The organism is Rhodococcus sp. 5A-K4, assembly GCF_046097995.1.
Taxonomy (GTDB): Bacteria; Actinomycetota; Actinomycetes; order Mycobacteriales; family Mycobacteriaceae; genus Rhodococcus_F; species Rhodococcus_F erythropolis.
The window spans coordinates 1-112,925 of sequence record NZ_JBJURM010000006.1 but is presented as its reverse complement, the minus strand read 5'-3'; the positions used below and the strand labels follow the sequence as shown (position 1 = coordinate 112,925).

The 112,925-nt window shown below is 62.5% G+C and carries 106 protein-coding genes (1 of these 106 running past the window's edge); 42 read left to right on the top strand and 64 right to left on the bottom strand.

Translation table 11 applies throughout. From position 1 onward, the window contains the following. Window positions 1–175, bottom strand: partial view of a hypothetical protein gene (locus ACKAMS_RS10260; RefSeq protein ID WP_019745914.1) — the 5' portion only. The gene continues 89 nt to the left of window position 1, outside the view; 175 of the gene's 264 nt are visible here — the first part of the coding sequence; it begins with the start codon at window positions 173–175; its stop codon lies beyond the left edge, outside the window. Beyond that, the gene (locus ACKAMS_RS10255; protein ID WP_031331451.1) at window positions 172–606 is read right to left on the bottom strand and encodes a hypothetical protein; all 435 of its coding nucleotides are present in this window, start codon (window positions 604–606) and stop codon (window positions 172–174) included. Before ACKAMS_RS10255 ends, ACKAMS_RS10260 begins: the two co-directional genes overlap by 4 nt. 154 nt (window positions 607–760) lie before the next feature. Between ACKAMS_RS10255 and ACKAMS_RS10250 the strand changes: the two genes are divergently transcribed. Next, window positions 761–2,089, top strand: coding sequence for a diacylglycerol kinase family protein (locus ACKAMS_RS10250; RefSeq protein WP_020909604.1), 1,329 nt, complete (start codon window positions 761–763; stop codon window positions 2,087–2,089). A gap of 112 nt (window positions 2,090–2,201) precedes the next feature. After that, a complete protein-coding gene (locus ACKAMS_RS10245; protein ID WP_408988973.1) occupies window positions 2,202–3,776 on the top strand; it encodes a carboxylesterase/lipase family protein in 1,575 nt (524 codons plus the stop codon). Window positions 3,777–3,786: 10 nt separating this feature from the next. Here ACKAMS_RS10245 and ACKAMS_RS10240 read toward each other — a convergent pair whose 3' ends face one another. Continuing rightward, entirely contained in the window at window positions 3,787–5,727 is a 1,941-nt protein-coding gene (locus ACKAMS_RS10240) for a BTAD domain-containing putative transcriptional regulator (protein WP_408988972.1), read from the bottom strand. 82 nt (window positions 5,728–5,809) lie between these two features. Here ACKAMS_RS10240 and ACKAMS_RS10235 point away from each other — a divergent pair, with 82 nt between their 5' ends. Further along, the gene (locus ACKAMS_RS10235) at window positions 5,810–6,688 is read left to right on the top strand and encodes an alpha/beta fold hydrolase (protein WP_408988971.1); all 879 of its coding nucleotides are present in this window, start codon (window positions 5,810–5,812) and stop codon (window positions 6,686–6,688) included. Between the two features lie 2 nt (window positions 6,689–6,690). On the opposite strand, the gene ACKAMS_RS10230 is transcribed toward ACKAMS_RS10235, so the two are convergent. Then, window positions 6,691–7,668 (bottom strand): ABC transporter substrate-binding protein, encoded by a 978-nt coding sequence (locus ACKAMS_RS10230; protein ID WP_408988970.1) that lies wholly within the window; start codon window positions 7,666–7,668, stop codon window positions 6,691–6,693. 244 nt (window positions 7,669–7,912) lie between these two features. Here ACKAMS_RS10230 and ACKAMS_RS10225 point away from each other — a divergent pair, with 244 nt between their 5' ends. The 3 genes from ACKAMS_RS10225 to ACKAMS_RS10215 are packed head-to-tail and all read left to right on the top strand — an operon-like array spanning window position 7,913 to window position 11,812. Further along, a complete protein-coding gene (locus ACKAMS_RS10225) occupies window positions 7,913–9,466 on the top strand; it encodes an MBL fold metallo-hydrolase (RefSeq protein ID WP_070385064.1) in 1,554 nt (517 codons plus the stop codon). Window positions 9,467–9,480: 14 nt separating this feature from the next. Next, window positions 9,481–10,146 (top strand): YoaK family protein, encoded by a 666-nt coding sequence (locus ACKAMS_RS10220; RefSeq protein WP_019745905.1) that lies wholly within the window; start codon window positions 9,481–9,483, stop codon window positions 10,144–10,146. Between the two features lie 37 nt (window positions 10,147–10,183). Continuing rightward, on the top strand, window positions 10,184–11,812 hold the full coding sequence (locus ACKAMS_RS10215; RefSeq protein WP_408988969.1) for a cation:proton antiporter: 1,629 nt from the start codon (window positions 10,184–10,186) through the stop codon (window positions 11,810–11,812). Here ACKAMS_RS10215 and ACKAMS_RS10210 read toward each other — a convergent pair whose 3' ends face one another. Then, window positions 11,813–12,250 (bottom strand): DUF2867 domain-containing protein, encoded by a 438-nt coding sequence (locus ACKAMS_RS10210; protein WP_021333325.1) that lies wholly within the window; start codon window positions 12,248–12,250, stop codon window positions 11,813–11,815. It lies immediately after the preceding gene. 53 nt (window positions 12,251–12,303) lie between these two features. On the opposite strand from ACKAMS_RS10210, the gene ACKAMS_RS10205 reads away from it, so the two are divergent. Together ACKAMS_RS10205 and ACKAMS_RS10200 are read left to right on the top strand one after the other, a co-directional pair. Then, a complete protein-coding gene (locus tag ACKAMS_RS10205; protein WP_021333326.1) occupies window positions 12,304–12,876 on the top strand; it encodes a TetR/AcrR family transcriptional regulator in 573 nt (190 codons plus the stop codon). 179 nt (window positions 12,877–13,055) lie between these two features. Beyond that, window positions 13,056–13,184 carry a hypothetical protein gene (locus ACKAMS_RS10200; protein ID WP_003943237.1) on the top strand — a complete coding sequence of 43 codons (129 nt, stop codon included), beginning with the start codon at window positions 13,056–13,058 and terminating at the stop codon, window positions 13,182–13,184. A 60-nt stretch (window positions 13,185–13,244) separates the two neighbouring features. Here ACKAMS_RS10200 and ACKAMS_RS10195 read toward each other — a convergent pair whose 3' ends face one another. Then, on the bottom strand, window positions 13,245–14,129 hold the full coding sequence (locus tag ACKAMS_RS10195; RefSeq protein WP_080910276.1) for an SDR family oxidoreductase: 885 nt from the start codon (window positions 14,127–14,129) through the stop codon (window positions 13,245–13,247). 56 nt (window positions 14,130–14,185) lie between these two features. Here ACKAMS_RS10195 and ACKAMS_RS10190 point away from each other — a divergent pair, with 56 nt between their 5' ends. Beyond that, on the top strand, window positions 14,186–14,512 hold the full coding sequence (locus ACKAMS_RS10190) for a helix-turn-helix domain-containing protein (RefSeq protein ID WP_197941492.1): 327 nt from the start codon (window positions 14,186–14,188) through the stop codon (window positions 14,510–14,512). 7 nt (window positions 14,513–14,519) lie between these two features. On the opposite strand, the gene ACKAMS_RS10185 is transcribed toward ACKAMS_RS10190, so the two are convergent. The 6 genes from ACKAMS_RS10185 to ACKAMS_RS10160 all read right to left on the bottom strand — a co-directional run bounded on the left by ACKAMS_RS10185 (window position 14,520) and on the right by ACKAMS_RS10160 (window position 24,568). Further along, window positions 14,520–15,581 (bottom strand): alpha/beta hydrolase, encoded by a 1,062-nt coding sequence (locus tag ACKAMS_RS10185; protein WP_408988968.1) that lies wholly within the window; start codon window positions 15,579–15,581, stop codon window positions 14,520–14,522. Window positions 15,582–15,664: 83 nt separating this feature from the next. Further along, window positions 15,665–17,134 carry a cellulase family glycosylhydrolase gene (locus ACKAMS_RS10180; protein ID WP_279218193.1) on the bottom strand — a complete coding sequence of 490 codons (1,470 nt, stop codon included), beginning with the start codon at window positions 17,132–17,134 and terminating at the stop codon, window positions 15,665–15,667. 80 nt (window positions 17,135–17,214) lie between these two features. Beyond that, window positions 17,215–19,338, bottom strand: coding sequence for a phosphocholine-specific phospholipase C (locus tag ACKAMS_RS10175; protein WP_408988967.1), 2,124 nt, complete (start codon window positions 19,336–19,338; stop codon window positions 17,215–17,217). Between the two features lie 104 nt (window positions 19,339–19,442). Next, entirely contained in the window at window positions 19,443–21,188 is a 1,746-nt protein-coding gene (locus ACKAMS_RS10170; protein ID WP_408988966.1) for an Ig-like domain-containing protein, read from the bottom strand. 29 nt (window positions 21,189–21,217) lie between these two features. After that, window positions 21,218–22,360: an Ig-like domain-containing protein gene (locus ACKAMS_RS10165; RefSeq protein ID WP_020909591.1), complete on the bottom strand. Its 1,143-nt coding sequence runs from the start codon at window positions 22,358–22,360 to the stop codon at window positions 21,218–21,220. 270 nt (window positions 22,361–22,630) lie between these two features. Further along, a complete protein-coding gene (locus tag ACKAMS_RS10160; RefSeq protein WP_408988965.1) occupies window positions 22,631–24,568 on the bottom strand; it encodes an O-acetyl-ADP-ribose deacetylase in 1,938 nt (645 codons plus the stop codon). A 78-nt stretch (window positions 24,569–24,646) separates the two neighbouring features. On the opposite strand from ACKAMS_RS10160, the gene ACKAMS_RS10155 reads away from it, so the two are divergent. From ACKAMS_RS10155 to ACKAMS_RS10145, 3 genes are all read left to right on the top strand, one after another. After that, complete coding sequence (locus ACKAMS_RS10155) at window positions 24,647–25,327, top strand: NrtR DNA-binding winged helix domain-containing protein (RefSeq protein WP_047889437.1); 681 nt, start codon at window positions 24,647–24,649, stop codon at window positions 25,325–25,327. A 61-nt stretch (window positions 25,328–25,388) separates the two neighbouring features. Then, on the top strand, window positions 25,389–26,513 hold the full coding sequence (locus ACKAMS_RS10150; RefSeq protein ID WP_408988964.1) for a dihydrodipicolinate reductase: 1,125 nt from the start codon (window positions 25,389–25,391) through the stop codon (window positions 26,511–26,513). Next, on the top strand, window positions 26,510–26,989 hold the full coding sequence (locus ACKAMS_RS10145) for a carboxymuconolactone decarboxylase family protein (RefSeq protein ID WP_336503854.1): 480 nt from the start codon (window positions 26,510–26,512) through the stop codon (window positions 26,987–26,989). The genes ACKAMS_RS10150 and ACKAMS_RS10145 overlap by 4 nt, the downstream gene beginning before the upstream one ends. A 2-nt stretch (window positions 26,990–26,991) precedes the next feature. Here ACKAMS_RS10145 and ACKAMS_RS10140 read toward each other — a convergent pair whose 3' ends face one another. The 6 genes from ACKAMS_RS10140 to ACKAMS_RS10115 are packed head-to-tail and all read right to left on the bottom strand — an operon-like array spanning window position 26,992 to window position 34,769. Further along, window positions 26,992–27,780, bottom strand: coding sequence for an SDR family NAD(P)-dependent oxidoreductase (locus ACKAMS_RS10140; RefSeq protein WP_021345962.1), 789 nt, complete (start codon window positions 27,778–27,780; stop codon window positions 26,992–26,994). After that, the gene (locus ACKAMS_RS10135; protein ID WP_070385054.1) at window positions 27,770–29,515 is read right to left on the bottom strand and encodes an amidohydrolase family protein; all 1,746 of its coding nucleotides are present in this window, start codon (window positions 29,513–29,515) and stop codon (window positions 27,770–27,772) included. The genes ACKAMS_RS10140 and ACKAMS_RS10135 overlap by 11 nt, the downstream gene beginning before the upstream one ends. Then, the gene (locus tag ACKAMS_RS10130; RefSeq protein ID WP_408988963.1) at window positions 29,512–31,173 is read right to left on the bottom strand and encodes a class I adenylate-forming enzyme family protein; all 1,662 of its coding nucleotides are present in this window, start codon (window positions 31,171–31,173) and stop codon (window positions 29,512–29,514) included. The genes ACKAMS_RS10135 and ACKAMS_RS10130 overlap by 4 nt, the downstream gene beginning before the upstream one ends. A 19-nt stretch (window positions 31,174–31,192) precedes the next feature. After that, window positions 31,193–32,233, bottom strand: a complete 1,041-nt coding sequence (locus tag ACKAMS_RS10125) for an NAD(P)-dependent alcohol dehydrogenase (RefSeq protein ID WP_408988962.1) — start codon at window positions 32,231–32,233, stop codon at window positions 31,193–31,195. Further along, on the bottom strand, window positions 32,230–33,384 hold the full coding sequence (locus tag ACKAMS_RS10120; protein ID WP_408988961.1) for a serine hydrolase domain-containing protein: 1,155 nt from the start codon (window positions 33,382–33,384) through the stop codon (window positions 32,230–32,232). Before ACKAMS_RS10120 ends, ACKAMS_RS10125 begins: the two co-directional genes overlap by 4 nt. Next, complete coding sequence (locus tag ACKAMS_RS10115; protein ID WP_408988960.1) at window positions 33,381–34,769, bottom strand: flavin-containing monooxygenase; 1,389 nt, start codon at window positions 34,767–34,769, stop codon at window positions 33,381–33,383. The genes ACKAMS_RS10120 and ACKAMS_RS10115 overlap by 4 nt, the downstream gene beginning before the upstream one ends. Window positions 34,770–34,936: 167 nt before the next feature. Here ACKAMS_RS10115 and ACKAMS_RS10110 point away from each other — a divergent pair, with 167 nt between their 5' ends. Further along, window positions 34,937–35,593: a TetR/AcrR family transcriptional regulator gene (locus ACKAMS_RS10110; RefSeq protein WP_019745884.1), complete on the top strand. Its 657-nt coding sequence runs from the start codon at window positions 34,937–34,939 to the stop codon at window positions 35,591–35,593. A 19-nt stretch (window positions 35,594–35,612) separates the two neighbouring features. Here ACKAMS_RS10110 and ACKAMS_RS10105 read toward each other — a convergent pair whose 3' ends face one another. After that, complete coding sequence (locus ACKAMS_RS10105; RefSeq protein WP_408988959.1) at window positions 35,613–37,199, bottom strand: helix-turn-helix domain-containing protein; 1,587 nt, start codon at window positions 37,197–37,199, stop codon at window positions 35,613–35,615. Window positions 37,200–37,369: 170 nt separating this feature from the next. On the opposite strand from ACKAMS_RS10105, the gene ACKAMS_RS10100 reads away from it, so the two are divergent. From ACKAMS_RS10100 to ACKAMS_RS10085, 4 genes are all read left to right on the top strand, one after another. Then, on the top strand, window positions 37,370–37,966 hold the full coding sequence (locus tag ACKAMS_RS10100) for a siderophore-interacting protein (protein WP_408988958.1): 597 nt from the start codon (window positions 37,370–37,372) through the stop codon (window positions 37,964–37,966). Further along, window positions 37,852–38,199: a siderophore-interacting protein gene (locus ACKAMS_RS10095; RefSeq protein ID WP_408988957.1), complete on the top strand. Its 348-nt coding sequence runs from the start codon at window positions 37,852–37,854 to the stop codon at window positions 38,197–38,199. Before ACKAMS_RS10100 ends, ACKAMS_RS10095 begins: the two co-directional genes overlap by 115 nt. 74 nt (window positions 38,200–38,273) lie before the next feature. After that, on the top strand, window positions 38,274–39,359 hold the full coding sequence (locus tag ACKAMS_RS10090) for an ABC transporter substrate-binding protein (RefSeq protein ID WP_211918470.1): 1,086 nt from the start codon (window positions 38,274–38,276) through the stop codon (window positions 39,357–39,359). Between the two features lie 258 nt (window positions 39,360–39,617). Continuing rightward, window positions 39,618–40,205: a sugar O-acetyltransferase gene (locus ACKAMS_RS10085; RefSeq protein WP_037137108.1), complete on the top strand. Its 588-nt coding sequence runs from the start codon at window positions 39,618–39,620 to the stop codon at window positions 40,203–40,205. 11 nt (window positions 40,206–40,216) lie between these two features. Here ACKAMS_RS10085 and ACKAMS_RS10080 read toward each other — a convergent pair whose 3' ends face one another. The 10 genes from ACKAMS_RS10080 to ACKAMS_RS10035 form a co-directional block, all read right to left on the bottom strand. Further along, window positions 40,217–41,764 (bottom strand): ABC transporter ATP-binding protein, encoded by a 1,548-nt coding sequence (locus ACKAMS_RS10080; RefSeq protein ID WP_408988956.1) that lies wholly within the window; start codon window positions 41,762–41,764, stop codon window positions 40,217–40,219. Continuing rightward, on the bottom strand, window positions 41,764–43,395 hold the full coding sequence (locus ACKAMS_RS10075) for an ATP-binding cassette domain-containing protein (protein WP_408988955.1): 1,632 nt from the start codon (window positions 43,393–43,395) through the stop codon (window positions 41,764–41,766). Before ACKAMS_RS10075 ends, ACKAMS_RS10080 begins: the two co-directional genes overlap by 1 nt. Window positions 43,396–43,527: 132 nt before the next feature. Beyond that, on the bottom strand, window positions 43,528–44,421 hold the full coding sequence (locus ACKAMS_RS10070; protein WP_408988954.1) for a hypothetical protein: 894 nt from the start codon (window positions 44,419–44,421) through the stop codon (window positions 43,528–43,530). A gap of 46 nt (window positions 44,422–44,467) precedes the next feature. Further along, complete coding sequence (locus tag ACKAMS_RS10065) at window positions 44,468–46,240, bottom strand: sulfite reductase subunit alpha (protein WP_070795479.1); 1,773 nt, start codon at window positions 46,238–46,240, stop codon at window positions 44,468–44,470. Between the two features lie 31 nt (window positions 46,241–46,271). Further along, window positions 46,272–51,740 (bottom strand): glutamate synthase-related protein, encoded by a 5,469-nt coding sequence (locus tag ACKAMS_RS10060; protein WP_408988953.1) that lies wholly within the window; start codon window positions 51,738–51,740, stop codon window positions 46,272–46,274. 183 nt (window positions 51,741–51,923) lie between these two features. Further along, window positions 51,924–52,967 carry a ParB/Srx family N-terminal domain-containing protein gene (locus ACKAMS_RS10055; protein ID WP_021345944.1) on the bottom strand — a complete coding sequence of 348 codons (1,044 nt, stop codon included), beginning with the start codon at window positions 52,965–52,967 and terminating at the stop codon, window positions 51,924–51,926. A gap of 202 nt (window positions 52,968–53,169) precedes the next feature. Beyond that, window positions 53,170–54,030, bottom strand: coding sequence for a 3-hydroxyacyl-CoA dehydrogenase (locus ACKAMS_RS10050; protein WP_141488198.1), 861 nt, complete (start codon window positions 54,028–54,030; stop codon window positions 53,170–53,172). Between the two features lie 9 nt (window positions 54,031–54,039). Continuing rightward, window positions 54,040–54,660 carry a TetR/AcrR family transcriptional regulator gene (locus tag ACKAMS_RS10045; RefSeq protein ID WP_020971209.1) on the bottom strand — a complete coding sequence of 207 codons (621 nt, stop codon included), beginning with the start codon at window positions 54,658–54,660 and terminating at the stop codon, window positions 54,040–54,042. Between the two features lie 84 nt (window positions 54,661–54,744). Further along, on the bottom strand, window positions 54,745–55,341 hold the full coding sequence (locus ACKAMS_RS10040; protein WP_020909569.1) for a hypothetical protein: 597 nt from the start codon (window positions 55,339–55,341) through the stop codon (window positions 54,745–54,747). Window positions 55,342–55,345: 4 nt separating this feature from the next. Next, on the bottom strand, window positions 55,346–55,804 hold the full coding sequence (locus ACKAMS_RS10035; RefSeq protein WP_019745870.1) for a hypothetical protein: 459 nt from the start codon (window positions 55,802–55,804) through the stop codon (window positions 55,346–55,348). 100 nt (window positions 55,805–55,904) lie between these two features. Between ACKAMS_RS10035 and pip the strand changes: the two genes are divergently transcribed. Further along, entirely contained in the window at window positions 55,905–56,864 is a 960-nt protein-coding gene (pip, locus tag ACKAMS_RS10030) for a prolyl aminopeptidase (protein ID WP_021345940.1), read from the top strand. On the opposite strand, the gene ACKAMS_RS10025 is transcribed toward pip, so the two are convergent. Then, window positions 56,852–57,454, bottom strand: a complete 603-nt coding sequence (locus ACKAMS_RS10025) for a TetR/AcrR family transcriptional regulator (protein ID WP_408988952.1) — start codon at window positions 57,452–57,454, stop codon at window positions 56,852–56,854. The genes pip and ACKAMS_RS10025 overlap by 13 nt on opposite strands. A gap of 106 nt (window positions 57,455–57,560) precedes the next feature. On the opposite strand from ACKAMS_RS10025, the gene ACKAMS_RS10020 reads away from it, so the two are divergent. Together ACKAMS_RS10020 and ACKAMS_RS10015 are read left to right on the top strand one after the other, a co-directional pair. Further along, window positions 57,561–57,704 (top strand): hypothetical protein, encoded by a 144-nt coding sequence (locus ACKAMS_RS10020; RefSeq protein ID WP_408988951.1) that lies wholly within the window; start codon window positions 57,561–57,563, stop codon window positions 57,702–57,704. Between the two features lie 18 nt (window positions 57,705–57,722). Continuing rightward, complete coding sequence (locus ACKAMS_RS10015; RefSeq protein WP_408989047.1) at window positions 57,723–58,640, top strand: alpha/beta fold hydrolase; 918 nt, start codon at window positions 57,723–57,725, stop codon at window positions 58,638–58,640. Here ACKAMS_RS10015 and ACKAMS_RS10010 read toward each other — a convergent pair. Continuing rightward, window positions 58,611–59,732 carry an endonuclease/exonuclease/phosphatase family protein gene (locus ACKAMS_RS10010; RefSeq protein WP_408988950.1) on the bottom strand — a complete coding sequence of 374 codons (1,122 nt, stop codon included), beginning with the start codon at window positions 59,730–59,732 and terminating at the stop codon, window positions 58,611–58,613. The two genes, ACKAMS_RS10015 and ACKAMS_RS10010, sit on opposite strands and share 30 nt — an antisense overlap. A gap of 132 nt (window positions 59,733–59,864) precedes the next feature. On the opposite strand from ACKAMS_RS10010, the gene ACKAMS_RS10005 reads away from it, so the two are divergent. Continuing rightward, window positions 59,865–61,157 (top strand): MFS transporter, encoded by a 1,293-nt coding sequence (locus ACKAMS_RS10005; protein ID WP_020971204.1) that lies wholly within the window; start codon window positions 59,865–59,867, stop codon window positions 61,155–61,157. Here the strand turns inward: ACKAMS_RS10005 and ACKAMS_RS10000 are convergent. Next, window positions 61,132–62,145 (bottom strand): ABC transporter substrate-binding protein, encoded by a 1,014-nt coding sequence (locus ACKAMS_RS10000; RefSeq protein ID WP_225989364.1) that lies wholly within the window; start codon window positions 62,143–62,145, stop codon window positions 61,132–61,134. The two genes, ACKAMS_RS10005 and ACKAMS_RS10000, sit on opposite strands and share 26 nt — an antisense overlap. Window positions 62,146–62,233: 88 nt before the next feature. Here ACKAMS_RS10000 and ACKAMS_RS09995 point away from each other — a divergent pair, with 88 nt between their 5' ends. Together ACKAMS_RS09995 and ACKAMS_RS09990 are read left to right on the top strand one after the other, a co-directional pair. Then, window positions 62,234–63,061 (top strand): transglutaminase domain-containing protein, encoded by an 828-nt coding sequence (locus ACKAMS_RS09995; protein ID WP_080910299.1) that lies wholly within the window; start codon window positions 62,234–62,236, stop codon window positions 63,059–63,061. A gap of 12 nt (window positions 63,062–63,073) precedes the next feature. Continuing rightward, complete coding sequence (locus tag ACKAMS_RS09990) at window positions 63,074–63,868, top strand: 2-phosphosulfolactate phosphatase (protein WP_197941472.1); 795 nt, start codon at window positions 63,074–63,076, stop codon at window positions 63,866–63,868. Here the strand turns inward: ACKAMS_RS09990 and ACKAMS_RS09985 are convergent. From ACKAMS_RS09985 to ACKAMS_RS09970, 4 genes are all read right to left on the bottom strand, one after another. Further along, window positions 63,823–64,614 carry an ABC transporter permease gene (locus ACKAMS_RS09985; RefSeq protein WP_080910301.1) on the bottom strand — a complete coding sequence of 264 codons (792 nt, stop codon included), beginning with the start codon at window positions 64,612–64,614 and terminating at the stop codon, window positions 63,823–63,825. The two genes, ACKAMS_RS09990 and ACKAMS_RS09985, sit on opposite strands and share 46 nt — an antisense overlap. Beyond that, complete coding sequence (locus tag ACKAMS_RS09980; protein ID WP_021333361.1) at window positions 64,611–65,552, bottom strand: daunorubicin resistance protein DrrA family ABC transporter ATP-binding protein; 942 nt, start codon at window positions 65,550–65,552, stop codon at window positions 64,611–64,613. Before ACKAMS_RS09980 ends, ACKAMS_RS09985 begins: the two co-directional genes overlap by 4 nt. Before the next feature lie 14 nt (window positions 65,553–65,566). Continuing rightward, window positions 65,567–66,442: a DUF4097 family beta strand repeat-containing protein gene (locus ACKAMS_RS09975; protein WP_408988949.1), complete on the bottom strand. Its 876-nt coding sequence runs from the start codon at window positions 66,440–66,442 to the stop codon at window positions 65,567–65,569. Between the two features lie 65 nt (window positions 66,443–66,507). Continuing rightward, entirely contained in the window at window positions 66,508–67,023 is a 516-nt protein-coding gene (locus ACKAMS_RS09970) for a toxin-antitoxin system HicB family antitoxin (RefSeq protein ID WP_029256566.1), read from the bottom strand. A 131-nt stretch (window positions 67,024–67,154) separates the two neighbouring features. Here ACKAMS_RS09970 and ACKAMS_RS09965 point away from each other — a divergent pair, with 131 nt between their 5' ends. Then, a complete protein-coding gene (locus ACKAMS_RS09965) occupies window positions 67,155–67,751 on the top strand; it encodes a CHAP domain-containing protein (RefSeq protein WP_317830287.1) in 597 nt (198 codons plus the stop codon). Here the strand turns inward: ACKAMS_RS09965 and ACKAMS_RS09960 are convergent. Then, window positions 67,742–68,506: an acyl-[acyl-carrier-protein] thioesterase gene (locus tag ACKAMS_RS09960; RefSeq protein WP_097386689.1), complete on the bottom strand. Its 765-nt coding sequence runs from the start codon at window positions 68,504–68,506 to the stop codon at window positions 67,742–67,744. The two genes, ACKAMS_RS09965 and ACKAMS_RS09960, sit on opposite strands and share 10 nt — an antisense overlap. A gap of 128 nt (window positions 68,507–68,634) precedes the next feature. Here ACKAMS_RS09960 and ACKAMS_RS09955 point away from each other — a divergent pair, with 128 nt between their 5' ends. Both ACKAMS_RS09955 and ACKAMS_RS09950 read left to right on the top strand, forming a co-directional pair. Then, window positions 68,635–68,979: a helix-turn-helix transcriptional regulator gene (locus tag ACKAMS_RS09955; RefSeq protein WP_020909557.1), complete on the top strand. Its 345-nt coding sequence runs from the start codon at window positions 68,635–68,637 to the stop codon at window positions 68,977–68,979. After that, on the top strand, window positions 68,970–69,650 hold the full coding sequence (locus tag ACKAMS_RS09950) for a cation transporter (protein WP_070795488.1): 681 nt from the start codon (window positions 68,970–68,972) through the stop codon (window positions 69,648–69,650). The genes ACKAMS_RS09955 and ACKAMS_RS09950 overlap by 10 nt, the downstream gene beginning before the upstream one ends. Before the next feature lie 54 nt (window positions 69,651–69,704). On the opposite strand, the gene ACKAMS_RS09945 is transcribed toward ACKAMS_RS09950, so the two are convergent. Next, window positions 69,705–70,178 carry an SRPBCC family protein gene (locus ACKAMS_RS09945; protein ID WP_408988948.1) on the bottom strand — a complete coding sequence of 158 codons (474 nt, stop codon included), beginning with the start codon at window positions 70,176–70,178 and terminating at the stop codon, window positions 69,705–69,707. Between the two features lie 145 nt (window positions 70,179–70,323). Between ACKAMS_RS09945 and ACKAMS_RS09940 the strand changes: the two genes are divergently transcribed. Beyond that, window positions 70,324–70,740 (top strand): hypothetical protein, encoded by a 417-nt coding sequence (locus ACKAMS_RS09940; protein WP_020909554.1) that lies wholly within the window; start codon window positions 70,324–70,326, stop codon window positions 70,738–70,740. Window positions 70,741–70,851: 111 nt separating this feature from the next. Here the strand turns inward: ACKAMS_RS09940 and ACKAMS_RS09935 are convergent, their stop codons facing one another. Further along, window positions 70,852–71,064, bottom strand: coding sequence for a hypothetical protein (locus tag ACKAMS_RS09935; protein WP_078377385.1), 213 nt, complete (start codon window positions 71,062–71,064; stop codon window positions 70,852–70,854). Window positions 71,065–71,321: 257 nt separating this feature from the next. On the opposite strand from ACKAMS_RS09935, the gene ACKAMS_RS09930 reads away from it, so the two are divergent. Genes ACKAMS_RS09930 through ACKAMS_RS09920 form a run of 3 tightly spaced genes read left to right on the top strand, consistent with a single transcriptional unit; the run spans window position 71,322 to window position 74,407 of the window. After that, window positions 71,322–71,981, top strand: coding sequence for a GAP family protein (locus tag ACKAMS_RS09930; RefSeq protein ID WP_020971194.1), 660 nt, complete (start codon window positions 71,322–71,324; stop codon window positions 71,979–71,981). 15 nt (window positions 71,982–71,996) lie between these two features. Next, window positions 71,997–72,710 (top strand): GAP family protein, encoded by a 714-nt coding sequence (locus tag ACKAMS_RS09925; protein ID WP_408988947.1) that lies wholly within the window; start codon window positions 71,997–71,999, stop codon window positions 72,708–72,710. After that, window positions 72,707–74,407: a SulP family inorganic anion transporter gene (locus tag ACKAMS_RS09920; protein ID WP_408988946.1), complete on the top strand. Its 1,701-nt coding sequence runs from the start codon at window positions 72,707–72,709 to the stop codon at window positions 74,405–74,407. The genes ACKAMS_RS09925 and ACKAMS_RS09920 overlap by 4 nt, the downstream gene beginning before the upstream one ends. Here ACKAMS_RS09920 and ACKAMS_RS09915 read toward each other — a convergent pair. The 5 genes from ACKAMS_RS09915 to ACKAMS_RS09895 all read right to left on the bottom strand — a co-directional run bounded on the left by ACKAMS_RS09915 (window position 74,399) and on the right by ACKAMS_RS09895 (window position 81,988). After that, window positions 74,399–75,220, bottom strand: coding sequence for a hypothetical protein (locus ACKAMS_RS09915; RefSeq protein WP_020909552.1), 822 nt, complete (start codon window positions 75,218–75,220; stop codon window positions 74,399–74,401). The two genes, ACKAMS_RS09920 and ACKAMS_RS09915, sit on opposite strands and share 9 nt — an antisense overlap. Window positions 75,221–75,234: 14 nt before the next feature. Beyond that, entirely contained in the window at window positions 75,235–77,949 is a 2,715-nt protein-coding gene (locus ACKAMS_RS09910) for a LuxR C-terminal-related transcriptional regulator (RefSeq protein WP_408988945.1), read from the bottom strand. Between the two features lie 176 nt (window positions 77,950–78,125). After that, on the bottom strand, window positions 78,126–79,088 hold the full coding sequence (locus ACKAMS_RS09905; RefSeq protein ID WP_408988944.1) for an asparaginase: 963 nt from the start codon (window positions 79,086–79,088) through the stop codon (window positions 78,126–78,128). Between the two features lie 15 nt (window positions 79,089–79,103). Next, window positions 79,104–80,549, bottom strand: coding sequence for an amino acid permease (locus tag ACKAMS_RS09900; protein WP_019745846.1), 1,446 nt, complete (start codon window positions 80,547–80,549; stop codon window positions 79,104–79,106). Continuing rightward, window positions 80,549–81,988, bottom strand: a complete 1,440-nt coding sequence (locus ACKAMS_RS09895) for an aspartate ammonia-lyase (protein ID WP_020971190.1) — start codon at window positions 81,986–81,988, stop codon at window positions 80,549–80,551. Before ACKAMS_RS09895 ends, ACKAMS_RS09900 begins: the two co-directional genes overlap by 1 nt. Before the next feature lie 216 nt (window positions 81,989–82,204). Between ACKAMS_RS09895 and ACKAMS_RS09890 the strand changes: the two genes are divergently transcribed. Both ACKAMS_RS09890 and ACKAMS_RS09885 read left to right on the top strand, forming a co-directional pair. Continuing rightward, window positions 82,205–82,915 (top strand): FadR/GntR family transcriptional regulator, encoded by a 711-nt coding sequence (locus ACKAMS_RS09890; RefSeq protein WP_021333372.1) that lies wholly within the window; start codon window positions 82,205–82,207, stop codon window positions 82,913–82,915. After that, window positions 82,912–83,673: an ankyrin repeat domain-containing protein gene (locus tag ACKAMS_RS09885; protein ID WP_408988943.1), complete on the top strand. Its 762-nt coding sequence runs from the start codon at window positions 82,912–82,914 to the stop codon at window positions 83,671–83,673. Before ACKAMS_RS09890 ends, ACKAMS_RS09885 begins: the two co-directional genes overlap by 4 nt. Here ACKAMS_RS09885 and ACKAMS_RS09880 read toward each other — a convergent pair. Next, complete coding sequence (locus ACKAMS_RS09880; protein WP_408988942.1) at window positions 83,634–84,605, bottom strand: helix-turn-helix domain-containing protein; 972 nt, start codon at window positions 84,603–84,605, stop codon at window positions 83,634–83,636. The two genes, ACKAMS_RS09885 and ACKAMS_RS09880, sit on opposite strands and share 40 nt — an antisense overlap. A 168-nt stretch (window positions 84,606–84,773) precedes the next feature. Between ACKAMS_RS09880 and ACKAMS_RS09875 the strand changes: the two genes are divergently transcribed. Next, window positions 84,774–85,580, top strand: coding sequence for an alpha/beta hydrolase (locus ACKAMS_RS09875; RefSeq protein ID WP_080910312.1), 807 nt, complete (start codon window positions 84,774–84,776; stop codon window positions 85,578–85,580). Window positions 85,581–85,610: 30 nt separating this feature from the next. Here the strand turns inward: ACKAMS_RS09875 and ACKAMS_RS09870 are convergent, their stop codons facing one another. The 4 genes from ACKAMS_RS09870 to ACKAMS_RS09855 form a co-directional block, all read right to left on the bottom strand. Next, window positions 85,611–86,801, bottom strand: a complete 1,191-nt coding sequence (locus tag ACKAMS_RS09870) for a lipid-transfer protein (RefSeq protein ID WP_007730416.1) — start codon at window positions 86,799–86,801, stop codon at window positions 85,611–85,613. Then, a complete protein-coding gene (locus ACKAMS_RS09865; RefSeq protein WP_019745839.1) occupies window positions 86,798–87,274 on the bottom strand; it encodes a Zn-ribbon domain-containing OB-fold protein in 477 nt (158 codons plus the stop codon). The genes ACKAMS_RS09870 and ACKAMS_RS09865 overlap by 4 nt, the downstream gene beginning before the upstream one ends. A gap of 212 nt (window positions 87,275–87,486) precedes the next feature. Continuing rightward, on the bottom strand, window positions 87,487–89,214 hold the full coding sequence (locus tag ACKAMS_RS09860) for an FAD-dependent oxidoreductase (protein ID WP_064113617.1): 1,728 nt from the start codon (window positions 89,212–89,214) through the stop codon (window positions 87,487–87,489). A gap of 33 nt (window positions 89,215–89,247) precedes the next feature. After that, on the bottom strand, window positions 89,248–90,255 hold the full coding sequence (locus ACKAMS_RS09855) for a diiron oxygenase (RefSeq protein WP_003943163.1): 1,008 nt from the start codon (window positions 90,253–90,255) through the stop codon (window positions 89,248–89,250). Window positions 90,256–90,487: 232 nt separating this feature from the next. Between ACKAMS_RS09855 and ACKAMS_RS09850 the strand changes: the two genes are divergently transcribed. Beyond that, window positions 90,488–91,375: an SDR family oxidoreductase gene (locus ACKAMS_RS09850; RefSeq protein WP_408988941.1), complete on the top strand. Its 888-nt coding sequence runs from the start codon at window positions 90,488–90,490 to the stop codon at window positions 91,373–91,375. A 126-nt stretch (window positions 91,376–91,501) separates the two neighbouring features. Here the strand turns inward: ACKAMS_RS09850 and ACKAMS_RS09845 are convergent, their stop codons facing one another. After that, window positions 91,502–92,740 (bottom strand): DUF222 domain-containing protein, encoded by a 1,239-nt coding sequence (locus ACKAMS_RS09845; RefSeq protein ID WP_408988940.1) that lies wholly within the window; start codon window positions 92,738–92,740, stop codon window positions 91,502–91,504. 92 nt (window positions 92,741–92,832) lie between these two features. After that, window positions 92,833–93,330: a helix-turn-helix domain-containing protein gene (locus ACKAMS_RS09840; RefSeq protein ID WP_003944415.1), complete on the bottom strand. Its 498-nt coding sequence runs from the start codon at window positions 93,328–93,330 to the stop codon at window positions 92,833–92,835. A 58-nt stretch (window positions 93,331–93,388) separates the two neighbouring features. On the opposite strand from ACKAMS_RS09840, the gene ACKAMS_RS09835 reads away from it, so the two are divergent. Together ACKAMS_RS09835 and ACKAMS_RS09830 are read left to right on the top strand one after the other, a co-directional pair. Then, a complete protein-coding gene (locus tag ACKAMS_RS09835; protein WP_408988939.1) occupies window positions 93,389–94,804 on the top strand; it encodes an MFS transporter in 1,416 nt (471 codons plus the stop codon). Continuing rightward, a complete protein-coding gene (locus ACKAMS_RS09830; RefSeq protein ID WP_408988938.1) occupies window positions 94,801–95,970 on the top strand; it encodes a thiolase family protein in 1,170 nt (389 codons plus the stop codon). The genes ACKAMS_RS09835 and ACKAMS_RS09830 overlap by 4 nt, the downstream gene beginning before the upstream one ends. 28 nt (window positions 95,971–95,998) lie before the next feature. On the opposite strand, the gene ACKAMS_RS09825 is transcribed toward ACKAMS_RS09830, so the two are convergent. Continuing rightward, a complete protein-coding gene (locus tag ACKAMS_RS09825) occupies window positions 95,999–96,655 on the bottom strand; it encodes a class I SAM-dependent methyltransferase (RefSeq protein ID WP_003944335.1) in 657 nt (218 codons plus the stop codon). 240 nt (window positions 96,656–96,895) lie between these two features. Between ACKAMS_RS09825 and ACKAMS_RS09820 the strand changes: the two genes are divergently transcribed. After that, window positions 96,896–97,837, top strand: a complete 942-nt coding sequence (locus ACKAMS_RS09820) for a DUF808 domain-containing protein (protein WP_020968812.1) — start codon at window positions 96,896–96,898, stop codon at window positions 97,835–97,837. Here ACKAMS_RS09820 and ACKAMS_RS09815 read toward each other — a convergent pair whose 3' ends face one another. Next, a complete protein-coding gene (locus ACKAMS_RS09815) occupies window positions 97,838–98,788 on the bottom strand; it encodes a helix-turn-helix transcriptional regulator (protein WP_408988937.1) in 951 nt (316 codons plus the stop codon). It abuts the gene before it with no gap. A gap of 64 nt (window positions 98,789–98,852) precedes the next feature. Here ACKAMS_RS09815 and ACKAMS_RS09810 point away from each other — a divergent pair, with 64 nt between their 5' ends. After that, complete coding sequence (locus ACKAMS_RS09810; protein WP_029538588.1) at window positions 98,853–99,317, top strand: pyridoxamine 5'-phosphate oxidase family protein; 465 nt, start codon at window positions 98,853–98,855, stop codon at window positions 99,315–99,317. Here ACKAMS_RS09810 and ACKAMS_RS09805 read toward each other — a convergent pair. The 3 genes from ACKAMS_RS09805 to ACKAMS_RS09795 all read right to left on the bottom strand — a co-directional run bounded on the left by ACKAMS_RS09805 (window position 99,307) and on the right by ACKAMS_RS09795 (window position 101,876). Next, window positions 99,307–100,236, bottom strand: coding sequence for a cation diffusion facilitator family transporter (locus ACKAMS_RS09805; protein ID WP_408988936.1), 930 nt, complete (start codon window positions 100,234–100,236; stop codon window positions 99,307–99,309). The genes ACKAMS_RS09810 and ACKAMS_RS09805 overlap by 11 nt on opposite strands. A gap of 91 nt (window positions 100,237–100,327) precedes the next feature. Then, window positions 100,328–101,473 carry an aromatic acid exporter family protein gene (locus ACKAMS_RS09800; protein ID WP_019749453.1) on the bottom strand — a complete coding sequence of 382 codons (1,146 nt, stop codon included), beginning with the start codon at window positions 101,471–101,473 and terminating at the stop codon, window positions 100,328–100,330. Then, the gene (locus ACKAMS_RS09795; RefSeq protein ID WP_003944361.1) at window positions 101,460–101,876 is read right to left on the bottom strand and encodes a DUF3151 domain-containing protein; all 417 of its coding nucleotides are present in this window, start codon (window positions 101,874–101,876) and stop codon (window positions 101,460–101,462) included. The genes ACKAMS_RS09800 and ACKAMS_RS09795 overlap by 14 nt, the downstream gene beginning before the upstream one ends. A 125-nt stretch (window positions 101,877–102,001) precedes the next feature. Here ACKAMS_RS09795 and ACKAMS_RS09790 point away from each other — a divergent pair, with 125 nt between their 5' ends. Continuing rightward, window positions 102,002–102,889 carry a nuclear transport factor 2 family protein gene (locus ACKAMS_RS09790; RefSeq protein WP_408988935.1) on the top strand — a complete coding sequence of 296 codons (888 nt, stop codon included), beginning with the start codon at window positions 102,002–102,004 and terminating at the stop codon, window positions 102,887–102,889. A gap of 79 nt (window positions 102,890–102,968) precedes the next feature. On the opposite strand, the gene fbaA is transcribed toward ACKAMS_RS09790, so the two are convergent. Then, window positions 102,969–104,006 (bottom strand): class II fructose-bisphosphate aldolase, encoded by a 1,038-nt coding sequence (gene fbaA / locus ACKAMS_RS09785; protein ID WP_021343256.1) that lies wholly within the window; start codon window positions 104,004–104,006, stop codon window positions 102,969–102,971. Window positions 104,007–104,186: 180 nt separating this feature from the next. Between fbaA and ACKAMS_RS09780 the strand changes: the two genes are divergently transcribed. Together ACKAMS_RS09780 and ACKAMS_RS09775 are read left to right on the top strand one after the other, a co-directional pair. After that, window positions 104,187–104,924 carry a VTT domain-containing protein gene (locus tag ACKAMS_RS09780; RefSeq protein ID WP_029254751.1) on the top strand — a complete coding sequence of 246 codons (738 nt, stop codon included), beginning with the start codon at window positions 104,187–104,189 and terminating at the stop codon, window positions 104,922–104,924. Window positions 104,925–104,953: 29 nt separating this feature from the next. Next, complete coding sequence (locus ACKAMS_RS09775) at window positions 104,954–105,616, top strand: DedA family protein (RefSeq protein ID WP_019749448.1); 663 nt, start codon at window positions 104,954–104,956, stop codon at window positions 105,614–105,616. Between the two features lie 11 nt (window positions 105,617–105,627). Here ACKAMS_RS09775 and ACKAMS_RS09770 read toward each other — a convergent pair whose 3' ends face one another. Together ACKAMS_RS09770 and ACKAMS_RS09765 are read right to left on the bottom strand one after the other, a co-directional pair. Further along, window positions 105,628–106,755, bottom strand: a complete 1,128-nt coding sequence (locus tag ACKAMS_RS09770; RefSeq protein ID WP_047888713.1) for a GTP-binding protein — start codon at window positions 106,753–106,755, stop codon at window positions 105,628–105,630. Between the two features lie 44 nt (window positions 106,756–106,799). Then, complete coding sequence (locus ACKAMS_RS09765; protein ID WP_408988934.1) at window positions 106,800–108,152, bottom strand: LLM class flavin-dependent oxidoreductase; 1,353 nt, start codon at window positions 108,150–108,152, stop codon at window positions 106,800–106,802. 91 nt (window positions 108,153–108,243) lie between these two features. Between ACKAMS_RS09765 and ACKAMS_RS09760 the strand changes: the two genes are divergently transcribed. After that, window positions 108,244–109,242: a GNAT family N-acetyltransferase gene (locus tag ACKAMS_RS09760; protein ID WP_408988933.1), complete on the top strand. Its 999-nt coding sequence runs from the start codon at window positions 108,244–108,246 to the stop codon at window positions 109,240–109,242. Here the strand turns inward: ACKAMS_RS09760 and ACKAMS_RS09755 are convergent. The 5 genes from ACKAMS_RS09755 to ACKAMS_RS09735 form a co-directional block, all read right to left on the bottom strand. Beyond that, entirely contained in the window at window positions 109,205–109,912 is a 708-nt protein-coding gene (locus ACKAMS_RS09755; protein ID WP_020968806.1) for an alpha/beta fold hydrolase, read from the bottom strand. The two genes, ACKAMS_RS09760 and ACKAMS_RS09755, sit on opposite strands and share 38 nt — an antisense overlap. An 11-nt stretch (window positions 109,913–109,923) precedes the next feature. Further along, window positions 109,924–111,045, bottom strand: coding sequence for a glycoside hydrolase family 76 protein (locus ACKAMS_RS09750; RefSeq protein WP_003944321.1), 1,122 nt, complete (start codon window positions 111,043–111,045; stop codon window positions 109,924–109,926). A gap of 57 nt (window positions 111,046–111,102) precedes the next feature. Further along, on the bottom strand, window positions 111,103–111,795 hold the full coding sequence (locus ACKAMS_RS09745; RefSeq protein ID WP_020906640.1) for a TrmH family RNA methyltransferase: 693 nt from the start codon (window positions 111,793–111,795) through the stop codon (window positions 111,103–111,105). Beyond that, window positions 111,795–112,394 (bottom strand): DUF6636 domain-containing protein, encoded by a 600-nt coding sequence (locus ACKAMS_RS09740; protein WP_020968805.1) that lies wholly within the window; start codon window positions 112,392–112,394, stop codon window positions 111,795–111,797. The genes ACKAMS_RS09745 and ACKAMS_RS09740 overlap by 1 nt, the downstream gene beginning before the upstream one ends. Before the next feature lie 67 nt (window positions 112,395–112,461). After that, the coding region (locus ACKAMS_RS09735; protein WP_408988932.1) for an SDR family NAD(P)-dependent oxidoreductase at window positions 112,462–112,925 on the bottom strand (464 nt) is incomplete at its 5' end.

Below are 112,925 nucleotides of genomic sequence, written 5' to 3'. Positions count from 1 at the left end.
ACATCGAGACGGGTACAAGCATCATCTGCTGCGCGATCGAGCGTACGGATCGGCAGACTTCCTGCGCCTCGGCGGCGGTGAGCGTCGTGCGTTTGCGCAATCGCTCCATCTCCGCGGCAGTCAGATCGGTGATCCATTCTTCGGCTGCAAGTGAGAGAGGTGAATCCGGTGTCACGGCCGATCCAACTCGGCACTGGAGAACCTCGAAGTCATCACGGACAGCATGATGACGGCGACGACCGAAACGGCGTGTGCACCCGCCAGCCAGAGCGACTCGGGTGCATGTTTGTGGAGGGTCGGCGCCATCAGCATGGCCATGAGGAGGGCGAGACCCGACAACATCGCGGGGCCGTCGGGTCGGCCGACAAGCAGGCTGACCAGGAGAACGAGCGCGACAACGCTGCAGGCCACGTCTACAGGCGGGTACGTGGTCGGGACGATTCCGTGGACGGTGTCGGTTAGGTTCAGCCCGATCGACACCAATTGTGCGAGGCCCGTCGCGCCGGCCAGCCAGGCCGTCCACCGCAGTCCGTGAAGACCGGCTTTCCGCACCACGGTCAGAGGCTCCTCCGAAGATCCCCATGCTGCGGACGTCGGTGTTGTCACGGGCCTTCTCCTTTTTATGACGAGGTGTCGTCATAAAGTATCAGCGCTGGAAAAGTGGGTTTCCGAGGGTAGGTAATTGGCTAGTCCTGAGGAGACAGACACGGCAATATCAACAGTTGAATATCCGACGAGGCGAACTGCGGGAGGTGGCTCGATGACGACCCCTGTCCGCACGGATCGGCCCTCGTCGAAACAGAGTTGGTTGGCGCGCGCGGCATTTGCTGCGCTGGTTCTTGCCGTCGTGGTGCTCCTGATTTTCGCCGGACTGAAAACCTTGACCATGCTGATCCTGGGGATCGGTGGGGTGGTCGTGTGCGTCGTAGCGGTGTACTGGTTTCTGACCACCCGCGGATTCCTCCGCTGGATCTCGTTGGCTGTGGCGGTTCTGACGCCGATCGTGGTGCTCGCCTTCCTGATCCGAGAACGCCTCTTGTGGGTGGTGCTGCTCTCGATCGGATTGTTCGTCATAGCCGGTATCTGCGCCCGCGCCGCTTTGGAGGGGGAGGAGAAGGAACTGCCGGTGGTCGAGCGACCGGCGCCGCCGCCCGCCAAACCGTTCTTCGTGATGAATCCGAACTCCGGCGGTGGCAAGGTCGAGAAGTTCGACTTGAAACGCAAGGCCGAGGAACGAGGGGCCACGGTCGTACTGCTCGAGGGGCCGGAGAAGATCGACGTGACGGCCTTGGCCAGGCAGGCGGTCGCGGACGGCGCCGACCTACTCGGTGTTGCCGGTGGCGACGGAACTCAGGCGTTGGTTGCCGCTGTCGCGGCCGAACACGATCTGCCCTTCCTGGTCGTCAGCGCCGGGACGCGCAATCACTTCGCCGCGGATCTGGGTCTCGACCTCGACGATCCGTCACGGTGCCTCGACGCTCTTGTCGACGGCGTCGAGGTGACGGTGGATCTGGGTAATGTCGGCGGTCGAACCTTCGTCAACAACGCATCGTTCGGGGCATACGCCGAAGTTGTCCAGAGTCCGGAGTACCGCGACGCCAAAACCAGCACCTTCCTGCAGAAACTCCCGGATCTGCTCGCCGGACGCGCCGGAGCGGTGCTGACCGCGCGCTCCCCGAGCGTGTCCGCGGTGGGTCCACAGGCGGTTCTGGTCAGCAACGGACCGTACGAGATGAACGACTTGGCGGGGCTCGGTCATCGCCCGCGATTGGACCGGGGCACTCTCGGGATCGTGGCGATCTCCGTCGGCAGCGCCCGTCAGGCCGTCGGGTTACTCCATCGGGCGCATCAACGAGGCCTGGCTCAGGGCACCGGATTCGAGGTGATCATCGACGCCGACACCGACGAGATTCCGGTCGGCGTCGACGGTGAGGCTCTGGTGATGCCGACTCCCGTCAGGTGCACGGTCAGCCCGCAGGCACTGAGAGTCAGAGTCCCCCGAGACCGTCCGGGCGTCCGTAGGCCCAGGCATGCCTGGGATCTGGTCCGATTGCGAGAGTTGGCTAAGTTCACGAAATCCGGCGCATGACCTGGCGATAGCCTTGCATGACTGCCAGCAGAGTGAATCCGGCAAACATGTCCGATTTGCACCGGATGCTGGCAGCATTGAGGGCCGGTACGGATCCTCGAGGAGCAATCGAATGACGATCACACCCAGCGAAGCGCCGGTAGTCGAGACAACGTACGGGCCGGTTCGTGGATCCACGGAAGGTGCGGTATCGAGTTGGAAGGGGATCCGCTACGCGGCACCTCCGGTCGGGTCGTTGCGTTTCCGCGCACCCGTTCCGCCACAGCCGTGGACCGAGATTCAAGACGCAACAGAATTCGGTCCGTGTGAACCGCAAAGTCGACTTGCGATGATCCCGCTCGGTGAGAACGTTCCGATGGATGAAGACTGCCTGTTTCTCAACGTATGGGCGCCGGGCCCCGTCGGCTCTGATGCGCCGGGTAAACCGGTCATGGTCTGGATTCACGGCGGTGCGTACTTTCGCGGAGCATCCAGCCAACCACTTTTCGACGCAACCACATTGGCTGAGAACGGTGACGTTGTCGTCGTCTCGATCAACTACCGCATCGGTGTGTTCGGCTTCGTCGATTTCTCGTCCTTCAACTCGGAAGAACACACCTTCGAACCCAATGTCGCTCTCCGCGACATGATTGCAGCGCTGCAATGGGTTCAAGGCAACATCGCGGCCTTCGGTGGTGATCCGAATCGGGTGACGTTGTTCGGCGAGTCGGCAGGTGGCGGCGCTGTGACGACGCTGATGACCGTGCTGTCCGCCCGTGGCCTGTTTCATCGCGCTATCGCCGAGAGTTCCCCCGCCACTTCGGTGTACGGGAGTGAACGTGGCGAGATCGTCGCGAAGCTGTTTCTGGAGATCTTCAGCGGCGGTGGCGATCTGGGTCTATTGCGGTCCACGTCTGCCGAAGACATGATCGGGCCGTCAGACGAACTGTTTGCTCGCGTCCCTCAGGAGACGCCCGGCACTTTGGCGTTCGCGCCGATCGTCGACGGTGATCTGCTCCCTGATTACCCGGTGCGCGCGTTCCGTCACGGCAGTGCACACCCGATTCCGCTGATCATCGGAACCAACAAAGACGAATCTTCGCTCTTCCGGATGATGAAATCGCCGTTGATGCCGATCGATCCCGTCGTGATCACGTCGATGTTCGCGGAGATCGCCGACGAGCACCCTGGGCTCGAGCTACCCGATCATTCGCAGATCGAAGGCGCGTATTCGGGGCTGTCCAAGCTGGGCGCTGGTCTCGGGCTGACCCGTGACTTCGGATTTCGTTTGCCCACGCTGTGGATTGCCGAGGCGCACAGCAAGATTGCACCGACCTGGTTGTACCGATTCGACTACGCGCCGCCGATGCTCAAGGCGCTGAAAATTGGTGCGACCCACGGGACCGAACTTGCCTACGTCTTCGGCAACATCAATCACGGAGCGCGGGACATCACCTACAAATTGGGTGGGCTGAGCGCGGCGCGTCACGTGTCAGAGCGCATGCAGGCGAGGTGGCTGGATTTCGCCAGAGCTGCAGGTGATTACGGCACCGGGGCCGATCGTGAACTGGGTGCGGACCCGGGATGGCCAACTTACGACACCGACACACGCTCGACACTGTTGATCGACAAGCACGATGCCGTCGTCGCTGATCTGGATTGCGAAATCCGGGAGGCGTGGGGCGACACGGTGATTGCATTCACCTGATGGTTCCGGTCTACTGCAGTGTGGCGAGATAGTGCGAGACGGGTCCCGCTGTGAGCATTCCGCTTCCGGCGCCGGCAATTTCGGCGGCGGCAGGTAAGAGCGCCGCTCGAGCACGCTCCTTGACTCGACTGTCGCCGACTGCAGTGGCCGCCGCGGCAGTCAAGCACCACAGTGCCTCGGAGAGTAGGTCTTTGGGCGGGTCCGGCAATGCCTCGACGGCCTTCGCAGCTTCGTTCGCCTGCCCCTGTGCGATGAGCAGGTGTGGCCGGGCCCAGGGTTCGTACGGGCCCCACTGCGTAGCCGGGTCGAAAATTGCCGGCAGTCCCCGCCACACACGGAGGGCGAGAATTGCGAGAGGGAGTATGCCGTCCTCGAGACCCGGCATGCCGGAACCGGAAAGGTTCACCGCCGCAGCTTCGTACAGCTTCTCGCAGTGCGCCGCTTCTGCGCCGGTAGTGGCCGTTCGCATAGCGCGAAACCAGGTGGTGAACACCGCTGCCAACGGCCGTTCGTGACGTCCGGCCAATCGATCAACTGTCTCGGCGTGTAGCTCGGCTGCGTCGAATTGCCCCAGTGCGCTGAGGGCTTGCATACGGATGAGATGTCCGAGAATCTCGAAGGTGGACAGTCCGTGTCGAGCGGAGAGGTCGACCAGTTCACGGCCGATGCCGTCGCGCTCGGAGGCCAGACCGGTAGTCCAGAACGTCTGCATGAACAATCCGTTCAGAGCGAAAGCCAGGAGACCTGGATCGTCGAGAGAACGACTGATCTGCACTGCAGCGCGGGCACATTCGAGCCCACGATGACCGGACAGTCCGCGCGATTCGAGTGCAATTGTCGCCAACAGTCTGGCCCGAGCGGGTTCGTTGCCGACCGGAAGTCGATCGAGGGTGCGCTGAGCGGCCGCGACGATCTGCGCAGCCTGCCGAGGATCGTCGGATCGTGTCCAGATTCCGGGCACGTCGTAGTTGCCGATGATCCGTGCGGTGAGTTCGACATCGTCCAATTGTTCAGCGGCACCGATGATTGTCAGTCGTTGGTTTCGGGCAGTCTCGAGTCCGCTTCCGCCCGTAACTGCCAAACTTCGGAGGAGACCGACGGTTGACTCCAATCTCGATTTCGATCCTGCCGCTACGGTCCGGTCGTACGCTGCCGAAACCTGAGTGAAGATCTGTTCTGCCGCTACAGGATCCAGGTGGTTTTCGCGGCGGAGAATGTCGGACTCGAGGTCGGTCAGTCGTGGCCCGGGGTCGATGCCCAACTCTTCGGCGAGTAGCTCGCGTGCGCGACGTAGGACTGCCAGAGCATCGCCTTGACGGTTGGACCGGTACAGCGCGAGAGCGAGTAGTCGCCAACCGTCCTCGCGCCAAGGGTGTTCCGTGACGTGGGCGTCCAGATCGGGAATCGCTTCGGCAGTTCGCCCGAGATCGAGTTGCGCGGATGCGAAGCGTTCGACGGCAGTCAGACGCAGTTCCTCGAGGCGTGACCGCTCCGATCGAGCCCACGGTTCTTCGGCGAACTCCGCGTAGGCCGGCCCTCTCCACAGTTGGAGCGCGGTTCGGAGCAGTTCGAGTGATTGCGCCGGCGTCGAATCGGCGGCTTCACGTACCAGTCTTTCGAATTCCCAAGCGTCGACCGCGTCGGGTGCAGTACGAAAGGCGTAGCCAGGGCCTTCGGTGACAATGACTTTCGGCTTCGTTCGCGGGGCACGATCCGGTTCGAGCGCGCGCCTCAGTGCGGAAACGAACGTACGTATTGCACTGGTAGCCCCGGCCGGAGGATCGACCCAGAAGTCGTCGACAATCACGTCCACCGGAACAACACGTCCTCGGGCAATGATCAGACGAGCGAGAACCGCTCGGTGTCGCGGGCCCTTCAGATCGATCAACCCTGACGAATTGTTCCACGCGACCACGGGTCCGAGAACTCCGAAAAATGTGTGGTCTCGCATTTCCCCACGTTATCGCGCTCATCGAATGCTCATCGACTACGGCGAGGCTGATTGCCATCACCCCGACGAACGAGAGCGACCGATGACGATCACCATTCCAGGCTTCGACTATCAGCAGATTTCCACAACAGACGGGGTGCGGCTCAACGTCGCGGTCGGCGGAAACGGAACACCACTCGTCCTTCTTCACGGTTTCCCCCAGACGCACCTCATGTGGCGTCACGTCGCCACTGCGTTGGCGTCGGTTCACACCGTCATCTGCCCAGATCTCCGCGGATACGGAGCCAGCGACAAACCGGTCGAGGAAAACCCGGACACCTATTCCAAAAGAACAATGGCTGCCGACATTGTCGAGGTGGCGAAGAAGCTGGGACACGAGAAGTTCGCCCTCGTCGGCCACGATCGTGGTGCGCTGGTTGCCGTCAGAGCTGGGCTGGACCACCCGGATGTGATCACACAGCTCGGTTCGCTGGACGGGCTCCCGACCTTGGATATGTGGGACGTCCTGCACGGATCGAATGCTGCTGTGGCATTCCATCTCTATCTCATGGCTCAGCCACCTGGTCTTCCCGAGCAGATGATCAGCGCCAGCGCCGACGCGTTCTTCGAGCACTTTCTCGACGTGTGGACGCAGAACCGCGAAGCGATTCCGGTAGACGTGCGGGCGGAATACCTGCGCGCCTCACGGGAGGCGGTGCCGTCGATCGTTGCCGATTACCGGGCGTCGGCAGGCATCGACATCGAACACGATCAGGCCGATCGCGATGCTGGCAACCAACTGCACATGCCGGTCACGGTCATTCAGCAGGACTGGGGTTCGATGCTCGGTTACGACGCCGAGGCCCTGTGGAAAGCGTGGGCGCCCGATCTCGAGCACCGCACGCTGTCCGCAGGTCACTTCATGGCAGAAGAGGCGCCTGCCGAAGTGGTCGAGGCGATCCGCACTCTGCTGAAAAGGTAGTTCTAGCGCTTGACCCCGGCCGCCAAGTCGTCGACCAGGACCTTGGCGGTCAAGGCGTATCCCGCGGCCTTGTAGTAGTCGAACGGAATCACGCGACCGGCCTGTGCGGCGGGCAGGCGCTGCCACGTCGGCGAGGTGTACACGCTGCCGGAGGCGCTGCGATCCAAGGCGAAGATGACGTCGGCTTCTTCGAGACGGTTGAACTGCTCCGACCCGAGCATCACGCGAAGGTCGGGGCCATCACGGAGCACCTCGAACCCGAGGTCCTCGGCGACGGCGGTGCGGAAATCGTTCTGGAACCACGCGATCTGATCCTCGGCGGCGGCGACGAAGGCAACCTTCTTGCCGGCCATCAGCGGTTCGACGGTCGGGCGGACCTGAGCTACATGGGCGTCGTACTCGGCGAGTACTTCTTCGGCGCGATCGCTGCGCCCGATGCCGGTGAGGAAGTCCGACATGACTTTGCGCCACTCCGGGGTGAAGTCCTTGCCGACGGGCAGTACCGGTGCAATCTGCTGCATCCGGTCGTTGCCGTACGACCCGGTGTCCCACCAGCCGGCGCTGAGGACGAGAAGGTCTGCGCCGAGGGCCGAGATGTATTCGAAGTTGGGATCCGAAGCACCTTCGGCGAAAATCTCGACACCGGTGGCATCCGGGACCTCGCGGCGAAGGTGTTCGGCGGCGCCGGTCGGGTAGGCGGTCACCGGGTACCCCGCAAGGATCGACAATTCGAGGCCGTCGCGTGGATCGAGGGCAACGACGTTCTGGGGGTCCGTCGGAATGATCAGCTTCTCGTCGCCGCGTGTGAACTCGAAGGTCTCCGCGTTATCGGGCGTCGAACTTTCCGTGCTGCTGCAGGCGGTGAGAAACGCGGCTGCAGCGACGCCCGCGCCGACGCCGAAGAAACCGCGCCGCGTCAGGTTGTCCACGATCGCCCAGTAGTCGCGATCGGTCGTGGAGGGAGAAAGAAGTCGAGTCATGCTTGTTAGGTTAGCCTTAGAGGTTTCCTCGAGGAATGGCGAAACAGCTCCCACGAGCGCCAAGAAATACGGCGAACACGCCAGCGTGCCGAGTGTTGTCGGCGTCACCGGCCCGCCTGAATCACAACCCACTTTCGACCTTTGACGTGCATGACGTCACAACCGGCCGCCTCCTCGATCGCGATTTGGCCCTGATGGCGCCGACTATGCTGGGTGCACCAGCAGTACGATTTCGGAGGTTGCAATGCAGATCACCAGCGTCGGCCACGCAGGATTTCACATCCAGACCGAGGCCGGATCCATCCTGTGTGATCCATGGGTGACCCCGACGTATTTCGCGTCCTGGGTGCCGTTCCCCGACAACACCGAGCTGGACTGGGACGCGCTGGGCAATTGCGACTACCTCTACGTCTCGCACTTGCACAAGGACCACTTCGATCCGAAGAACCTGATCGCGCACGTCAACAAGGACGCCACCGTCCTGCTCCCCGATTACCCGGTGCCGGACCTCAAGCGTGAGCTCGAGAAGCTCGGCTTCCACAAGTTCTTCGAGACGGAAGACTCCGTCAAGCACACTGTCAGCGGTCCCAAGGGCGATCTCGACATCATGATCATCGCTCTGCGCGCTCCGGCGGACGGTCCGATCGGTGACTCGGGCCTGGTCGTCTCGGACGGGGAGACCACCTGTTTCAACATGAACGACGCCAGGCCCGTCGACCTCGACCCGCTGACCGACGCCTTCGGGAAGGTCGACATCCATCTGCTGCAGTACTCGGGCGCGATCTGGTACCCGATGGTCTACGACATCCCGAAGGGCACCAAGCGCAACTTCGGCAAGCAGAAGCGTCAGCGCGGCATGGACCGCTGCCGCAACTACATCGCCCAGGTCGACGCTGCGTGGGTTGTCCCGTCGGCCGGCCCGCCGGTCTTCCTCGACGACGACCTGCGTTACCTCAACGACGATCACGGCGACGAGGGAAACATCTTCCCCGACCAGATCACGTTCCTCGAGCAGATGCGCATCAACGGCAACGATCGTGGTCTGCTGATGATCCCCGGCTCGGCCGTCGAACTTCGCGGAAGCGAGAAGGTCGCCCTGACACATCCCATCCCGGAAGCGGACGTCGACAAGATCTTCTCGAACAAGGCCGAGTACATCGAGAAGATGGCGCAGAAGATGGCACCGGTCATCGCCGCGCAGAAGGCTACGTGGGCTCCGGCCGAAGGCGAGCCGCTGCTCGACGGTCTGAAGGCCAAGTTCGAGCCGATCATGGCGCAGTCCGATCTGATCTGCGACGGAATCGGCTACCCCGTCGGACTCGTGATGGGAGAGGAGACTGTCGTCCTCGACTTCCCGAAGCGGATCGTTCGCGAGCCCATCGACGGAGAAGGTAAGTACCGCTACGGCTTCCGCATTGCTCCCGAACTGGTTCGCACCGTTCTGCGTGACGACGAGCCAGACTGGGTCAACACCATTTTCCTGTCGACACGCTTCACGGCGTGGCGCATCGGTGGGTACAACGAGTTCCTCTACACGTTCTTCAAGTGCCTCACCGACGAGCGCATCGCATACGCCGACGGCTGGTTCGCCGAGGCGCACGACGACAGCGCGTCTATCGAGTTGGGTGGCTACGAGATTCAGCGTCGTTGCCCCCACCTCAAGGCTGACCTGTCGAAGTTCGGTGTCGTCGACGGCACCAACCTCACCTGCGATCTGCACGGCTGGCAGTGGGATCTCGAGACCGGCCGCTGCAAGACGTCCAAGGGCCACGAGCTGCGCACCAGCAAGCTGAGCTGAACCGAGCTCGTCGGGTGACGGGATACAGCAGGTCGCTGATCGGCCTGGCGACAGCGCTCGCCGGGTTGGCCGGTTACGTCGACGCGCTCGGATTCATCACGCTCGGTGGGCCTTTCGTTTCGTTCATGAGCGGCAACATGACGCAGGCGAGCGTCGCATTTGCCGACGGGGTGTGGTCGACCGCGCGGGTGGCAGGCGGCATCATCGTGCTCTTCCTCCTGGGAATCGCGCTGGGAACCGTCGTCACCCACTTCACGGAGCGGTACTCCGTCCGGACCCGCAAGGTCACAGTGCTTGCGGTTGTGGCTGGACTGCTGGCCATCGGTTCGGTGATGAGCAGCCTCGACGTCACCCCAGGCGCGATTTCGGCGATGGCCCTGGCGATGGGAGCCGTCAACTCGGTGTTCCAACGCGACGGTGAGGTGACGATCGGTGTCACGTACATGACCGGTGCGCTGGTCAAGATGGGCCAGCGTCTCACCGGAGCCTTTCTGGGCGGCCCGAAGTGGGCGTGGCTGCAGCACTTCGGGATGTGCGCGGGGTTGATCGCGGGCGCGGTAGTCGGTGCGCTCGTTCATCGGTGGATCGGCCTTCACGCTCTGTGGCCTGCTTCGGCATTCACGGTTCTTCTGATCGCCGTCGCGTGGCGGGTCTCGCCCCCGGCGCCGGCACAGGTGTAAAAAGAGCGGGGTACACAAGCCGGAGTGCGGGGGAACTGTGGATGCTCTGATCATCGTTGTGCTGGGACTACTCGGAATCGTCACCGCCTCGACGCTGGGGGCGCGGATCGGAGTCGCGGCGCCGCTGATTCTGGTGATGGCCGGGATCGTTGTCAGCCTCCTCCCCTTTGTCCCAGCAGTGGACATCGATCCGGAATGGATTCTCGCGGGTGTGCTTCCGCCGCTGCTGTACTCAGCTTCGGTCTCGATGCCGTCGATGGAGTTTCGGCGTGAATTCGGTGCTATCGGTGGGCTCTCAGTTCTCCTCGTCGTGGTGAGTGCGCTTGTTCTGGGTGTGTTCTTCTCCTGGGTGATACCAGGACTCGGCATCTGGTGGGGCATTGCACTCGGCGCGATTGTGAGCCCGACGGATGCCGTCGCGACGTCCATCGTCAAGAAACTCCCGGTCTCGCCGCGGGTGGTGTCGATCCTCGAAGGCGAAAGCCTGCTCAACGACGCTACCGCTCTGGTCCTGTTGCGTACTGCCATCGCCGGAGCGGCCGCGTCGGTATCGCTGTGGAGTGTGTTGGGCAAGTTCGCTTTTGCCGTCGTCGTGGCCGCGGTCATCGGTGTTGTCGTCGGCAAGGTCAACCTGATGGTTCGTGCCCGTGTCACCGACTCGACGGTCAACACGGTCATCTCGTTCACGGTGCCGTTTCTGGCCGCGATCCCCGCCGAAGAGTTGGGTGCATCGGGGTTGGTTGCTGCCGTCGTGGCCGGGCTCGTCACCGGCTACGACGCTCCTCGGAAGCTCTCGCCGCGTCATCGGTTGTCGGACTCCCAGAACTGGCGCACAGTCGAACTGGTCCTCGAAGGTGCGATCTTCCTGGTGATGGGCCTCGAACTCTCGTCGATAGTCGACGATGTCCGGGTCGACCACGAGGGAATACCCACCGCATTCTTCGTCGCTGCGGGTGCACTGTTCCTCACGATCTTGGTTCGGGCTCTGTACGTCGCGCCGCTCCTGCGAGCACTCCAAGCGCGGGCAAACTTTCGCGAACGCATGAAACCCAGACTCTCCGACATCGCGAATCGTCTCGACAATCCGGAGGATTACCCACCGGACGAAGGACGGCGTAGCAGGCGCCGGGCGCCTTCGGCGAATCAGATGGAACGGTTCAAGATTCGGGTGCGGCGGACGGTTGCCGATATCGATTACTACCTTGCCGCGCCGTTGGGATGGCGTGAAGGGACGATCGTCATCTGGGCCGGTATGCGCGGAGCGGTCACTCTGGCTGCCGCGCAGACTCTTCCGGAAGACACTCCGAGTCGATCGCTTCTGATCTTGGTGGCGTTCCTGGTCGCAGCCGGCTCGTTGATCCTTCAGGGTGGGACGTTGAAGCGCGTCGTAGTGGCGGTCGGTCCGGCAGCGCAGGACCTCACCGATTCCGAATTCGACGAACATCGACGTTTGCTCGCTCTACTCGAGGATGCTTCTGCGAGTTTCGTTCCACCCGAGGGGCAGTCGAAGAAGAAGACCCGGCTCGACGTGATCGACGCGCAGCGCCAAGCGCTACTCGACGCGCGGGACGACGGCCTGTTCGACGCACGGATGCTCGGATCGGCACTGGCCGCGCTGGACGCCGATCAGATCAGCCTCGAACTCAAGGGCGGTCCGGACGGTTGATCACGTGCACAGTCTCTTTCGAGCAGACGTCATCATTGCCCGCGTGATCACGCCGTGCAGTACCTGAACTGGTGCGAAGTAGATTCGGCCCGCGCGGTTCTTCAGCTCCACGGCAGTGACGACGTGCAGGAGACCGGCGTCGTTGTCGGCCTGAACCGAGGCGACGAATCGTAGGTGTTTCTCGTCCGCCTCGATGAGAGCCTCGCCGTCGGCGATCTTGTCGACGGCAAAGGTGTCCGGGCGTCCCTTGGCGATGCCGAGCAGTCCGACTACCCGCTCCCTGAGCCAGAACATCGCGAGGACTGGTGCGGGGACATTCCTGACGTCGAAGACTGCCTGCGCCCACTCTTCGGAAGTATGGGTCGGAACAGACGGGATGGTGATCGTGGTGGCTTCAGCCCAGTCCGGTGCAGGCATTGCCTTGAATGCGAGTGTCATTTCATCCTCCGTACGGTGCCGTATGGAACTTACCCATACGGTACCGTACGGAGGTGACGAATGCCCGCGCCCGACTCTCCCGCGATCAGTGGATCGATGCTGCTTTCGAGGCTCTGACCAGCCACGGGCCAGGTGCCGTCGCTGTGGAGAAGGTGGCACGCACGCTGGGATCGACCAAGGGTTCCTTCTATTGGCATTTTGCGAACCGTGACGAATTGCTGCAGGCTGCGCTCGATCGATGGGAAGTTCTGGCAACCGAGCGACTGATCTCTTCCGTCGAGGCCTCCGGCGAACCGGCAGAGGTGAGGTTGCGTCGCCTGGTCGACGCGGTCACAACCGGACTGGCCGGTCGCCGTGCGGAGTTGGAACTGCTTGCCGGGATCGACCATCCTGTGGTTTCGGCGGCGGTTCGACGTGTCACCGAGCGTCGAGTCGCCTACATCGTGACGTTGTTGGTCGATCTGGGGATGGACAGGCAGAAAGCGGAACATCGTGGCGTACTTGCCTATTCGATGTACCTGGGGCAGATGCAATTGGTGCACAGTGCGCCAGATGTGGTTCCTGGCAGCGGTGCGGACGCTCACGCGCTCGCCGACGAGTTCGTGAGCATGGTTCTGGCCGGGTAAGTCCGCCATCGAATGCAGCGTGATCTGCGCATCACCCTGCGCTTTCAGGTGAGGGACCACACATTGCGCGTAACCCATAGTTACAGATACTTTGAGGTCAGCTGAAGTGGGGTGCCGGATATGTCGGCATTTCCCGGAGGCGCAAAACCGTTTCACGACAGGAAGAAAGGTGACTCACCATGAGCGTTGTGCTTATTTCGTTGCTGGTCGCCGCTGGACTCACCGTGCTGGCCACCAGTGACGGTGCCGGTCTGGACTTCGGGAGTCGGCAGCTGAACCGCCAGTTGAAGACCCGCACGCACCGGTAACCCCGGAAATCGGCCGGCTCCACGCGATACTTCGCGGAGCCGGCCTTTTGCGTTGTCCGGTCAGTTCACCCCGAGATCTGCCAGCCAGGCCCGCGTACTGCGGGCAGTGATACCCAGGGCAGCAGTAGAACCCGTCGCGGAGTCGAACGCGACGCTGTCGGCAGATTCGAGTCCCGTGTAGAGCTGGGAAACCCCGGCTGCTGCACCCGCTCCGATGATCGGCGCAATCGATGCACCGAAGGCATCGGGTGTCACTGCTTCGAAAGTTACCGCGCGCGAGAAGTGTTCGGCGAATGCCTCGGCCAATTCGATACCGGTGATCGCCGGAATCTGTCCGACGTCGACCGCGTCCGGTGCTACGTCGAGAGTCAGGGCCGCGACGGCTGCATCAGCGACGTCGAGATGTGAACTCCATGCGACCGCGAGATCGGCACGCAGTGGGTAACGCAGGACGCCTTCGTCTTTCACTCCCGACAGCACAGTGGGCAGAAGAAGATTCTCGAGGAACAAACGTGGGGTCAGAACGGTCACCGCGATGCCTTCGGCGCGAAGTCCGTCGACGAGCTCGGAGAGAACGGGTGTGTTGGGACCGGCAAGCGGCGAAGTAGCGTCGCCGATCACCGTGCCGCTGGTAGAGATCACGAACCGCGAAGGGCGCGCCGCTCTCGCTGCAGCCAGAACATTGTGGGCATAACCAGCTAGCGTCTCGGTGTCGCCGGCGAGTGGCAGGTGAAAGAACACCCCGTCCGCCCCGCGATAAGCGTCGGCGAGAGAGTCGACTGACGCATTGTCCGCGACGACGGTGTTCGCACCCTCGAACGTCTGGTCAGGGTTACGGGTGATTGCTCGGACTTCGGCCCCTGCCGATCCGGCGAGAGCCGCGACCAATCCTGCGAGAACGGGAGAGCCCTGTGCGCCGGTGGCGCCATGCACTGTGTAAGTCATGACGCCTATAGTTCAGATTGGGAACCAGTTACTTCAAGTGAACTAATGGAGAATCGATGAGTGAATCAGGTCACGTTCTTCCGGAGTGCGGCGTCGCGCGCTTCCTGCTGGTCCTGGACGGACCGTGGGCAACGCTGATCGTTCGTGAGCTCACGCACGGCCCCATGCGCTTCACGGAACTACGACGCGCTTTGCCCGGCATCAGTCCAAGGACACTGTCGGCCAGGCTCAAACGTTTCGAGGAGTTCTATCTGGTGACCCGGACTGCTTACGCCGAGGTGCCGCCGCGAGTGGAGTACGAACTCACCGCGACGGGGATGGAACTGCGCTCCGTGCTCGAAGCGATGGTCGAGTGGGCGGATCTGGCACTCCCCGTTTCCTGACGTGCCCTCAGCGCGGGCCCGAAAGTCCAACTCGCAGAGCGCCACAGGCCTCGAACATCGCGTCTTGTCCGGTGTGGCCGACGCCGGTGGTGTTGACGAAGGCATGGATCAAACCGCTGTGGCGCCTCAGTGCGACCGGGACTCCGGCCTCTCGCAGCCGGTTCGCATACGCTTCGCCCTCGTCGCGTAGTGGGTCGAAACCGGCGACCGCAACGTACGCGGGCGGTAGGCCGGCCAGGTCCGGAGCGAGCAGCGGTGAGACTCGCGGGTCGAGAGCCGAAGTGCCGCCCGACAGGTAATGGGCTGCATACCAGTCGAGTTGGGCGTCGGTGAGAAAGAAGTCGGTGCCGAACATCTTGTGCGACGGGCGCTTCGACGAAAGGTCCACCCAGGGAAAGAAGAGCAGTTGGAATGCGGGTTTGACGTCGTCTTCGGTCGTGGACTGCGCGACGACGGCAGCCAGGTTCCCGCCGGCGCTGTCTCCGACCACTGCAATGGATTTCGGATCGGCGCCCAGTTCCGCGGCATGTTCGACGCAGTACCGGAATGCGGCGACGGCGTCGTCGATCCCGGCGGGAAAGGGGAACTCCGGTGCCAGCCGGTAGTCCACCGACAGCACACTGACTTCGCCGTGGCGGGCCAGGAAGCGGCACACACTGTCGCCGCTCTCGAGGCTGCCGAGGACGAACCCGCCGCCGTGGAAGTACACCAAAAGTGGAGCGGGCGTAAAGACCCCGGCCGGGCGATACAGCCGAGCGGAAATCGCGTGGTCCCCGGCCGGGATCTCGAGGTCGCGAACCGTTTCGATGTCGATGGGCGTACCGCCGAACAGTCGCGATTCGGCGTCGATCTGAGCTCGTCCCTCTTCGACCGGAAGATGCTCGAAGCTCGTACCTTCCACTGCCGAGAGCAATCGCAGTGCAAGCTGGATCTCGGGGTGCAGAGTCTGTCCGTCGATCTCCTTCGGCTTGCCACCGAGAATGCGCTGCGCGCCGGTCGGTAAGGCGCCAACGACATCGAGCACCACCCGCGCAACACGATCTTGGACAGACATCTTCTCCGTGGACATACTCGCCTTCCGTCGGCTGATCACCCGTCGCTTGTACGTTACGAAAGAACTGGACAAATATCCAGGAACTTCGACGCTCGCGATCAGCTTGCCGGCGTCACCGTGACTGTGACGGGGCCCGCGTCGTCCGCGGTTTCCACTGTGAGAAGACGGCTTTGGGGGTTCCAGTTCACGATGTCGGCGCCTGCGACGTCGACGCCGCCGGGAAAGCCGCTCTCGGGTAGGTAGATCTCGGTCGGCGCCGTCACCGCGGGGTTCGGGGTGAACGTCAACTGAAGGCGGTCAACGCTCGAGGACCATTCGGTGGGTGTGCCAGCGACGGCACGCGGATACGGCTTGTTCAGGGTGTCGACGAGGAGTGTCTGTGTTCCGTCCGGCAGGTACGGGCCCCAAGGCCCCGGATCACTGGACCAGTACGAGACGCCCGCGCCGAGTTCTCGGGCGGTCGTGTAGACGCGGTCGATGTAGTCGGTTGCGCCGGGCAGTGTTGTGTCGAGCCCGAATTCGCCGAGAATGACCGGGACGCCGCCGAGTACGTTTCCGGCGATGTGTTCGACGCTGTCGCGCCAGGTGTCGATGGTCGCGTCGGTGAGTGTGCGTGAGAGGCCGGAGTATCCGTCACCGAGGTCGAGGGGCAGTGGGTACAGGTGTGGGCAGTAGGCGATTCGCTGTTCGCCGGCTCGCGGGTCGTTGATCTTCGTCAGTCCGCTGGGGACACCTTGGTTGACGCCGACGGCCTGCGGGGCCACACACACCCAGCTGTCCTGATCAACTTCCCTGATGGCGTTGGTGGTTCGCTGATACAGGGCAGCGAGGGGCCCACCTTCGAACGCGGGGCCTTGGAGGGAACCGCCCCACGGCTCGTTCATCAGGTCGTATGCCACGACGGTGTCATTGCCTGCAAAACGTTCGGCCACCGCCTGCCATGCGTTCGCGTAGTGCTCGACCAGTTCGGGGTGTTGGCCGGTGGTGTTCCAGAAGTTGTCGAATGCGCGCATCACGCCGGGTTGGATGTAGTACAGCTCCCAGCGGTCTTGAGGGCTGACCGGAAGGCCGTCCATGTAAGTCGCCCAGGCCGGTGCGCCGTTGCCGATGTTGCCTGCGCCGTTGCCGCTGTTGCCCTCTGGTGTGATCGCGCCGGAGTAGACGTCTTGATGCATGTCGAGCATGACCTTGTAGCCGCGCTCGGCGTACCAGCTGACCCGGTCCTCGACGCGGTCGAGATACGCCTGGTCGTACTGTCCTGGTTCCGGTTCGACCGAACGCCAGGAGATCAGGAACCGCACGAAATTTGTTCCCATGTCGGCATGTTCGCGTTCGAGGTCGGCTTCGGTGAACTTCGGCATGCCGTCGGGTGCGCTTTTTGCGCTCGACGCCGTGTTGAACCCTCGCAGGATCAAGGAGCGGCCGGCGTCGTCGGTCAGGTACGACGGCGGCACGTCCGTGCCGCCGGCACTCCCCGACGTGGGCAGGCTGCCCTGAGCCGCGGCAATACCGCCGCCCAGTATCAGTGAGCCCGCGACTATCAGTGCTGAGAGCGGGATACGGCGCACGGAAACTCCTCCTGGATGTGTGGATGGATTGACTTGTCCGACTGGGGATTCAGACCTGGTCTTGATCACTCGGTGTCGATTCACGTCGGTTGGCTTACGCTGGTACGCCCGTTTTCGATGTGTCCGACGAGCACCCGCTTGAATTCAGGATCTTCGTCGACTGTCACGGTGGCCTGATACCAGCCGTCCACCGACTCCACCGCCCACCGACCGCGTGCGCCGGCAGCGAGCTTCCGTCGGTCTCCGTCGACGTCGACGGAGAGTGCACGACTTCCGGAATTGTTCGCGGTCAGTACAAGCGCGCGCGACCCTGCGTCGATGGTTGTCGAGACGTCGAGCGAAGCTGCCGCACTGTCTGTAGCTCCACTGAATTCGCGCCTGAAACCATTGGGACCCAACAGGATCAGGCTGTAGACGCGATCACTGAGCGCAACGGTGTCATCGACCTCGCCCAGGAGGTCGTAATGCCGTGGCTCGTCGAACTCACCTGCGTACGGGTACAAGGCCAGGTGAGTTGATGCGGCACCGGCATTGACCAGATGGACCGTCAACGAGCCGGTTTCCGGGTTCACCGTCGTGTAGGCGTCGGGCTGATAGGGGAGGGCCCGTGCTGGTCGAGTGCCGCTTTCCTGCAGGGGCATTCTCTGTTCGGTGGGTGGGGTCGGTGTCCACCGCGGTTCCAGAGGCGGAGTGGGCTGCGGGCGCGCCAAAGTCGGTCGGCTACGCGGGTTGGCGAAGTCGAACGCCGACGTCAGGTCGCCACTCACCGTGCGTCGCCACGGGTCGATTTCCGGCTGCGTGATTCCGAACCGCTTCTCCAGGAATTGCGTGACGGACGTGTGGTCGAACACTTGTGAACAAACGAAACCGCCAACAGTCCACGGCGAGATGATCGTCATCGGCACCCTCGGGCCGAGGCCGAGCGGCTGATTGCCGACCCATTCGGTTTCGACCGAGCGCGGCGGTCGAGGTGGCGGTACATGGTCGAAGTACCCGTCGTTCTCGTCGAAGTTGACGATCACGGCCGTCTTCGCCCACAGATCGGGATCGGAGGCGACGGCGTCGAGCACTTGATAGAGCAGTGTTGCGCTCGCCGCAGGTGACGATCCCGATGGGTGCTCCGAATCCACTTCGGACGGAACGAGATAACTGACTTGCGGCAGTCGGCCCGACGCGACGTCCTTCCTGAACTCGGCGGCCAGTGTGCCGGGCCGGGATCGGTACAGTGCGCGATCGTAGAGTTGGCGATCAGCAGGCGACAGTTGGTCTGCAGCATTCTCGAGGGCCAGTACCGCTGCGTCCTGGACCGGCGCCGGCATCGACGGCAGGGCGAGATAGAACCCGGCCAAGGTCTGCAGTTCGTAGGGGAGCAGGCTTGGCCGACCAAGCAGCCCTGCCGCCACTTTCTTGAAGGCAGTGAAGTATTCGAGGTTGTTGTCTCCGAAGTTGTCCCACTCTTGGTAGGTCTTCCAGGAAATGCCGGCGGACTGCAACCGCTCGGGAACCGTCGTCCATCCGTAGCCGGCGTGCCAGGGGTTGTAGGCCGCATTGGTTACAGCTCTTCCCTCGGGGCCGGGCGGATCCGAAGGCAGGACCGACTCGGTCGGATTAGGCGAAAGTGGCTCGTATCCGGTGTATCCAGAGACCCAATAGTTCCGGTTGGGGCTCGTCGACGTCGGAACGGAGCAGTGGTAGGCGTCGCAGATCGTGAACGAGTCCGCCAGTTCGTAATGAAAGGGAATGTCTTGCCGGTCGTAGTACGCCATCGTCGTACCGGTCTTTGCCGCAATCCAACCGTCGTGCCAGCCGTCGGCGAGTGCGGCATGTCCGCCTGCCCAGCTGTGATCCAGCCCGGTGACGTTCTGGGCGTCCATGCGTTGTGCAGCAGCGGAATCGCGGATGGGGAAGGGGAGCACAGGACCGGTAAGCCCGGGTTGCTCGAAGACGCTTTGGCCGCTGCGTAGACGCAACGCATTCGGATCCCCGAAGCCGCGAACACCCCTCAGAGCGCCGTAGTAGTGGTCGAAAGATCTGTTCTCCTGCATGACGAGGACAACATGCTCGATCGAATCGAGCCCGCCGGAGTTTGCGGGTGTCGCCAGTGCACGTTGAAGCGACGGCGGCAGAAGGGAAGCGGCGGCGACTGCAGTCGCACCGACCCCGGCGGCGAGAAACGACCGTCGAGAAAAGGAATTCCTGGACACTTGTGCTCCATCGATCAATCAATCAGTGCTATGACTACGGCCGCGACATGCTGTTGCCGCTGCTCCGAATCGGTGCAGCGGCAACAGTGTCGAGAGAAATGCGATCAGGAACCGAAGAGACCGCCCAGCGAACCGAGGCTGCCCGAGCCGCCGTTTCCGCCATCATCAGGCGCAGCAGAAACCTTTACGACGGATTCGTCCGACGCAGACTGCGTGAATCCGCTTCGCCCGGCGTATGCCGCCTTGATCGGATGATCGCCCGTCGATGCGAAAGTGTGCGTCAGTCGCGCCACACCATCGACACCGACGACAACGGGTTGTCCGATGGGTTGGTCACCGTCGAAGAACTGAACCGAACCCCCGCCCGGATTAGGACTGACCGTTGCGGAAAGTTCTGCCGCGACATTCTGCTTGGCCGTCGTAGGAGCTGCCAGTGAGGTCGAGGTGGTGACATCGGACGGCGCGGGATCAGACACGGTGACCGTTTGGGCTGATGCCATCGACGGCATGAATCCTGTTGCGCCGGAGTAGTAGGCCGACACTGCATGAGATCCGGCCGAGGTGAATGCGTGTTCCAGAGTGGCTTTTCCGTCAGCGCCCACCGGGATCGGGGCACCGATATTTGCAGCGCCATCCTTGAACTGGAGAGTGCCACCAGTGGGGGTCGGCGTGACCTGCGCCCTCAGCGACACCGATACGCCCGTCTTTGCATCGGTAGGAACGTTCACGGCAGTGTCGGTTTGCTTGACGACAGGTGCGGCAGTCACCGTGACCATCGCCTCTGTCGAGTTGGAACTCTGGAATCCGTTGACTCCCTGGAACGTTGCGGAGACCCGCGCGGTTCCGGCGGTGAAGAAGGTATGCGGTAGCCGGGCAGTGCCGTCGGCACCGGGCGTGACAGGTGTACCGACGTCAGCGCCGTCCACCCTGAACTGCACGTTTCCGTTGACCGGCGCCGGATCCACCTTTGCGACAAGCTCTGTCGGTGTGCTGGCTTGGATCGAGCCGGGCATCTGGATTGTGGTGGTTGTCGGTTGGCTGACGTAGATGGTGGTCAGGGCCTGCCCACCGGCGTTGAGGCCGGAGTTCCTGTTGTCCCGCGGGGAGCAGTTGTAGCGCTCCCAGTAGTTGACTCCGAAGACGTCCTTTTCGCGCTGGACGAATGTGAGCGCATTTCGGTCATCGTCGTAGTTGGCGGAGCCGGGATCGGAAACTCGCAGCGAAGGCTTGATCTCGCTACCAGCCGCACCGGCTTTGACTGTGACGTCGACTGCGGGGAGTCGGAACTTGGTGTTGGCGCCGACGATGATGCCGTCACTCGATCGAACTGCGGAGGACGGACCGTTTCCGATGGTCCGATTCGATCCGGAGATACGCAGGTGCGTACCGGATGCCGATGGATTGCCGCCGTCGTCGATCTGTGTGACTGTTGGAGTGGCACTGTCGGATCCGAGGCCGTACACACTGTCCGCCACAAGCTGGGAACTCACGAATTCGACGCCCGACGGGATGTCGAAGTCGTACTTGATCCGGGCCCAATGCACGACTCCACGGCTGGCATGGCCGCCGCCGTTTGCCTTCATCTCGTTCGGCTGCACCCGGTAGGTGATGGTCTCACCTGGTGCCGCGGTGGTCGGCGCGGTGATGGTGACCCCCGAGCCGAGCGTCTCGTTGAACGTGATCGGGCTTGCCGCACCGTCCATCTCGCGCACATGGCATGCAGTTGTGAAGGCCACGCTCTTGGTCTCGGGGGCAGCAGAGGCGATTCCGCCGCCGACGATGGAGAACAAGCCGCCGGCCAGTACCGAGACGGTTGCAATCGCAGAGCCGCGTAACAGTTTCGAGTTCATCGACGAATCCTGGTTTCTGCTCACAGTTTTCACGACCCGAATCCGGGGGTACCAAGGCTGCCGAGGCTACCGGTGCCAGGCTCGGGCTCGGACGGTTCGACCACGTTGATCGTCACGGCGCCCGACATCGATTCCATGAAACCGGCAGATCCCGTGTAGTACGCCGTGATGTTGTGGTCGCCCGCTGTTGTCATCGTGCGGTTGGCCTTTGCGACACCGTTGACGACGGCCACCGGAGCGCCGAGGTCGACCCCTCCGTCACGGAACTGCACTGTTCCTCCCGACGGCCACGGAGTGACCGTTGCCGTCAGCTCCACGGAGTCACCGACGACAGCTTTACCGGGTGCGTCGATTCGCGTCTGTGTCTGAGCGAGACTGGAGTCGACATTGATCACGGCGAGCGGCTGGCCGCCTGCGTTCAATCCGGCCGAACGATTGTCGCGTGGTGAGCAATTGGTGGTCAGCCAGTATTTGACGCCACCGAGCAGTGTCTCCTGTTGCAGGAAAGTCAGGTAGTTGGCGGCACTGTCGTAGGAACCGGAGTTGGTGTCGGAAACGCGGAGCATGGGCTTGATCTGGGTTCCCACAGCCCCTGACGTGACGGTGACGTCGACTGCCGGGAGCTGGAACGTCTTTCCTCCACCGACCTCGATTCCGCCGCCGCCGTTGTCGTCGGTGTTGGGTCCGTTGCCCGCCGTGATGTTGTTGCCGGAGATACGAAGATGCGTCCCATTCGGATCGGGTGAACCGGCATCGTTCACCCGCGTGATAGTCGGGGCGACCCCACCCAGATTCGAGCTGGTGCCGGCCACGATCTGCGCCCCCACGTAGGAGGTGCCTGCAGGGATGTCGAAATCGAACTTGAGACGCGTCCAGTTCACGACGGACCTGAGGTCGTAGCCGTCATTGGGGACCGTCATCGGCTTGGGGGCGAGTCGGTAGGTGAATGTCGAGTTCGGCGGAACCACGGTCGGGGCACTGATCGTGACGCCGGAATCACGCGTCTCGTTGTGTGTGATCGGACCGGGGAACTGCCACCCGTGACACGATGCCGTGAACGGAAGGTTCACATCAGCGGCGGATGAAACTCCCGCTCCGCCGACGACCAGGGCAACGCATCCGGTCAAGGATGCGGCCACCCCTACTCCTCGGCGCATCAACGTCGACACCATTCACATTCTCCTTGAGTAGCGCTCGAAAAAATCGAGCTCTCGGCTTGAAGCCGGGTCCGGGAACCGGCCTCGAGCTGACAGAGAAGCGAATACGTCTTCGTCGTTTGCTCACCACCAGCTCAAACCCTGGAGAGGAGTAGAACACAGAGCGACCCGCAAAATATGCGATTCGGACAAATTGTTGGACAAACGTCCAACCGGCGAAATTTCTCCACTTCACTGACCGCTCTGCACTGCTTTGACGTGGCGTGAAGTGGGCCCGGTAAACGGTCAGGCGATCGCGCGGCGCATCAGTTCTGCCGTCTCCTTGTTGAATGCGACCAGTGTGACCGTCTCGACCTCGGTCTTCGCCGTGCGAATCGCTGAAACGGCCTGTCGGACCGCATCTTCCTTCGGCCAGCCGTAAACCCCTGCCGAGATCAACGGAAAGGCGACGGTTCGTGCGCCGATCGAGTCGGCAACGGCGAGACTGCGGGTGTACGCCGACCGAAGCAATCCGGATCGGTCCTCGGAGCGCGAATACCTCGGGCCGACGGTGTGAATCACGGCCTTGGCGTGGAGCTTTCCCGCGGTGGTGGCCACGGCCGCACCCACCGGGAGGCCGTCGGGAAGGCTGGTGTTGCGCAATACCTCGCAGGCCTTCAGGATCTCCGGTCCTCCGGCTCGGTGGATCGCGCCGTCGACACCGCCACCGCCGAGGAGCCTGGAGTTGGCCGCATTGACGATGGCGTCGACAGTCAGCGTCGTGATGTCACCTTCGACGACGGTAATAGCGGGCATGGATCCTCCTGTGTACCCGACGGCTGTGTTTCCGACGGCCGTGTTTCCGACTGCCGTGTTCCAGAGTTCACGCTTCGGGCGAGCCCACGGCATAGCCGAGCGTACGTCGTAGGGGTCACGTCCGATCAACATCGAGTATCGCGCCGCAACCGACGGTGTGCGACTGTGCGCCTGAACGCAATGAAGGAGTACGCGCTTTCCCTCGGCCCGCAACGCCTGGACGGTGCGCGCTGCGTCGTCGATAACGAACTCGAGGTTGGCGTTGGAATCGTGACCGTCGTCGACCAACCAGAACTCGACGTGATCGGAGCTGACCTGCCGTGTTCCCATGCGGCACAGGCTGACCACGGCGTCGTAGTCTGCAGTGGACACCGCATCGACGCCGCCGAGCATCACGCCGTCGTCATGCGGATGTGTGGTCAGGTGGTGGGTTCCGCGGAATTTCGAGTAATCGAGTTCTGCGGTCGACGGCCATCCGTTCTGGTCGTCGGTACCGCCGCGAGCAGTCTTGATCGCCAGGCGAACCAGATCGGAGGAACGGTATCCCGGCCAGCCGTGCATGATTCGGCGCCAGCGGGCGGGAACCGCCGACGCTCCCCAACGGGCGCCGAGAAGGCCACCCGCGATGGCCGCAGTCGTGTCGGTGTCCCCGCCGGCTCGTACGGCTGCTTCCAATGCGTACTGGAGGTGGCGAGCGTCGGCATTGTCCGTGGAAGTGATGGCCCACCAAGCAGTCTGAAGTGCATGCACCACCCAACCGTTCTTGGAGAAGTCCTGCGGGTTCCCGGTTTCGGCCTGATCGAGCAGCGGGCCCCAGTATTCGGCTACCTCCTGATCGGCAACGGAGAGGAAGCCTCGAACGCCGTCGAAGTTGCCGGCGACAACGGCATGGCGGATGGCATGGGTCCACAACTCACACGCCTGTCCGGCACGCGGGTCGTCGTGCGTGAGTGAACTGATCCGGTGCGCGGCCGCCATGGCACCTTCTGCATCGTCCAAGTAGGAGAGGGCGACGGGAGCAGTCCGCATGAGCGAGCCGTTGCCGGCCTTGCGGCCGCTGATCGCCCGCGCACGATCCGCCATCGCCGCTGCGCTTTCGGAGCGGGCAGACAACACTGCTCGCGTCTGGTTGCCGATGTCCGCGGGCGTCGAGTCGTACCACCGGATGAACTGTGCTGCAATGGCATCAAGACCGCCAGAGCTTACGATGTCGATTCCGGTAGCGGCCACCTCGGCGATCGCAACTGCCATCGAGGTGTCGTCGGTCCATTCTCCCGGTGCCCAGTCGAACGGGCCGCCACCGATCATGTCGATGTCGATCTCGGCCTTCGGATAGGTGAATTCGTAGCCGGCGCCGAGTGCGTCTCCTGCTGCGGTGCCGAGCAGAACGCCGGCCGCTCGATCGGACTGCTGTGCGGTGAGTTTCATAGCCACCTCTTCGGTTCGCGATGATCGTTTGATCAACTTTGCGCTAACCATAGATCATATTTGAGATAACATGCAAGGGTGAATAAATGGACAGACACGAGCGGCAAGCGATTGACGGACTATCCGCGTCCGTCTGTGGCAGTGGACGTCGCGGTGCTGACGTACAGCGGTGGATCTCTGAAAGTTCTGGTGGTTCGGCACCGTCTCGGTGCGCTGGCGCTACCGGGAACATTTCTGCACGAACGCGAATTGCTCACGGCCGCAGCCGATCGTGCCCTGTCGGTCAAGGCAGAGTTGGCCCAGACGAGCTTTCACCAGTTGGCGATCTTCGACCGACCGGACCGCGACGACCGTGGATGGGTTTTGTCGGTCGCACACACGGCTTGCCTACCGGAATCGGCACTGCCCGATTCGGCGCTTCTCGTCGATGTGTACGACGACGAGGCAGTGAGCGGACTCGCATTCGATCACGCCGACATGGTGCGACTCGCGGTCACGGACCTACGCACGAGGTATGCGTCGTACGTGGATCCGGACGGATTGTCGGGCGGGACGTTCACCGTCGCCGAACTTCGGGGACTGTACGAGGTGATCTTCGATCGTCCGTTCCAGAAGGACAGCTTCCGCCGGCAGGTGTTCGACGCGCTCGAAAGTACCGGCGAGATGAGCAGGCCAGGTAACGGCCGACCCGCCGAGACGTACCGGAGGCGGGGTGACGGTGCACTGACTGCGCAGGCAATGGCATTTTTGACCGGGTGAAGTGAAACGAATTCTTGCAGTTCTGCTGACCTGACGCGCTGAGCTGGGTAATGTCCGATTGATGGGTGCAGTTTCGAATGAAGCCGAGTCCAAGATTCCGACTGTCGTGTGGGGTACCGGCAACGTCGGGCGTGCATCGATTCGCGCTGTGACAGCCAATCCTGCCCTCGAACTTGTCGGCGTCATCGTTGCCAACCCTGCAAAGGTCGGGCGAGACGCCGGTGACCTCGCGGATCTGGGAGTGCACCTGGGCGTCGCGGCTACCGACCACGCCGATGCCGTGCTCGCAGCGTCCCCCGGCGCGGTGGTCTACGCGGCGTCCGGCGACATTCGGCCCGATGACGCTGTTGCCGACATCACGCGGGCGCTGGCCGCTGGAGCTGTAGTGGTCACGCCGTCGGTGTATGCGCTGTACGACCCGAAATCTGCGCCTCCCGAACTTCGTGATCCCGTTGAAGCTGCAGCCAAGGCGGGCGGCGGCGCTCTGTTCGTCTCCGGTATCGACCCAGGCTGGGGCAACGACATCCTGCCGATTCTCGTCAGCGGGCTCGCGGGGACAATCGACCAGATCCGGTGTCAGGAAATCTTCGACTACACGACCTACGAACAGCCGGATTCTGTCCGCTACCTGATCGGGATGGGTCAGCCGATGGACTACGAACCTCCGATGGTCGCGCCCAGTGTTCCCACCATGGTCTGGGGCGGGCAGATTCGGCTCATCGCCCGAGCGCTCGGGGTGGAACTCGACGAGATCCGCGAGACCTTGCTGCGCCGCCCGCTCGAGGAAACCGTGTCGACCGAACATATGGGGGAGTTCGCAGCCGGCACCCAAGGCGCACTGCGATTCGAGGTTCAGGGAATCGTCGGCGGGGAACCCCTGATCGTGATCGAACACGTCACGCGTATTCATCCGTCCTGTGCCCGCGACTGGCCGCTCCCGCCCGACGGAGGCGACGGCGCGCACAAGGTGATCGTCGAAGGACGACCACGAATCGAGATCAACGTCGAAGCCACCGATGAAGGTGGAAACCGCGCGGCCGGTGGAAATGCCACGGCCGTAGGACGTCTCGTCAACGCAATTCCGTGGCTACGTCAGGCTGAACCCGGCCTCTACGACGCGCTGGACGTTCCGCTCACACCCGGCGTCGGCAAGCTCGGTGCCCGAAACTCGGAGGTACTCACATGAATATCGACATACCCGAAGGCAAGAACCCGATCGGCTACGTGTGGGGCGAGATGGTTCCCGGCATCGGGCCCGCGGCCGCCGGGTTCTCCCAAAAGGTCTACACGGACGGCACTCTCGGACTCCGCGAGTTCGAGGCGGCCAGGCTTCGGATCGCTCAGATCAACGGGTGCATCTTCTGTCAGGACTGGCGCACCGAGCGTGACGGCGAGACTGTGGAGTCGACTTTCGATCAGGCTGTCACCGATTGGCGCACCACAGATGCCTTCGACGACAGGACGCGCCTCGCTGCCGAATACGCCGAGAGATACGCCCTCGACCACCACGGGCTCGACGACGAGTTCTGGGAACGCATGACAGCTCACTACTCCCAGCGAGAAATCGTCGAGTTGAGCATGTGCCTCGGATCGTGGTTGGCCTTCGGCCGGCTCAACCACGTCCTCGGCCTCGACACTCAATGTATGTTGCCCGGCAACTGAACCTAGTTGCCCAGCGTCGTCAGATCCGGGTAGTTCGAGACCTCCCAGCCGCCGTCGACGACCAGACTGGTTCCGGTGATGTACGAGGCGTCGTCGCTGGCGAGATAGAGGCAGGGTCCCGCGATCTCGTCGGGAGTTGCCGCTCGGGACATGGGAATTCGGCTGAGAAACATGTCGCGGGCGGGTTCGTAGTTCATGACCGGCGCGACCAGTGGCGTGTCGACCAGGCCGGGTAGAACGGCATTGACCCGGATCCCCGACGCAGCGAGTTCGATCGCGGCATTCTTGCTGAACATCTCGACCCCGGCTTTGCCTGTCGCGTACGCGCTCCCGTAGGGGCTCGGTACGTGCGCGTTCAATGAGGACACGTTGACTATCGCACCACCGCGACCGTGCTCTCGGATATGCCGCGCTTCATGTTTGGTGCAGAGGAAGACGCCCTTCTGCACCAGGTCGATGGTGAAGTCCCAGTCGGCCTCGTCGAGGTCGACGATCTGCCCAACCCTCGACGCCCCGGCAACGTTGAAAGCCAGATCGATACCGCCGAATTCCGCTGCCGCAGCGGCAATAGCCTCGGCAACATCGGATTCCTTGGTGACGTCAGCGGGAACGGCGAGGAAAGACGCGCCGTGCTGGGAGGCTAACTCCTTCAAACCCTCTGCATCGATGTCAATTCCGGCTACCTGTGCGCCTTCGCCGATAAGTCGTAGTGCGATGGCTGCACCGATACCTGATGCTGCGCCGGTGACAACCGCGGTTTTGCCGGCAAATCTGGACGTGTTAATGGGCACCTGCTTTCAAGAACTTTCCGGTTCGGCGGTTGCCGAGAACGGGTGCTGCTTCTCCGTCGCCGAAGACGTACTCGCCGCCGACGAACACTGCGGTGACGGTCTGATCGTTGCGATTGACCATGCGGGAGAGGTTGTCGTACTCCGCGACCGGACTTTCGGCGTACGCCTCGAGTGAATCGTCGAGATGGGCGGGATCGATCACAACCAGATCGGCGCGGTCACCTAATCGAAGGTGCCCGGCATCGACGTCGTACCACTCGGCCAGTTCGCCGGTGAGGCGATGCACCGCTGCCTCGACGGTCATGAAGGGACGGCCGACCTTTTGGGCATCGTAGACACGTCGTAGCAGTCGTAAGCCGAAGTTGTAGAACGCCATGTTGCGCAAATGCGCTCCGGCGTCGGAGAACCCGAGTTGGACGCCGTTGTCCTGGGCGAACTTGTCCAGAATCTCCGGTCGGTGGTTCGAGATGGTTGTGCGCCAACGCACTTTCGTGCCGTGTTCGAGGACCAGATCCAGGAATGCATCGACAGGGTGGAGGCCGCCTCGTTCGACGCCGACCTGCCCGAAGCTCTTGCCGACAAGGCATTCGTCGGGGCAGGAAACGATTTCGGCGTCGAAGAAGTCGCGGTGCCAGACTTTGACGCCGAATTTTTGATCGTAGTCCTTGCGGAACTGTCGACGGTACTTCTCACTCTGCATCAGAACGTTGCGTTCCATCTCGTCGGTCAGATGCAGTGCTGCAGCGCCGGATCCGAACTCCTCGAAGACAACCAGGTCGATGCCGTCGGCATATACCTCGAAGGGAACTGGCAGGTGCTGCCAGCGCAGGTCGCCGCCGAGTCGATTGACCAAGTGTGCCAGTGGGCCGAGGATCACCACGGCCAACTTGTTGGACTTGATGTCGGCCGCCGAAAGCATGCTCGTCTTGAGTCGCTTACGCCAGATACCCGCACTGGAGAACGCCATCGCTCCGGTACTCATCGGGTTGGAGAGGTCAGGTCCGGCCTGAAATACCCGTCCTCGGCGGCGCAGGATCGCATTGAGTCGGCGTCGTTCTTTCGTGGTTGCATACGTCGACGGCAGCGTGCGTGAGCGGCAGGTCTCACCGTCGAGTTTGTCGAACAACAATTGCTGACTGGACATCCCGACGAATCCTGCGTCGAGAGCTTCGGTCAACTGTGCTTCCATCGACGCGAGTTCGGTGTCGGTGGGGTGCACGTCCTTCCTGGTAGCACGATCCAGTCCCATCTCGGCGGCTCGCATGTCGGAGTGTCCGATGAAGGCTGCAATGTTGGGACCTAGCGGAAGCGCCTCGAGTGCAGCAACATACTCTCTCGCGGAGTTCCAGGTCTTGGCCCGCGTGAGTGATTCGACGACGTGCTTGCGTGGGATAGCTTCGACGCGGCCGAAAAGGTCGCCGGCGTCCGACGGGCTGGCGTGAATGGTGGACAGGGAACACGATCCGACAAAGATCGACGTGACCCCGTGTCTGAGAGATTCGCTCAGCGCCGGGCCTTCGAGGATCTCGACGTCGTAGTGAGTGTGGATGTCCACGATGCCCGGGATCACCCACTTGCGCCGCGCGTCGATGACACGGGGACAGTCGGTTTCGTCGAGTGGATCGAGGGAGATGGCAGTGACCAGCCCGCCTCTGATACCCAGATTGCGGACAGCTGGTTTCGCCCCGGTGCCGTCGAACCACAGACCGTTGTTGATCACGGCGTCGTAGGTCATGAGATAGCCACCTTTGCGCGTATCGTCTTCCCGGTTGCATTGCGAGGCAGAGGAGTTGTGCTCAGTTTCCACTTCACCGGCACCTTGAAGTAGGCCAGTCGTTCGGCGACATAGTCGCGTAGTTCTTCTTCGGTCGCCGCTCCCTCGCTGCGAAGAACGACAACGGCCGCCACTTCTTGGCCGAGGTCTGCCGAATCAATGCCGATCACAGCGCATTCGAGTACCGCGGGATGCTCGTCGATAGTCTGCTCGATTTCGAGGGGGTAGACGTTCTCGCCGCCGCGCAGGATCAGATCGGACCGGCGGCCGGTCAGGCGGAGTCGGCCGTCTTCGAGAACTCCGAAGTCGCCGGTTCGGAGCCATCGGTCGGGACCGATGGCGGCAGCAGTTGCAGTCTCGTCGTTCCAGTATCCCGACATCACATACGGACTGCGAGCGCAGATTTCGCCCTCCACGCCGTCGGGAACCGCAACACCGAAAGGATCACGGACCTCCACACTCACACCGATGATTGGCCGTCCGAGAGTTCCGGGGAACGCGGCGAGTTCTGGTGGCGTGGCAACCGAAATGCCGGTGGAGGATTCGGTGAGCCCGTAACTGTCGACCAAGGTGTGCTGCGCAAAAGGCAGTCGTGCGCGGAGGCGGTCTTGCAAGGCCGGAGATGACGGCGCAGACGCGAGTGCAAAGGCGCTCAGTGAGGTCAGGTCGTACTTCTCGAGACTGCCATGTTCGAGGAGACGGGTTGCCATGGTGGGGACCACCGCCCAGTTGGTGACCTTCTCGCGTTCGACAAGGGAAAGGACTTCGTCGACGTCGAAGGCGCCCTGGTGGATGACGACGGCTCCGCCCGTCGCGAGTCGTGGGATCGCCAGGTTATGCAGGCTTGCAATGTGAAACAGCGGCGCGGTCAGCAGATACCGCAAGTCACTGGGTCGGCCGTCACTGGGTCGGCCGGTGAACGCCGCAGCGAGGCGATCGCTGTAGCGGTGGTAGTCGATGACGGCCAACACGTTTCGATGAGTGTGAACAGCTCCCTTGGGGCGGCCGCTGGTTCCGCTCGTGTAAAGAATGACGGCCGGATCGTCCTCGTCGACGGACGTGCGGGGCAGTGCAGAACCCGAATACTTCTCCATCAAGGCCGGTAGATCTTCTTCCGTCGTGAGCACGGGAACATCGGTGTTCACTTCGGAAAGAACTTGTGCGCGTTTGGCGTCGGCGATCACCACGGTGGGAGTGGTGTGATCGATGCCGTACTGCACCTCACGGGCCACCCACCACGAGTTGAACCCGACGGCGATGGCGCCAAGCGACTGAGCCGCCCAGAAGGTCATCACCCATTCCGGCGTATTGGCGGCGAGAATGCCCACCCGATCGCCCTTGCGAACGCCGTAACGCTCGCGCAGCGCGGTGGCCAATGCTGCTACGGCCTCGCCGTTCTCGAGGTAGCTGAAGCGCCGGTTCTTGGTCACCAGGTAGTCGCGTGATCCGTAATCGAAGGATGCAGCGAGCACGTCGCCGAGTGCCTTGTCACGGTTCTTCATGACGGGCATCGAGCTGCCGAGTACATCCTCGACTTGCATCTCGAAAGGACCACCAGGGCCGGTCAGCCCGGCCATGACGGACGCGATGAATGCTTGTGTATCAGCGGAAGTAGTCACGTGAAGTGCCTTTCGAAGATTAGGGTACGAGCACTGCGCGTCCGGTGACCTTGCCGTGTTCGAGACGGTCGAGTGCGTCGCGGGCATCAGCGAGGTCGAAGCGGGCTACTTCTACCGTTACCAGACCGGCCTGTGCCAGGGCGATGGAATCGACGAGGTCGTTTCTGGTGCCGCCATAGGACTTCCGGATCGATGCGCCCCACGGCCAGCCCGGTCCGCCGGCAGCTTCGGCTGTGATTCCCGGGTTTCCGCCTCCGAGACCCACCATGCGATACGCGCCGTTCGGCGCAACCGCTTGAACGGACATCTGTGCAGTTGCGTCGATACCGACGAAGTCGAAGATGACTTCTGCGCCTCTGGCCGACGTGAGGTCGAGGATGTGCTGCGCGGTGTCCGGTCCCGATTCGAGCGTGATGTCGGCGCCGCAACGTTTGGCGAGATCGAGTTGATCCTGTCCGACATCGACGGCGATGATGCGCACGGCACTGATTGCGCGAAGTATCTGTACTGCAACGTGACCGAGTCCGCCGACGCCGATCACGACGGCGGTGGCACCGGGCTGGAGATGTTCGCGTGCGCCGCGAATGGCGTGGTAGCTCGTCAGTGCTGCATCGGCGAGCGGTGCGCCCTGCAGGAAGTCGAGGTCTCCGATGGGTACGAAGGAGCGAGCCGGGATCTTGACGTACTCGGCCATTCCGCCTTCGGGACCGAGCCCGGGGCAGGGCGGCATCGCGGTGCGTCCAGCGGCGAGGCACATGTTCTCGTTGCCGCTCATGCATTCTCGGCACTGTCCACACGACCAACAGAGGTAGACGACGCCACGCTCTCCGACGGAACGGCCGTCGACGCCACTCCCGACGGCTTCGATGGTGCCGGCGATCTCGTGGCCGATGGTCAGCGGTTCTTCGCGCATCTTGTACGGAAAGTGCAGGAGGTGCAGATCGGAGTGGCAGATTCCCGCTGCGCCCACCCGAATCAGCAGTTCCGATGGACTGATCTCGGGGATCGGCACGTCGTTGATCTCGAGGAGACCAGGCCCCATGAGCTGAGCTGCCTTCATGAACTGACCTCGCTGATCTCGGAGTTGTACGCAGCGCTCAGATAGGCGTTGCTGCGGTCGGACCCGATCAGACCGGGTGCCATCTTGTTCATGACGTAGGCGAAAGTCATCCGGCGGTCCAGATCGTTGACCAGCATCGAGCCGCCGATACCGGCCCACCAGCAGGCGCGTCCGTCGGGAACCAGGGGTGCGGTATCCGGGTGCGGCAGTCCGTATCCGATGCCGAACTTGAGCGGAGTCATGATCCCGAGGTCGATACCGTCGGCTTGGATCTCGAAGATCAGGTCGATGGTGCTCTGCGAGAGCAGCTTCTGGCCGTCGAGCACACCACCGTTCGAGATCACGGATTGGATCCGAGCGATAGAACGTGCGTTGCCGTGGCCGTTGACTGCGCCGATCTCGGCCTCCCGCCAGGGCGCGGTGTTGACCTCGGGGTAGTCGAGCAGTGGGCGGGTCAGGGTCTTGATGAAGATGCTGTCCTGGTCGAGTGTGGACAGGTCGAACTCCAACGCGGGCGGCGGAACCATGGTGGCTATTCGACCGAAATGCTCTGCGGACGTGCCGATGTGGAAGTCGGCTCCCAGTGGACCGGCAAGCTCTTCGGCAAAGAACCTGCCGAGGGTCCGACCGTCGATGCGACGAATGACCTCACCGACGAGATGGCCGTAGTTGATCGCGTGATAGCCCGACGCCGTACCTGGGGTCCACCAAGGCTTCTGGGTAGCGAGGCGAGCGGTGGACGTCTCGAGGTCGTAGATGTCCTTCAGCTCGATCGGGCGCTCCCAACCGGAGACGCCAGACGTATGCGACAGAAGGTGGCGAACTTCGATGTCTTCCTTGCCGTTTACCGCAAATTCGGGCCAGTAGTGAGCAACCTTCTGGTACACGTCCAATTGGCCGCGTTCGACCAGCAGGAGCGCACACAGAGCCGTCATGGTCTTGGTGATGGAGAAGGTGTTGACGATGGTGTCCGGACCCCAAGGAGTGGTACGGGATTCGTCGGCGTATCCGCCCCAGATGTCTACTACTGCTTCTCCGTCGACGGTGATGGCGATGGAGCCACCCAACTCCTCACCGGATTCGAGTTGCGCCTCGAAGGCGGTGCGGACGGCTTCGAACTCGTTGTTGCAGTGACCGTTCACCGTGCTCATGCGCGATCCGCCTTCTCGAGTTCGTGTGCGGCTGCACGCGCCGCAACAGGTAGCTTGTTCCCCGAGGCCGCGGCACGCTTGGTGCCCTTGGCAATTTCCTTGTTCATGTTGCGGACGTACGGGTCGAACTCGAGCTGAATGGTGTGGCGCGGTGACTTGTAATAGGGGGCGAGGAAGTACGCCTCGTCGGCCTTGGTGATCTCCTGCATCTCTCTCGCGGACGGCAGTTGGTATTTCCCGGTCAGGTAGGCGGCAACGAGCTTGCTCTGCTGCTCGGCGAAGTTGACGAGCGTCGGCATGGGCTGGGCGAGTCCCATGAAGAAGAGGTTGTCGATTCCGGGCTTCATCATGCGTTTGAAGAGTGGGAAACGGTTGTCTTTGTCCGGCAGCAGGTTCGGGTCGTCGAAGAAGGGGAAGCTGATGTTGTAGCCGGTGGCGCAGACGACCACGTCGACGTCCTCGGCGGTGCCGTCGGCGAAATGAACCTGCTTTCCGTCGAGTTTGGTGATCGCCGGCTTGAAGGTGATGTCGCCGGACCCGGCGCGTCCCAAGAACTCGCCACTGGCTGACGGATGTGCCTCGAAGGGGCGGTGGTCCGGCTTGGGTAGTCCGTAGCCCTCCATGGTTCCCAGGTTCTTGCCGAGGAATCGACGACTCAGGAACAGGCGCAGCCCCCGAGGCATCCAGGGCGGGGTGATCAGTTTGTCTCCCGGCACGCCGCCCAGGTATTTCGGCAACACCCACACGCCGCGGCGTGCCGAGACGATGAGCTTGTCGGCGAGGTATCTCTGCCCCAGTTCGGAAGCAATGTCCAAGCCGGAGTTCCCCATTCCGACCACGACAACTTTCTTGCCGCGCATGTCGATCGGATCGAACGGGTCGTTGTAGCTGTGGCTGTGCATGAGGACGCCGTCGAACTCGCCCGGGTAATCCGGGATGTTGGGATCCCAGTGGTGACCATTGCAGACCATCAGGACGTCGTAGGTGCGGACTTCGCCGTCCGAGCGCGTGATCGTCCACAGTCCGTTTGCATCACGCTCTGCGGCAACAACACTGGTGTTGAAGATGATCGACTCACGCAGGCCGAAATGCTCGACGTAGTCCTTGAAGTACTGGAAGAGTTCGGAATGGTGGGGGAAATCGGGAAGGTCGGCAGAGACCGGGAAGTCCTCGAATGCCAAGCGCCACTTCGACGTGTCGATATGCAGGCTCTGGTAGCAGGCCGACATTCCGTTGGGGTTCTTGTAGTACCAGTTTCCGCCGACCTCGTCGGACGCTTCGTAGCAGTCGAAGGGTATTCCGAATTCCTTCATTCGCTTGGCCGTCGTGATTCCGGTAGGCCCGGCGCCGATGATGCAGACGCTCGGCAAGGGGGAGGGGCTCATTCGCCATCGCTTTCTGTTCTGTCTCGGGCGTGCGCGAAGAAGAATCGAAGCCCGAGAAGTGACTTGAGTCATAGTGCGCCATTCGCTGACGATGTGTCAATGAATGACGCAATGTTTTTTGATGACGGTGAGTCGGTGATTTGCCAGGAAGTCGAAATGCGAGCAAGGTGGGCGACGTGAGCACGACTACCGATGGCCCGAAGAACAGGCGGGGAACCCTTCGCGACGAGCAGAAACGCGCGACGCGGGCCAAACTCGTGGACGCCGCACGCACTCTGTTCGAGGAACGGGGATACGCGGCTGTCACGGTCGACGACATCTCCTCGGTCGTCGGATGCAGTAGAGCCACGTTCTACGTGCATTTCGCCAGCAAGGTGGAGATGCTCAAGACGATCGGCGCGGCCGGGATGGCGGCGAGTGCGTTCGCTTTCTACATCGATCTCGATCGGGTCCTCGACACGAACTCTCGCGTGGAGTTCACTGCGTGGCTGGAGCGTGCCTTCGACTGGTTCGACGAGAACAAGCGCCTGCTGCCGGCGTGGGACGAGGCCGTGGCACTCGAACCGGAGTTCCGCGAGACAGCGCGAGACGGTATGACCGAACTACCGAATGCCATGCCCAAGTATCTGGGTCGGTGGCCGGTGGAACAGCATGACGAGGCGAGGTTGCGCGTCGAATTGCTCGTGAGCCAGCTGGAGCGATTCTTCACACGCTGGGCCGTGCAGGGGACGATCGACGTGACTCGGGTGCAGGCGGCCGAGGTTTTGACCGACATCTGGTTCCCGGCCCTGTCGCCGGAATCCAAGGGCGGCGACGAGCGGTAGATGTGAATCCGACGGAAGTTCACGGGTCGATGAGTCCTTCGGGAGCGCCCCGCCACCCGCGGCGCTGGTAATCCCGCGGCGACATGCCGTGAGCCGCGATGAAGACCTTGGTGAATCCGGACGCGTGCGCGTAGCCGAGTCGACGGGCAGTCTCTCCGGCCGCGAGGCCCTCCTCGAGATAAGCGCGGGCGAGGGTCATCCGCAACTGACCGCGCCAGCGCGGGAAGCTCTGGCCGGTGGCCGCTACGAAGTCTTTGAGGAGCATGTCCTCGTCGACGCCGAGCCGAGCGCTCCAATCCGGCAGCGTGCGCGAATCGGCGGGGTTCTTCCGGAGTGCGGCAAGGATCGTTTCGACTGGATCGGCCTGATCGCCGCTGGGTAGGGGCACTGCCGCGGCACTTCGAATCAGCCTCGCGATCCGGGCGGGGTCGTGGATCTCGGGGCGCAGGTGGGTGTAATTCGCGACCACCGTGTGCAGCAGATACGCCTGCGCTTCGCGCGCGAAGTGCAGCACACGTGGGGGCGGTGCGGTAACTGGAGAGGCACCCGGCTGGGATCCGAGGGGAAGTAACAAAGAGCCTTCGGCGATCTCGACGCTGTTGCGCACTCCAGCGGGAAGCCACATCGCGTCACCCCGTCGCAGATTCCAGGTTCGGTCGCCGAAAGTGACCCGGGCGGAGCCTCGGTAGATCCAGACAACGACGTGAAAGTCGTTGACCCGTGCCCACGTTCCACTTGCGGGGATCATCGGGGGTGCTGGTGCCGATCCTGACCGGGCGCCTTCTTCGGACAACAATGCAACGCCCTGTGCCAGGGTCTCGTCTTCACGGGGCGGCGTCGGGCGCCGGTTGGCGCGTGCGTAGTCGGTGGGTGTCATGCCGGTGTGTTCTCGGAAGGCGCGGGTGAAGCCCGCGGGTGTCGCGAATCCGACCTGGCTACCCGTCCAGCCGATTTCGCGGCCGGCGGCCAGATATGAGGTCGCTGCCGCGATCCGGGCCGAAGTACGCCAGCGCACGAATGACAATCCCGTTTCCTCGGTGAATCGGCGCTGCAGGGTGCGGACACCGATCTTGAGTTGCTGGGCGAACCGGGAAAGTTCGGTGTCGTCGGATGGCGTCCGCAGCAGCGTGCGTGCGATCTCGAGGGTTTCGGCCGAGCGTGGCAAGCGCGGTGGCGAGTATGACGGGGAGTTGTCGTCCCCGTCGGAGTGAACACCCGCGACAAGCTCGATCAGTCCGGCTCCCGCTGCCGTCTCACCCCGAAGAAATCCCAAGTTGTGCGCGAATTGGTGGACGAGCCAGTCCTGCCAGTCTGCTGGGATCTCGAAGTCGATGACCCGGTTCAACGCGGGCGGCAGGTCGGCCGCGGGCAGTGGGATGGGAAATGCGACCGCGCCCGGATCGACCCGGATGCTGTACGCGACTCCCGCCGGTACCCAGATTGCCGCCCCCGCAGTCACACTGCGGGTACGGCCGCTGATCTGCAATTCTGCGCGCCCGGTATGTACCCAGAACAGCAGTGGCTCGCGTTCATTCGCGGTCGAGGCGAGCCGAGCAGCGGGGATCTCGGGGACTTCGCCTGCGGGGAACGCCAGCCGTGGTCCCACGATGCCCCCCGACGTCGATGCATTCTCTTCCAGCCGACCGATGAGTGTAAGAAGTCGGCACGCACGGATAACCCTACCTGATTAGGGCAGGCTAGCTTTATTTATCGGCCCTCCCGTCGTGATCGAACGTGGGCCGGACCCCCGTCTGTGCGCTTCCGAGGAGACTTTCCGTGCCCCGAAACACCCGTCCGACAACGGCGTACCCCGTTACCTTGCGTGAACTCGAGGTACATCGGGTGACAGAGGTGACGCCGGGCATGCGGAGAGTGACGCTCACCGGAGCCCAACTCGACACCTTCACCAACGCCGACGGAATTGCCGAACCCGCCTTCGCGAGTACGGGCTTCGACGACGACATCCGGTTGCTGTTCACCTACCCCGGCGAAACCGACCCGGTCCTGCCGGTAATGGTCGACGGCAGTGTGACTTTCGCTGCGGGGCGCCGTCCGCTTGCCCGCGCATACACCGTGCGCCGCTACGATCCGCAAACAAGGGAACTCGACGTCGATTTCGTCGTTCACGGCGACGGAGTGGCTACCACCTGGGCGCGGGACGCCGGCCCGGGCGACCGAATGCACATCGCGGGCCCTCTGTATCGCAGGGACTCCCGGAAGATCACGAGTATCTGCTGGCCGTCGGTGACGAGACCGCGTTGCCGGCGATCGCACGTCTGCTCGAGGAATTGCCCGCCGATGCCAGGGGGCATGTGTTCGTCGAAATTGCGGACTCGGCTCACATCCAATCGGTGCGCGAGTTGTCCGGGGTGAGTGTCACGTGGTTGCCGCGCGAGGGGGTCGAGCCCGGCGCTACTACTTTGTTGCTCGACGCGGTCAGTGCTGCCGAATGGCCTGACGGACGCGTATTCGCTTGGCTTGCAGGCGAACAGGCGACGGTTCGCTCGCTTCGGCGTCATTTGATTCGTGATCGAGGAATTGCGAAGACCCACATCGATTTCACCGGCTATTGGAAACGCGGCGGGGCCGTTCGGGCAGATTCCTGACCTGGCTCCATCGCTCACCCAACACCCTTCACCTCAGCAACACCGAAAGTGCTCGATAACACCGAAAGGCAGAAATGACAGTCCTGCGCACCAGACGATCACGGATCACCGGACTGATCGGGGCCGCGCTCGCCGCAGCGCTGCTCGTGACCGGGTGCTCGGCCTCGGCCGAAGACTCGAAAACGGCGTCCTCTCCCGGTTCGGAGGGGAACGCCCTTCCCGCTGCGGAAGGAACGACCACCTACCCGCTGACCCTGGAATCGCCATACGGTACAAGTATTCTCGAGAAGCGACCGGAGCGGATCGCCGCGATCGTGCCCAATGCCGTCGACACGGAAATGCTCCTCGCGCTCGGCGTCAAACCTGTCCTCTCCTCGTCGATGGTGAAGGAATCGGCTTCCCAGTCGTACTTGTTGCCTTACGACGCAGAGAATCTCGACACCTTCGAGTTCGCGATGGGCGGAACACTTCCCGTCGAAGCGATCGCCGCGAGCGAACCGGACCTCATCGTCGCCGTCGGCTGGGCTGACGGCCTGGGTGGTTTGTCCATGGGTGATTACTACGAGCGTTTGTCCTCCATCGCACCGGTGGTGACGAGCCCCGACACGAAGTCGCGGATGCTCGTGCCGTGGAAGGAGTCGATCCGTGTTCTGGGCGAGACCCTCGATCTCTCGAATGCGGCTGAAAAGGCTGTGGCAGAGCATGATCAGTACTTCGCCAAAGTGCGTGAGGAAAACCCGCAACTCGCGGGTCTGACTGCGACTTGGGCGATCTTCTACGGCACGGGCAATGGGTTGCAGTATCTTTCAGCGCCAGGTTCGGCGCCGGCAACATTCCTGGGTGAGCTTGGTTTCGCCGAGAATCCGCGTGCGAAGGAGTTCGTCACCCAGAGCACGGTCGGAGAGGAACTTCTCGAGAACATCGATGCGGATTTCCTGCTGATCGGTCGCAGTGCCGCCGGCAGCGAAGAGGATTTCGACAAGCTGACCGGCGGGAAGCTCTTCCAAGCTCTCGGCGCTGTGTCCTCCGGTCATTGGGTTGGCCTGCCACCGCGTACCGCAGATGGCGGCGACGTTCTGTGGGCAATCACGAGTGGTGGCCCGATCGGAACGATGTGGGCGGCCGAACATATCGTGCCGCTCATCAGCGCGAAGCTGTAGACGGACAACTGGAGAACGGAAAGCACTCACCCGTCGCCACATGATTGTGTGGCGACGGGTTGTTCGAACAGAAGGTATCCCGGGTTGGGGTCACCGATGGACGAAAAAAGTCGCGCAACCTGGGGTGATCGGTCCGGCGGTAAAGGTGTGCGATCTCGTTCGCCGTCCGGGCTGCATTGGAGCCGCCCTGTTATAGCGCTCGATGGGGTGCGGTGTGCCCAGTCGGAGTGCGGTGGCGCGGTGTGCGACGATCCGAGGGTGGGAGAACAGGCGGATCGTCTTGCTCGTGGCGAGTGGTATCTCGATGATGACGAGCTGCGGGAACGGCGGCTCGAGTGTTGGCGTCGGCTCGACTCGTTCAATGGGGCTGCGGCGGACGACGATGCTGTCCGCTCACGGGCTCTCGCTAGCCTTTTTGGTGAGGTAGGTGACGGAGCTTTGGTGGTGCCGCGGTTCCAATGCAGCTACGGACACAACATTCGGCTTGGAGCCAACGCATTCGTCAACGCGAACGGGTTCTTCATGGATGATGCGCTGATCACGATCGGTGCGGACGTGAGGATCGGGCCTGGAGCCCAGCTGATGACAGCGTTGCACCCTGTCGATGATCATCGACGGCGCCGCGAGGGATGGGAGCGAGCCGCTCCGATCGTCATCGGCGAGAACACGTGGCTCGGTGCCTCCGTCACCGTCGGTGCAGGAGTTTCGATCGGTCATAACGCCGTGATCGGTGCCGGAAGTGTGGTTTTGCATGACATTCCCGATCACGTCGTTGCTGCTGGATCGCCTGCAAGGGTTGTCCGTCGTACACCTGCCGAAGTAGAAGGACTGCAACGCGAGCACTAGGGCTTGCGATGTCAGAGCGTGATCGTGCGGGTGGGCTCCCAGATGGCGGGGTCGCGGTGGGTGACGACGAAGACGGTAGCCGCCACTTCCCGCACGGCGCCGGCGATGCGGCGCTCGGTGCCCTCGTCGAGAGCCGAAGTAGCCTCGTCGAGCACCAGGACGGGAGCGTCTTTGAGGAAGGCACGAGCGATCGCCACCCGCTGACGTTCGCCACCGGAGAGAGCGGATCCTTGGTGACCGATGTCCTGATGAATGCCGAGCGTCGAGCGGTCGAGAACGGCGCCGAGGGCAGCGCGCCTGGCGGCTTCCTCGATCTGGGTTTCGGTAGCGCCCGGTCTTCCCAGTCCGATGTTCTCGCCGAGCGTGCCCGAGAACACGAGTGGATCCTGCGGCACATAGCCGATGTGAGCAGCCAGGTCGTCGTATGGCAAGTCGCGCAATGAAACTCCGCCGAGAGTGACGCTGCCTTCGTCCGGGTCGTCGAAGCGCATGAGCAGCCCGAGAAGGGTGCTCTTCCCCGTACCGGAGCGCCCTGCGACGAGAACACGCTCCCCGGCGGGGATCTCCGCGTTGATGCCGCGCAGAACCGGAGCGTGGTCCACTGCGACGACCTTGATGTCAGTTCCAACAGGGCGCGCGGCGTCCTGGCGCGAGGGCTCGGGTAGTGCGGGAGCCGAAGTCGCGGCGCGGTAATCGCGAACCGTTGCGCGCAGTTCATTGACTCCGATTCCGGCCAGAGCGAGTTCGTCGAGCGGGGCAGCGGCGCGGGCGGTGAGGATGACGAGCGCGAGAGCGGCTGCGGGATCGTCGAATCCGGTGGCGGCGAGGAAGATCACTGCGCCTGCCAGCGGCACAATGGTGGCGATCGCCGAGATGAATGTCGCTGGTGCCGCGGCGAGATTGGTCCGTGCAAGCGCGGTTTCCTGATCCCGCCAACTTCGCTCGATACGTTCGACGGAACGTGTGGGACCGGCTGCCGTGCGCAGTAATTCGAGATGATCGGTGAGCTCGAGAGTCGACTGCGTTGCTGCGAGTTCGGCCTCGTGCCGGCGCGCGTCCGCTTGGCTGAGAGCGCGTTGGGCGAGCGTCTGAGCCGCGAGCGACACTGCGAGCAGTCCGCCGACCAGCAGCATGACGCCTAGCCCCGCGACGACCGCGATCCCCGGAAGCAGGAGCAGCGGAATCAGCGGCGTAACGAGGAAGGTCTGAAGTTGGTGCGCGGGAACGCTCATCAGTGACGGGATTCCGCGCCCGGCGACGGTGGCGAGCAGCGCCCGGTTGTGGTCGGTGAACCACGACAGCTTGGTGCGGGCGAAGGCGTCGCCGAGCGCATCGTAGAGATCGCCGACGAGTCGAGCCCCGGTGAAGTAACCACCCCGCGAGACCAGGACGGTCACGAAGAGAGCGATTGCGGCCGTGGCCAGCACGAGAACCGGCGACCGGTGATCAGCGATCGAGAGGGCGAGGGTGGTGTACGCGATCGCCTCGAGGACTGCAACGGACACCCAACCGAATCCGATGGTGATCAAGCGGCGACGGGCTGCATTGGCGCTGTTCATTATTCGGCTCCAGTCAGGGCGGCATTACGCGAGGCGGCGTTGTGCGAGTTGGGACTGTCGAGGTCGAGTCGATCGTCGGCGTCGTCTGCAAGAGCAGGGTCGTGGGTGACGATCACGATCGTCTTCCCTTCAGCGTGCGCGAAGTGGCGCAGTTCCTTCAGCAGTTCGGCCGCTGTCCGATCGTCGAGCGCACTGGTCGGCTCGTCGAGCAGCAGTACTGCTGCGGGCGAGAGGAATACCCGAGCGAGCCCGACGCGTTGACGTTCTCCGCCGGAGAGTGAAGTGGCGTCGGTGTCGAGGCTGATGTCGATCTGTGCCCGGCGTAGTGCGGCGGTGTATTCTGCGTCCGTTGCATCGGGGGCGGCCAGTGCGATGTTCTCGCGCACCGTGGCCGGCAACACGTCTGTGCCCTGGGGTGTGAGCAGAATGGACTGTGGCCGCAGGTTCTCGTCGATCGTGACGACGCTCTGGCCCGCGTAGCGGACGGTACCGAGTTCCGGGATCTCGAAGCCGGCCAGTGCTTTCAGGAGCGTCGACTTGCCCGCTCCACTCGGTCCCGTGATCGCAGTGATCGCGGCTGGGCGGAATGCATGCGTGACGCCGTCGACGACTCTGCGGTCCGCGATCATGACGGTCAGGTCGACGATCTCCAGGCGGTCGGAGGGACTCGACGCCGGAACGGTGAGTGCTTCACCGGCAGGGAGGGTGGGTTCGTCCAGGGCAGCGGCGAGCCGGACTGCAGCAGCGCGTCCAGCCGCGACGTAGTCGAGGCCGTGCCCGAGCCGCAGGGCCGGTGTCACGATTGCGAGGCTGAAGAGAATAGTGGCGGCCAATGTCGTTGCATCCCAGCGATATCCGACGGCATAGGCGATCGCGAACGTCGCCGTCGCCTGCATGAGGGCAACCGCGACGGCCGCGGGGGTAGCCACGAGTCGAACGCGCTCCTGCATTCCCCGGGTGAACCGTGCTGTCGATTCTGCATAGTCGGCGGCAGCGCCGGTCTGCGCGCCGTAGATCCGGCAGACGTGGATACCGCGGGCATAGTCGTCCACGGCGGTCACGATGCCGCCCATGACATCCGCACTTTCGGCGCTGTGCCGAGCGGCCATTCTGGGGATTACGAACAAGTAGAACAGTGCTGCCACGATGCCGGGAGCGAGAGCGAGAAGCGCTACGGGGCCGGCTGAGGCAACCAGTACCGCGATCGTGACCGCCGGGACCACGATCAGTGTCGCGAACTCGGCCGGTAGGTGCGCAGTCATATGGTGCAGCGCCGAGATGTCGTCCGAAACGAGCCTCCTCAGTGCGTCTCCGCTGTAGCGGGACAGCGTGCTTGCGGGCAGTCGAACGAGATGAGCTGCGAGCTGGCGTCGAAGCCTGGCCTCGAAGAGCGACTCGGCGTGATGCGAGAGCCACGACGACGTGGCCGCGAGCGTTACCCCGGTGAGCCACAGCCCACATGCCCACCCGGCCCAAGTCATCGACGGTTCACCGATGAGTTGCACGACGCTCCAGAGCGCACCGAGCATCGCGACCCCTGACGCTGCCGCCGCGAGCACCCCGGCGGCCAATGCAGGCAGCGCCGGGCGCAAAGCCGGGACCAGCGACGGTTCGACGAGAGGGCGGGGCATGGATAACTCCTTGAATCAGCGTCCGGGTGCAGACACGACAAATGACCGAAACCCAAGGCTAGGCTTCGGTCGTCACGTCCAGTTATCGCGATGCGCCGATTTCTTACACCCGAATGGGTCGTACTTCGGTCTTCAGGATGCGGCCGAAATGGAACTCATGACGTCTTCCCATACGCTCATGACCGCGGATTCGGTTGGGCCAGTCTGAGTGAACACGGCTACGCACTTGCGGCGGAAGTCGTACACCTCGACAGACGTCGTCAAACCGTGCACTCCGTGGGTGCGGGTCAGCCAGCACTCCGAGACGCCGTTCAGATCGATCATCGTTCGGCAGGTGTCCGAGGCTAGAGTCAATGTCCCGCCGAACATGGCTGCGGCGTCGAGATCACCGCGGTGGATCTGCAGGCAGCCGTTGCCGGCGACGACTGTCGTGACGGGCAGTTGGTGGTAGGACAGGTGCTCCATCCCGGCAGCCATGAGGTGAGGATCGACTCGCCGGTAGCCGAGGGCACCCAAAGCGACCAAGCCGCTACGACGTTCGGTGCCGCTGTCCGCGAGGATGAAGTCGAGCTGTGTCAGCTGATCGGCCTCGGCCCAAAAGGCGGGAGTATTCGATGTCTGGACGGGAGTGCTTGATTCCCTCGCAGTGTTGGGCGCAGTTCGCATCGCTTCGAAGGCGAGACGATCCGAGTTCGGGGTCAAATACGTTGTGTGTGAACTCGATTTGTGGGTATCGAACATCCGAAGCGTCGGGGGCAGGTGCTGTTCTGCGTCAGTGGTCACCACCGAACCGAGGGTGGAAGGGTTCAAACGTAGAGAGACGAGTCCGGGCGTGCAGACCAGCGGATCGCCGGGAACTGTTGGAACGGCGTACTTGCCCGAGTCGTTGACAGCCACCGGACCTGCAACGGTGATTGCTACGGCGTCGTCCAAGAGTGGCAGCATTTTGCCGACTACCTCAGGTGCGGTGTCGATCAGTCCGCCGCGGAATCCTGGACGCGCAAGTAGTGCGTCCAGGTCCGACATGCGCGCCAAAGCTGCGCAACGGCATTCGCCACGGTGCGGGCACATCTCAGTAGACATCCCGTAGATACCGCTTCGATCGTTTGAGGTTGTTGACGTAATCCTCGGCGGCGTCCGCATCCAACCCACCGTGCTCGGCGACCACCTCGTGCAACGCGTCGTCGACGTCCTTTGCCATCCGGGTCGCGTCGCCGCAGACGTACACGTGCGCACCGTTTTCGAGCCAGTCGAACAAGTCTCGGCCCTGCTCGCGCATACGAGTCTGGACGTAGACCTTCTCGGACTGATCACGCGAGAATGCCAGATCGAGACGCGTCAGGACACCGTCACGGGTCAGACCGTTCAACTCGTCCTCGTAGATGAAGTCACTCGACTGATGCTGATCGCCGAAGAAAAGCCAATTCTGCCCTGACGCGTTGCGTGCGCGACGCTCGTGCAGGAAAGCGCGGAAGGGTGCGATACCGGTGCCGGGTCCGATCATCACGACGGGAGCAGCGTCATCGGCAGGTAGGCGGAACGAATTGTTCTTGGAGACAAAAACTCCGACCCGATCTCCCTCGCCGACGCGGTCCGCCAGGTACGTCGAGCAGACGCCGCCGCGGTCCCGCTCGCCCGAGCGGTAGCGCACACTCGCTACCGTCAGATGCACGGTGCCGTCGTGGGCCAGCGGGCTGGAGGAGATCGAATAGACCCGATGTTGCAGCGGGCGCAGAAGTGCAAGCAGATCTTCGGGATTCAATCTCCTGCTGTTGTCCAACTGCAGGAGATCGAGAACGTCCTTGCCCCACAGCCACGCATCGAGCGCTTCCCGATCTTCCGTGTCGAGAATGTGCTGCAGTTCGGCGTCGCCGCTGCGTCGGGCGATGTCTTCGATCAAATCGCGCGAGGGAATCGAGATCTCGTAGTCGCTGGTCAACACCTGGTCCAACGGTGCGGACGAGCCGTCCTTCGCGGTGACGACGTAGTCACTGCTCGCACCGAGCTGAAGGATGATCGCCTCGACGAGAGCGGGGTCGTTGATCGGGCGGATGCCCAATCCATCTCCGGCCTCGTAGTCCAGACCGTCCTCGCCGAGCGCAAAGGTGAAGTGGCGGACTTCCTTGGCGGAGTCCTCGCCGGACAACAGTCGGTTGGCGAGGACGGTTGCAGGATAAGGGTTCTTGCGAGTCCACTGGGACTTGGTCTTCGTCGGAGTGGACTCAACCGGCGAGGCAGCGGCCCCCGCATCACCGTCGACACCGGCTACCGCAGCGACCGCCCGAACGATCCACTCGGCCGCCGGATCCTCGTAGTCGACGTCGCAATCGGTGCGGTCGACAACCCGGGACCCGCCGAGCGCTTCGAAGCGGGCGTCGATGTTCTTTCCCGACTGGCAGTAGCCGTCGTAGCTGGTGTCACCGAGTGCGAGTACTCCGAAGTAGAGACCCTCCAGCCGGGGCGCACTCTCGGATTCGACTGCATCCCAGAACAGCTGCGCGTTGTCAGGCATCTCGCCCTCGCCGTAGGTGGAGGTGATGACGAGCACCCGGCGCATGGCGGAAAGTGCATTGATATCCACGGTGTCCAGACCCGCGACAAGTGGTTCGAGACCGTGGGCACGAGCAGCTGCGGCCGCGTCTTCGGCCACGGACTCCGCGTTGCCGGTCTGGCTTCCGTAGAGGATGTGCACTGCTGCGCCGGCAGTTCTCTCCACTGTCGCTGTTGCAGCACCGGTTTGACCGGGCATGACAGTTCGTGAGTGTAGACCGGCCAGGAATCCGGAAAGCCACGCGCGTTGGTCGCCGTTGAACGGTGCGTATTCGGGGATGTACGGGATTTCCATTTTGAAGCTCACCTACGTTCGGGGGAGGAGGTCAGGACACCAGGTCGGGGATCGTGCGCGAAGCGAACAGTTCGTCGAAGTTCGGCAGTGATCCGAGCTTGTCCCGATTCTTGTTGTCTTGAAACAGAATCCAGCCGTACGTCGCCGGGCTGTCCATGGCCAACACGTTGCGCAGGCTCAGCGCCTGTTTGTAGTCGTCGACGCGCTTGGCTGCAATCAACGCAGCCAACTGTTCGTCGTCGTAGCCGGCGAGAATCTCTTTCGAGTACTTGACCAAGTGCTGGACGATTGCGAAGTCCTCGGTCAGCACCAGGTTTCGGGCCGCCTTCTGCACTGCTGGATCGTCGGGCCCGGACGCACCCGGCGTGCGGGCGGCGGCGAGTTGTTGTGCGAAGTGAAGCACGGTGTACGCACTGAGCAGCGCATACATTGTCGCGGTATCGGTCTCGCCATAGGCGGGGACTGCTCCGTTCAGTGCGGGGCGCCCATCGCGCACTGCGAGTTTGAACGTGCGGACCTGACGTGCTGCGATGGCGGACGCCAATTCTTCGAGAAGCTCTTTGTGCGACTTCGCAGCCAGGATTGCATCGCTGTCCTGGTAAAGCATCAATGCCTTGGGCATGGCGTAGACGAACGAGTGCTGTTCGACTTCCCAGTTCTCGAGCAGTCGGGTTCCGAGTGCGGATCCCGTTGCTTCCACATGCAGTTCGAGCAGGAGTTGTACCGCGTGGTTGTGGACGGTGGCTAGAGGATCGGTCGCAGCGGTGATCGAACCGAGCAGTACGGAATCGGTACTTGCTCGCAGTGCCAGTTCGCCGCGAGGGTCGTACTGGTAGAAGAACCCGCCGCTCATGCCGTTGCCGACACCCTTGCCGAACTCGCCGAGATTCACGACAGCACCGTTGGTCATGTACTCGCCGGCGAAGTCGCCGACACCTTCGACGACAGCACTGGCGCCGGAGTTGCGAACTGCAAAGCGATCGCCTGCTTCACCTTCGACGAATACTCGTCCGCCGGTGGCGCCGAAGAGCGCGAAGTTGCCGATCAACACGTTTCCGCCGGCGTCACTGGAGCCGCCGCCTGGGCTGCGCACGGCAATCACGCCGCCGCTCATGCTCTTTCCCACACCGTCGTTACATGTCCCGGTGTGTTCCAGGTGCATGCCGTCGTTGCAGAATGCGCCGAACGACAGGCCAGCAGATCCGGTCGTCAGGACGCGCACGCTGCCCGGAGCCAGATATCGTCGCCCACGCTCGTCAGTCAGTACCCCCGGAGCGAGAAGGCCGGCCGCTCCGTAGTTGAGTTCGCGTTCGAGGTCGATCGCCAACTGCCCACCGACGCTCTTGTTCCGGTTACCCAGGTGCAGTGCACCTTCGGCGAATTCAGGTCCGGACACGGCGACCGAGGCCTCGCCACGGTTGAAGAGCACCGTGCGAACCTCGTCCATGATCTTCTCGTCGAGCGCGTACTCACGCTCGAGGTACACGGGATTGTCGACGGTGATGTTCGGGGCGGACTCGAACATCGCGTCCAGTTTCAGATTGCCGACGATGGACGGGTGATCGAGCAGATGCAGGAGATCAGTTCGACCCCGCGCTTCCTGAAGGGATCGCATTCCCAGATTCGCGAGCAGTTCCCGAGTTTCGTGAGCGATGTTGAGAAGGTACTGCGCCATGGCGCGGGGATCGCCGTCGAACAGTTCCGGGTTGGTGGTCAGACCGGCCGGACACTTGATGTTGCAGTTCTTGGCCATGACGCAGCCCATCATCATCAGCGCAGACGTACCGAACTCGAAGCTGTCTGCGCCCAGTAGCGCGGAAGTGATGATGTCGCTGCCGGTCTGATGCGCGCCCGAGCATCGCAGAACGACTTTCTGGCGAAGCCCGTTGGCACACAAAGCTTGATGGACCTCCGCGATACCGACCTCGGCCGCACGACCCGCGTACTTGAGGCTGGTCACCGAAGCGGCGCCGGTGCCACCGGTGTTTCCGGCGACGTTGATGACGTCGGCGCCGGCCTTGGCGACACCGACGGCGATGGTGCCGATTCCTTCCGAGGACACCAACTTCACGATCACCCGGATGCGCGCTGCCTTGCAGTCGTGGATGAGCTGAGCGAGGTCCTCGATGGAGTAGGTGTCGTGGTGCGGCGGCGGCGATACCAGTTCGACGCCGGGCGTTCCGCCGCGGGCAGCAGCAATGTCGACGGTGACCTTGGCGGCCGGAAGCTGCCCGCCCTCACCGGGTTTTGCGCCCTGGCCGAGTTTGATCTCGATCTCTTCGAGCATCGGGTCGGCGAGGTATCCCGCCCAGATTCCGAAGCGTCCGGATGCAAACTGCTTGATGCGCGACGCACGAATCGTGTTGTAGCGCGAAAGGTGTTCGCCGCCTTCGCCGCTGTTGGACATCGCGCCGACCATGTTCGTGCCGTGTGCGACGGCTTCGTGCGCCGGAGCGTTCAGTGCGCCATGACTCATGGCACCCGACGCCAACTTCGGGGTGATGTCGCTGGCGCTCTGTACCTCGGAGAGAGGAACACCTGCCGGTGCGACCCTCAGCTTGGACAGGAACTCTGCCCCGATGCCGGTTGCCCTCAGCGCAAGATCCGGTGTGATGGCTTCAATGGTGATATCGGCGGCAAAGGTGGCGCAGAGAGCGTCGCCGAGCGCTTTTGCTCGCGCGCTGTCACCGGCCAGTGGACCGTCCAGGCTAAGCGTGTACCGGTCGTCTGCGGCGGATTCACACTGGACTCCGCGCATCACGATCGTTGTGTTGCCGTGCACCGAGAATCGGCTGATCTGCTCGGCGAACTCGGCTGTCGTGACCGCAAACGTGACGTCGCCGGGAACAGAGATGACGTCGCGCAACGCTGCGGGCCGACGCGATCGTTCCGCGGCCATCACAGTCGAAAAATCACGGTACCCGGCAGTGATGTCGAAGTCGTCGATCTGTTCGGTGGTCAACCGGTCGAAACTCGTTGCCCGGTAGGCCCCGGCGTCGAGGCGGAATGCATCGTCGAGTCGCCCGAGCGGAAGCAGGCGTAGAGCATCGAATTGTTCGGTACCTGAGGGACTGTCGAACGCGATCTTCTCTTCGGTGAGTTCGACGTACTTGCGGACTGCGGTGGTACCGAACGAATGCCCCGCGCCGTCTGCGCGCTCCTTGAACAGGCCGAGCAGTGGCAGGCCCTTTTCACCCTCGACTTCACTTGCACGCTCGTGCCACTGCTTCGAGGTCACCGCGACGGTGTCGAAACCGACGCCACCCACCGGTGACTTCATGTTGGGGAACCACTGGCGCAGAACATGGTCGGACGTATCGAGGAAGTTGGGTTCGAAGAATTCTCCGCCGATGTAGCTCTCGACAGTGCACAGGCCGACGCGTCCCATCGTCTTCATGAGGGACTTCTCGGCAGCCTTCGCGAAGCGTCGGAAGGCGGCATCCGGGTCGGCAGCGAACTTCTCCTCGGCTCGCAACTGAACGGACAAGGGGTAGACAGCGGAAGCACCGAATCCGAGCGCAGCGGCAACGTGGTGCGAGGACTCGATCTGGCCACTCTCCACGATGAGAGAGACACGCAATCGCAGGCCTGCGTCGATGAGGCGTTGGTTCAGTGCTCCGACGACCATGATCGCGGGAAGCGTTGCGCGCTCATGAGATACGTGCCGGTCGGTCAGGACTGCGATTCCGCCCTGTTCGGCCGCGAAGGCGACAACCGCGTCGCCGAGCGCGGTCATCGCGTCAACCATCGCCTGCGCGTCACCCGCGGCGGGGTAGAGCATTTCGAATCGGCGATGCGGGGTGTGCTTCTGTTCGCGGATCTTGAGCATGTCCAGATGCCCGAGGATCGGCGACGAGATGACGATCTGCTTGGACTGTCCGGCGGTCATCTTCGCGCCCAATGCAACCCGGAGGGTCATGCCGTCCGCTTCCCGGATGCTGTCCAGCGGAGGGTTGGTGACCTGGGCGAATCGCTGCGAGAAGTAGCGTGCCACACCGCCTTCACGATCGGAAAACGCGTTGATGGCGTTGCCGTAACCCATGGCCGATACCTTCTCGGCTCCGTGCGTGAGCATCGGATCCATCAGGAATTTGAAACTCTCCTGATCCAGGGAGTACGCCATGTAGCGCTGATGAACCTCGAACGTTCCGTTGTAGCGCGTCGGTGAGCTGACCTTCTCCGCAGGTACAGCGGGGATGTCTTCGATCAGGATTCGTGACTGCTCCAGCAGAGACCGGTAGTCACGCTGTGCGGCAATCTTTTCCAGGGCTTCGCGGGCGGTATAGGTATGGCGATCGCGATGATCGAAGTACAGCATTCCGCCGGCCTCGACGCGTCCACGGTGAATCACCGTCTCGGGTGCGAACGCGATCTGTCCGGCTTCGGAGAATGCGCACACGTAGTCGTGTGTCTCGATCGTGCGAAGTGGACGCAGGCCGAGGCGGTCCAGGCGGGCGCCGATGATGGTGCCGTCGCCGAACACCAGCGCTGCCGGTCCGTCGTTCTTCTCCTCGTACAGCGAGAAGTACTCGAACATCGCACGCACTGCGGGGGAGAGAGTGGTGTCGTTTTCCCAGGCAGGGGGCATCATCGAGACCACAGCTGTCACCAAATCGACGCTGTCCTCGATGACGCGTGCTTCCAGAGTCTGATCGAGTCGACAGCTGTCGGACTGACCGGGCGGACGGACGATCGCACGTCGTTTTGCACTGGCCACCGCAGCTTCGGAGAGCCGATTCTTCTTGTCCGTGTTCAGTTCTCCGTTGTGAGCCATGAACCGGAACGGCTGCGCCATCGTGGGATGCGGGTCCGTGTTGGTCGAGAATCGCGTGTGGAAGTACATCGTGTGGACAGCGTGATCGGGGTCGACCAGGTCGCGGAAGTACGGGATCACTTCGTCGGAGTTCAAGCGGCCCTTGAGAACCTGAGTCCTCGCGCTGAGGGACAGTGGGTACAAACCGCGTAGTGCAGGCGTGTTGTACGCGATTGCCTCGATGGCGAGCAGGGCCTCGTGCACGAGGCGATCGACTACCGCAGGCTCGGGACGCGGAGTGGGGACCTCGAAAATCCACTGCCTGACCGGAAGTTGATGCGCGATCGCGGCCGGCCGAATCGCCGAGTTGTCGACCGGGACGTCGCGCACTGCGAGAGTGGTGAAACCGCGATCGAGAAGTTCACGTTCGACCAGGGCGGCAGCGCGTGCATGCTGGGCGTCGTCGTCCGGAAGGAAGAAGTTGCCGACGCAGAAGCGTCCGGCGCGAAGGTCGGGGCGCCCGGTTACCTTGCGGAAGAACCGGAGGGAGAGGTCCACCGAGACGCCGCCGCCGTCGCCGACGCCCTCGGAGGACATACCGCCGCGGTGCGGAACCGAGCAGAGCGCTTCGCGGCCCTTGATCAGGACATCGTGGGTCTGCACGCCGTCCTTGCGCGTGATGAACCCGACCCCGCAACTGCTCTTGTCATCTGCGGGGTCGTACAAACCGACGATGGACGTGCTCACTGCAGCAACCTTCTCCCTGTCCTGGTTGCCCGGAGATTGATCGACCGGGCAGATACGACGGCATGGTTTCCGTCAGGGCAGGGCGTCGCTGCTTCGATGAAGCGGCCACCCGAATGGGATCAGACTACTGAGTAGAGGCTTACCTTAGTCAAGTCTGCTGGGTGTGACTTGGATCCGAGCAGGTCAGAGGGTTGCTTTGTAGGCAAGTGCGTAGGCGATCTTGCCCGGCTTGTCGTCTGTGTACGGCTTCGACAGCTTTGCGAACTCGCCCTTGGACTCCGCTTTGCCGTCGTTCCAGGCCGGCAGGACTCCGAGATCGGCGGCCGTGAACCCGCTGTCGACGACGGCATCACCCGCCAACGCGGTCTGTGCTTTGGTCACCGACTTCACGGTGGCCAGGTAGCTGGAGAGGTCGTCGCGATTCCAGTTGGTGAGGTCGACGGGCGCGGCGTCGCGGACCCACGCACCCCAGTAGAACTCCTGGAACGGAATCGTGCCGGCGGCGAATCCGATGTCGCGGGAGAAGTACATCAGGCTGCGGTACTTGTCGTCGGCGAAGTTGGCCAGGCCGACGCTCTTCGGCAGGGACTGGACCGGTACCTGGTTTCCGTCCACGTCACGCGACCAGACCCACTTGTTCTTTTCCATCTCGGTCCAGAAGGCGCCTTCACTCAGGCCACTGAGGTTGCCGAGAACCCGCAGTCGCACGTGCAGGTCGGGGCCTCCGTCGGCCGTCTCGATGAAGGACGTGAGGGTGTGGTGACCGTCGGTCAGGTAGAGATCGCCGCGGGGTCCGACGACCACGGTCTTCATGGGCGCGATGCTCTCGGCGGTTTCCTGACCCACTGGAAGCTGGCAGGTGAAGGACGACGGGTCCTTCAGCGTCGAGGCAGGAGTAGCGGTCGCAGCCTGGATCTGGCCGTTCGCCTCGCACCAGTCGTCGAACTTCTTGTTGATCGTGTCTTTTCCGAGCGTGTATCGCCCGAGCTTGTAGTACACCTCGTCGTAGCCGAGGGAAGGCTGCGTCGCATGAACGTCGCCGATGCGCACGTCCAGAAGGTCACCTTCTTTGGCGCACAGGTACTCCGAGCCGCCGGCGGAGCCTGAGAACGAACCGGTGGAGATTCCGCCACACGCGAGGGGAGCGGCGACAGCGGGTGTGCTGACCAGTGTTCCGGCGCCGAGCAGTACCAGTGTTGTGAGTGCCGAGATGGCGGAACGACGCATGTGGGGATCTCTCCTGAGGATGGGTTCGCACGTGAAGAAGCTTGCGTCACAATCGCTCAGGGTGGTTTCGGACTTACTGACAACAGACGTCCGCGCGGTGGCTACCACGTGAATTCACGTCGTAGCCACCGCGCGGTGAGCCTGTTGGTTGATCAGCTCTGTTGGTTGATCAGCTCTGTTGGTTGATCAGCCCGGCAGTTGATCAGCCTTTGTAGTTGTAGAAGCCCTCGCCGACAGCGACGCCGAGCTTGCCTTCGTCGATGTAGTTCTTCTTGATGTAGTCGGCGAACGCGCGCTGCTTCTCGCCGCCCTGGGAGGAGATGTTGTAGACGGTGGTCAACCCGACGACATCCATGATCTGGAAGGGGCCGAACGGGGCTCCGGTGCCGATACGCCACGTCTTGTCGACCATGTCGGGATCGGCGATGCCGTCGATCAGCAGGTCGGATGCTGCATTGAGGAGCGGGACCAGGAGCGAGTTGAGTACGTAGCCCGCCTTCTCCTTCTTGAGTTCGATCGGCACCATGCCGATGTTCTTCGCGAATTCGACGACCTCGCGGTACACGGCGGGGTCGGTGGACTCGGTGCCCATGACCTCGGCAGTGTTGTTGACCCACACGTGATTTGCGAAGTGCAGTGCGAGGAACTTCTCGGGGCGGCCGGTAAACTCCTTGAGGTCGCTCGGCAGAAGCGTCGAGGAGTTGGTTGCGAACACCGTGTGCTCCGGAGCTACTGCGGCGAGCTTCTCGTAGGTGTCGCGCTTGATGGCGACGTCCTCGGGAATTGCCTCGATGACAAGATCGGCCTTGGTCACGGCTTCGGCTAGGTCGTACGAGTACGTAATACGTTGCAGCGCTTCGTCGGCCTTGCCTTCCTTGGCGCCCTCGACGTTTTCGGCCTTGTAGGCCGCGGCCAACGAGTCGAACCGAGCCTTGGCCTTCTCGATGACCTCGGCGTTGATGTCGTACGCGACGACGTCGAATCCGTGATAGGCGGTCTGATAGGCGATCTGCGAGCCGAGAACTCCGGTACCCAGAACGGTGATCTGCTTCAGTTCAGTCATTTTCGATCCTCAATCCTTTTCGGTGGGTAGTCCGGCAAGCGTCAATCGAACTTGTGCGGCAACGATGTTCGTGAGTTCGTCAGCCGTGATCCGGTCCAATGCCGCGCGGGCTATTTCGAAGTGCAGCACGTTGGAAATCGTTCGCGCTGCAGTGATGGTTCGGGTGGTGTGGTTGGGGTGCCCCTCGAGCAAGATTTGCGCAATCCGCGTTTGCAGGCGCTGCGAGAGTTCCAGACCTTCGGCCCGGAAACATTCGCTGGGCTCGCCGAACAACACTTCGCGTTGGTAGATACCGGTGTTCTCGTCGTTTCGGCGACTCGCGATCAGCAGGGGTGAAACCAGCTCGAGCACACGATCTTCTGTGCCCGTCGATTTGGCCTCACGCTCTTCTCCCAGTTCGATCTGCTTGCGGTACTCCGCGTTGTACACCATGAGCAGTAGCTCGGCTTTGCTTGCGGCGTAACGAAAGAGGGTGCCACCGGCTACATCGGCGCGGTCGGCAATTTCTTGAGTTGTGACTGCGCTATAGCCCTTTTCCGCGAACAGTTCGGCCGCGGCGTCGAAGATGCGTGCCTGCTTCTCGAGTTTGTTGCGTTCACGACGACCCAACTCTTGGTCCGATTTCGTCATCCCGCTCACCTCGTTTCATTTCGGATCACGCTCATAAATGAGTCTACTCCGAAATGTCGAGAGGGTGGGGTCTCCTCCGTCACATCACCGCAGTCCGCTGACCCAACCGGCGAACACGTCGGAGAACACGTCTGCTTCGCACGCATGCGCCGATTCGGGGTAGGCACATTCGGGGTATCCGGCGACGACGGCGGCAAGTTCGGCATTACAACACTGCGCCAAGAGGCCGCGCAGGAGATCCGCGGCCGACCAGCCGGCGATGGATGCTGCTGGGATCCCCTCTTCCTCGTACACCTTCACCAGATCGTCATGCCTCCAGGACAATTCCTCGGCCACCAGTGCATCGGGATTGAAAGACATGGCGCGGTCGAGTGATCCGCGCAGAAGGGAGTGTGGATCGTCCTCACCGCGCAGCCTGGTCGCGAGGTCGGCCGGTGCCTTCTGCATGACGAACATCCAGGGTTTGCCGTCGGGAAAGACTCCGCCGAAGCCTGCCACGTTGAACGGCAGGTGACTACTGAGAAAATCTGTCTCCACGTCGACGTGCTGATCGTCTCCGAGGTGAATGAAGTGGCCGGACGCGATCTCCTCTCCGGTTGCCGGCTCGGCCCACGTGTTGTTCCACAGGTCGGTCATCCGACTGCCGTCGGGAAAATCGAGAACCTCGAAGAGGAAACCCATGTCGTCACCACTCTCCGTCGAAGTGGGTGGTTACTCCACCGGTGAGTCGAGAAACCGTTTGAGCCGAGGTCGCGAGGACGACTCGGCTTGTCTCGAAGGTCATCTCGTCGCGTTCGGTGTCCTCCGATTCGGGATCCTCGGCGAGTGAGAAGTCGAGTTCCACCTCTCGATCGGTGCTGGAACAGACCGAGATCATCAGCCCGAGTCGTTCGTCGGTGAACGCCGGTAGCGATTTCTCGGGATGAAAGTCTGCGGCCGCGTGAAAGAAGAACGCCGCCAGCCGTTCGACAAATCCTTCGTCGGTGTGTCTGCTGAGATACTGATTGAACCGATCGGGGCTGAGCAGGCCTACGTCGAAAACGAGTGTGGGTACGTCGGATTCGAAGACAGCGGCGGGTACCGCATGACTGCGAAGGAATACCGCGGCGCCGCCGTACCCCGGCAACCTGAACCCATCACGCATCTGGTGTACTCCCGTCGCAGAGGTGTCATGTCCACGCTAGGCCATAGCCCGGACGCGTGCTGCTTACCGGACACGTCGGTTGATGGAAGAATTACCGCCTATGAGCGCTGTCCTGTACCCGCCCGTCGAACCGTACGAGTCGGGACTGTTGGAAGTGCCCGATGGTCAGAGCCTCTACTGGGAGACCGTCGGTAACCCGGCCGGTGTCCCGGTTCTCTATCTCCACGGTGGCCCCGGTGCGGGATGCACTGTCGGTGCCAGGCGTTTTTTCGATCCCGAAACCTTTCGCGCAGTTCTGTTCGATCAACGAGGCTGTGGGCGCAGTCTTCCTCTCGCGAGTAGCCCGGACGTCGATCTCACCGTGAACACGACGGCGCACATCCTCGACGACATCGAGCGTCTTCGTGAACATCTCGGTATCGAACGATGGATCGTTTCCGGCCTTTCTTGGGGCGTCAGTTTGGGTCTGGTGTACGCCCAAGCGTTTCCCGAGCGGGTGATCGCGATGGCTTTGGGCGCGATCACCGGCGGGACGAGAGTGGAAATCGAATGGATCACCCGTGCCATGGGCAGGATATTTCCGCGTGAATGGGAAGAGTTCGTCGCGCAGCTGCCGGTGGAAGAGCGTGACGGGAATCTCCCGGCGGCATACGCGCGACTGCTCGCCGATCCGGATCCTGTTGTGCGGGAAAATGCTGCGGTGCAGTGGTGCCGCTGGGAAGACGTACATGTGTCGCTGATGCCGGGGTGGACTCCGAGTGTTCGATACCAGAATCCGGACTTCCGTCGGGTGATGACCAGGCTGGTCACGCACTACTGGGCCAACGATTGCTTCCTCGCGCCGAATCAGATCCTGGACGGAATGGACCGTCTCGCCGAGATTCCCGCGATTCTCGTGCACGGCCGGTATGACATTTCCGGACCACTCGATACTGCCTGGGCGATCCACCAGCGTTGGCCGGGCAGTGAGTTGGTGGTGCTCGACGACGCCGGGCATGGCGGGGGTGGATTCAACGAGGCAATCGTGGAAGCGCTGAATTCACTGGCTCATTCGGTCTGATCGAGTGCTCCGGCGTGCGCCGCAGCGAGCGCGCCGGCAGCAGCGCGATCGGCAACCGACTGGTCGACAGGTAGATCGGCGACCAACAGGCGATAGTAGATGGGCGCGGCGACGGCCGCCAGAAGATCAGCAGCTGAGACCTTCTCGGAGATTTCCCCGCGTTCGACTGCTCGGCGGACCACTATGTCGGCCAGTTCGTAACGTGCGGAATAGAACTCGCGCTTGAGTCTCGCCACTTCCGGCGTACGAACCGCGTCCGAGAACAGTGCGGCCACCAACGCGCCGCCCGACTCGCTTGTCACCAGTGCGACTATCGATCTGGCCATCTCGCGCAGGTCGGATTCGATGGAACCGGTATCCGGGATGGGGACGGTGGTTGCCGATACCTCGACGGCCGCGTCGGCCACCAGTTGGGGCAGCGTGCTCCATCGCCGGTAGATCGTGGTCTTGTGGACTCCGGAACGGGCGGCTATGTCCTCGATGGTCATCGCTGCAAATCCGCGTTCGGACAGTTCGGCCGCGGTGGCCGCCAGGACGGCCTCGCGCACCCTGGCGCTACGCCCTCCGGGCCGTTGTGGTGTCGAGGTCATGGGTCAACCTTATCGCAACAAGGTGTTGTGTTAGCTGGAGACGCGTGGTTCACTGAGCTAATGCAACTGATCGTTGCATTAGAGATGAATTGAGGGGTGTTTTCCCATGTCATACGAATTTCCTGTCGATCACCGAGGCCTCTTCGAAGAGCGCACAGGACAGTTTCTGAGCTTCGGGCTCCCCGTCTCGGATCTCGAGGAACTGCGCGCGTCCATCAACTCGACCTGGGCCGACGCGCCGGGTGGTTGATCGTACGAGTGGTCGGCGCTGGCCGCGAAGTACTCCGCGGCCGGCAATCATTCCCTGGCAGCGATGATCTACGGAATCGCCAAGTTCCCGGTGCTGGCCAACGAATCCCGTCGACGGGCTCTGCGCAATCAGGTGGACGAATACGTCAAGGCAGCACCAGGATTCGGGCTCGAGTTCGAGCGTCGAATCCTGCCCCTGCCCTACCGAAACGGCGAGATCGAGCTACCGGTACACATCCTCTCGGCGGACGGACGGTACGAAGACGCACCCGTCCTGTTGCTCAGCGGCGGCGTCGACGGCTGGAAGATGGACATGCATCCGTTGGCCAGTGCGTTCGCGAAGAACGCCGGGGTGACGGTTGTTGCTTTCGATCAGCCGGGAACTGGTGAATCACCCGTTCCTCTCGATGCTTTCGGCGACGAGGTGATCGACGGGCTCGTATCGACGGCTCGCGCTCTCGGCAACGGGCAGGTGGCGCACCTGGGAGTCTCCTTCGGCGGCAACTTCGCCGTGCGCTCGGGGTTGACCGGCGCCGTCGATGCGGTGATCAACATCGGCGCCCCGGTCAAGGGTGCGTTCGAGACCGCGAATGCCGAGCGCCTGGTCTACGGCATGGGCGACATCGTCGGAAACGCACTGGGTTTCGATGCCCCGGCAACCAAAGAGGCGCTGGTACAGGGTCTCCGTGCGTTCGATCGCAGTGTCTTGATGACCGCCGACGACGGCCGGACCCCGATGCTTGTGGTCAACGGGGCCGACGACGTTCACATCCCGCTCTCGGACACAACACTCTTCGAAGAGCGCCCGAACACGCAGGTACACGTCATCCCGGATGCGGGGCACTGTGCAGTGACCAAGCTGCCCGAGTTGACGCCGATGATGATCGACTGGCTACGAGATGCCCTGTCAGGAACCGCTCCACGAACCGGTAGATGATCCGCCGCCGAAGCTGGCAAAACGATACGTCGCAAGAACGGCCTTGTGATCGGTCGGCCACGGCGTCGGTGAAGCGATGAAGTTGTCCTGGGAGTTCTCCTCCACTCTTTTGTTGTGCACGATCGTCTTTCGGGGTCCGATGATTCCTACAGATCCCAGCTTCAGCTCGGAAGCGCGGTCGGCGAAGATGTAGTCGATCCGATCGCGTTCGTCTGCCTCGGGTGCCCAGGTGAGCTGTGAGGTGTCGACGTCGGGATTGTCGGACGGCCAGGTGAAGCCCGGGTGTGTAGCCGGGTTCGGGTACTTGCTGCGGTATGCATCGACAAATCCGGCTTGGTCGAGCAGACGGGTGGATTCCCACGGAATGACGACACCGTTGTGGTCGAACAGATTTCGCGTGCCGTCGGTCCAGTCCAGGGCCGACGGTTCGTTGAAATCGCCGCCGAGGATGACGGACCTGCCCTTCGCCCGTTCTGCGGCCGCATCGTCGATGAACGTCGAAATTGCCAGGGGTCGTCCCGAATTGACGTTCACACGCTGAACCGTCTCGGGGTCCGTGACCGGACCGGACGGCATCTTGTTCCAGCCGAACTCGGAGAACTCTCCAGGCTTGGGAACACCCGCGCCGTATCCGCGCGGTAGATAGGTTGCGTAGGACGTGTAGGCCAGATGTGCCGAGTAAGCAGCGATTTGTTTGCCGTCGACCGTCACGACTGCCTTGATCATCGAGTTCAGGTTGGCTGTTTCCTCGATCGGAAACTTGGAGAGAATCCCCACGTCGGAGGACGCTGCTCCGTAGAAGGTGGTTCCTGATTTGGTCAGCATGTCGGCCAATACAGTTGTCGCAGTGCCGGCTTCCGACAGGAGAACTATCGACGCCTGGGTCGAGATGATCATGTCGGCGATCAGCTGCAGGCCACCGTTGATCTTGGTTCCGCCGTGCCAGGTATTGAGGGAGAGCACTTTGATCTCCTGCGCGGGGTTCGCCCCCGCGACGGAGGTATTGGCACCCAAGGTAAATGCGCTTGCGGTGACTGTCCCTGCGGCTACCGCCATCGCCTTGACCATCTGACGGCGCGTCAATCCATTCATCAAATCCCGGCTCTCGTTGTCGTGTGCTCGAACCCCCGGAAGATGATTACCATCGCTACCTAAACGGACAGTTAACCAATTGCAAAATGGCAGATTTCCACAGAACACCGCGCGGGCAATAGTCTTCTGGTCGTGGTACTCAGTGAGCGTTTCCCCGGTAACAAGACCTTCGCGAAGGTTCGTGTCCTGCCGCCGGTGGTGAAGTTGCTCCTTCTTTCGATGGTGCTGTTCAACATCGGGTTCTATCTGGTTGTCCCCTTTCTCGCGGTGCACCTTTCGGAGGACCTCGGATTCGCGGCCTGGATTGTCGGCCTGGTCCTCGGACTCCGGATGTTCAGTCAGCAGGGCATGTTCTTCATCGGTGGAAGCCTCGCCGACAGGTTCGGCAAGCGTCCGATCATTCTGCTGGGCATCGCAGTTCGCGTGGTCGGTTTCCTGATGCTCGGATTGGCCGAGAGTATGGCGGCGGTGATCGTCGGTGTGCTTCTGGTCGGGTTCGCCGCGGCTCTGTTCGCACCCGCAGTGGAGTCGGCCAACGCCGAATATGGACGCGAACTCGAAACCTCAGGAGTCATGCGTCGTACGGATCTGTTTGCAGTGGAACAGATGTGCAGTCGTCTGGGAACCGTGATCGGTCCGGCATTGGGTGCTGCTCTGTTGATGTTTCCGTTCTCGTGGACGGCGTCGAGCGCGGCGTTGCTGTTCGCGATCATGTGGGTCGGGTTCTTCATCTGGTTCCCGCGGCCGGGCGATGCCCACGACGGCCCGGTGTCGACCTATACGCTGCGCGACGTCTGGCGAAGCGTGCTGACCAACAACAACTTTCTGCTCTTCGCGACGCTCTGCAGTTTTCAGCTGGTTGCGTACAGCCAGCTGTACCTGATGCTGCCGGAACAGCTCGAGCGCGGTATCGGTTCACAGTCGGCGCTGGGATGGTTCTACGTGGGCGCAGCGGTGTTGGTGATCGTCGGGCAGGGACCGACGGTCGCGGTTGCCCACCGCATCGGGCATCGACGCGCGATCACCTTCGGGCTTGTGCTCATTTCGGTGTCGTTCCTGGTTCCGCTGGTCACCGGCGTCGACTCCGCAGTTTCGGCGTCGACGCAGATAGTCGGTCTGGCGGTGTGGATCGGGCTGCTGCACCTGGGACAGATGTTGATGGTGCCGCCGATGCGAGACACCATTGCCATCCTCGGTCGTGAAAGCAACCTCGGAGCGCACTTCGGCATGCTCAACACGATCGGCGGTCTGCTCGCGCTCCTGGGAACCGTGGGAGTCGGATTCGTGTACGACCTAGTCGACAACGGCCACGCAGCGCCGGCGTCACCATGGGTGATCGTTTCGGTCTGCGTGGCCGTGTCGGCTGTGGTGTTGTGGGTGTGGTCCGGTCGAACGAAGGTTATCGACCCGCGATCGTCTGATTGATCTTTGCTACAAAATCTTCCAGCACAAACGGAATGGTGAGCGGGTTCGGCATGGACACCGCGTCACTGACGATGGGGTCCAAGCTGATCAGGCCGCCGGTCTTGACCACGTTCAGATTGGTGAACGCCGGCTGCGTCTCCATCTCGGGGCGAGCCTTTTCGTAGTTGTCGAAGAGCAGGTAGTCGCACTCGAGGAGGTCGTAGTTTTCGGCGGAGATCTCGTAGTTCAGCTTGCCCGCGAACCGATCCTTCAGTGCGGCAGGAGCCGTGAATCCCAATTGCGTGAGCAACTGAGCGCGCGCTGCCTCAGGGCTGAACGCCCGCAGATTTCCGTCGCTCCAGCGAATGACGAGAGCTGCTGTCTTGCCTTCGAACTGGGGGTTCTCCGCGCGGGTGCGAACGATGAGGTCTTCGACTTCCTGGACCTCCTGCTTTGCCTGCGCGGGAACGCCCACAGCCGTACCGATGCGGGTCGTGACTTCCTGCCAGGGCAGCACCCAATCCGTCTGATCGGCGGCGTGAAGCACAGTCGGCGCGATGGCGCTGAGCTGCTTGTACAGATCCTCGTCGATCGCGTTGTTGACGGCGATGATCAGGTCAGGCGCTGCTGCCACGATCGTTTCGATGTCGAAATCGGTGGTGGCGTTGGCCAGTGGTGTCGGCTCGGCGCCCTGGACTGCCGAGTCGGCCCAGACTCCGATTCCGTCGTCGGTCGATCCCTTCCACACCGGGACCAGGACGGGCGTCAGCCCGAGGGAAAGCAGAACGTCTGCGTCGCCGATGCCGACCGCTGCGATGCGGCTGGGCGCCTGCCCGATGGTGGTGGAGCCGAACTTGTGGTCGATCGTCACCGGGAAGGCGTTGGCCTCGGCGTGAGCACCTTCGGTGCCGGGAGTGGATTCGTCCTTCGCGCTGTCGCCGCAGGCAGCAAGGGCAAAACCTGCTGCTGTTGCGAAGGTGACGGACAGCATGGCACGGCGGCTCAACATTGGGTTCACAGCAACCTCGGGTTTCATGGTTATGGGACCCTAACCATAGTGGAGCGGCAGTGTCGGCAGTGTTTGTTAGTCTCCGCCCATGACGGCGGTTCTCGACTACACATCAGCAGGACCGTTCACCCGCATCGACGGAGTGGACCCGCTCGCCCTCGAGTCGCTCCCCACCGACCCCGTGCAAATATGCCGGGTAGTGCCGTACCTGGTGGTCCAACCCACCGATGCGCGGTCGCTGAATCTGCCCACCGACCGATTCGACGAAAACCAGATCCGGCCGGCAAGCGTTCTGCTCCAACGCTTGCTTGCGCTCGATCCGGCACCGGTGACCTCCGCCCGAGAACCCGACAAGCGGCTCGTCGGAACCTGTCGGCACTTTGCTGTTTTGAGTTGTGCGTTTCTGCGCTATCGCGGAATTGCCGCTCGCGTCCGCTGTGGTTTTGCCACCTACTTTCAACCGGGACAGGGCGTGGACCACTGGATCACCGAGTACTGGGACGACGCCGGCAAGCGGTGGATCCGCATCGATTCGGAGATCCTCGGACAGAACGTCCTTCCTCGCGCCCATAACCTGCAGCCGGGAGAATTCCTCAGTGGTGGTGAGGCGTGGCTGGCGTATCGACGCGGCGAGATCGACGGGTCCCAGTTCGGGGTGTACGGCACCCAGAACTGGGGGCCTGCCGAGATCCGCGGCAACGCAGTGAAGGATCTTGCCGCGATGAACAAGGTCGAAACCCTGCCGTGGGACGAGTGGGGTCGTATGACGGACGCCTACGACGGAAAGACCGGCGCCGACTACGACCTACTGCTCGACGATATAGCCGAGGTGTGCGCCGGCGACGATCCAGTTGCCGTGCGAGCGCTGTACGAGCACGAGGATTTGTGCGTGCCGGACAAGCTGATTCGTTTCTGAGATGCTGGTGCGATGAATCCGGAGCATCGCCAACTCGAGTACGGACTTCGATTCGACTGGGGCCTGCGCGGCGCCGAAGCAATTGCTGTCGGCGTCGATGTGGCAGTGGTGGTAGACGTCCTCTCGTTCACGACGACGCTGAGCGTCGCCGCCGATGCGGGAATCGACGTACTTCCCTATTCCTGGAACGACGAGAGTGCGGTCGATTACGCGCGTGATGCCGATGCGGTTCTTGCAGTACGACGAAGTGTGGCCAGGGAGGGACAGATCAGTCTGTCTCCCAAGACGATTCGCGGGGCCGAGGTGCCGAGTCGGCTGGTACTGCCGTCGCCGAACGGGTCGACCATCGCGTTTGCGTTGGCGTCCGAGGTTGCGGTGTGTGTCGGCGCTTCATTGAGGAACGCTTCCGCCGTCGCTGATTGGATTGTGCACGAACATGGTCCGGGATCGCGGGTTGCGATAGTCGCATCCGGGGAGAAGTGGCCCGGTGGAGAGTTGCGCCCGGCAGTGGAGGATCTGTGGGGCGCCGGCGGGGTTGTCACGGCGTTGACCGCGGCTGGTTGGGAAGGTTCCCTGTCGCCCGAGGCGCAGATGGCGGCGGATGCCTGGACAGCGGTGTCGGATTCGTACGAGGACCGCCTGCGAGACTGTGCCTCAGGACGCGAGTTGATCGTCATGGGGTTTCCACACGACGTCGCCATCGCCTCGGAACTCGACGACAGCGACACCGTACCTGTTCTCGAAGATCGTGTGTTTCGAGGTCAGCGCACCGGGCGTCGATTGAACAAACTCCGCGCCCAGAGGTAGGAGAGGAAGGTGATTGCGACGCACCATCCGATCGCGAGTATGGCGTTGTTCCCGATCGCTTCGCCGAGAAGAAGTCCTCGAAGAGTCTCGATGATCGGAGTGAACGGCTGATACTCGGCAAACCATCGCAGCACGGTCGGCATCGAGTCGGTGGGGACAAATCCGCTTCCCAGGAAAGGTAAGAGGATCAACACCATTGGAAGATTACTGGCCGTCTCGACGCTCTTGCTGACGAGGCCGAAGGCAACGGACAACCAGATCATCGCGATGGAGACCAGGATGAGGAGAGCAAACGCGGCAACCCACTCCACGAAGCCTGCAGTAGGCCGGAAGCCGACGGCTATCGCCACGGCGATGACTACAACGAGGCTCACGACCGTCTGAAGGAGACTGCCGAGAACGTGACCGGTCAGGACGGACGTGCGCGTGATCGCCATCGTGCGGAATCGTGCAATGATCCCCGCGGTCATATCGGTTGCGACGGAGATGGCAGTACCTTGTGCCGCTGATGCCACAGTCATCAGAATAATCGCCGGTGCAACGTAATTGACATACTCGGCTCGGCCGCCACCGCCTGGGCCGAGGCCGTTCCCGAGCGTTCCGCCGAGCACGTATACGAACAGCAGTAGGAAGACGACTGGCATCCCGACAAGCATCACCGTCATCGACGGATATCGAAGGATGTGTCGAATGCTGCGACGCAGCATGGTTTTCGAGTCCTGATAGGCAAGCGTCATGGTGGTCATCGCGCGTCGGTCCTTTCGGTGGCGGTCAGAGTCAGGAACACGTCGTCCAGGTCCGGTGTGTGCACGGAGAGTTCCTTGACGTCGATCGAGTGAGCGTCGAGTTGGTCGAGAAGAGAGCGCAGCGAGCGGACACCGCCGTCGCTGGGAACCTGCAGGACATAGGCGGCATCGTCACGGGTAGACTCGTCGAAAACAGCAGCAGCAGAGTCGAGTTGGTCTCGGTCGATGAAGTGAAGACGAATGTGGCCGCCGGGAATGCGTCGTTTGAGTTCCGCTGCCGTACCTTGGGCGACTATCCGTCCCTGATCGAGGACGGCGATGTGGTCGGCCAGTTGATCGGCTTCCTCGAGGTACTGCGTCGTGAGGAAGATGGTGACACCGCCCTTGACCAACTCCCGGATGATCTGCCACATGGTGCGTCGACTCCGGGGATCGAGGCCGGTGGTGGGCTCGTCCAGGAAGATGATCTCCGGTCGTCCGATCAACGTCATTGCCAGGTCGAGCCGTCGGCGCATGCCGCCCGAGTACGTCGACGCGAGTTTGTCCGCGGAGCCCTGCAGATCGAACTTCTCCAGGAGTTCGTCAGTGCGAGTGCGGCGTTCGTCCTTGCCGAGGTGGTGAAGATCGGCCATGAGGAGAAGGTTTTCCTCGCCGGACAGGTAGTCGTCTACCGCCGAGAATTGTCCGGTGACACCGATGCGCGAACGCACCGCGTCAGGATCGTCGGAAGGGTTGTACCCGGCGATGCGGATGTCGCCGCCGTCTGCGGGAACGAGGGTCGAGAGGATTTCCACGATGGTGGTCTTGCCGGCGCCGTTGGGGCCGAGCAGTGCAAAGACGGTTCCGCGGTCGACGGAGATGTCGATTCCGTCCAGTACCGTCTTGTCGTCGTAGGCCTTCTTCAGACCCGTCGCGGTGATGGCTGGTTTACGGGACATCAGCGTTCCTTTCGCTAGATCTTCTTGTTGGATTCTTCTCGGGGCTCCGAACGTCGAATGACGATGTCGCCGTAGCTGGTTTGTGCCCGGACGTCTACCCGGCGTTCAGTGGAAGCCGGACCGTGCGTGGCATTCATCTGGTTGTCGACGCGGCCGAAGGACGTATGCGCGTCGAATCGTGCGGCGGTTCCGGATCGAACGCCGATATGGATTCGCCCGGCGGCCGTCTTGGCGGATACGACTCCACTCTCGATGGTCTCGAAACGGATGTCGCCGTTGGCGGTTGCGGCGCTCGCGTCGGATTCGGCGTGCTCGACGGCGACGCTTCCGTTGGCGGTCTTCGCCTTCAGTGCGCCGGTGATCGTGCCGATGTTGATGTCGCCGTTGGAATTCTTGACCTCCGCGTTGCCGTCGACGCGGCCGATGCGGATGCTTCCGGACCCGGTGCTCGTGTCGATGTCACCGGCCACATGCTCGACGATGATCGCTCCGGCGCCGGTGCTGACGTTGAGCGGTCCGGTGGTGTCCAGTGTGCAATCTCCGGCCGAGACCTTCATGCGTGAGCGTCCGAGAGTGCCTTCGGCGCGCAGGCTGACAACTGCGGCAGTGCCTTCGAGTCCCGAGCCGGAGGGAAGCTGAACGGCGATGTCGACAGATCCTGTCTTCCCGAAAATGCCGAGGCCGCGCTGTTTCGGAGTCTTGATCTGTAGCCGGCCACCTGCGAATTCGACGCGCGTTTGTTCGGCGACTCGAACGTCTACCTCGCGAGAAGAGTTGCTGGGCAACACTTCCACGACAGTGTCGTTGCGGCTGCTCGCAGCGATCCGGATGTGTCCGACTGCCACGTCGAAGTTCAAGGTGATGGGGTCAGGTGTGCTGAATGTAGGCATGGTGATACTCCCGATGAGGTTGTCTCGGTTGGTGATAGAGGGTCGTGCGAAAGGTGAAGCCGGTGTCAGTGCACCCAGCCGCTGAAGCTTTCGGAGCCTTGGGACGTGCGCTGTCTCGGAGTGCTTCTGCTCATGCCGCCTTCCAGCGCAGTTGCAGCCGAGCGAACCAGCCACGCGTTCACGGAGATCCCGGCTTCCTTGGCCGCCGCCTCGATCCGGTCTTTGAGGTCTTGCCCCAGCCTCAGGTTGATTCGAGTCATCGAGGCGTCGTCGGACTCCGTGACGGGGCGCGGAGCCGGAGTCGGTTCCTCTTCGGCGGGGGCCGGAGCCGGTTCGCTGATGGCTGGTGCCACCACGAATTCGGGTTCGCGTCCCCGTAGGCGCAGGTCCACCGAGCCTGGGGCGAGGTCACGCGTGATCTCGGCGGCTGCCGCAGACAATGCGTCGAGAAGGGTGAGTCGCACTGCTGATTCCAGCGGTGCGGTCAAACGATCGGCGAGGGCCTTTGCGTCTTCTCCGCCTGCTTCGGCCGCCACCGCGAGTTCGTGGCGAAGGTTGTCTACGTACGGTGTCAAGTCCATGGCATCACTATGGCACCACTTTGGTGCCATAGCAATAGTTTGGTGGCACATTCGTGTGAGTTTGATGAGAAGTGCCAGCTCATCGGGGTGGTTGGCGTTTCGATTCTCGGCAGGCTGGCACACTCGTAAGGGTGAGTCCTGCCGAACCCAACCGTCGCCGCCGTATCTTGCTCTGGATTGCCGGGGTGCTCGGCGTCGTGATCGTGGTCGGGGCGGTTGTCGTCGCGGTCGCGCCTTCGCGGTATCTGCCCTGGGACACTGCCGAGTTCCCGACGGTCGACGCCAGTTCGGTGACTGCGGACCAGGCTCGAGTGCTCGAACTGCTGCAATCCGAGCACGAGCGGGACCGTCCGGGCACTTTCTATTCCGACGGTATCGACGAAGAATGGTGCGCCGATTTTGTCAGCTGGATAATGAGGGAAGCGGGTCGACCGTTGTCGAACCCGAACTCCGGAAGCTGGCGTATCCCGGGGGTGTACACCCTGCAGGAGTACTACCAGGGGATCGGCGCGTACGCCGAGAACGGCAGCGGGTACACCCCGAGCGTGGGTGATGTGGTGATCTACGACAGTTCGAGATGGGTGGGTCAGCACACCAACATCGTTGTGGCAGTGGACGGTGACTCGGCGATCACGGTCGGCGGCAACGAGTTCGGCAAGGTGCGGGTCCATGATCTGGACTGGCAATCCGACTCCGCCGTCGTGGGGTTCGGAAAACTTCACCCCTGATTGCTGTGGTTCGAGGTCAGGGCAAACCATCGAGCGGATGCACGTGCCTCGCCGCCGGCGTCGATGTGCAGCGTGTTCGTGCCGGTTCGCACGCTCACCTGCTCACCTCTCTTGACGGGCTGGGTGTACTCGAGGATCGCGCGAAAGGGTTCGCTTCGTAATTTTTCAGGCAGTGCATCTTCCACGGGTTGCCAATAGATCGCGTTGTTCACGTGATCGAAAGGGTCGAAATCGCTCGAGCGCAACGGGAATGGAGAATCCGCGTAATCGTCGGTGTCGGGGTCGATCCACCGACGCCAGTGAAGATGCTCGTCCACGGCCGTCGATGCCAGGGCAGCGGTGAACTTTTCACTGATGGTTGCCGGCATTCCGGTTTTCGGGTCGATGTTGATCCAGAATGCCTCGGTCTCGATCAATCCACCGCTGTCGGACCTGATCCGAACCCGCATCGAACACCACTTGCTGGAGAGTCCGGAACACCAGCGCTGCAGATGAACTCGATCCGGCCAGACGACGGGTTCGAGTACGTCGATCACCGTCCTTCGCACCATCCACAGCGGGTGTGTATCCATGGCGCCGCGGTCGACGAGATTGTCGAAGCCCGCGTCTTGGAGGTAGCGCGCGATCGCGTCGAGGCGCAGTTGCTTGTCGGTGTGGATATCGCCCGTACGCACCGGCCAGGAGGCCTGGAAGATGCTGCCGGTTGTCGGTAGTTCGGCCATCGCTACGTGATCGTCGACTTTTGTACGGTTCATCGGATGTGGGCTCCCGGTGTTCGCTTACCCGGTCGGGTGGCTTCACGCTTGCGTTACCCGCTGGCAGGATCTTGAACCATCTGAGTTCACTGTTTTCTGAATACAGATTTCGATGTACTGTCGTACGTATGGATGTCGAGGGCGTAGATGTGGTGACCAACGTGGCGGTGCTTGCGAGGTTCGGGCATGCCTTGTCCGACGAGACTCGGACACGGATACTGCTCGAACTGAAAACTGCCCCTCGGTACCCGTCCGACCTCGCTGAAACACTGGCTGTGACCAGGCAGAAGCTGTCCAATCATCTGGCTTGTCTGCGCGGTTGTGGCTTGGTAGTGGCCGTCCCGGAAGGGCGCCGGACCAGATACGAACTCGCCGACGCACATATCGGTCAGGCCCTCGACGACCTGCTCGGGGTCGTACTCGCGGTGGATCCGTCGTACTGCCCGGACAGTGAATCAGAAGGATGCTGCTGATGGTTGCGCCCGCCCTCGGTGGCGGCCTCTCGACTGCCCGGCGTGCGCTCTTGTCGAGACGAATTCGCATCTTCGTGGCGATCACGATCAGCTACAACGTCGTCGAAGCGATCATCGCGCTGGCGGAGGGCACACGCGTGTCGTCCGCAGCACTGTTCGGTTTCGGCCTCGATTCGGTGATCGAAGTGTCCTCGGCGGCAGCGGTTGCCTGGCAGTTCTCGGCTCCGGATCCGACGAGCCGTGAGAAGACGGCACTGCGAGTGATCGCATTCTCGTTCTTCGGGCTCGCTGCGTACGTCTCGTTCGACGCGATTCGGTCGCTGTTCGGTCTGGGTGAAGCGCAGCACACGAGCGTCGGAATAGTATTGGCTGCAGTCAGTTTGGCGATCATGCCGGCCCTGTCCTATGCGCAACGCCGAGCAGGTAGGGAGTTGGGTTCGCTTTCGGCGGTCGCGGATTCGAAGCAGACGCTGCTCTGCACCTACCTTTCTGCGGTCTTGCTGGTCGGTTTGCTGCTCAACTCGGTGCTCGGCTGGTCGTGGGCGGACCCGATTGCGGCACTGGTGATCGCCGTCATCGCCGTGAAGGAAGGCATCAACGCGTGGAAGGGTGATCCGTGCTGCCCGGTTGTGACGGTGCCCGAGAGCGGTGACGAGTGCGACTGCTGCTGAGTGAACACAGGTTCAGTTGAGTGAACACCGTCTGCAGCGCGTCGGAGAGGGTGCTCACTCGGTGAAAGGGGTGCCACCTTCTGCGCGGGTCTTGATGTGCGCGGCGCGTTGCTCGAGAAGACGGCGCAGATACGGGCCGACAGCCAACCTCAGTGCCAGGTGTCCGAGCACGCCGAAAGGGGCCGTAACCGTGAAGCGGTCATGCATCCGCGTCCACCCACCCGGCTGATCGTCGAGGACGTGCTCATGTTGCATTGCGGCAAACGGGCCGCGGACCTGCTCGTCTGTGAACGAGTACGGACGGTTGTACTGCGTGATTCGGCTTGTCATCGAGAATCTCCACCCGAAATGCCGAGCAGTGAACGACACCTCGTCGCCCTCTCCCAGCGTCGATCTACCCGTACTCGTGACTGCCACCTCATCTGTTGCGTGGAGCGAGGCGGAGTGTTCGTCCATGTCGAGTTCGAGATCGAAGATCACTGCCGGTGGAGCGTAGATATCGGTGATCACGACCACGGTGTGTTGCACAGTGCCAGTCTGCCAATGTTGGTTTGCGACGCCGACAAGCGGGTACGGGTCGGTGACCTGCGGTTCATCCGCGACGGGTGATGTTTTCGCTTCCCAGCCCCTCGAGACTGAGTATGGGAAGTGCATTCTGTCGAAAGGAACACTGATGACTGCTCCACCGCGGGAACCCGCGAATCACCCTGTCCGGCAGGGTTTCGCGGTAGGTACGACGTTTGCAGCAGCAATTCTGCTGCTCACCGCAGGCATTGTCGCTCTGCTTCAGGGCATTGCGGCGGTCGCCGACAACAATCTGTTTGTCGTGGGTATCAACTACACGTACAAGTTCGACATCACGACGTGGGGCTGGATCCACATCATCTTGGGCATCATCGGAATCGTGGTGGCTCTCGGCCTCTTCACCGGTGCAGTGTGGGCCAGGGCGGCGGCAATAGTCATTGCGTCGCTCTCGATCATCGCCAACTTCTTGTGGATGCCGTACTACCCGCTGTGGTCGATCCTGGTCATCGCGCTCGACGTCGTTGTGATCTGGGCCGTCGCGACCTGGGACACAGACAGAGTCTAGGCGCCGAACAACTCGAGAGCAGTTGGTCCCGACCGAATCGACTCGGTCGGGACCATCGCTCGTGCGTGGGGACAACCCGACGGAGGGCCGGTTCGGATCAGTCGGCTCGGATCAGTCTGGGAGCCTTCGTAGTTCGGCTACGGTCAAGCCGAGGGAATCGAGTCGGGCCATGATGCTTCGCATAGCAGTGTGATCCGCGACGGGCCCGTACAAACTGGTGAATCCGCCGGCGGCACTGGCAACGCTGAGTTCGGGAAACGCCGCTTTGACGCGGTCCGACACTTCGCCGTCGATGAGGAATTGATACCGAGTGGGAGCATTCATCAGTGTCCGCTCCATTTCGTAGGGCCATGAGGTTCGGTCAGTACCGCGTCGAGCCTCGAAATCACGTGTCGTCAGGGGCAATCGGCGTCGCCGCTCGATCCAGGACTCCGTATCCGTGAGATCCAGTCTTGCTCCCACACGCTTCCGAGGCGTCATCCCCAACGGGTGAATGTCATCGCGGCTCCATTCATCCCTTTTGTGTGAGGCTGCGAAGGAACGTCACCCCTAGTGTCGACCGGGAGAGAGAAGAGGTCGGCATGGGATCTGTCATCGGGGATCTTCTACCCTTAGCGGTCGGTGTTGCGGTATCGCCCATCCCGATCATCGCGGCGATCTTGATGTTGTTGTCCAAGCGAGCCGGTAGCACCAGCGTCGGATTCGCCCTGGGCTGGATACTCGGAATAGTTGTCGCCACTGTGATCTTCGTGCTCCTGTCCAGCAAGCTCGGCGACTCCGAAGGCGATCCCTCTGCGACGGTGTCGTGGATCAAGCTGGCGTTGGGTGTGTTGCTGCTTGCGTTCGGAGTGAAGCAATGGCGTGGCCGCGGTGGCGAGCATGAAACCCCGAAGTGGATGCAAGCCATCGACGACATGACCGCTGCCAAGGGCATCGGCTTGGGCTTCGCGCTGGCAGCGATCAATCCGAAGAATCTGATGATGTGTATCGCGGCTGGAATCTCGATCGGCTCTGCGTCATTGGGCTCCGGCGAAGTAGTCGTCGCGGTCCTGGTTTTCACCGTCATCGCTGCCTCGACAGTGTGCGTGCCCGTGATCGGTTACCTCGTTGCCGCGGAGCGACTGCGCGGTCCGCTGGCCAAGCTGAAGGTGTGGTTGCAGGACAACAACGCCACTGTGATGAGTGTGTTGATCCTGGTTATCGGTGTTGTTCTCATCGGTAAGGGCATCGGCGGTCTCTGACAACGGGAGGTAGTTATGGGATCGCTGCTACTGCAACAGATCCCGCTGGCACTCGGTATCATCATGAGCCCGCTGGCGGTTGTCGCCGTTGTCGCCGTGCTCTTTTCCGAACGAGCGCGTCTCAACAGCATCGCGTATCTGATCGGGTGGTATCTCGGAATAGTTGTCGCCCTGGCCGGGTCGTACATCATCTTGACCGCACTCCAAGTTCATCAGAGAACACACCCACCCCTGTGGGTGCCCATCCTCCACCTCGTCCTCGGCGTGACGTTGCTCGCGGGTGCCTGGTTCGTCTACACGCGTAGTCGGCGCGGAGTACAGGCGATGGCGGCTGCAGTGGCTCCGGGAGATGTTGTCGCGGCGGCCCCTCAACTGCCGAAAATGCTCCAGTCGGTAGAACACTTCCAGCCGATGCGATCGGGTGTGCTCGGGTTCGCGCTGTTCGTTCTCAATCCCATCGACATGTCCTGTGCGATTGCCGCTGCCATGAACTTTCGCCTCAGCACCGTGGCGCCGACGTCGCAGATCGTCTCGGCCGTGATCTTTTCTCTGGTGTCCGTGACCTCGGTCGCCGTGCCTGTCGCCCTTCGCCTGATCAAGAAGGAGGAGGCCACCGAACCGCTGCAGAAGATCCGCACCTGGATAGCCACCAACACGCACTTGCTGAACGTCGGGCTCCTCGTCCTGATCGCGGCGATGCAGATCAGTAAAGGGGTGCAAGGGCTATGAGTGCTCCGCACACACGGACGTGGTGGGTCTTCGGATCACTGTCCGACTATCAGCGAGGCTGGCTTCGCCCAGACATCATCGCGGGCCTCACGGTGTGGGCTGTCCTTGTCCCGGAAGCGCTCGCGTACGCCACCATCGCCGGAGTTCCGCCGGTGGTCGGGCTCTATGCTGCAGTTCCGTCACTGATTCTGTATGCAGCAGCTGGTAGTTCGCGGCATCTGATCGTCGGACCGATGTCGGCCACTGCCGCGTTGTCCGCGGCGATGATCGCGCCACTGGCGTCGGGAGACGACACCAGATTTGTCGCGTTGTCGGTCGGGCTCGCGATCGTGACCGGACTCGTCGGATTGCTCGCAGGATTCATGCGCCTCGGATTCATCGCATCCTTCATCTCCGAGCCGGTTCTCAAGGGATTCATAGTCGGTTTGGCGCTCACGATCATCATCGGTCAAGTACCCAAACTCCTGGGCGTGGACAAGGGCGAGGGGAACTTCTTCGTCCAGGCGTGGACGGTGATCAAGGAACTTGGCGAGGTCGACGGTCCGACGGTGGTCATCGGATTACTCAGCTTGGCAATGGTTCTGGGAGTCAAGCGATGGCTCCCGCTCGTGCCAGGTTCGCTTCTGGTTGTGTTACTGGGGATTACCGCAGTGGCGCTGTTCGGACTCGACGACCGTGGCATCGACATCGTCGGACACATCGATTCGGGCTTGCCGACTATGGGCCTGCCGAGTGGAGTAGGAGCCGAGGACTACCTCGACCTCGTGGGGCCGGCCGTCGGTGTTCTACTCATCGGTTTCGCCGAAGGTCTCGGCGCTGCAAAGACATACGCGGCGAAGGCCGGATACACGATCGACGCCAACCGGGAACTGGTAGGACTGGGGGCCGCCAATCTCGGATCGGGCATCTGCTCGGGAATGGTGGTCAACGGCAGCCTCTCGAAGACGGCTGTCAACGGGGGAGCGGGTGCCAAATCACAGGTCAGCGGGTTGGTGGTCGCCGCATTGACGCTGCTGACACTGCTGTTCCTGACTGGGTTGTTCGAGAAACTACCGGAAGCGACGCTATCGGCGGTGGTGATCGCCGCAGTGATCGAACTAGTGGATTTCTCTTCTCTCGCAGCGCTGTACCGGGTCTGGACGAAGCGATTGGGCAGCATCTACGGGCACGCCGCTCGGGCCGATTTCGCCGCCGCTGTCGCGGCGATGTTCGGAGTTCTCCTGTTCGATACCTTGCCCGGTCTGATCATCGGAATTGTCGTCTCGATGCTGCTGCTCCTGTATCGAGTCTCCAAACCGCACGTGGCCGCTCTGGCCAAGGACGGCACGCGCTGGGTCGACACCAGCAGCCATCCTGATCTGAGGACACTCGACGGCGTCGTGGTGGTCAGGGTCGAATCCGGACTCTTCTTCGCGAATGCCGATCACGTGCGTGATCAGATCACCGGCATGGTGACCACCGGGACCACGATGGTCATTCTCGACGCCGAGACTTCACCGTTCATCGACGTCAGCGCGGCCCAGATGTTGGCTCAGCTTCGAGATTCGTTGGCTCGCAAGAATGTGAGCTTCCGGGTGGCCCGCGACATCGGTCAGTTCCGCGATGTCTTGTCCGGGGCTGACGAGGGTGCGCTGAAGGTCGACGTCTATCCGACCGTCTCGCAGGCACTCGAGGGCCGGGACAACACTTCAGCGTGACGTCCGCAGCCAGATTCCCAGTGGTCCCGCGTCTTTTGCGACCGATCCGACGATCGACGACGCGACCACCACGATGGCAGAGAAGATGAACAGCCACCCGATCACGGTGAACATCACGCCGAGAAGGCCGAACTCGTCCTGAGACGTCTTGGTCATCCGCGGCAGGAAAAGAGTGCCGGCCACGTGCAGTCCGGTCAGACCCGTCGCAGTGAGCAAGCCGGACCCGACACACATACGAGTGGTCATGCGATTGGCGGTCAACAGCATGGGCACGGCAGTCCAGACCAGTGCCCACACTGCGTAGACCGCAACAAATTCCAGGAGACTCCCCACCCTCGGAACGGCATTCAGTTCGCGGCACAGCGCCGCACCGACCACTGACGCGGCGACGACGAACACGACCGCGATCCACCTCCATGCCTGGCGAAGCGTCGCAGTCGGCACACTCCAGATTCGTCCGTACATCCGGCCAAGGGCGCGAGCGTAGGACGTGGAACTGATCAACAGCATGAGCAAGCCGACAATGCCGAACGCGGCCGCCGTGGAGGTGTCGGTCATCACGGCGTCGGGAAGCTGCACCCCGAGGTCGTCTCTGGCGACATCGGCCAAGGGCTTCAGCTTTTCCAGGGTGGACGCTGCGATCATCACCGGCAGCAAGGACGTGAACGCCTGGGCTGCCAAAGTCATGGCGCTGTCGACGAGTCCGACTTCGAAGACGTCGATCGTCGCGTCGGTAGCCAACCGTCGGCTCGGTGTGCGTCTCGCCCAGACGGTCATTCGATCGCGCGTATCGGAGTACAGCTTCGGGGGCATGGAAGCAGTCTTGCTCAGATGAGTCCGCCGCGGCGCGCAGCCTTGAGTGCGTCGCGTCGGTTACTTACTTCCAACTTCCGATAGATCCCGCGTAGATGCGTCTTGATCGTGTTGACGGACAGGAACAGCGTGTCGGCGATCGACTCGGTGGTGTCTCCCGAGGCCAGTTCGCGCAGCACGGTGTATTCGCCCGGTGTGAGGATCGGTGCACTCACCAGCTCTTGTGGACGAATGCGGTTGCGTACCTGTTCGGCAAAAGCCTCCTGATCGCCGAAGTGCCCACTGAACTCGTCGAAGATCGGACGCAGTGACGCGCCGTAGTCGAGGAAAGGTCGCAACAGCCCACCGGTTTCTGCGGCTCGCAGGGCTTTGTGCAGCGAACGAAACGACTTGCGCTCGTGACCGGTGGCAGCGTGGATCCCAGCCTCGAGTGTCCAGGCGTAGACGGTGTGGGCGAGCACAGGCTCTTCGGTGGATCCGAGGGCTTCGGAAACCTCGACGAGTGCTTCTGCGAACTTGTTGGACGAGAAAGCCACGGCAGCTCGCGCCAGGTGTATCTCGGAAGTCTCGCCGAACTGATCAGCCGCATCGCGCACGAGTCGGCCGGCCCATTCCACTTCGCCGACCGACAGGCATGCGTTCACGACCGGTGGGAGTAGGGCAAGAGTCGCCAATGAGAAGGTGCGCAGTGCGATCGCGCTGAGCATCGCATCGCGGACGTCGGCAGCGGTCGACCGTCGATCGGCCGCGTCGCCGAGACTGTGGAGCCCGAACGTGACGACGGTGTGCCACCCGAATGCCGGGACGCTGGCGCCGAGAACATCTGTGCTCCGGTAGTTTCCGATTGTCGGTATGCGGTACGGAAGTTCGCTGGTGGCGCAGAGATATGCAGCGAAGGCCACCACGGACGCGGACAACTCGTACTCCGCCGTCGTTGTGATTCGGTGTTCGACCGCGTAGTCGATGGCGTAGGTGGAGTGTGCCCTCATCGCCTCGATGTCCCCGCTGAGTGAGGCGACAAATCCCAGCCCGGTCAGTGCCTTCAGTACGAATCGCGACCTGCCTCGTAGTGTTCCGAGCGCGACCGCCTGGGTGTATTCGACAGTTGCCCTGTCGAACTCGCGTTTGAGTAAGAGGGCCGTCGCTACCTCGAGGTGAGCGTAGGCTTCGACGTCCGAGTGAGTGCTGTTCTGGCGCCGCACCAGGCGCGAAACCAATGGTTTGTTGTCGGAAGTTGGCGAAGCACAGGAGATTTCCAGACTCATCGCCAGGAACAGTGGGTCGTCCGCGATAGGCGGATGAGTTGCCTCGAGGAGATCGAGGCACGTTGTCGCAGAGGTCACGTCACCGGAATGGAGGGCGGCCGCAGCCAGGACCAGGCGGGTGATCGGAGATTCGGAGACGTGCGTCGGTGCGGATTCGAGCACTCGGACGACGTCTCCGCTGTGCCCGTCGAGTACGAGGCCCAGTCCGCAGCGCTCGAGAAAAGCGAGGATGCGGCACGGGTCGCCGATCGACACCTCGAGTTCGAGCGCCTCGAGTTCGAAGTGATGACTCTCGAACCAGGTTGCTGCTCGAAGGTGCGCGCGATTTCTCTCCTCGTGATCGACCCGACGGAACTCTGCGCGGAGGTGTTCGAGGAGAAGGGGGTGGTAGCTGAACCACGTGGTGTGGTCAGCGGAGTCGGTCCGCGTCACGGGGAAGTTGTATTGAATCAGAGCGTCGATCTCGGACCGAGCATTCGAATCGGTCAACGTTTCTGCGAGTTGAGCAGAGAACGAATCGACGACGGATGTCCGCAACATGAATGTCGTGACATGCTCGGGCAAGGATGTCAGGACCTCGTCGACGAGGAAGTCGGCGATCGGGCGCGGCGTATGGGTGAACTCGTTCAATGCATCACCGATGTCGCTCCGGCCTGCCAGGAACGCTGCGGTCAGGCGAACAACAGCGCCCCACCCCTTGGTGAAGTTCTCGACGATTGCGAGCTCGTCGTCGCCGAGGGTGATGTCGTATTCGCCGAACATCGCAGTGATCTCGGTGCGGTCGAAGGCGAGATCGGTGGATGCGAAGCGAGTGAGTCGGCCATCGAGCGCGAGCCGATGCCAGGTGAGCGGAGGTTCGTATCGAGCAGCGACGATGATCGACAGATTGTCCGGCGTGTGCGTGAGTATCTGGTCGAGAAGACCGATCGACATCGGATCGTGAAGTGTGTGCACATCGTCGAGGATCAGCGTCGTTCGGCGATCGTGAGCTTCGACGGTTTCCGCGAAGTGCGCGAGCCACTGTTCGACGGGTCGTCTCGATCCCGCCTGTGCCGGGAACCCTTGCCCGGTGGGCGCGCGACCGGCCGGGTCGAGAGGCGTCGAGATGGCCTCGGCGAGGGATTCGCACAGCACCGACACGTTGTTGTCGCGCTCGGCCAACGTCAGCCAGGCGAGGTCCACGTCAGGGGACGCCCGCGAATACTCACGAGCCCAATTCGCCAGCAGCAGGGTCTTTCCCGCTCCGGCCGGTGCAGAAAGCAGCCCGACGGACCCGGGCCCCGAGCCCTCGGTAGTGGTGGACGCGGTGAGTTTCTGGTGCAACCGGGGACGTGGAACCAGTCCCTTGATTGCAGAGGGTGGGTGAAAGCGCCCGCTGACAGGCGCGTCCGACGCGTGAGTGTGCCCGACGCGGTGAGACGCGTCGAGCGTCACTGCAGCGGCATCACGAAATGGGCTGCTCATCCGACTCCTGTTCGACTGGCTGCACTGGACGTGACCGCTGGATCGACATACGTAACGAGTTAGATGATGTGAAACTACCCAATTCGGACACTTGTTAAGCGTCCAAATCAAAAGATTCGGACCAAAGTCCCTGATTTAGCAGGGGATGCGTTCGAACTACGACGGCGTCGCCAGTGCTACCGCCTGAACGGCGGGGTGCGAGCAAACCTCGAATATCGGTCGAATACCTTTTCCAGGCCCACGAGATCCGGATCTGACAACAAGGCCGCCAGAAGTACACGTGCCTGCCCGGCCCGAAGATCGGTGGAAAATACAGCGCCTGCGGCGATCAAGTCGTGGCCGCCGCCGCCGCCACCGTAAACCGGGGAGATTGGCCCCGAGGGCACACGAGTTGTCACGACCACCGGAATGTGAGCGCCTACGCAGTCTCGGACGGCCTCGACGATCGTCGGATTGGCATTTCCCGAACCGAGTCCGTCGAGAACAAGTCCATTTGCCCCGGCGCTCACGCAAGCGTCGATCTGTACGCGGTCTGCCCCGGGATACACGGCGATGATGTCGACGCGGGTGTTCGAAATCGGATGCCACGGCAATGGTTCGGGAGTGCGCAGCAGGGCCGGATCGATGCGCAAGGAGCGGAAGGCATCAAGTGCCGTCGTGTCGGCCTTTCGCGTACCTGCGGCCGGGTGGACCGAACCGCCGAAGGCGATGAGGACACCACGTCCCCGCGACGAGATGTCGAGTCCGGCCGCGATCGCCGCGGCCAGATTCGATCGAGCGTCGGACTCGGGATGGTCGAAAGTGCGCTGCGCCCCGGTGAAGACCACCGGACGTCGGTCGTCGTGGTGCAGGTCCAACAAGAACGCAGTTTCCTCCATCGTGTCGGTGCCGTGAAGCACGACCACCGCGTCGAGTCCAGGATCCCTTAATTCGTCGGCTACGGCGTCGCGAACACGATCCATGTCCGCGAAGGTCATGCTCGAGCTGTCCTTCGACATCACGTCCACGACTCGAAGATCGATGTCGGTCTGCTCATTGCCGAGCAGATCTGCACCGGTGATTGCGGGCCGACTGATTCCGTGCGCATCTCGGGTGCTGGCGATGGTGCCACCAGTGGTGACGACTGCGACTTTCGACACTGAGGTCCTTTCACGTCAAGCTGTGGGGCGATGGATGGCCAACTCGCGAATGCGATTCCTGGCGCCGTACCAACCAATCATCAACAGCGGTGCGATGATCGCGATGGAGCCGACGGTCCATGTTCCAACAGGGTTGTCGAATGCCATCAATACGATAACGACCGCAAGAAAAACCAGTGTCGCGATCCCGGTGTACGGTGCGCCGAATATGCGGAAGGGAGGGCGGGTGACTTTGCCTTGTTTCGCAAGTTGCCAGAGCTTCAACTGGCACAACACTATGACTGCCCACGCACTGATGATGCCGAGGGCTGCAAGATTGAGGACTATTTCGAAGGCTTGCGCTGGGACAACAGCATTGAGCCCGACGCCGAACAGGATGACCACGCCGGTGAGTGCGATTCCCCCGTACGGCACTCCGGCTTTGTTCATTTTGGCAGCGAAGGCAGGCGCCGAGCCTGCCATCGCCATCGAATGGAGTATTCGTCCGGTCGAATACAATCCGGCGTTGAGGGAAGACAAGGCTGCCGTGAGAACGACCAGATTCATGATCGCATCCGCGCCTTGGATGTTGATCGAACCGAAGAATGTGACGAATGGACTTTCACCGGCGTGGTACTCCGTGTACGGGAGCAACAGCGAGAGCAGTAGCACCGATCCCACGTAGAAGACGAGGATCCGAATGATCACTGTGTTGATTGCCTTGGGTATCACCTTCCGGGGATTTTCGGTCTCTCCGGCCGTGGTTCCCACGAGTTCAATTGAGGCGTAAGCGAACACGACGCCCTGAATCACCACGACTGCCGGAAGTATTCCGTTGGGGAACAGCCCACCATTGTCGGTGATCAGGCTGAATCCGGAGGAATGTCCTTCGATGGGCGTGCCGAAGAGTACGAAATAGACACCGAACCCGAGGAACGCGGTCAACGCAACGACCTTGATCAACGCGAACCAGAACTCCAGCTCTCCGAAGACCTTCACGGACACCAGATTCAGTCCGAGAACCAACACCACCGCGATCAGAGCGAACATCCACTGATCGATGTGCCCCAGTGGCGCCCAGTACTTCTTGAAGAAGTTCATGTACAACGCCACAGCCGTGACATCGACCACGGCAGTCATTGCCCAGTTCATCCAGTACAGCCAACCCGCAGCGAAAGCCATCTTCTCGCCGAAGAATTCGCGTGCGTAGGAAACGAAGGATCCCGAAGTCGGTCGGTGCATCACCAGTTCGCCGAGTGCCCTCAGGATCAGGAACGCGAAGAACCCGCACAACGCGTACACGAGAACCAAGGCCGGGCCCGCCTGTTGGAGTCGCCCTCCCGCCCCCATGAAAAGGCCTGTTCCGATCGCACCACCGATCGCGATCATCTGAATCTGTCTGGGGCCGAGCGCCTTCTGATATCCGAGATCCTCTTCAGCGGCAACCTCGGCGTGGGGTGTCTCTTCCCGTTCGACGGTCATCAAACCTCCTCCACAACGGCGGTAGCATGAGGCTTCTCGCCCGCAACGCGGAGATTGGCGAGATGTTCGGGGCTGAGCAACCGATCGAGTTCCTCGCGGTCGAGCAGGCCCGCTTCGATCACGAGATCGGCGACGCGACGCCCGGAAATCAACGCCTCCTGGGCAATCCGGGTGGACGCGGTATATCCGATGTAGGGGTTGAGCGCGGTGACGAGGCCGATGGAGTCTTCGACTCGCGCGCGCAACAGTTCGGTGTTGGCCGTGATACCGAGTACGCACCGGTCCGCCAGAATGCGGCAAGCCGCACCGAGGTGTCGCATTCCTTCGGACAGTGAGTGCACGATGATCGGCTCGAAAGCGTTGAGTTGGAGTTGCCCGGATTCCGCAGCCATCGTAATCGTCACGTCATTGCCGATGACTTCGTACGCGACCTGATTGAGGACCTCGGGAATTACCGGATTGACCTTGCCCGGCATGATCGACGAACCTGCCTGCACCGGCGGCAGATTGATCTCGTTCAATCCGGCTCGCGGACCAGAAGAGAGCAGCCGAAGATCGTTGCACACCTTGGACAACTTCACAGCGACCCGCTTGAGTACGCCGGAGAGGTGGACGAACTGGCCCACGTCTTGGGTCGCTTCGACCAGATCCGTTGCCAACACCAGCGGCAGCCCGGTTAGTGCGCCCAGGTCGGAACAGGCCACCTCGGCGTAGCCGGCAGGTGCGTTGAGACCGGTGCCGATAGCAGTGGCGCCGAGGTTGATCTCGTGAACGAGAAGAGCAGCCTCAGCCAGGCGCGCTCGATCCTCCTCGATCATGACCGCGTAGGTGCCGAACTCCTGACCCAGAGTCATCGGCACGGCGTCCTGCAGTTGGGTGCGTCCCATCTTCACTGTGTCGGCGAACTCGAGAGATTTGGTCGTGAACGCATTCTGGAGTACACGAAGTGCATCCAGCAGGTCCTCGATCGCGAAGATCGTCGAGATGTTGACGGCCGTGGGGTAGACGTCGTTGGTCGATTGGCTCAGGTTCACGTGCTCATTGGGGTGAAGTCGTTCGTAGTCGCCGCGCCGGTGGCCGAGGATTTCCAATGCGCGATTGGCGATTACCTCGTTGGCATTCATGTTCGTCGACGTTCCGGCACCACCCTGGATGACGTCCACTACGAACTGTTCGTGCCACCGGCCGTCCACGATTTCCTTGCATGCCTGTGAGATGGCCTCGGCTCGCGGGCCGTCGAGGATGCCCAGCTTCTCGTTTGCGCTGGCTGCGGCCCATTTGACGTAAGCGATGCCGCGGATCAGATGCGGGTTCGTGGCAATTGTTCGACCAGTGATCGGGAAGTTCTCCATCGCGCGCAAGGTGTGGATTCCCCAGTACGAATCGGCTGGAACTTCGCGATCGCCGAGCAGATCGTGTTCTGTTCGCGTTTCGAGCACTTGATCAATTCCTCGTGTCTCTTCGCGCAAGCATCACTCTGCGCGGTGGGTGTATTTCGGGATCGCAGCGCTGACGGACAAGTAGTAGAACCGCCCAGCTATCGGGCTATCAGGCTATCTGACAGGTCTAATTGTTACCTCGCTCACTCCTGCACGTCAACCCGTCACCAGGTGCGATGTTTGACGCGGGACTTCGGCAGTCGCAACAATGACGGCATGAACCTGTCAGACAGCTGGGCCACCAGGCGACCAGTCGCCGCGCGGGTGAGTGCTGCCGAGGCAGTCCTCGCAGACCTTCGTGCCGCAATAGCCTCCGGCGATCTGGCAGTCGGAGAGCGTCTCCCGTCCGAAGCGTCCCTGGCCGAAAGGCACGGGGTCAGTCGATCGGTTATCCGCGAAGCCCTGCGCTCGTGCCACGCTCTCGGGCTCACCGAGACAAAATCCGGGCTCGGCACGTTCGTCGTCAGTGATTCGATAGCGCGAGACCTCGATTTCGGCAGCTATGCGGCCAACGAATTGGTCGAAGCACGGCCTCATGTCGAAATTCCGGCCGCAGGATGGGCTGCGCAACGGCACACCGCGGAGGAACTGGCGGCACTCCGCGGACTGGTACAGCAGATGCGTGACGAGGACGATCCGCTCGTATGGGTTGCACTCGACGCCCAATTTCACGGACTGATTGCAAAAGCCAGTAGGAATCGTGTCTTCGAGTCGGTAATCGTCGATATCCGTGAAGCGCTGACAAGGCAATCCGAGACACTCAATCTTGTTGCCGGTCGCCAGGAAAAGTCGAACGAGGAACACGAACGAATAGTCGAAGGAATTGCATCCGGGAGTTACGACCACGCCTCCAGGGCGATGGCCGAACACCTGGACGCCGTCAGGATGACGCTCGAAACACTTGTCCAAGAAAGTGATTCGCTGTGACGGCGCGGCCGCGCAGGTCTGTCCTCGCCTGCGCAATCTTCGCGGCATCGGTGACCGGAGCGTTGGCGGGTTGCAGTTCGTCCGACACCGCGCTGACGCCGACCACCGCGGCGTCAGCGACAACAACGGCAGCTGTACCGCCTACGGGTGTAAAGCCAGCATCGACGCCGGAATCCGAACGCACGCTCTTCGATGCTGTGGACCGCAATGATCCCGCAGCTGTTACCGCTGCCCTGACTGCCGGCGCGAACATCGAAGCGCGCGGCGAGGGCGAACGGACTCCACTCGTCGAGGCCACCAAGAACAACGCCGTCGCTGCGGCTTCTACGTTGATTCTTACCGGAGCTGACGTGAACGCGAAGGATTCCATGCCGGATTCGGCCTTCCTGTATTCCGGAGCCGAGGGATTGAACGAGATTCTGGCATTGACACTCAGCTATGGCGCGGATGTCGACAGCGTGAACCGTTACGGCGGTACGGCTCTGATTCCCGCGAGTGAACACGCGCATGTCGAGACCGTCCGGATGCTGATTGCTGCCGGGGTACCGGTCAATCACGTCAATGATCCGGGGTGGACGGCGCTTCTCGAGGCCGTTGTGTACGGCGACGGCTCGGCGCGCTACGTCGACGTGATCACTCAGCTTCTCGACGCCGGGGCAGATCCCTCGATCCGGGATGCGTCGGGAAAGACCGCATTGGACAATGCCGAAAGCCGTGGTCAGTCAGACGTTGTGGCGCTGCTGCAATCGCGGAGCTGACGCCAACGAGTTGGGCTCAGCCCGTAGGCCTGCCGAAACCGTCGGCTGAAGTGTCCGGCGTCGACAAATCCCGCACGGCGCGCAATGGTCGCGATGGGCAGGTCGACGGTAGCGGGTCGAGCGAGTTCGGCCCGAGCTTTCTGCAGGCGCTGGGTGATGATCCACTGCTCGAGCCGGAATTCGTTGTCCGAACAGATCTTGTACAGCTGGCGCAGTGAGATGTTGTGGGCGTGGGCAATTCGTGCAGGATGCAGCGCCGGATCGTGAAGGTGTTCGCGGATGTATCTGCGGATCGATGTCAACGTGAGTGCCGATCTCGGAGCGGAGGCGTCGGGATTTGCATGCGCGATCGATGCGACCAAAGCGCGCGCCAGTTCGATCGAGGCCTCGCCCAATTGTTCGGCGGCAGGATCGGTCTCCAACTGATCGGCGCTGCGGAACAATTCACGAACGTGCGCGATCATCAAGGGGTACAGGTTGCTGTGGTGAGGTCGCGTGGCAGCGTCTCGCACGGTGTCGATCGGTAGTCCCAGCCGATCCATCGGAACGTAGAGGCACTGGGAAGCGCCCGTTCCCGTCCAGGAGAAATCGTAGGTCGACGTCAGGTCCGTCATGAGTAGTTCACCGGCCGGGACTCTGCGTTGTTCATCGTGCTGATCTAGATGGCCGATTCCGCTCTCCTGCAGGGCAATCGCGAGAACCGGCATCGACGCTGATCGCACGTGCCGCGGTGTTCTGGTCAATCGCATCCCCGTCGACTCGGAGCGGAACAGTGATGCTACGCCCAGATTCCACACGTTCATCCGGGCGCTCACGCCCGCCGGATCCTCCAAGTGGATCGCACAGGGAACCGATGCGCGTCCCATCGCGTCGACGAAGGCGTCCGTGCGTTGGTCAGGGTCCAGCACGGAAGTATCCAGGAGCAAAGCCATGCAGCCTTGATACCCCGGGATGTGGACGCTCAACCAGAATTTGTGCACCGTGAGCCCAGAAGTCTGCACGGACAGTCACGTCCGTCGCAGCAGGTATTTCTAGGATCGAAACGGGCGTGTCCCGGCCTACCGCAGTTTCTCGCTTGCCTACGAGAGTGAAGGAAACGCATGAAGATCTCACGTGTATTCACAGCAGTTCTGGCAATGCTCATGACAGTCGCGGCCGGACTGATCTTCGGTTCCGGTGCTGCGGTGGCAAGCCCCAAGCCAACTGTCGTTCTGGTTCACGGAGCCTTTGCCGACGCGACCAGTTGGGACGGAGTTGCCGCCGACCTACGCTCGCGTGGCTATCGCGTCGTGACGCCGGACAATCCTTTGCGCGGGCCGGCTTACGACGCGTCCGTGATCGAGAAGACGGTTGCGGACATCGACGGCCCCGTCGTTCTCGTCGGGCACTCGTACGGCGGCGCGGTGATCACCAATGTCCACGATCCGAAAGTCCAGTCGCTGGTCTACATCGCGGCGTTCGGTCCGGTGGAGGGTGAGCCGGTACAGATCACGATCGACCCGATTCGATTCCCTGGCAGCCAATTGCTTCCTCCCGCTCTGGGATTGAAGATCGTCGACGATCCTCACGCGATCGGCGGGAAGAACGTCGACGGCTACGTCACGGACGAGTATTTCCATTCCGTCTTCGCTCAAGACGTTTCCGACGAGACGGCGGCAACCATGTTGGCTCACCAGAAGTCCGCCGCTTTGTGGGCGAACCTCGAACTCGGCGGGCCACCGTCGTGGGCGAACACACCGAGCTGGTATCTGGTCGCCGGTGAGGATCGCGTGATCCCAGCTTCGGCGCAGCGGTTCATGGCAAACCGGATGGGCGCGAACACCAGCGAACTCCCGACCTCCCATGCCTCGCTGGTCTCACAGCCAGGGGCAGTGGCAGACGTGATCGTGGCGGCCGCTCACGGGTGAGTGTGCGACCGCCACGAAAGTAGAACGGGGTCAGGCGGAAACGATTACCGAGGAGCCGTGTCCGAACAGACCTTGGTTGGCGGTGATACCGATGCGAGCTCCTTCGACCTGACGGCCTTCGGCTTGTCCGCGCAGCTGCCAGGTGAGCTCGCATACCTGCGCAAGTGCCTGTGCGGGAACGGCTTCGCCGAAGCACGCGAGACCGCCGGACGGATTGACCGGGATGCGGCCCCCGATGCTGGTGTCACCCGCACGCAGAAGGTGCTCGGCCTCGCCCCGCTTGCACAGCGCGAGGTCTTCGATCCAGTCCAGTTCCACCGAGGTAGCGAGGTCGTAAACCTCGGCGATGTCGACGTCTTCGGGAGAGATTCCGGCTTCCTCGTACGCGGCGTAGCCGATGGATTCCTTGAACGTGCGCTCCGGAGCCGGGACGGCGGAGCTGGAATCGGTGGAGAAGTTCGGCATATCCATGATCGTCTGCGGGAACGTCGGCGTGACCGTCGAAATAGCCTTGATGCGAACAGGTTCCGCGATGCCCATCTTGCGGGCGTATTCCATCGACGTCAGCAAGATTGCGGCGCCGCCGTCGGACGTCGCGCAGATGTCGAGCAAATGCAGGGGATTGGACACCACGGGGGATGCCAGCACGTTCTCGACGGTGACTTCCTTGCGGTAGCGCGCATTCGGATTATTGAGTCCGTGCTTGGCGTTCTTGACCTTCACGTTGGCGAAGTCCTCCGCGGTGGCGCCGTAGAGGTCGATGCGACGACGCGCGTTGAGCGCGAAGTACGCCGGGTTGGTCATACCCATGAGGCGGAAGCGCAGCCAGTCCGGGTCGTCCCAACGCTCACCGGCGACGGGAGCGAGGAAGCCCTTCGGCGTGGTGTCGGCGCCGACGACCAGGGCAACTTCGCTGAGGCCGGCCAGGATTCGTGCGCGAGCGGTGTCGAGTGCCTGGGCTCCCGTCGCACACGCGGCGTACGACGTGGCGACGCGAGCGCCGTTCCAGCCGAGTGCCTGGGCGAAGGTGGCTCCGGCGACGTATCCGCCGTACCCGTTGCGGACGGTCTCGCCGCCGACGATGAAGTCGACGTCCTGCCAATTCACGCCCGAATCGGCGAGCGCGGCGCGAGCGGCGGCAACGCCGTATTTCACGAACGACTGCCCCCACTTGCCCCAGGGGTGCATTCCGACACCGAGTACTGCGACGTCCTTGCTCATGACTGCGACTCCTGATCAGCTGCGGCGACAGGCTTCCAGCGCCACGTCGTACGTACTCCGGTTTCGTCGGTGTACAGCGGCTCGACAACCAATTCGACGGTATTGCCGACCTTGAGATCGTCGACGCCGAATCCGTCGGCCACCTGGCCGAGGATGACGATCCCCTCGGGCAGCTCGACTGCTGCGAGAGCAAAAGGCTCGTACGGATCCGAGCGCGGGATGTACGGCGGCGGGGGCTGGTACTGCGCGTCTGTGTACGACCAGACAGTGCCGCGGCGGGAGAGTTCCACGTCGTCGAACTCCTCGCTGAAGCAGCTCGGGTTCTTGCAGAACGTCGCCTCACGAGGGAAGGAAATGGTGCCGCAGGATTGGCACTTCGTGCCGATCAGAGCAGGTTCGTCGCCGGTGGTGAACCAACCCTCTACTGCAGGCGTCACACTCCCGTTCGGCGCCGGCGTTGCAGTCTCGCTCATGCAATCCTCATCTGGTTGGCGAGCCTGATCCGGGGGATCGTGGGCCCGCTGTGCCGCTTACTGGAACAGGTTGCAGTATTACACGATTTCGGCCGCTGACGGGCAAAAATTTTCGCTGAGTGGGACGCTGCCGGAACGCAGACGGCCCCGCCGGGCAGACGAGTCTGCAGGCGGGGCCGTGTGCGTGAAAGTAGCTGTTTACCTGTAGCGGATCAGCGAGCGCGAACGGGTCGACCGAATCGACGCGCCGGTTTCACCCGGGCCGCAGCGTCGAGGATGGAGGTGATCTCGACCTGATCCAGAACCTTTTCGCGGACACGGTCGTGCGCAGCGCCGCGTTCCAGTTCCGCCTTGTCGATGGCATGCCAGCCCTCGCGGTCAACGACGTCGGACTGTCGCGCCCGGACCAGACGATCGACTGCGGAGTCGTCGGCGACCGGGTTGGTCAGGCGTCCGTCGTTGAAGTCGTCGACGAGCATCCTGATCGTTTCCTGCGCGCAGGACTTGTTGGTGCCGATGAACCCACTCGGTCCGCGCTTGATCCAACCGGTCGCGTAGACCCCGGTGGCGGGATCACCGTTCGGAGCTTCGAGGACTCGGCCGTTCTCGTTCGGAATGACCGAAGCGCGCTCGTCGAACGGGACGCCGGGGATGGGCACTCCGCGGTAGCCGATCGAGGTGAGGACCAAGCCGGTATCGATGGTCTCGGTATCGCCGGTTGCTTCGATCTGCACGGTTCCGTTGGCGTCGACAAGAGCGTTGCGCGCGAACTCGATTCCGCTGACCTGATCGTCGCCGGTGATCGAGGTCGGCGTGAGCAGGTAGCGCAACGTGATGCGCTTGTTGCCGACGTCGACGTGATCGCGGTTCTTCAGGGCTTCGAGGAGACGCAACTTCTGCTCGACGGCATGCGGGAGTTCGCCGCGTTTTGCCAGTTCTTCGGTGGCCGAGTCGAGAACCATGTCGTCGGGTCCGACAGAGAGTTCGATGTCCGGCAGTGCCATCAGGCCGGTGAACTCGGGGACCGTGAACGCGGACTGCGCGATTCCGCGTCGACCCACGATGACAACTTCTTCGACGCGACTCTTCCGCAGAGCGGCGAGTGCGTGAGCGGAGATGTCGGTACCGGCCAACTTCTCGGGATCGGCCGTCAGAATGCGAGCGACGTCGAGCGCGACATTTCCGTTTCCGATGATGACCGCGCGGCGATGTGAGAGGTCGAAGACGTCGTCGGCGTGATCGGGGTGGCCGTTGTACCAGGCTACGAAGTCGGTGGCCGAGGCCGTGCCAGGCAGATCAGCGCCCGGAATGCCGAGCCCACGGTCGGATGAAGCGCCGACTGCGTAGAGCACCGCATGGTGATTTTCGAGCAGTTCGCTGTGCGAGATGTGCTTGCCGATCTCGACGTTGAGGTAGAACTCGAAACCCTTTTGTGCGGCGATCTTGTCGAACAAGCGAGTGACCTGCTTGGTCTTCTGATGGTCCGGAGCAACGCCGGCGCGAACCAAGCCGTAAGGCACAGGAAGGCGATCGAAGACGTTGACCTGCACGTCAGGCTGAGTCAGCAACTCGTCCGCGGCGTACATCGCCGACGGTCCGGAACCGACGATCGCAACGCGCAACGGCGGTCGGCCCTTGTCGACGTGGGCTGCCGGGATGACCTTGGCGAGAAGCGGCCTGGGCCGCTCTTCCTTGTAGAAGTCCGCATTGATGGACAGGAAGACTCGCTGCGGGTCGGTCAGCTTCGACTCGGGGACGATGGCGTCGACCGGGCAGGCCGAGACACATGCGCCGCAGTCGACGCAGGCCTGCGGATCGATGTGCAGCATCTCGGCGGTGAGGAAGTCCGGCTCGTCCGGCGTCGGATGGATGCAGTTGACCGGGCAGGCGTAGACGCACGAGGCGTCGCTGCAACAGGACTGCGTGACTACGTGTGGCATGGCGCTATGAGTCCGATCTCGACTGTCCGGGAGCTACGCGGCGGCGTTGTGCGAGCTGCGGTGAGGTTCGCTACGGAAGCGTGATGCGCGGCCGTCCATCTTGCAGGCCTTCCACACCAGGCGCGAGGCACGGTTCATCAGGCCGGTGTCGGTGGCCAGCATGCGGACGTCACCGAAGTAGTTGCGCAGGGTCTGGCGCGACTCGGGCAGATCCCAGAACAGGTCCTTCTTCACGGACTTCGGGATGTCGAACTGCTTCCAGAAGGACTTCGGCGGGATGACGATGGCGTCACAGAGAATGCGCATGACGATCGGGAACAGCAGCGAGAGGACGAACCGGTTCGGGCGTGACATCAGCGGGATGCGACGGCTCAGAAGCTTGTGCGCGAACGAGATGTGACGCGCTTCCTCGGCTACGTGGATGGCCATGACCGACTGCATGATCGGGTGGATCTGGCCGCCGGCGCGCAGGATGCTCTTCTGAATGTGGTCGATCGGCTCTTCACCGGCGAGGACACCGACAAAGAACAGTTCGGGGAACGGACCCGCAGCGAGGGGGATGAAGGGTGCAAGCATCTTCATCGGACGGCTCATGCCGGGAGCGTCGGCACCGATGCGGTTGACCATCTCCTGGAACATCATCGTGTGGTTGCACTCTTCGACCGACTCGTGCGTGCAGTAGCGCGCCTCGGCCGAATCGTTGGGCAGCGAGAAGACGTACTGCATCATGCCGCGGATCAGAATGTTCTCGAACTGGAGACCGACCTTCGCGACATTGGCCTGGCGCCACATGCCGATTTCGATCTGCCTGGCCTCGGACTGCGACTGGTACCAGGGGTGAGCACCCAGCGGGTCTGTCTCGGCCGGGAGGATCCAGCGGCGATCGTTCGGGACGACGGCAAACTCGGGGGAGTCCCAGTCGATGTCGAGGTACGGGTCGAAGTGCTTGTGCACCGAGCCCTCGGACAGGAGTCGAAGCGTCTCGTTGTACGAGTCGTCGGATGCTTCTCCGCGCTTGTCGAGCGGCGATGTGAGCGTCATGGCGTCTCCTCTTCGTTTCGGTCACCGCTGGTATTTCTCGCGGTGTTCGGTGGAATCGAGGGCCGGTTGTGTGATCGCTGGCACTCGGTCTGGGTTTAATGTAACCCGAGGTATCAGGAAAAGCTAGTGGCAGATACTCCTGGATCTCGACGAATTCTTGACACGGTCGAAACGGCGCCATAACTTACTTTTGAGTAATTTCCGCGGTGCGCTCGAAGTTGGCTGTTCAGGGATGGGTTCGCACCGAAACGCACGCGAAGATCGAACCGAGGCCGATGTGATCAGAACGCTGCTCAGCAATATTGCCTTGAGTCCGCCGACGCGTCTGCGCTCTCTTGTTCCGTCACGCGGTGTCACGCTCTCCGACAAGACGATCGTTCTGACAGGAGCTTCCTCGGGGATCGGCGAGGCGACAGCTCATCTCTTGGCTCGTCGGGGAGCCGAGATGATCCTGGTCGCGCGCGGTGAGGAAAACCTCGAACACGTACGGGACGAGATCCACCGCAGGGGAGGGTGGGCGCACATCGTGCCTGCGGACCTCTCCCGCGGTGAAGCCGTCGACGAACTCGCGGAGACGATCGCGGATCGATTCGGGTCGGTCGACATCCTCGTCAACAATGCGGGTCGCTCGATCCGGCGTACCGCGTTGGATTCGGTCGACCGATTCCACGACTACGAGCGCACCGTGGCACTCAACTACTTCGGACCTACACGACTGACGTTGCGTCTGCTGCCCGCGATGCTCGAGGCGAAGTCCGGACACATCATCAACGTCGGAACCTGGGGAGTCACTGCCGGCGTGATGCCGAGGTTCAGTGCCTACCACGCGTCGAAGTCTGCTCTCAGTGCCTTCGGCCGAAGCCTCGGCGCGGAATGTCACGGCACCGGTGTCGATGTCACCACAGTGCAATTCCCACTCATACGAACACCGATGATCGCGCCGACGGCGGATTACGTGAGCCAGCCGGCGCTGACGGCCGATCAAGCTGCATCGTGGATCTTGAGGGCGATCAATACGCGTCCCGTCGAGCTGTATCCGCGGTACGCGGGGCTGTTACGAGCGATTGACGTTGTATCCCCTTCTGCCACTGACGCTCTCGTGCGAAGGGCCGGGATCTGAGGGGCCGGGATCTGAGGGGCTGGGATCTGAGGGGCTGGGATTTGAGGGGTTGGGATCTGACCAGAAACGTGCGCCAGCACCGGGGCATGGTTCGTCCCCGGTGCTGATGTATTCGATTGTCGCGATTCACGCCGCTGTGGGTGGGCTGTTCCCGCCAATCGGCTGTTGATACGGATCAACCGACATCGGTGGATAGAACACCGTCTTTCGATCCGGACCGATCTCCACCCGCCACTCGGTGTGGTGCAGTGTCCGGTGGTGATGACCGCACAACAGAATCAGATTGTCGAGATCCGTTGGGCCACCATCGTTCCAGTGAACAATATGATGAGCATCGCACCACCCCGACGGAGTCCCGCACCCTGGGAACGCGCACCCACCATCCCGAACTGCCAACGCCCGCCGCTGCGGCACCGTCGCTGTTCTCGCTTCCTTACCGCAGTCGAGCGGAACACCATTCTCGTCCAACAAGATCCGCGTCACGGTGCAGTCGCAGGCGAGCATCCGGGCAGTATCGATACTGATCGGGCCCACCCAATCCGTCCACGCAAATCCCAGCTCCTCAGTGGACGGCAGGAGGTCTTTCAACGCTTGCAGATCGGTCATGTCTTTCGCCGATGCGGTGACCGTGATGTGTGGTTTCACGCCGCCCTCGATCGGACCCAACCCCGCCCACTCGTACCGGCGCAACAACTCGCAGAACCCGTCCGCACGTCGTAGTGCCGGAGTACGCGTGTCCTTGACACCGTCCTTCTCCGGCGTCGGCGCCGACAGCCTCGACAACAAGGTGATCAGACGGGCCCCGTTCACAGCATCTAAATCGCCCTTCACCGTGACACGCCCGTACAAGCCTTTCGAGGCGTAGAACTCGTTACGTTCGGAATCCTCGCCGACCGGGACGCCATCCTCGCGTTTTCCGTACTGCTTCTCGATCCGCCGAATCGCTGCCCGCACCGCATCACAATCGGCAATGTTCTTCGACGCCAACCCGAGCAGAATCCCGCGGGCCTTGTCCACCTCCGCCAGGGTCATGTTCTTCGGTGGATGCTGACAAAACGACGCCACCTGACGGGCCTTCAACGCATCAACATCACCCCGGTGAAACGCATCGCCCACAACGGGTTCGAGCATCAACAACCGCGCCAACCCGACCAGCAGACTGCACTCGCCGATCTCCAGATTCGTCGAACCGTGCAACCACTGTGCGATCGCCCGAAAACCCTTCCCGCCGAGAACCTCACGGGAAAACATTTCCACGATCAGCAACACCATCCGCGACTGCAACTCGTGCCGGACACGCACCAGATCCAGAACCTCACTCTTGAGGCCCTCGCCATCCAGTTGCCACGCATCCCGACTGTCCATACCGAAAGTTTAATCGAACATACTTTCGATAACCAGAGGCAAAACGGACAACTTCAAGAAGACCTACACTCGAGAGCTGTTGAGATGCATTGCTATTCGCGCAACCGCCGACGCGATTCGTTGACAGAGACTCGCAACTCCCCCAAAGGCACTTCACGACCCGACTCACTGCGCACCTCGACGCGAACACGCTCGCCAGTGGCGTCGTCCGCCACCTCCAACGGTCCGCCTTTTCCGCCGTGCAGATACTTGTCTCCCCACTGCATCAGCGCAAGAACCGCCGGCAGCAGGTCACGGCCCTTCTCGGTGAGCACGTACTCGTGCCGCGTCCGCTTTCCAGGCTCCTTGTACGGCACACGCTCGAACAGTCCCGCCTCAGTGAGTTCTTTCAGCCTTGCCGACGCAACCGCCTCGGTGATGCCGACTCGCGACGCGAAGTCGTCGAAACGCGTTGTGCCGTAATAGGCCTCTCGCAGAATGAGCATCGCGGACCGGGTGCCGACCACTTCCATCGCCCGCCCGATCGAACAGTGCGTGGCCCGCCAGGCGTCGCGATCTTCGAGCACTCCGGTCAGTCGTACAGCGTCCATGCAATTCACCATACCCCCTGGCTTGCCATAACCATAGCCAGAGTCTAGATTGCTGACTATGGAACTTCATAGCCAGCCAGTGCGGACTGGGCCGCTCCTCGCAATTCTGTCGGGAGCGCCGTTTGTCGCCAGCCTCGATCTTTTTGTGGTCAACGTGGCCTTCGGCGACATCGCCAAGAGCTACCCGGGCAACTCACTCGGCGAGTTCAGTTGGATCCTCAACAGCTACGCGATCGTCTACGCCGCGCTGTTGATCCCCCTCGGACGCTGGGCGGACCGGATCGGGCACAAGCGCGCCTTCATCGCCGGCCTCGCACTGTTCACCCTCGCCAGCGCCGCCTGCGCTTTCAGTCCGTCATTGTGGGCACTGGTGGCATTCCGCATCGTTCAGGCAGTCGGCGCCGCAGCGCTCACCCCGGCCAGCCTCGGCCTCCTGATCAGTGCACTCCCGGCTGCGAAACGTCAATCCGGCGTACGCATCTGGGCGGCAGCCGGCGCGGCCGCTGCGGCATTCGGCCCCGTCGTGGGCGGCATTCTCGTCGAGGCGTCGTGGCGCTGGGTCTTCCTGATCAATGTTCCAGTCGGGATCGTATTGCTCTACTTCGCAGTCCGACTCGTCCCGGATACAACACACAAGGACTCCGATGCCGGGATCGACTTCGTCGGCGCCGCCCTCCTCACCGCCGGAATCGGCTCTCTCGCGCTGGCACTCGTCCAGGGACCTGATTGGGGATGGACCGACAACCGCGTTCTGATCGCCGTCGCCGTCGCCGTCGCGACCCTACTTTCGTTCTGGTGGAGCAACTCTCGCCATCGCACTCCGTTGATTGCTCCCGACCTTCTGAAGATCCGCTCCTTTGCCTGGTCCAACGTCACCGCCATCCTGTTCAGCGCGGCATTTGCTGCCGGACTGCTCTCGAACATCCTCTGGCTGCAAGAAGTTTGGGGATACTCGGCATTGCGCACCGGCTTCGCCGTCTCGCCGGGTCCGCTTCTGGTTCCGCTGTTCGCGATCGCCGGTGGATCGCTTTCGCGCAAGTACTCGGCGGGACGCGTCGCCGCACTCGGCAGCCTTCTGTGGGCCGTCGGAACGGTATTGGTCCTCGTCTCGGTTGATTCGACGCCCAACTACGCGACCGGACTCCTGCCGGGCTGGATCATCGCCGGAATCGGTGTCGGCCTTGCCCTGCCGACCATTCTGTCGCAGGCCACGGCGGATCTTGCACCGGCCCGATCGGCCACCGGTAGCGCAATCGTCAGCATGAGCCGACAGATCGGAACCGTTCTCGGCGTGAGTGTTCTGATCGCGGTTCTCGGCTCCTCCGTCGACCCCGACACCTTCCGCCAGGCCTGGTGGGTGATCTTTGCCGTCGCGCTTGTGTCTGCCCTGGCATCGCTGGGAATGACGCCTGCAACCACACCCACCCCAGTTGTCCCTGCTGAATCCGCCATCCCTGAAAGGAATTTGTCATGAGAGACGCAGTTATCGTCGAAGCCGTTCGCACTCCGATCGGCAAGGGAAAGGCGAACGGCGCCCTGCACGGCATCAACGCCGTCGACCTCCTCGCCCACAGCCTCAAAGCGGTAGTCGAGCGCACCGGGATCGATGCCGCGCTGATCGACGACGTCATCGGCGGCGCGGTCAGTCAAGTCGGTGAACAGAGCCAGAATGTCACTCGCACAGCCCTTCTCGCCGCCGGCTACCCCGAGTCGGTACCGGGAACCACCGTCGATCGCCAGTGTGGAAGTAGCCAACAAGCAGTTCATTTTGCTGCTCAGGGCGTTATTGCCGGTGCGTACGACATCGTTGTCGCTGCCGGAGTCGAGTCGATGAGCCGAGTGCCGATGGGCTCGAGCAGCGTCGGGCGCGAGTCACTCGGTGTAGGTTTCGAAGAGCGCTATCCGGACGGTCTGGTACCGCAGGGCATCAGCGCCGAATTGATCGCTGCCAAGTGGGGACTGAGCCGCACCCAACTCGACGAATTCTCGGCGTCGAGTCATCGGAAAGCCGCGCTGGCAACCGAGAGTGGTTACTTCACCAAGGAACTCTCCACGCTCCCGCAGCTGTCGGTCGACGAGGCCATCCGCCCCGGTACCACGGTCGAGACCCTTGCCGGCCTACGGACCGCCTTCGAATCCGACTACTACGCCCAGCGATTCCCACAGATCGACTGGTCCATCACCGCGGGCAACAGCAGCCCGCTTTCGGACGGCAGTTCGGCGGTGATGATCACGACCAGTGAGATCGCCGCGAAACTCGGCCTCACCCCGAAGGCACGGCTGCACAGCTTCGCTGTCGCCGGCGACGATCCGCTGTACATGCTCACGGCGGTCATCCCGGCCACCGAGAAGGTCTTGGCCCGTGCGGGTTTGACGATCTCGGACATCGATCTGTTCGAGGTCAACGAGGCCTTTGCTCCCGTCGTCCTCTCGTGGGCAGCAGACACCGGCGTCGATCTGTCCAAGGTGAACGTCCACGGCGGTGCCATCGCACTCGGCCATCCGCTGGGCGGCAGCGGAACCCGGATCATGACCACTCTGGTCAACGCTATGGAACAGCGCGGCGCGCGCTACGGACTCCAGACCATGTGTGAGGCAGGTGGGCTGGCCAACGCAACCATCCTGGAGCGCTTGGGCTGAGCAATCACCGCTGGACGGCACTCGGACACTAGTGACCGAGTGCCGTCCATTCGGGATCCGGCTTGCGCGCAACGACCCGGAACACGATTCCACCCCGTCCACTGCGCTGCACCTCGTCGATCAGGAAGCCTGCGTTTTCGAGGTATCCGACCGGTTCGCGGGTGAGGTGATCGGCACCGAACCGTACAGAAAGCGGTTCGACGGCCTTCATCAGCGCCCGTACAACCGTGTTGGTGCTCGGCCCGTGCTCAGCGAGCACGAATCGACCACCAGGCACCAGCACTCGAAATGCTTCGCTGGCAACTCGGTCCGGATCGGGGATCGTGCAGAACGCGTAGGTGGAGACCAATGTGTCCACGCATTCGTCAGGAACATCGAGTGCTTGCACGTCTCCGAGTCGTAGGTCGACTTCGGTCTTCACTCCCTCGGAGACCTTGACCCTGGCCTGATCGAGCATCGCAGTCGAGATGTCCACGCCGATGACGTAGTCGACGTCGTCCCCGTAGAGCGGCAGGTTCAGCCCGGTGCCCACGGCAATTTCGACCACGCGCCCATGCGCCTGATCTACAGCCCATTTCCGGGCGTCACCGAGCACAAAGCGCTCGAAGCGCCCGATCTGTCGGTCGTAGTGCGCCGCCATTGCGTCGAAAGTCTTGGCGACCTGTGCAGTGTCTGGTTCACGCATAGTGCCCCGTTTCGATCGATCTTCTGTGCAGTCTTACACGCGAGCACCGGGTCGGGAAGACCTTTCGTGACGAAGAGCGACCGGCCGCGCGACGCAGTCCCTGACGGATGACCCCGGTATCGTTCCAGGTGACCTGACCTCACCAACGACCATCATGGATAGAGACCTCGTGCGATCAAGTAACTGCGTCACCGGATCGGTCCGGCCACCTTTTTCCACTGATTCCACTGGAGGTCTGTGATGGCCGGAGGACTCTTCGCCCTGCTCGACGACGTCGCAGCCCTGGCTCGTATGGCTGCCGCCTCGATCGACGACGTTGCCGCCGCAACCGGTAAGGCGACCGCCAAAGCTGCAGGCGTCGTCATCGACGACGCAGCCGTCACGCCGCAGTACGTCCGTGGGCTCGCGGCCGAACGCGAGTTGCCCATCATCAAGCGCATCGCCATCGGATCGCTGCGCAACAAGCTGCTGATCATTCTTCCGATCGCTCTGCTGCTGAGTCAGTTCCTCCCCTGGCTGCTGACGCCACTGTTGATGGTCGGCGGCTGTTACCTCAGCTACGAAGCGGTTCACAAGATCTGGGGTGCAATTTTCGGCCACGGTGACCACCACGAGGCCGCTGACGAGCATCCTCGCGACGAAGAAGCAGTGGTTTCGGGTGCCGTCCGCACCGACCTGATCCTGTCGGCCGAGATCATGGTGATCGCCCTCAACACCATCGCGGGCGAAGGTTTCTGGAGCCGATTGGTGATCCTTGCCGTCGTGGCGGTCGTCATCACCGTGGTCGTCTACGGCGTCGTCGGACTGATCGTGAAGATGGACGACATCGGATTGAAGATCGCCGAGACGTCGTCTGGCTTCACCCACAAGGTCGGCCGAGGCCTCGTTCGCGGCATGCCTCACGTGATGTCAGTGCTCTCGGTCGTGGGTACCGCCGCGATGCTGTGGGTCGGTGGCCACATCTTGTTGGTCGGCATCGACGAACTGGGCTTCCACCCGCTGTACGACGCCGTTCATCACGGCGAAGAAGCAGTCAGTGACATCGCCGGAGTCGGCGGGGTACTGGCGTGGATCGTCAACACACTTGCGTCGGCAGCACTGGGTCTGGTGGTCGGCGCCATCATCGTCGCAGCTCAACTGGGTATCACCCGCCTGCTCGCAAAGCGTTCTGCAACGGCCTAGTCACTTCGAGTTGTGGCGGAGCACCATCTGCTCCGCCACAGCGCGCAGTCCTTCACGCAACGACCGTGGCTCGAGCGCTTCGACGTCCGCTCCCAAACCGATCAACTGCGAGAGCGCGACAGCTTCGCTCTCGAGTTGCAGCTCGGCACTCACCCATCCGTCGTTGCCCTCTGGCCCCACTTCGACGGCAGCGGCAAGCTCGCCCACCACATCGGGGAGCCGGAGCCTGCCCTCTGGTGACAACCGCACGCGACACTCGAAGCGAAGCAGCGAACGGTCGAACTCGGCCATCGACGCCGCCCACCACGACGGCAGATCGAAATCCACCGGCCGAGTGAACGAATCATCTTCTACCACGGCATTTTTGATGCGTCCGACTCGAAACGACAGCGTTCGACCGTTCATCCCCGCCACCAGATACCAAACACCGGCTTTGATGACCAGACCCAGCGGATCGACCGTCCGCTCGCGATCGCGATAGGCGAAGCGCAGTCGACGCGAGTCCAGCACAGCGGATGTGACGATCGGAAGCGCAGAGATGTCGTCGACGCCGCCGAACCAACCCGGAACGTCCACGAGAATGCGGTCCTGCCACAGTCGTGCACTCTCGCGCAGGGGACCGGGCAGGGAGCGGAGCAGTTTGGCCCCCGCCGAACCGACGGCGTCGGATCGCCCGAGATCTGCAGCGATGGACGGCACGCCCAACAGCATGAGTGCGGACGTCTCGTCGTCCGTCATGCCGGACAGCTTGGACTGCCAACCGTCGAGCAGACGGATGCCACCACCGGGGCCGCTCTCGGTCCAGATCGGCACGCCGGCAGCCGACAACGAGGCCACGTCGCGGTAGATCGTCCGCACCGAAACGCCGAACTCTTCGGCCAACTGATCGGCGATAACGCCGCGACTCCCCTGCAAACGCAGCATGAGTTGGAGCAACCGCGCGGATCTCATGGACCGAACATTACCGAGAATCACTGACAGAAGTTGTCAGGAATAGGGGTGCACAATGACCGTCATGGTCACTTGGAAGCAGTTCTCCGAAGAAGTACCCGCTCTTGCCGTCGCGGTCCAAGCACGATTCAAAGCCCACAAGCATCACGTCCTCGCAACGCTGCGCAAGGACGGTTCACCGCGGGTCAGCGGCACCGAAGTCGAAATCCTCGACGGGCGTCTGGTGCTCGGTTCGATGTTCGGCGCACTCAAGGCGAAGGATCTCATCCGTGACGGGCGCTACGCCCTACACAGCAATCCCGGTGAGCACACCATGGAGGGCGGCGATGCGAAGATCGCCGGAATCGCACGCGAGGTGACCGGCGACGAGTTCGAGGCCGTGCTCGCAAGCTACACCTACGAGGTTCCGAAACCTCTGCACCTCTTTGTCCTCGACATCGACGAGGTGGTGCACACGACGGTCGACGACGAGCACATGTACGTCGATCTCTGGAAGCCGGGCAAGGAGATCACCCGCTTCACCAAGTGACGTTCTTCTCGCAATGCTCGCCGTTGGCACACGATTCCACCTGAACGGTGGCGTGGGAAAGACCGTGACTCTCGAGGACGGTGCGCGCGGATTCCAGAACGTTCGACGAATTCGCGTCACTGGTCAGGTGGACCGTCGCGACATCCATGCCGGTGGTGAGCGTCCAGACGTGTAGGTCGTGAACACCCATCACGCTCGGCAGCGCCGCCAGGTCGGCCTCGACCGCTTCGACGTCGACGTCGGCCGGCGACGCCTGCGTCAGAATGCGCAGCGATGCTGCGGCCAGTTTGATCGCACGCGGCACCACCCACAGCGAGATGAGAACACCGACGACGACGTCCGCCCACGTCCAGTTGAACAGCAGGACAAGGCCACCGGCAATCAGAACTCCGACGCTACCGACGGCGTCTGCAAGCACTTCGAGGTAGGCGCCACGCACCGCGAGGCTGTCCTTGGAATCGCCGCGCAGCATCAGCATCACGACGATGTTCGCGGCCAATCCGGCAGCTGCAGTGATGATCAGGGCGCCGCCCGGGATCTCGGGTTCGTTACCGATGCGGCCGATTGCCTCGTAGAAGACCCAGGCGGCGACGGCCAGCAGCATCACGGCATTCGCCATGGCGGTCAGCACTTCGGCGCGGTGCCAACCGAAGGTCCTGGCCGCGGTGGTGCTGCCCTTCTTCGCGAGCAGCAAAGCCGTCAATCCCATGGCCATGCCCACCACGTCGGTGAGCATGTGGCCGGCGTCGGCAAGCAGCGCCAGCGAGTTGATCAGAATGCCGACCGTAGCTTCGAGTACGAGAAATGCAACGAGGATCGCAAGCGCGATCGCCATTTTCTTGATGCGTTGCGGTGACAGCCCTACTCCGACCGAATCTGCTGCCGAGTGGCCGTGTGAATGGCCGTGCCCTGCTCCCATTTGTCCTGTTCCCTCCCAAGTCCTTCTCAGAGCATATGCATACATTCGCATACATACAATGAGTTGCTCAGTGAGCGGGAAAAGGCAGAGGTCAGTGATCCGGCTCGTACGCCGGGTGCGGCACAGTGGGCGGCAGAGTGGCGATCGACGAGATGCGCTTCATGCCTGCTACCTGCAAGAGGTCGACGACCAGCGATCGAATCTGGGCAAACACCACCGTCGAGGACAGGCCTGCGTTCTCGACTATCGCCGGTTTCAGTTCCTTCGCCACCGAGCGCAGGACGCGCGCTGCCTCGGCCTGATCAGGCTGCTCCCCCGGCTCCGCCAGGATCATGTCCTTGAGAACTTCGACGGCTTTCGACAAGCGCTCGACCTGAGCCACCAGACGAGGATCGAGGATCTCGTCGTCCCTGACCAACGTCAACGAACGACGCGCGAGCACTCGAATGTTGCGCATCGCGTTGTCGATGGGATCGGCTGTCGCCATGAGCCTTTCGAGGCGCGGTCGACTGTTCCAGTACAGCGGGGAGATTCGGCTGATCTCGCGCCCGCCGAGGAGGTTGCTGCGCAATCCGTCGATGGCACCCTGAGTTGCGCGCGCCTTCTGCAGCGCCTTCACGATCGGGTCCGGGTCGTTCGCGACGAGGCCGTCTGCCACCAATTGCAGTACCTCTGACGCTGTTCCGAGGATCGATGCAGCGTCCTTGCGTGCGCGTCGTACCGGGTGCGTGGGGATGATCGCGACCACCGCGATGCCCACCAAACCACCGACAAGGGCGTCGATCATGCGATCGGGCCCGCCGCTGCCGCCCGGTGGGATCAGCGTCGCCACCAGCACGGCCGAGTTTCCGGCCTGCATGGAGAAGATCGGCCCGCTGTTCAGTAGCACCGCGACGGACATCGCCAGCACGACAACCAAACTGATCTGCCAGGGTCCGCTCCCGATGCCGGAGATGATCAGGTCACCGATTCCGATACCGACCGTGACACCCGCAACCAACTCGAACGAACGTCGTAGTCGGGCGCCCAACGACAGACCGAGCGAGACCACGGCAGCAATCGGCGCGAAGAACGGCGCATGGTGCCCGATCACCGTGGTGGCAACCCACCACGCCAATCCGGCCGCCAAGGCACATTGAATGATCGGTAGCGCCGACGTCTGAAGCCGACGCACCGATTTGCGAGCACGGTCCTTGATACCGGCCCGGCTCGGACGGAAACTGCTAACCGAGGCCAAGCGCTTCGGCGGCGTTGGGATCGCAGTCTTCGAGCAGATCTAGGCAACGCGCGTACTCGTCGGCCTCACCGATCGTCTTCGCGGCCTTGGCCAAGACAGCGACGCAACGGAGGAATCCGCGGTTCGGTTCATGGCTGTAGGGCACAGGACCGAAACCCTTCCAACCGTTACGACGCAGTTGGTCGAGTCCGCGGTGGTAGCCGGTACGCGCGTAGGCGTAGGCAGTGATGGTTTCGCCCTTGTCCAGGGCAGCCTCGGCGAGGTAGGCCCACGCGATGGAGGCAGTGGGATGGTCGGCCGCGACCTGGGCCGGGTCAGCGTGGTTGAGCAGTGCCGATTCCGCCTCGTCGTCGCCGGGAAGCAGAGTGGGCTTGGGTCCGAGCAGGTCACCGAATTGGGTCATGCGCTCATTGTGCCCGCTACGCCTTTCTGCCACAGGACCGCCTCACCGACGGTCGGAGTTATGCCCGGTATATACCGGTCGTTACCCTGACATGGTCATTGCCGCATAAGACCGAAGGGTTACCCGTGCCGGACTCGAAAGACGACAACTCGAAAAAGAGCGCAGCCCCGAAGGGTGCGCCCGAGAAGTCGGCCCCGACCGAACCTGCGACTGTGGCGATCCAGAAGGCAGACAAGAACTCGAAGGCGGACAAGAACTCGAATGCGGGCGGCGACGCCAAAGCCGCCAGCGCGCCAACCGTCGCGATCCCCAAGGCAACTCAGGCACCCACAGCAACACCAGCAGCAGCACCGACACCCCAGCCCAAGCCGGAGCCCGCCACCGTCGCGATTCCGAAAGCCGCGCAGCCGACACCGCCACCCCGGCAAGCTCCAACCCCGCCGCCACCGCCACAGCGCTCCGCGCCTCAACCGCAGCAGCGCGCCGCACCTCAACGTGTGGGTGTCGCAGCGACCCCACCGCCGGCCCAGCCGATGCCGACTCGCATCGAGCCTGCAGCGCCGGAAAAAGCCAAGCGCAGCGGCAAGGGCTGGTACATCGCGGCAGCAGCGGCCGGCGTCGCCGTCCTCGCGGCAATCGGCATCGCAGTCTTCGTCTCGTCCAACAGCGGTAGCGGCGAAAGCTCACCTGAAGCCCAGGTTCAGACCGCCATCTCGACGTACGTCGATGCTCTTCAGACCGGCGATCTGGCGACTCTGCGAACGTCGACATGTGGCGCGCTGGGCGAGTACTACCGCACCATTCCGGACGCGGCGTTCGCTCAGGTCCACGACAATGCCGTCGCTCAGAAGACGATCCCGCAGGTCGGAGCCGTCGATGCGGTGCGCATCACCGACGACACCGCGATCGCTCAGGTCCAGGCAAGTTTGCCGAGCACCGGCGAACAGTCGTGGCGCACGTTCGACCTCGAGCGCCAGGACGGCACGTGGAAAGTCTGCGATCCCAGCAAGTAAGCACCTGAACAGAAAATGCGCGCCGACGAGAAATTCGTCGGCGCGCATTTTGTTCTGTGAAGCGCAGTTGTGAAGCCGATCAGCCTGCGGACACCGAGCGTCCGGCCGACTTCAGGTCGTTGCACGCCTCGACGACGCGAGCCGTCATGCCTGCTTCGGCCTTCTTGAGGTAGCTGCGCGGGTCGTATGCCTTCTTGTTTCCGACCTCGCCGTCGATCTTGAGGACGCCGTCGTAGTTGGAGAAGAAGTGTCCGGCGATCGGACGGGAGAACGCGTACTGGGTGTCGGTGTCGACGTTCATCTTGACGACGCCGAAGTTCAGCGAATCCTCGATCTCGGACTTCAGCGATCCCGATCCACCGTGGAAGACGAAATCGAAGGGCTGCGAGCCTGCGGCCAGGCCGAGCTTGGCAGCGGCGACCTTCTGGCCCTCTTCGAGAACCTCGGGCTTGAGCTTGACGTTGCCCGGCTTGTAGACGCCGTGGACGTTGCCGAAGGTGGCTGCGAGCAGGTACTTGCCCTGTTCGCCGATGCCCAGAGCATCGACCGTCTTCTCGAAGTCTTCACTCGAGGTGTAGAGCTTGTCGTTGATCTCGGCCTCGACGCCGTCTTCTTCGCCGCCGACGACACCGATCTCGACCTCGAGGATGATGCGTGCAGCCTTGGAGAGGGCGAGCAGTTCCTTGGCGATTGCCAGGTTCTCGTCGATCGGGATAGCCGAGCCGTCCCACATGTGCGACTGGAACAGCGGGTTACGACCGGCGTCGACGCGCTCCTGCGAGATCGCGAGCAGCGGACGCACGTAGGTGTCCAGCTTGTCCTTCGGGCAGTGGTCGGTGTGCAGCGCGATGGTGACGTCGTACTTTGCCGCGATCACGTGTGCGAACTCGGCGAGCGCAACAGCGCCGGTGACCATGTCCTTGACGCCCAAACCGGAACCGAACTCGGCGCCGCCCGTCGAGAACTGGATGATGCCGTCACTGCCGGCGTCCGCGAAGCCCTTGATGGCTGCGTTGATGGATTCGGAGCCGACACAGTTGATGGCGGGGAAGGCAAAGGAATGCTCCTTGGCCCGACCAAGCATCTCGGCATAGACCTCGGGAGTTGCGATAGGCACGGCGGGAGTCCTCCATATACGTGTCGTTCGGAGCGCTCGGCGATGTGAAAGCGCTTCGTGTGGTCCTAGCAGTATGGCAAGTCCGACGCGTCACGTCTCTTTGCGGTCTCGGCCGCCGCCACCGACGCGATGACCTGCGGTGGTGGGAAACACTCAGATTCGGCCGGTACTCTGGCCCCCGTGAATGTGCAGGCAGCAACTGAATCCGTGACGAACCTGGCCTTGCTGCCTGGCTTCCTCGATCCCGTGAACCTCTTGAATTCCTTCGGAACGTGGGTTCTGGTGGGACTGCTTCTGGTGGTCTTCATCGAATCAGGGCTGCTGTTTCCGCTCTTGCCCGGCGATTCTCTGCTCTTCACCGCAGGGCTGATCGCGGCTTCCAAGTCCACCGAGATCGAACCGTTCGCGCCGCTGTGGGTGCTCCTGGTGACGATTCCGATCGCCGCGATTCTGGGTGACCAAGTGGGGTTCTACATCGGCGCCAAGGGCGGAACTGCCCTGTTCAAGACGGACGACGCGCGGTTCTTCAAGAAGAAGTACATCGACGAGTCGCATGCCTTCTTCGAAAAGCACGGCCCGATCACCATTATCCTGGCGAGGTTCGTGCCGATCGTGCGTACTTTTGCACCGGTTGTCGCGGGCGCCTCGAAGATGAAGTACTCACTGTTCCTGACCTACAACATCGTCGGCGGCATCCTGTGGGGTGCCGGTGTGACTTTGCTCGGCTACCTCCTGGGGCAGATCGAATTCATCCGCGACAATGTCGACTACATCTTCATCTTGATCGTCCTGGTGTCGGTTCTGCCGATCGTCTTCGAAATCGGAAAGCGAATTCTGGCGTCGAGACGTGGTGAATCGGCGAATACTTCCACTACGGACAATTCGACGGTGACAGTCCCCGAAGACCCCACCCCCTGATTGCAGAACGAGGCGAAGAACTGACCACGATGACGCTCGCATCCGGCAGTTTCTCCCCACTCGAGACTGCCGGGCCCCTGTTGGTCTGGATTATCGTCGTCACGTTCGTCTTCATCGAGTGCGCGATCATCCTCGGGTTGTTTCTCCCCGGTGACTCGCTGCTGATCACAGCCGGAATCGTGCTTGCCGGTCACGAATCCGGTGCAGGCCACGTGTGGGCGCTGTCGGTGGGCGCGATGATCGCTGCCATTGCCGGCAACCAGGTCGGGTACGTCATCGGCCACCGGACGGGCAACCACATCAAAGCCCGTAAGGGCGGCAAGTACTTCACCGAGAAGAATCTGCACCGCGTCAACATCCTGTTGGAGAGACACGGGTTCTGGGCCGTCCTGATCGCCCGCTGGGTTCCGTGGGTGCGCACCCTGTGCCCGATGGTCGCAGGCGCAGCCAAGATGAACCACACGCGCTACACCATCGCGAGCACCATCGGCGCGATCATCTGGGCACCGGTACTCCTGCTGCTCGGTTTCTACGGTGGCTCGTTCCTCGATCGCGTTCCGTGGTTGCTGCCCGCCGTGCTGATCGTGATGATGGTCAGCTTGGTCATCGGCACCGCATTGGGAATCTGGCAGTACCGCAAGGAAATGGCCCGACCGGCCGAAGACGTCGAGGTAGAAGAAGTCCTCGACTAGAAGCTGTCTGCTCAGTGCAGGTGGCTCTGGTCCCACGCCGGAAGCGGGTCCTCGTAGCGAGTCCAGGCCCGCGGTCCTTCGCGTAGTTCGTCATCGGTCAGCAGAGCCGGATCGAGGATTCGCGACGGCGTCGCCGGGTCGAGTTTCACTCCGATGAACACGATCTCCTGCCCTGGCACCTCCGCTGCCGACGCCCACAGTTGCGCCGGTTCGATGACGAGGTTGGGGCCTGCCTGCGACCAGATAGCGGCGAACTCGGGCCGACTGGCGATCCAGCAGAAGCCTTTGCTTCGCAAGAGTCCCGCGAACTGACCGAGCGCAGCCTCGAGTCGCGCCGGATGGAAGGGGCGCGAGGCTCGATACGTGACGCTGCGTATTCCGTATTCCTCGGTTTCCGGGGTGTGCCCGCCGGCCAGCTCCTCGTCCCAACCGGGTACTTGCGCAGCCAGTTCCGGGTTGTAGAGACCGGTTTCGAGGACGCGATCGAGGGTGACTTTTCCGTGGTCGGTCCGAATCAGCTGAGCAGTGGGGTTGAGCCTACGAAGCGTCGCCTCGACGGTTCCCGCCGCCCGCGGGCTCACCAGGTCGGTTTTGTTCAGCAAGATGACGTCGGCGAACTCCACCTGATCAACCAGGAGATCGGAGATGCTGCGTCCGTCCCCCTCCCCGGCTTCGAGGTTGCGCTCGTCCAGTCGTTCGCCTTTTGCCAGTTCGCCGAGAAAAGTCGACGCGTCCACCACGGTCACCATGGTGTCGAGCTTCGCGAGCGAGCCGAGGCTGAAGCCGTCCTCGAATTCCCAGTCGAAGGTGGCCGCCACCGGCATCGGTTCGGAGATGCCGGTGGATTCGATCACCAACTGATCGAACCGCCCCTCGCGGGCCAGCGCGCCGACGGCGTCGATCAGATCCTCGCGCAGCGTGCAGCAGATGCATCCGTTGGTCAGCTCGACCAACTTCTCCTCCGTGCGATCGAGGTGGCCCTGGCCCGCGACGAGGGCCGCGTCGATGTTGATCTCGCTCATGTCGTTGACGATGACGGCGACCCGACGGCCGTCTCGATTGGCGAGGATGTGGTTGAGGAGTGTGGTCTTGCCTGCGCCCAGAAATCCGGACAGCACGGTTACCGGTAGCTGCTTCATTCCTTAATGGTAACCATTGTCATTATCGACAACGGGAGGCGGGCCTACTGCACTGCAGACGCACTACCCGAGAACTGGCTCTCGGGCCTCGGCAACCCGAAATGATCACGAAGCGTTGTACCCGTGTATTCGGTGCGGAACAGACCGCGATCCTGCAGGATCGGGACCACACGCTCGGTGAAGATTTCGAGTCCACCCGGGTAGTACGGCGGCATGACGTTGAATCCGTCAGCAGCACCGCTGGTGAACCATTCCTCGATCGTGTCAGCCACCTGCTCGGCGGTTCCGGCGAACACCCGGTGTCCGCGCGCACCCGCCAAACGATGAAGCAGTCCCCGAACCGTCGGACGCTCACGCTCGACTATGCCGGCGATCACCTGCAATCTGCTTTGCTTGTTGTCGGTGACATCACCTGCCGCCGCGAACAATTCGACAGGAACCGGTGCATCCAGTTCCAGATTCCGAACATCGGTCCCGGTGAGTGCACCGAGTTGCGCGAGCCCGTACTCCGGCGAAGTCAACTCGTTGAATTCTCGCTCGAGCGCCTTGGCTTGTTCCTCGGTGTCACCGATGAACGGGCTGATTCCCGGCAGAATCTTGACATGATCGGGGTTGCGCCCGAACTGAGCAGCCCTCGACTTGATGTCGGTGTAGAACGCCTGCGCATCGGAAAGTCTCTGGTGCGCTGTGAAAATCGCCTCCGCATACTGACCGGCAAACGCGCGACCGTCGTTGGACGCCCCGGCCTGCACCAGCACCGGGTATCCCTGCGGCGTTCGCGGTGCGTTGAACGGCCCCCGCACCCGAAGATGCCGGCCGACGTAGTTGATCTCGTGAATCTTGTTTCTGTCCGCGTAGATTCCGTTCTCCCGGTCCAGACTGATCGCGTCGTCCTCCCAGCTGTCCCACAACCGCACCACCGCGTCGACGAATTCCCTTGCACGCGAATACCGGTCGCCGTGGTCCGGATGCTTGGCCAGCCCGAAGTTGGCGGCAGCCAGATCCGTACCCGTGGTGACGATGTTCCACCCAGCGCGTCCGTTCGAGATGTGGTCGAGTGAGGCGAACAGCCGAGCCAGGTTGTACGGCTCGTAGTACGTGGTCGACGCCGTCGCGATCAATCCGATCCGCTCGGTTGCCACTGCAATGGCCGTCAACACGGTGATCGGCTCCAACGTCCCTGCGGGACCGTGCTCGACGTCGCTGCGCAACGCGGGACCGTCGGCGAAGAAGATTCCGTCGAACTTCGCCGCCTCAGCAGTGCGAGCGATCTCCTGGAAATACGTGACGTCGAACAGACGTTCCGGTGTTGTCCACGGATGACGCCACGCCGCTTCGTGATGACCGGCGGGGTGGATGAACGCGTTGAGGCTCAGTTGGCGCGGAGAATCAGACATGCCTGAATGCTGGCAACTGCCGCCGCAGTCCGACAGGGTTAGGGTTCGCGTGATTCCAACTCGGGGTTGGCAGCTCGGTATCGTCACATGGGTGAGCCGCGTAGTTGTAGCCGAGTTCGTACCGTCCGGATCGACAGCATCGGTTCTTCACCAGTGCTGTGAGGTCTTCGCCGAAGGCCAGCGTCACCTGTCCGGAACTGCGCCGACAGCGACGGCGCTGATGGAAATGATCGAGGCCGAGGACGGTTCGGCCGATGTATGGCGTTGGATCGCACGCGACGGCGGAACGGACGAGGTCCTCGGTATCGCCCAGGCGCGACGCAACTCGGCGGAACCTGATCTCGCAGAGTTTCGGATGTACGTGACACCCCACGCGCAGCGACGAGGGGTAGGACGAGCGCTTGCCGAACTCGCCGAAGTCGACATCGCCGGGTTCGGCGTGCGAAGAATCAGAGTGACGGCGCTCGTCGGAAGCGCAGCCGAGCATTTCCTGGGATCGTTCGACGGCCACCGTGTGTTGCTTCGGTTGGCCAACCAGGTTCAGCACCTCAGCCCTCCCACCGCACACAGCGCCCGCCCCGGCTATCGAATCGTCAGTTGGCGCAACCGAACCCCGGACGAGCTGGTCCACTCCTTCTCGGAGGCATTGAACCGACTCCTCGACGCGCCGGGCGCCGAACTGCAGATGCCCGAACGTAATTGGGGAGCCGACGAGGTCAGATCGTGGGAACAGAAGATGACGGGTGGCTCTCAAGTACTCCTGGTGTGCTGCGCGGTCGACGACAGCGTCGGCGAAGTAGCCGCAGCGACAGTGGTGACGGTGGACGAACATGACAGCACCCACGCATCACAGCACGACACCGTGGTACTTCCCCAGCACCGCGGACACGGTCTCGCTCGGTGGGTCAAGGAGCAACAAGCGTCTGTGTTGACAGCTGAATTTCCCTCGCTGCAAAAGATTTACACAACGGTGAACGCGGAAAACCACCCGATGCTGACCGTCAATCGGAGCCTGGGATACCAGACCGTTGCGGAGCGGATCCTGGTGGAGATCAGGAGAGTCGAGAGTGCGTCGCACAAGCCTCGGTGACGATCTTCCTCCACAGGAGCGGGTGAGACTGCCAGAAGTTGTGCGCGACACCGTCGACGACCTCGAAACTACCGTTAGGCACGAGCTCGGCCAGTTGCTGCAACGGCCACGACGGGCGAATATCGTCGGCCGCCGCGAGAAATGTCATGGGCACGGGTGAGTCGGCCAACTGCCGAAACAGCTGTGGTTCATGGATCCATTCGATGAACGATTCTTGAAGCGATTGCCAGACAACAGGTTCCCAAGGTATCTGCGGGTCCGGCTCGATTCCCGCTTCGTACTGCTTCGACCAGGTCCGGTCCTTGTGGAGGCCGTGCCCCGCGATGCCGACGACGCCGGACACCGATTCCGGACAGTCGAGTGCGTACCGCACCGCCAAGTCGGATCCCCACGAGTGCCCCAGCACGACCCAGCTGTCGATCTCGAACGTGCGTCGGACGAGTTCGAGGTCCGCAACCGCCTGCGCCATCGTATGAGCGCCGCCACCGGACCGGCCGACTCCGCGTGGCTCAGGGCACCACGCGCGCATTCCTTCCGGAACCAGCTCGTCGTGAGCAAGATAGTGAACGCATCCCGGGCCGCCGGAGAGAACCAGAACGTCCGCCCCTGCCCCACCGACATCGATGTGAAGACGTACGCCGTCCGTGTCGACCACGTGCCGGGATTCCATGAGGGAAAAGCCTAACGCTTACGCGGGTATCCAGCCGCCGAGACGACAAATGCCGCCTCCATGAGCATCCACCCACCTACCTGCACCGAGAGGTCTCGCTCGGGCACGCTCGACGAGCGCACCGTTCCGGCGGCGAAGGTGGCGATGTCGCCGGACAGACTCGGCAACTGAGCATCCTTGGTCCAGTCATGCCCGAACAGCGGCAGACCTTCGATCTGCAGTCTGTTGTTCCAGGCCGCTTCCGCGGAGGACAGAACGATCTGCGCTGCGAGTTCGCGCGCTCGCAGGTCCTCGTGAGTCTCCCAGGACAAGTTCACCACCACGAACGCGAGGTAGCGAGCCAGGATTGCGTTGAACAGTCCGCCGTCGCCTCCGCCACCGCCCGTGATGACTCCGTACTCGGTCATTCCGTCGTACACCGCGTCGACGAGTTTGTGGACTCGCTCGCGGTGGCGCGGTTCGCCCAATCGCGTCGACAACTCGGTTTCCAACCCCAGCGTGACGCCCTGACAGTACGAATAGATCGCGCGCTCGAGGGTGCCGTCGCGGCGGATACCGTCGAAGATCAGTCCGGAGTCCGGATCCCGCAGCGTCTCGTCGATCCAGTCGGCCGTTGCCTGCGCGCGCCAGAGTTTTCCGGTGCGCGCCAGCATGATTCCGGCGGGTCCGTTTGCCGGGGTGTTGTAGAAATCGGAACCTTTGCACCACGGAATACCGCCGCCGTCGGCCGGGGACCACGAATCGAAGAGTTGCGATTCGAGCGCCTGGACCGCGGTCCGGTGATCGACCGAGAACATACGTTGAGCACGTTCGAGCGAGAGGCCCAGCCACGCCATGTCGTCGTAATAGTTGTTGGTCCACGCCGAGACGTTGCGGACCCGCACACTGCGGGCAACCTTCGCCACCCGGCGACGACGCTTGGGCGTCGGGTCACGTTCGAGCGCGTCGATTGCAGTGTCGAGCAGGTGTGCTTGCCACCAGTAGTGCCACGGCTTGAACATCCGCTCGCGCCGAACAGCGGGCCAGGCAACCACGCCGAGTGCTGTCCGGGGCATTCCCCACAGGCGCCGAAGGTGACGACTGACTATCGCGCCCTCAGCCGCATCGGCTCGCTCTGCCCACACTTCCTGCATAACTACCTATCCTGTCTGGTCGAGGCGCTACGCGCTAGCCGGAATTCGCGAGCGAGATCAGCGGGAATCGGCGAGATCGGCATGCTCACGTACCCACGCGTGCATCGCAATGCCAGCCGCGACACCGGCGTTGATGCTGCGAGTCGACCCGAATTGTGCGATCGAGACCGTCATGGACGCAACCTCTTTCGCATGTTCGGTCACTCCGGGCCCTTCTTGACCGAACAGCAGGATGCACTCTCGCGGCAGGCTTGCCGTTTCCAGCGGCACCGACCCCGGGGTGTTGTCGACGGCAACGATCGTGAGTGAATTCTCACGGGCGTACTCGACGAGCTCGCTGATGTCGGCGTGGTGAACGATGTGTTGGTATCGATCGGTCACCATGGCGCCCCGCCGATTCCAGCGCCGACGCCCCACGATGTGGACCGCGGCCGCAGCAAACGCGTTTGCCGTGCGGACCACCGTGCCGATATTGGCGTCGTGCGCGAAGTTTTCGATGGCGACATGCATCGTGTGACGGCGCGAGTCGATGTCCTCGACTATCGCTTCCCGCGTCCAGTACCGGTACTCGTCCAAGACGTTTCGACGATCACCCTCGGCGAGGAGTACGGGGTCGTAGCGCTCGTCTGTCGGCGGTTCCGTGTCGTGCCCCTCGGCCCACGGCCCGACGCCGTTGGGGTTCTCGCCCCACTCGGTGGGTCCCGGTTCACCGGCCCCACCGGAGACGTCGTCGGCTGCGACTTCGGTCATCAGTACACCTCGTTGGAATCTGCAGCCACCGTGAAGCCGTGCGTGGTCTGATCGTTGACACACGAGACGTCTGTCGCGGTGGTCGTACAGGTGAAACCCAGTTTGCTCAGCGGTTGACCGGCCGCCAACACCGGATCGGCGTCGGGACCGCCCGAGGTGTACACCTCTCCGCCCGAACACATGAAAGCACCCTCACCCTCGTCGGTGACGCGAATACCGTTGCCCCAGTTGACCATGCAGCTCTCCGGCCGCGGCGGAACCGGAGTGGTCGTTCCCTCGCACCCGGCTTCGATTCTGGTGGGCAACTTGATGATGCCGCACTGGAAGTTCCCGTCGGGAGTGGTGAAGTAGTACGACTCGTTGCGCTCGAACTGCACGTCCGTGAGCGTCGTCGTCGGTGGCAGCGTCGTGGTCGGTGGTTCGGTGGTCGTGGGGACGACGGGCGCGACGGTGGTGGTTGTCGTCGGCACTGCGGTAGTGGTGGTCGAACTTGGCTGCGCCGCTACGGTCGGCGCTGAATCCGCCTCCCCGCCGCACCCTGCGAGCACGAGCGCCGACCCGACGCCCAACAAGACGAACCCCACCCGAACACGAACCACCCGACTACCTCCACACACGTCATCTTGGCCCAGCAACAGCCGACAGTGCACTCTATCGTGTGGTCGACTAAGTGCTGGTGACGCGCTTGTTCATCAGCCGTGAGAGCCACGCGGGCGAGAACCGCGACGCACTGAGAAAGAGCTTTGCCTGAGTTCCGACCGGGTAGTGAACCTTGTGTACGCATCCGGCGCCGCGTGTGGCCGCCCACAGCTCCTTCGCGACGTCGGTGGCAGTCAGCTTGATACCCAACGATCTGGTGGCTCCGGTGTCCATTCCAGTGACCATCGCGGTCTGGACGAACAACGGCCAGAGCGCGAGAACACGGATGTCGTGCTGTGCCCATTCCAGATCGAGCGCCTCGGTCAGGCCGCGGATCGCGAACTTGGTTGCACCGTACGTCGCCAGTTCGGGCTGGCCGTAGATCGCCGAAGCGGAGCACAGATTGACCACCTGAGCGCCGACGGTATCGCGGAGGTACGGGAAAGCCGTGTGCGTGCCGTTGAGGGTGCCGGTGATGTTGATGTCGACCA

Excerpts from the sequence above, each read along its gene's own strand:
- ACKAMS_RS10045 (WP_020971209.1), bottom strand. The coding sequence starts at position 54,660 with ATGACGAAATCGGACCAAGAGTTGGGTCGTCGTGAACGCAACAAACTC.
- ACKAMS_RS09970 (WP_029256566.1), bottom strand. The coding sequence starts at position 67,023 with ATGGACTTGACACCGTACGTAGACAACCTTCGCCACGAACTCGCGGTG.
- ACKAMS_RS09955 (WP_020909557.1), top strand. The coding sequence starts at position 68,635 with ATGGATGTCGAGGGCGTAGATGTGGTGACCAACGTGGCGGTGCTTGCG.
- ACKAMS_RS10235 (WP_408988971.1), top strand. The coding sequence starts at position 5,810 with ATGACGATCACCATTCCAGGCTTCGACTATCAGCAGATTTCCACAACA.
- ACKAMS_RS09810 (WP_029538588.1), top strand. The coding sequence starts at position 98,853 with ATGGTCACTTGGAAGCAGTTCTCCGAAGAAGTACCCGCTCTTGCCGTC.
- ACKAMS_RS10190 (WP_197941492.1), top strand. The coding sequence starts at position 14,186 with ATGAGTGAATCAGGTCACGTTCTTCCGGAGTGCGGCGTCGCGCGCTTC.
- ACKAMS_RS09845 (WP_408988940.1), bottom strand. The coding sequence starts at position 92,740 with ATGGACAGTCGGGATGCGTGGCAACTGGATGGCGAGGGCCTCAAGAGT.
- ACKAMS_RS09990 (WP_197941472.1), top strand. The coding sequence starts at position 63,074 with ATGAATCCGGAGCATCGCCAACTCGAGTACGGACTTCGATTCGACTGG.
- ACKAMS_RS09940 (WP_020909554.1), top strand. The coding sequence starts at position 70,324 with ATGACTGCTCCACCGCGGGAACCCGCGAATCACCCTGTCCGGCAGGGT.
- ACKAMS_RS10225 (WP_070385064.1), top strand. The coding sequence starts at position 7,913 with ATGCAGATCACCAGCGTCGGCCACGCAGGATTTCACATCCAGACCGAG.
- ACKAMS_RS10165 (WP_020909591.1), bottom strand. The coding sequence starts at position 22,360 with ATGGTGTCGACGTTGATGCGCCGAGGAGTAGGGGTGGCCGCATCCTTG.
- ACKAMS_RS09755 (WP_020968806.1), bottom strand. The coding sequence starts at position 109,912 with ATGGAATCCCGGCACGTGGTCGACACGGACGGCGTACGTCTTCACATC.
- ACKAMS_RS10075 (WP_408988955.1), bottom strand. The coding sequence starts at position 43,395 with ATGCCCCGCCCTCTCGTCGAACCGTCGCTGGTCCCGGCTTTGCGCCCG.
- ACKAMS_RS10010 (WP_408988950.1), bottom strand. The coding sequence starts at position 59,732 with ATGAATGGATTGACGCGCCGTCAGATGGTCAAGGCGATGGCGGTAGCC.
- ACKAMS_RS09815 (WP_408988937.1), bottom strand. The coding sequence starts at position 98,788 with ATGAGATCCGCGCGGTTGCTCCAACTCATGCTGCGTTTGCAGGGGAGT.
- ACKAMS_RS09840 (WP_003944415.1), bottom strand. The coding sequence starts at position 93,330 with ATGGACGCTGTACGACTGACCGGAGTGCTCGAAGATCGCGACGCCTGG.
- ACKAMS_RS10160 (WP_408988965.1), bottom strand. The coding sequence starts at position 24,568 with ATGAAACTCACCGCACAGCAGTCCGATCGAGCGGCCGGCGTTCTGCTC.
- ACKAMS_RS10125 (WP_408988962.1), bottom strand. The coding sequence starts at position 32,233 with ATGAAGGCAGCTCAGCTCATGGGGCCTGGTCTCCTCGAGATCAACGAC.
- ACKAMS_RS09910 (WP_408988945.1), bottom strand. The coding sequence starts at position 77,949 with ATGAGCAGCCCATTTCGTGATGCCGCTGCAGTGACGCTCGACGCGTCT.
- ACKAMS_RS09825 (WP_003944335.1), bottom strand. The coding sequence starts at position 96,655 with ATGCGTGAACCAGACACTGCACAGGTCGCCAAGACTTTCGACGCAATG.
- ACKAMS_RS09855 (WP_003943163.1), bottom strand. The coding sequence starts at position 90,255 with ATGACGCTCACATCGCCGCTCGACAAGCGCGGAGAAGCATCCGACGAC.
- pip (WP_021345940.1), top strand. The coding sequence starts at position 55,905 with ATGAGCGCTGTCCTGTACCCGCCCGTCGAACCGTACGAGTCGGGACTG.
- ACKAMS_RS10020 (WP_408988951.1), top strand. The coding sequence starts at position 57,561 with ATGTCATACGAATTTCCTGTCGATCACCGAGGCCTCTTCGAAGAGCGC.
- ACKAMS_RS10120 (WP_408988961.1), bottom strand. The coding sequence starts at position 33,384 with ATGAGCACGGTGAACGGTCACTGCAACAACGAGTTCGAAGCCGTCCGC.
- ACKAMS_RS10200 (WP_003943237.1), top strand. The coding sequence starts at position 13,056 with ATGAGCGTTGTGCTTATTTCGTTGCTGGTCGCCGCTGGACTCACCGTG.
- ACKAMS_RS10240 (WP_408988972.1), bottom strand. The coding sequence starts at position 5,727 with ATGCGAGACCACACATTTTTCGGAGTTCTCGGACCCGTGGTCGCGTGG.
- ACKAMS_RS09860 (WP_064113617.1), bottom strand. The coding sequence starts at position 89,214 with ATGCCACACGTAGTCACGCAGTCCTGTTGCAGCGACGCCTCGTGCGTC.
- ACKAMS_RS09935 (WP_078377385.1), bottom strand. The coding sequence starts at position 71,064 with ATGAATGCTCCCACTCGGTATCAATTCCTCATCGACGGCGAAGTGTCG.
- ACKAMS_RS10230 (WP_408988970.1), bottom strand. The coding sequence starts at position 7,668 with ATGACTCGACTTCTTTCTCCCTCCACGACCGATCGCGACTACTGGGCG.
- ACKAMS_RS10250 (WP_020909604.1), top strand. The coding sequence starts at position 761 with ATGACGACCCCTGTCCGCACGGATCGGCCCTCGTCGAAACAGAGTTGG.
- ACKAMS_RS10145 (WP_336503854.1), top strand. The coding sequence starts at position 26,510 with ATGAATATCGACATACCCGAAGGCAAGAACCCGATCGGCTACGTGTGG.
- ACKAMS_RS09765 (WP_408988934.1), bottom strand. The coding sequence starts at position 108,152 with ATGTCTGATTCTCCGCGCCAACTGAGCCTCAACGCGTTCATCCACCCC.
- ACKAMS_RS09900 (WP_019745846.1), bottom strand. The coding sequence starts at position 80,549 with ATGACCGTCGAACGGGAAGAGACACCCCACGCCGAGGTTGCCGCTGAA.
- ACKAMS_RS09850 (WP_408988941.1), top strand. The coding sequence starts at position 90,488 with ATGGGTTCGCACCGAAACGCACGCGAAGATCGAACCGAGGCCGATGTG.
- ACKAMS_RS10025 (WP_408988952.1), bottom strand. The coding sequence starts at position 57,454 with ATGACCTCGACACCACAACGGCCCGGAGGGCGTAGCGCCAGGGTGCGC.
- ACKAMS_RS09890 (WP_021333372.1), top strand. The coding sequence starts at position 82,205 with ATGAACCTGTCAGACAGCTGGGCCACCAGGCGACCAGTCGCCGCGCGG.
- ACKAMS_RS09745 (WP_020906640.1), bottom strand. The coding sequence starts at position 111,795 with ATGACCGAAGTCGCAGCCGACGACGTCTCCGGTGGGGCCGGTGAACCG.
- ACKAMS_RS10080 (WP_408988956.1), bottom strand. The coding sequence starts at position 41,764 with ATGAACAGCGCCAATGCAGCCCGTCGCCGCTTGATCACCATCGGATTC.
- ACKAMS_RS09930 (WP_020971194.1), top strand. The coding sequence starts at position 71,322 with ATGGGATCTGTCATCGGGGATCTTCTACCCTTAGCGGTCGGTGTTGCG.
- ACKAMS_RS09835 (WP_408988939.1), top strand. The coding sequence starts at position 93,389 with ATGGAACTTCATAGCCAGCCAGTGCGGACTGGGCCGCTCCTCGCAATT.
- ACKAMS_RS09995 (WP_080910299.1), top strand. The coding sequence starts at position 62,234 with ATGACGGCGGTTCTCGACTACACATCAGCAGGACCGTTCACCCGCATC.
- ACKAMS_RS10185 (WP_408988968.1), bottom strand. The coding sequence starts at position 15,581 with ATGTCCACGGAGAAGATGTCTGTCCAAGATCGTGTTGCGCGGGTGGTG.
- ACKAMS_RS10245 (WP_408988973.1), top strand. The coding sequence starts at position 2,202 with ATGACGATCACACCCAGCGAAGCGCCGGTAGTCGAGACAACGTACGGG.
- ACKAMS_RS10115 (WP_408988960.1), bottom strand. The coding sequence starts at position 34,769 with ATGAGCCCCTCCCCCTTGCCGAGCGTCTGCATCATCGGCGCCGGGCCT.
- ACKAMS_RS09960 (WP_097386689.1), bottom strand. The coding sequence starts at position 68,506 with ATGAACCGTACAAAAGTCGACGATCACGTAGCGATGGCCGAACTACCG.
- ACKAMS_RS09950 (WP_070795488.1), top strand. The coding sequence starts at position 68,970 with ATGCTGCTGATGGTTGCGCCCGCCCTCGGTGGCGGCCTCTCGACTGCC.
- ACKAMS_RS10150 (WP_408988964.1), top strand. The coding sequence starts at position 25,389 with ATGGGTGCAGTTTCGAATGAAGCCGAGTCCAAGATTCCGACTGTCGTG.
- ACKAMS_RS09920 (WP_408988946.1), top strand. The coding sequence starts at position 72,707 with ATGAGTGCTCCGCACACACGGACGTGGTGGGTCTTCGGATCACTGTCC.
- ACKAMS_RS09795 (WP_003944361.1), bottom strand. The coding sequence starts at position 101,876 with ATGACCCAATTCGGTGACCTGCTCGGACCCAAGCCCACTCTGCTTCCC.
- ACKAMS_RS10210 (WP_021333325.1), bottom strand. The coding sequence starts at position 12,250 with ATGACACTCGCATTCAAGGCAATGCCTGCACCGGACTGGGCTGAAGCC.
- ACKAMS_RS09925 (WP_408988947.1), top strand. The coding sequence starts at position 71,997 with ATGGGATCGCTGCTACTGCAACAGATCCCGCTGGCACTCGGTATCATC.
- ACKAMS_RS09975 (WP_408988949.1), bottom strand. The coding sequence starts at position 66,442 with ATGCCTACATTCAGCACACCTGACCCCATCACCTTGAACTTCGACGTG.
- ACKAMS_RS09980 (WP_021333361.1), bottom strand. The coding sequence starts at position 65,552 with ATGTCCCGTAAACCAGCCATCACCGCGACGGGTCTGAAGAAGGCCTAC.
- ACKAMS_RS09750 (WP_003944321.1), bottom strand. The coding sequence starts at position 111,045 with ATGCAGGAAGTGTGGGCAGAGCGAGCCGATGCGGCTGAGGGCGCGATA.
- ACKAMS_RS09770 (WP_047888713.1), bottom strand. The coding sequence starts at position 106,755 with ATGAAGCAGCTACCGGTAACCGTGCTGTCCGGATTTCTGGGCGCAGGC.
- ACKAMS_RS10050 (WP_141488198.1), bottom strand. The coding sequence starts at position 54,030 with ATGACTGAACTGAAGCAGATCACCGTTCTGGGTACCGGAGTTCTCGGC.
- ACKAMS_RS09875 (WP_080910312.1), top strand. The coding sequence starts at position 84,774 with ATGAAGATCTCACGTGTATTCACAGCAGTTCTGGCAATGCTCATGACA.
- ACKAMS_RS09805 (WP_408988936.1), bottom strand. The coding sequence starts at position 100,236 with ATGGGAGCAGGGCACGGCCATTCACACGGCCACTCGGCAGCAGATTCG.
- ACKAMS_RS10070 (WP_408988954.1), bottom strand. The coding sequence starts at position 44,421 with ATGTCGGACCTGGACGCACTACTTGCGCGTCCAGGATTCCGCGGCGGA.
- ACKAMS_RS10090 (WP_211918470.1), top strand. The coding sequence starts at position 38,274 with ATGACAGTCCTGCGCACCAGACGATCACGGATCACCGGACTGATCGGG.
- ACKAMS_RS10195 (WP_080910276.1), bottom strand. The coding sequence starts at position 14,129 with ATGACTTACACAGTGCATGGCGCCACCGGCGCACAGGGCTCTCCCGTT.
- ACKAMS_RS10000 (WP_225989364.1), bottom strand. The coding sequence starts at position 62,145 with ATGTTGAGCCGCCGTGCCATGCTGTCCGTCACCTTCGCAACAGCAGCA.
- ACKAMS_RS10055 (WP_021345944.1), bottom strand. The coding sequence starts at position 52,967 with ATGCGTCGTTCCGCCATCTCGGCACTCACAACACTGGTACTGCTCGGC.
- ACKAMS_RS09820 (WP_020968812.1), top strand. The coding sequence starts at position 96,896 with ATGGCCGGAGGACTCTTCGCCCTGCTCGACGACGTCGCAGCCCTGGCT.
- ACKAMS_RS09870 (WP_007730416.1), bottom strand. The coding sequence starts at position 86,801 with ATGAGCAAGGACGTCGCAGTACTCGGTGTCGGAATGCACCCCTGGGGC.
- ACKAMS_RS10135 (WP_070385054.1), bottom strand. The coding sequence starts at position 29,515 with ATGACCTACGACGCCGTGATCAACAACGGTCTGTGGTTCGACGGCACC.
- ACKAMS_RS09880 (WP_408988942.1), bottom strand. The coding sequence starts at position 84,605 with ATGGCTTTGCTCCTGGATACTTCCGTGCTGGACCCTGACCAACGCACG.
- ACKAMS_RS10035 (WP_019745870.1), bottom strand. The coding sequence starts at position 55,804 with ATGCGTGATGGGTTCAGGTTGCCGGGGTACGGCGGCGCCGCGGTATTC.
- ACKAMS_RS10040 (WP_020909569.1), bottom strand. The coding sequence starts at position 55,341 with ATGGGTTTCCTCTTCGAGGTTCTCGATTTTCCCGACGGCAGTCGGATG.
- ACKAMS_RS09915 (WP_020909552.1), bottom strand. The coding sequence starts at position 75,220 with ATGCCCCCGAAGCTGTACTCCGATACGCGCGATCGAATGACCGTCTGG.
- ACKAMS_RS09830 (WP_408988938.1), top strand. The coding sequence starts at position 94,801 with ATGAGAGACGCAGTTATCGTCGAAGCCGTTCGCACTCCGATCGGCAAG.
- ACKAMS_RS10170 (WP_408988966.1), bottom strand. The coding sequence starts at position 21,188 with ATGAACTCGAAACTGTTACGCGGCTCTGCGATTGCAACCGTCTCGGTA.
- ACKAMS_RS09865 (WP_019745839.1), bottom strand. The coding sequence starts at position 87,274 with ATGAGCGAGACTGCAACGCCGGCGCCGAACGGGAGTGTGACGCCTGCA.
- ACKAMS_RS09775 (WP_019749448.1), top strand. The coding sequence starts at position 104,954 with ATGACGCTCGCATCCGGCAGTTTCTCCCCACTCGAGACTGCCGGGCCC.
- ACKAMS_RS09985 (WP_080910301.1), bottom strand. The coding sequence starts at position 64,614 with ATGACCACCATGACGCTTGCCTATCAGGACTCGAAAACCATGCTGCGT.
- ACKAMS_RS10065 (WP_070795479.1), bottom strand. The coding sequence starts at position 46,240 with ATGGAAATCCCGTACATCCCCGAATACGCACCGTTCAACGGCGACCAA.